The organism is Streptomyces roseolilacinus (assembly GCF_014649335.1).
Classification (GTDB): Bacteria; Actinomycetota; Actinomycetes; order Streptomycetales; family Streptomycetaceae; genus Streptomyces; species Streptomyces roseolilacinus.
Genome location: NZ_BMSV01000002.1, coordinates 399,752 through 513,499, shown reverse-complemented (window position 1 = coordinate 513,499; position 113,748 = coordinate 399,752). Strand labels below are relative to the sequence as shown.

The window sequence follows — 113,748 nt, the reverse complement described above, 5'->3', positions numbered from 1 at the left end:
GGCGGTGAGGGTGGCGATCGCCCGGGAGACCGTCACCGGACTGACCCGGTGGCGCGCCACCAGTTCCCTGCTGGAGGGGAGCTTCTCGCCTTCCGAGTAGCGGGCCAGCTCATTCCGCAAGGCCGCTGCCAGTCGAGCCACACTGCTACCGTCGTTCATGAAAGTACACGATAGCGCTATCGGATCTTCGGCAGTAGCAGTCCGCGGCGGCACCCTCCTGGCCGCTCTCGGCGTGGTGTCGTTCTCCTTCAGCTTCCCGGCCACCGTGTGGGCCCTGGACGGCTTCGGCCCGTGGACGGCGACCGGGGTACGGGGGGTGCTGGCGGGTCTGCTCGCCGCGGCCTGCCTGTTCGCGGCCCGGGTTGCGGTACCCGCGCGGCGGCACTGGCCGGGACTGCTCACGGTCGCCGGCGGCTGCGTCGTCGGCTTCCCGCTGCTGACCACGCTCGCCCTGCGGACCTCCACCACCGCGCACTCGGCCGTCGTCATCGGCGTGCTGCCGCTGGCCACCGCCGCCGTCTCGACCGCCCTCACCGGCCGGCGCCCCTCACGCGCGTTCTGGACGGCCGCCTGCGTCGGCGCCCTGACCGTGGTCGCCTTCACCCTCTGGCAGAGCCGGGGCCTGCCGACGCTGGGCGACGGGTACCTCTTCGGCGCCCTGCTGGTGTGCGCCGCCGGGTACGCCCAGGGCGGCCGGCTCGCCTCCCACCTGCCCGGCTGGCAGGTCATCGCCTGGGGCGTCGTCGCCGCCCTCCCGGTATCAGCCCTGGTCACCGTCCTGGCCCTGACCTGGGAGCCGGTGCACCCGACCGTGAAGGCGGTCACCGGCATGGCCTACCTCGCCGCCGTGTCCCAGTTCGGCGGGTTCGTCGTGTGGTACCGCGGCATGGCCGCCATCGGGGTGCCCAGGGCGAGCCAGATCCAACTCGCCCAGCCCCTCGTCACCCTCGTGTGGTCGGTCCTGCTCCTGGGGGAACACCTCCCTCCCCTCGCCCCCGTCACCGCGGTGGTCGTCCTCGGCTGCGTCGCGGTCACCCAGCGCGCCCGCAGCTGACCCGCCCCGGCGCCGGCCCGCCCGGCGCCGAGCCGTTCCCGCCCCCGGGCGCCGGCCCGGTGCGCGGTCGCCCGCCGGCCGCCCGGTACGGACCGGGGGCTACCGAACCCCGGGGCGGGTACCGTCTCTTCGCGCCCCGCGCGACGGGCGCCGGCGGGGCGCCCGCGCAGTCGCCGGCGGCGGGACCGGCCTCGGGCGTCCACCACGGGCCGGGCGACCCACCGGTGGGGGGCCCGTTCGGGCCGGGCGCCGCTGTGACGATTCTGCGGTGACGTTGTAGGGCCGTTCGCGTGAAAGCCGCTGCGACGGGTCTGTGGCGACAACCGGATTCCGCTATGAAATTCGGTGTGTTCGGGACCTGCGGCGCGGCGAAAGCGCTCCGGGCCGACCGGCCCGCGGCCCACGGGGCTGCCGGGCGACGCGTCGGTCTCCCCCGGACACGAGGCTGCTCGACCCCCTTGGCACCGGTGGCTCGGTGCAGCGGACGTGTGCGCGGCGACTGCCGCCTTCCGACGACCTGGAGAGACCTTTGCCTGAACCATGTCGTGCCCCTGCCGTGTCGTCCACCGGAGACCTCCACTTCACGGGACGGGAAGAAACGGTGGGCTCCCACCTCGAGGTGGAGTCTTCCCATGAGCGCTGAAGCCCTGGCGATCGAGTCCGACTTCTTCGCTCCGCGCGCCGCCATCGACGACCTCCTGTCCGAGTTCCTGACGGAGAAGGCGCAGAACGCCTCCGTGCCCGGCCAGGCGGCGCTCGCCCTCCTGCTGCGTGACTTCGTCGCCGGGGGAAAACGGGTCCGCCCCCTGCTGTGCGTGACCGGGTGGCTCGCGGCGGGAGGGCGGGGCGACCCCGCGCAGGCCGTCAGACTGGCCGCCTCCATCGAACTCGCGCACGCCTGCGCGCTCATCCACGACGACATCATGGACGCCTCCGACAGCCGTCGCGGACGCCCCACGGTCCACCGGGTGCTGGCCGACCACCACCACGTGCCGTCGACGGCTCAGCGGTACGGGCTCAGCGGGGCGATCCTCCTGGGTGACCTCGCTCTCGTCTGGTCCGACGAGTTGCTGCACACCACGCCCATGCCCGACGCCCACCGGGTCGCCGTGATGCGCTGCGTCGACCTCGCGCGGAGCGAACTGATCGGCGGCCAGCACCTGGACCTGCTCACCACCGGCGACCTCCACGTGAGCATCGAGACGACGATGAGCGTCGTCCGCTACAAGACCGCCAAGTACACCATCGAACGCCCCCTCCAGGTGGGGGCCGCTCTCGCCGGTGCCGGACGGCAGGTCATGGACGCCTGCAGCGCCTACGGTGTGCCCCTCGGGGAGGCGTTCCAACTCCGGGACGACGTGCTCGGGGTCTTCGGGGACCCGGACCGGATGGGCAAGTCCCGCCTGGACGACCTGCGCGAGGGCAAGTGCACCAGCCTCATCGTCCACGCCCTGCGTGCCTCCGGCCCCGCCCAGGCCGGTCGGCTGCGCGCGCTGATCGGCGACCCCCACCTCGGGGAGCAGGAGGCCGCGGAAGTCCGCGACATCCTCACCAGCACCGGGGCCCGGGCGGCGGTCGAGCGGATGATCGAGGAGAGGTACCGGCAGGCCCTGGACGCCCTGGCCTCGGCACCCTTCCCGCACGGCGCGTCCCGGATCCTGGAGAACGTCGTGGAGACGGTCGTGCACCGGACGGCGTGATGCCGGACGGCGCGCACCGCATGGCGTGAAGAGATGACCCGGCCGCCGGCCGCCCGCCCCACCACGGAGTTACGGACCCCGCAGCGATGACCACGACGACGATTGCCCCCGCGGCGGTGCTGCGGACCGCCTGGCGCGAGATCCGCCTGAGCTGGCTCTTCATCAGCGCCGACCGCTGGACCACCATCTTCCCTGCGACCTGCTTCGTCGTGGCGGCCATCGTCCACGCCCGGCTGCCCCCGGCCGAGGCCGTGGCCACCGTCGCCCTGGGAGCGCTGTACTTCTGGCTGTTCGTCTACGAGCACACCCTGGCCAACCAGCTCGTCGGCGTCGAAGAGGACCGCATCAACAAGCCCTTCCGGCCGCTGGTCACCGGCCAGAGCACCGTCCGGGGCGCCCGGCTGCGCCTGATCGCCGTCCGGGTCGCCTTCCCCGTGTACGGGTACTTCCTGGGCGTCCTGGAATGGGCCCTGCTGTGGCAGGTCCTCTCCCTCCTCCAGCACGAGTACGGCTGGGGCCGCCACTGGCTGGGCAGGAACCTCTACGCCGGGATCGGGGTCATCGCCCAGTTGGCGGCCGCCTGGGAGATCGTCACCGGGATCACGCCGGACGCCTGGCGCTGGATCGTGACCCTGACGATCACCGTGACCCTCCTCATGTCCGTCCAGGACCTGCGCGACATCACCGGCGACCGTGCGATCCACCGCTCCACCATGCCCCTGGTCTTCGGGGAGACCCGGACCCGGGTCTTCCTGTGCGTCGGCTTCGCCGTCGGCCCCGCGGCCATCCACCACTTCCTCATGGCGCCCGCCGGCCCGCACTGGTGGATCGTCGCCACGGACGTGCTGCTGGGGGGCCTGAGCCTGCTGCTCTCCGTACGGGTCGTGCTGCTGCGCGGACGGGAGCACGACCAGCGCAGCTACCGCCTGGTGGAGCAGTGGTACACCCTCGCCCTGGCCGCTTCCATCTACACACTTCGCTGATCGGGAGGACCAGGGTGCGGACGGAGAGCCCGCGACACCAGTCGCGGTTGCGGATCAGCGGCGTGTGGAAGGCGTACGGCCGCAGGCAGGTCCTGCGCGGCGCCGATCTCGACGTGCCCCCCGGGACGCTGGTCGGGGTCGTCGGTGAGAACGGCGCGGGCAAGAGCACGCTGCTCCGGATCGCCGTGGGGCAACTGCCGCCCGACCGGGGCACGGTGGTACGCACCGGGGCGGTCGGGTACTGCCCGCAGCACGCCGTGCTGAACGACTCGTTCACCGTCATGCAGCACCTGCGGCTCTTCCAGGTGGCCTACCGGTTGCCGACCCTGGCGCGGGCCCACGAGCTGATGGAGCTCCTGGCGTTCGCCGACTGCGGGCGGCAGCGGTCCGAGGAGCTCAGCGGAGGGACACGGCAGAAGCTGAACCTGCTGCTCGCCCTGATGCACGACCCGCACCTGCTGGTGCTGGACGAGCCGTACCAGGGCTTCGACTGGGACACCCACCAGCGTTTCTGGGCGCTCGCCGACCGGTTGCGGGACGAGGGGCGGTCGATCGTCGTGGTCTCGCACCTGCTGCACGACCTGCGCCACTTCGACGCGGTCGGCCATCTGCGCGAGGGCCGCCTCGACATCGAGGAGCTCACCCGATGAGGCTTCGCCGGGCGGCGTTCACCGAGATGCTGCGCTGCACGCTCCTCGGTCACCTGCGCAACCGCATGGCCGTGCTCCTGGCGGTCGTGTTCATCCCCGTGTGGATCGCCGTGGCGCGCCTGTGCGCTTCGGACCAGGCGGTGCGTTTCTCCCTGGACTCCGCGGGCGTCGACGCACAGGCCCGGGCGAGCCAGGTCAGCCAGGTGGTCAACGCCCTCGCCGCGGTCACCCTGGTCACCGGGTTCGTGATGTTCATGGAGACGTTCAAGGCCGGTGAGACGGACCGCCGGCTCCTGCTGGCCGGCTACCCCCGGACGTGGATGCTGCTGGCGAAGGTCACCGCCGTCGCCCTCGTCTCCGCCCTCCTCGCCCTGTACACCACGGCCGTGCTGTGGAGTTCGCTGCCGGTGAGCCAACCGGGCCCCCTGGCCCTCGCCCTCCTCGGCGCCGGCCTCGCCTACGGCGGCATCGGCCTCCTGCTCGGCTCGCTGGTACGCGGCGAGCTGGAGGGGTTCTTCCTCGTCATCATGCTCAGCCTGGTCGACACCGGCCTGCAGAACCCGGTCTTCAACGTGGTCGACCTCACCGGCCTGACCTTGTTCCCCCTGTACGGCGCGAACCAGTTGGCGCTGGCCTCGGCGTTCACGTCGCTCACCCCCTGGTCCCACGGGCTGCTCTCGCTCGCCTGGTCCGCCGCGACCAGCGCCCTGGCCCTGCTCGTCTTCCACGCCCGTACCCGCCCCCACCGCGGGTGCGTCGCGGCCGCGGACACCGACGCGCCCGCACCGGCGGCCGCGCCGTCCTCTCCCCGGCGCTCCCGCTGACGGGAGGGTCCACGGCTGCGCGGACGCGCGGTTCCCGCTCGGCCGGCCCCGGTACGGGTCACCGGCCCCGGCGCCCTCCCGCATGACGGGTGCGGCGGGACCGGGCGTACGGCGGAAGCGCCGGTCGGAAAAGTGTTTGACGCCCGTCCGCCTCCGGCGGTCGGATGTCGTGCCATGAGCACAGGGCGGACGCACCCCGGCACGCACCCCGTCGACGACGACCTCGTACGGCGGCTGATCGCCGGCCGGTTCCCGCAGTGGGCGGGGCTGCCGGTCCGGCGGTTCCCGTCGGGCGGCACGGTCAACGCCGTGTACCGGCTGGGCGACGACATGCTCGTACGGCTGCCGCTGGGGCGGGGCGGAGCCGACGACGTGTCGAGGGAGCGGACGTGGCTGCCCCGCCTCGCGCCCCACCTGCCCACCCTCGTGCCCGAGGTGCTCGGGGTCGGGGAACCCGCCGAGGGATACGCGTGGCCGTGGTCGGTGTACCGGTGGCTGCCCGGGGAGAACCCGGAGGCGGGGGCGCTGGACGAGCCGGAGCTGCTGGCCGAGGACCTGGCCGGGTTCGTGGCGGCGATGCGCCGCATCACCCTGCCGGGGGCGCCGCAGGCCCATCGCGGCGGGCCGGTCACCTCGCTGGACGCGGAGACCCGGGCGGCGATCGGGGAACTGCGCGGGATCCCGCAGGAGGGCGTCGACTGCGACGCCGCCGTCGCCGTGTGGGAGGAGGCGCTGCGGGCCCCGGGCCAGGACGGGCCGCCGGTGTGGCTGCACGCCGACCTCATGCCGGGCAACCTGCTGGTGGACGGCGGCGGCAGACTGGCCTCCGTGATCGACTTCGGGTGCATGGGGGTGGGCGATCCGGCCTGCGACCTGTTCCCGGCGTGGAATCTGCTGCCGGCCGGTTCGAGGGAGGTCTTCCGCGAGGCGCTGGGCGTGGACGACTCGACCTGGGTCCGCGGACGGGGGCGGGCGCTCTCACAGGCGCTGATCGCGCTGCCGTTCTACCGGACGAGGAACCCGTCGATGGCGCGCCACGCCCGGCACGTGATCCGGGAGGTGCTCGCAGACGAGGGCTGAGGCGTCCCCCCGGTGCGGGGGCCGTGCCGGTCGGCCGTTCGTCGGATCACCACGCCCCGGCCGTGATCGTCCGCGGCGTCGGCCCGTTTTCGGAAAAGGCCCCGCCCTGGGTTCCGCCCCGGGCTCGTCCTCGGCGTTCGCTTTCGGACGTGGCGCGGATATCCGTACGGGTCTTCCGTGTTTTTGGAATGCGCCCGGGTCGCCGCCGGCCGCCTACAGGCAGCGGAGGTCGGGGAGAAAGGCACGAGGAAAGCGTTCGGGGAACGGTCACGGTGACCGTTCCCCGAACAGTTCCCCTTCTCGGACTTCGCGTCACACGGCGTCGGCCTGCCGCAAAAGGGTTCGGCCGAGGACCGGTCGTCGTCGTCCGGCGACATCCGCACCGATTCGGTCGGGCGGATCACGCCGCCTGCCGTGCTCCTGGCGGATTGCCGCCACCGCCCGTCGGCGGCGGTCCGCTGCCGGAGCGCTAGTTGATGACGCGGTAGGCGCTGACCCACGCGCCGATGCTGCCGTAGCCGGAGCCGTCGATGACGATCGCGCCCCCGGTGCAGTTGGCGTGGTCCCACAGCTCCACCCTGGTGGCGCTCTCGGTGCGGGCGGATCGGATGCGGTCGTTCCAGGTGGCGCCGACGTACTTGCACTCCCCCGTGTTTCCGGAGAACCACGCGTCCGGGCCCGAGAAGCCCGTGGAGGAGAAGGCGTGGAAGCTGCCGGCCAGCTGACGGTCGGCGCCGGCGGGAGAGTCGGGGGACGAGGGGGCGGGGGGCTGGGCGGACGACGGGTGGGCGGTGACGAGTACGCCGGCCAGGGCCGAGGCCGTGACCAGGATCTTGCGCAGGGCGGACAAGGCGTCTCCTTCGGTCAACCGTGTCATGTCCGGGTGAACGGACGGGGAAGAGGAAGAACCAGGGGTCGATTGCTTCGGTTCCGTCGATACGTTCATCCGGCGGGCAGCCCGAAACTTCCCGGGAGGGCGGCGGATAGTCGTGCGCCCGGAAGGATGGCAGGAACACGCACCGGGTGTGCGGCTCTCCGCGCATTCCTGCCGGATGCCCGCCTGGAGGCTTCTTCGACGGCTCGCCGAGGAATCCGCCGGCCGGCGGCGTGGGCGAGTGACGGAATCCGGGGGAAGGCCGTCACGACCGGCCGGGCAGGTCGAGGACCGGGCCGGGGCGGGCTTGCCGCGCCCGGTCACGCCCCGTCGGCCTCCTCCGGCCCCGCCGCCTCGGCCCCGGGGCGTTCGCGCCGGACGTAGCGGCCCAGGGCCATGAGGGGGAAGACGTGCCGGTAGTGCCCGTAGTGCACGGCCACGGCCCGGGGGACGAGTGTGCCGGTGAACTGCGGCTCCTCCCAGGTGCCCTGGTCCGTCTGCCGCTCGGTCAGCCAGCGCACCCCGGAGCGGACCGCGGCGCCGTCGTGCTCCCCCGCGGCGAGCAGGGCGAGCAGCGCCCACGCGGTCTGCGAGGGGACGGACGGGCCGCGTCCGAGGTACGCCGGGTCGGCGTACGACCGCCAGTCCTCCCCCCAGCCGCCGTCCGTGTTCTGTACCGACGTCAGCCATGTGACGGCCCGCCGGACGGCGGGGTGGTCGCGGGGCACCCCGGCGGCGACGAGGGCCGGGAGGACGCAGCCGGTGCCGTAGACGTGGTTCACTCCCCAGCGCCCGTACCACGCGCCGCTGTCCTCCTGCCGGTCGAGCAGCCAGCGGACGGCGCGCCGGGTGCGGGGGTCGCGCTGCATCCCCATGGCGGCCAGCATCTCCACCACGTGGGCGGTGATGTCGGCGGTGGGCGGGTCGACGCAGTACTCACCGAAGTCGAAGAACGGGAGCCTGCCGGGGAGAGTGCTGGTGTTGTCGGCGTCGAAGGCCCCCCACCCGCCGTCCTCGCTCTGCATGCCGAGGCTCCACCGGACCCCCCTGCTCACCGCGTCGTCGACGCGTGCCTGGTCGGGGTGGGCGACGCGGCGCAGGGCGAGGACCACCTCGGCGGTGTCGTCGTTGTCGGGGTAGTTCTGGTTGTGGAACTGGAAGGACCAGCCTCCGGGGGCGAGGTGGGGCCGCCGTACGGACCAGTCGCCGGGCCGGTCGGTCTGCCGGGTGAGCAGCCAGTCGGCGGCCTTGACCAGCGCGGGGTGGCCGGCGGGCAGTCCCGCGTCGAGCAGCGCGGTGGTGGTCAGGCAGGTGTCCCAGACGGGGCTGTGGACGGTCAGCAGCTTCCGCGCGCCGTCCTCGGTCCAGGCGGCGCCGTCCTCCAGGAAGTCCCAGGCGGCCTTGAGCGCGGGATGGTCCGACGGGTAGCCCTGCAGGTGCAGGGCGAGGACCACCCATGTGGTCATCGGGGTGCAGGCCCCCCAACTGCCGTCCGTCTCCTGGTGTTCGAGAAGCCAGCGGACACACGCATTCGTCGCGGTCCTGCGCACCGCACGGGGGCTGCCCCTGCGGCAGGCACGTACGGCGGTGTTCAGGTGCCGGAAGGCGCGTTCCCAGCCGTCGGCCGGCGCCGGCGCCGGTGCGCGTACGGGACCGTCGGACGGGACGAAGAGCTCGTCGATGCCGAAGGGGACCGGCCGTACGGGCCGGTGCTCGCTGATGATGCCGAGGGACACGAGCGCCAGGCGCATGATGGCGCTGAAGGAGTAGATGTTCATGGGTGCCCACTTGGGCAGGGCGATGATCTCCGGTGGGATCTCGGGGAGGTCGTCCCAGCTCCACAGGCCGAACATGGCGAGCCACACGCGGGCCGTCAGCTGGCTCGCCGGGACGCCGCCCTGCTCCCGCACCCAGGCCGCGCACCGGAGCATGTGCTCCTCGTCCGGGCGGTCCCCGGCGAGCCGGAGCGCCACGTACGCCTGGATGGTGGTCCCCAGGTGGCCCGCGCCGTCGAAGACGAGGGGCCAGGAGCCGTCCGCGCTCTGCAGGGAACGGATCCACCGGCCGCTCCCCGTGGCCACACGCTCGTCCAGGGTGCCCAGCAGGCGGCGCAGGAAGAGGTCGTGGGCGTCATAGCTGACGTCCGTCGAGAAGACGCTCTCCCACCACCCCTCGGTGTGCTGCAGGGCCAGCAGATGGTCCGTGGCGCGCAGCACCGCGTGCCGAGCCGCTTCCTCCGTCTCGTCGGACGGGGGGAAGGGGAACCTCACGCCGGCGTCCTGTGCCGGGGCCGGGTCCTTCGCGTGTGACGCGTCGTCAGCCGTCGTCGTCATGGCGCTCCTGCACCTCACTGGTGGTCGGGCCGGTGAATGCCGCTGTCGCGGCCCTCCGTGACGTGGAGGCAGCCGGGACCGAGGTGTCACAGGTACGACACCCTCAAGGTCCAACACGCCAAAACTATCGATATGCGACGACAAGTCGTACTCGAGGCGCGCAGGTGTCCCACGGCCGTGGGCTCCCGCCCTCCGACGCGAGCAGGGGGCGGTTTCGTCCGGCCGCCGGGCGGCCGGCGCGCGGTCCGGCGGCCGGACGGCGCGCCGAAGCGGGAGGTCACCGGCTTCCGGCACGCCGCGCGCACGGGCGGACGGGGGCCGTCGCGCTCCCGGGGCCGGGTGCGGGCCCCGCCGGCGCAGGCCCCCGGGCAGCGGGGTCAGGGGTGCGGGAAAAGAGCCCGGTGAAGGTGAGTACTGGTACCCATGTGCGAAATGGTCGGCGCCCCGCAGGGTGGGGGCATGCGATCGACTTCCTTCCTGAAGCCCGCACTGATGGTCGCACTCGGTTGCGTGGTCCTGTCCGGCTGCGGCACCCAGAACGCCGGCGCCGGCCGGTCCCCCGCGGGCGGCACCGTCTCGGCGGCGCCCCCGTCGGACGCTCTGCCGGGCGACGACGACGCGGAGCTGCGCTTCCTCGCGCTGATGACCCGTACCGCGCAGGGCTGCGCTCCGGACGCCCCCGAGGGCGGCGGCAGCGCACCCGCGCCCGAAGACCTGCCGGGTGGGGAGGGCGCGCCCGCGCCCCGGTACGGGCCGGGCGAGACCCCGCCGGGTGTCCCGAACGCCGAGGGGGAGATACCGGTTCCCCTGGACGACCCCGCTCCGCCGGGGCCGATCCGCGAGTCCACCGGGCCCACGCCGGTCGAGCCGGTCGAGGAGGTGCTGCTGACCGGTGTCGAGGAGTGCGACGGCGGCGAGCACGCGGAGCGGGTCCGCGAGGCGTTCGGGAACACGGGGACGACCGACTACCGGGCGATGCGCGAGAGGCTGACGGACCTGGGCTACCCCGCGTCGCGGATTCACCGGATGCCGGACCGCGCGGGCGTGCCCCGGGTGAGGCTCGACCTGCGCGTGATGGGCGGCCACTTGGCCTTGGAGGTCACCACCGCCGGTCGCGGGGTGATCGTCGAAGCGTTCGGGGCTCCGGAGACGGAGGACGTGAAGGTGACCGATGTGCGGCGGGAGCGGGAGCCGGACACCCCCGAGTCCTGACCCGATCGCACGGGACTCGATGCCGGCCGGGTCGGCGCCCGGCGGGGGCCGTCGCGTGCGCGGTCTCGTCCGTGCGACCGCCGGGACGGCCCGCGGCGGCCTCCGTATCCTGGCACCGTGACGGACGAGGGGGAGCCGGGGCTCCAGGTGAACCGCTGGGGCGACACGTCGGATCCGGCCCCGGGCCGGCACGGGCCCCGCCAGGACGGCTGCTCGTGCTTCGACCAGTCCAGACCGCGGCCGCGGGCCCGGGTCGGGTTCCACGGCGAGCGCCAGGACACCTCCGCCCCGGGCTGGCGGCGCCTGCTGGAGCTGGTCGACGAGGCCGCCGCCGACGGGCGCGAGGAGTTCCGCCCCCTGGTCGGGCTCAGCCCGGAACAGCGGCGGCAGATCGTCACCCTGCCGGCGGACATCGCCCGGTTGACGGCGGTCAGGCACCTCGTGCTCTACGGCAGCAACCTGGTGCGCGTTCCGCCCGAGATCGGGGCCATGACCAGTCTGGAGGAGTTCACCCCTTATACCTCCTACCGGCTGCACTGGTTCCCCTACGAGATCACCCGGTGCCGGAAGTTGGCCCGCAGCACGGTGAGCACACGCGCGCTGTTCGGCAATCGCAAGCTGAGGCCGCCCTTCCCGCGGCTCCGGCCCTCCCCGGGTTCCGTCGCGGGTCCTGATCCGGCCGACCTGGATCCCCGCCGCCGGGGCGCCACCGCCGTGCGCGGCTGCAGCGTCTGCGACCGCCCGATCGGACGGGGCGGGCTCCACCAGGCGTGGCTCTCCCTGCGGGTGGCCACGGACGTGTTGCCCCTGCTGGTCAACGCGTGCTCGGCGGCGTGTGTCGCCGCGCTGCCCGAGGGCGCCCCTCATCACCTCCCCGCACCGCACACGGGCGGCCGGGTCGAGCAGCCGGCGCCCGCCCGGGGCTGACCGGGCGGCCTCCCCGTACGTCCCCGACCGAACGGACGCGGCGAAGTGGCCGCGGCCCGACCGGCCGGGTGGGGAGGGTGGCGCCGCCGACGGGAGGCACGCGGCCGTCGACGGGGCCGGGCGGTCCTGGCCCTTCCGCCCCGCGCCCGGCCTCCTTCGGTGCGGGGACGCGGCCTTCGCGCCCCGCCGACCGCGTTCGCGCGTACGCACGTTCGCCGGGAGCCGGGGGGCGGGGGCGGGTGTGCTCGCCGGGAGGCTCCTTGGCCGAGGTGCCGGCACCGTGCCCGGGCCGGCGGGTGCCCCGAGAAGACCGTGGCGGTTCCGGTGTCCGCGCTGTCAGGCGGCGCCGCCGCGCCGGGCGTAGGCGCGGGCGGCACGGGCGCGGTCACCGCAGCGGGTGGAGCACCAGTGGCGGCGGCCGTGCCGGAGCAGGTAGCGGTTGCAGGGCGGGGAACCGCAGGCGGTGAGGCGTTCCGCGTCGGAGGAGGTGAGCAGGTCGGCGGCGTCGGCGGCGAGGGTCGCGAGGGCGTGGTCGACGATCTGGCTGGTGGGGTGCGGCGCGGCGCGGTAGGGGCCCGTCTTGTCGTCCCACCGCAGCAGCGGGGCGGTGGGGACCCTGACCAGTGCGTCGTTGACGGCGCTCAGGGCGGCGGGAAGAGCGGGCAGCCCGGCGACCCGGGCGGCGAACAGCGCCCTGACCTGCTCGCGCAGGAAGTGCAGCTGCTTCGCGCACATCTCCCGCATACCGATCTCGACCGGTGCGAGACCGCGTTCGGTCAGCCACTCGTTCGCCCCGGCGGGGGTACCGAGCTGGTCGACGCGGTGGCCGCCGGGCAGCGCGACGGCGCTGTTGGCGAGGGCGAGCGAGGGGTACTGCTCCGCGCCCGGCGCAGGCGGCAGCCCGGGATCGGGAATCGCGGTCTCTTCCATGACCCTCATGCTACCGCCTGTTCTCATCCATGATTCTCACGTTATTCGTTGCTCTCAAACGTGAGATCCGGTTAGGGTGATCTCACGTTTCACAACCAACCATCCGTGAGGTGCGTTTCCCGTGTCTTTCCACGCCGCAGTGACCGCGCAGTTCCCCGTCCGCGTCTTCGGCGGTCCGACCGCCCTCTTCGAGTACGGCGGTCTGCGGTTCCTGACCGACCCCACCTTCGACGGCCCCGGCCAGTACCCCCACGAGGGCGGACCGGTGCTGACCAAGACGGCCGGTCCCTCCGCCGCCCCCGCCGACCTGGGCCGCGTCGACGTGGTCCTGCTCTCCCACGACGAGCACGCCGACAACCTCGACCACTCCGGCCGGGCCCTGCTCGCCGACGTCCCCCTCACCCTCACCACCCCCGGCGGCGGCACGCGCCTCGGGGACGGGGCCAGGGGGCTCGCCGACTGGGAGTCCGTCGAGCTGGACCGGCCCGACGGCGGCACCCTCACCGTGACCGCCGTGCCCGCCCTCCACGGCCCCGGGGCGCGTGAGGAGATAGAGCCGATCACCGGCCAGGTCGTCGGTTTCGTCCTGACCGGTGAAGGGCTGCCCACCGTCTACGTGAGCGGCGACAACGCCTCCCTCGACCTGGTCAGGGAGATCGCCGAGCGCTTCGCCCCGGTGGACACCGCCGTCCTCTTCGCCGGGGCCCCCCGCTTCCCCGTCCTCTTCGGCGGCGCATTCATCGTCCTGAGCAGCGAGCAGGCCGTCGAAGCCGCCGGGATCCTCGGCGCGCGCCGGGTCGTCCCCGTCCACTACGACAGCTGGGCCCACTTCACCGAGGGCCGCGACGAGCTCGTCGCGGCCTTCACCGCCGCGGGTCTGGCCGACCGTCTGGACCTGGGCGAGCGGGGCTGACCCGGCCGGGCGCGGACGCCCGGCGTCCACGGCAGTGGTGCGGCCCGCCGTACCGCCGCCCCGCGGGGCCCGGCCGCCCACCCCACCGGGCCGTGAGCGCCGGTCCGGCGGGGTGAGGGGCGACCGGTCGTGAGACAGTCGCTCCCGGCCGGACCCGCGGCCGTGAAGGAGAAGGACCCATGAGAGTGCTGCCCGCCGTCACCGGCCGCGACGAGTTCGACGCCCTGGTCGTCAGGACCGACCACCACGACGACCGGGCGTGGCGGAACGTGGTGGCGGCGCTGAGGGAGCCCTACGGGGACGGGCGGTTCGAGGCGCGCGTCCACTTCGTCGACGATCCGGCCTGGGACGGGGCGACCACCGACGAGGTGCTGGCCGCGGTCCGCGCCGACGAGGACCTGGCCGTCGTCTTCCTCGCCGACCGGGTGACCATGCGGGCCGAGGACCACGTGCTGCTGGCGGTCACCACGTCGACGCGGGAGGAGTGCGAGGACGAGGAGGACTACCGGCAGCTGACGGAGTTCGGCCGCGGGTTCCGCACCGTCCCCGCGGGTGTCCACGACGTCCACGCGAACCTGGGTCTGGGGAACCTGGGCTTCGAGGAGTACGCGGCATGGGCCCAGGACGATCCCGAGGGCGTCTACCGGCCCTCCTGAACGGCCGCCTCGGACCGGGTGGGCCCGGGAGGCCGTCGCGTCGTACGCGTGCTTCCGGGGTCCGGCGGACCGCGACGCGTCGGCGGCTCCCTGCGGGGCCCGACGCGCGCGGCCCCGCTCCGGCGGAGGCGCCGCCGGGTTCCACGACTCGGCGGCGCCTGCGTCCTTCCCGGTGCTCCGGCCGGCGGTCAGCCGGTGAAGCCCGCGGTGATGGAGGTGAACTGCCAGCTGGGGCGGTCGCGGTTGACCGACCAGAAGGCGAGGCGGCCGATGTGGTGGGAGTTGGCCCAGTCGCGGATCTGGGTCCAGATCTGCGGGGTGGTGATCTCCCCGGTGTCGCTGCTGTCGTTCATGCCCGAGATGCCGATGTGGGCGTAGGCCTCCGCGTCCGACCAGCCGAAGGTGGACTTGAGCTTGTTCTTCAGGCCCTCGGTGGCCCGGACGGTGTTGCCGTACATGTCGGCGCCGCCGCCGAAGTTGAACGGCATGACGGTGAAGTTGTCGATGTCCGCCTGGAGGGCCGCGGCCCGCTCGATGAGGCGGTTGCCCCAGGAGTTGGGACCGGTGTTGAGGGTCGGGAAGGTGAGGATCGTCTTCAGGCCCGGGTTGTTCTGCTTGACGATCTTCAGGGCGGTGAGGATGCGGTCCTGGACCACCGCGTTCTCGAACTCGTCGGTGTTCTCGATGTCGACGTCGATGGCCTTGAGGTCGTAGGCGTCGATCACCTTCTGGTACGCGCCCGCGAGGGCCTCGGGGGTGGAGCAGTTGGGGCCGAGCTTGTTGCCGCTCCAGCCGCCGATGGACGGCACGATGTCGCCGCCGGCCGCGCGGATCGCCTTGATGGTGCTCTCGTCCACGCCGCCGGTGAGCGGGCGCTGACCGTCCCATGCCGGGTTGCAGCCGTTCTGGGCGAGGACGAAGGCCATGGTGAACCACTTGATGCCGGTGGCACGCATCACCTCGGTGGCGTTCGGCGGGTTGCCCCAGCCGAGGTAGAGGTAGGGCGCGGCCTGGACGAAGCCGGGGGTGCCCCCGCCGCCCTCGTCGGTGGTCGCGGTGACGGCCGCCGAGGCCGGGGAGGTGTTGCCCGCGCGGTCCTCGGCGTGCACGGTGAAGCTGTAGGCGGTGTTCGGCGACAGGCCGGTGACGGTGGCCTGGGTGCCGGTCACCGAGGCCACCGGGGTGCCGCCGCGGAAGACGTCGTAGCCGGTGACACCCACGTTGTCGGTGGCGGCGTCCCAGGCGAGCGAGACGCTGGTCGCCGAGGTGCCGGTGACCCGGAGGTTGCCCGGGGCGGTGGGGGCCTGGGTGTCGTCGCCCCCACCGGGGCCGTCGAGGCTGATGTCGTCGGCGTGGTAGGTGCCCTGGCCGTACCAGCCGTGCAGGTAGACCTCGGCGCTGGTCTGGGTGGCGCCGGTGGTGAACGAGACGGTCAGCCTGGTGTAGTCGGAGGCGGAGGACGTCCAGGTGGACGCGCCACCGGTCACCCCCAGGTGGACGTAGGAGCCGCGCACCCAGCCGGACAGGCTGTAGGTGGTGTTCGGCTGGACGGGGACCCGCTGGGCACACCGGGCGGTGTCGCCGGCGGTCGCGGCGCCCGCGAGTGCCTTGGTGCCGCTGCGCACGGGGCTGCCGACCACCGAGCCGGTGCCGCCGGAGCAGGACCAGCCGGACAGGGTGCCGGACTCGAAGCCGGGGTTGGACAGCAGGTTGGCGGCGTGCGCCGGGCTCGGCGTGGTCAGCGCGCCCAAGCCGGCGAGTAAGAGCGCGTTCAGGCCGGCGAGCAGCCGGTTTCGGGTACGCACGTGGCCTCCGGGTGGGGTGGGGGTGGCAGGGGTGACGAGACCAATTTTTGGCGTGCACATGCCAAGAAATTGGTCTGGACCTTTCAGGAGGATTCAAGCCTGGCCGCAGGGGCCCGTCAAGGGGTACGACCGGGCGCGCCGCCCCGCGGCGAGCGGACCGGCGCACCCTCTGCCGTCGGACGGAGGTGACCAGGGGCCGTCTCCGGCAACGGTCAGACCGTGGGCCGCCGGGAGGCGCCGCGGCCGAGATGGACCGGTGGGCACGGAGAGCGTAGGCCGGTGGGGGCGGGGCGGTGGACGTGAGGAGCGCGGGCCGGTGGGGGGCGATGGTGTGGGCGGGGAGGTTGCGGGGGGCGCGCCCGCCCGGGGTTCGTGGTCACCAGGGCGGGTGCGGCGGGCGGAGGGCCGCCCCCGCTGCGCGCCACGGCGGGAATTGACATCACCGGCGCGTCAATCGCCGTGATCCAGGCGTTGGTCCCGGCGAGCCGGGTGGTGCGAAGCTGAGGCCTCGCCTTCCCCGGCGATCCGGCGCACAGCGAGAGGCAGTTCCCATGGACGTCTTCACGACGGACAACGGTTCGGTTCGGGGCTTTCGGGCCTCCGCCGACGTCGTCGCCGTCCTCGGCATCCCCTACGCCGCCCCGCCGTTCGGCGCCAACCGGTTTCGCGCGCCCCTCCCCGCAGCGGCGTGGACCGGGGTGCGGGACGGTACGGCCTTCGGCCCGATCGCGCCCCAGTCGGCGCGACTGCCCGGTGCGCCCGTGTGGTCCCCCGGCGACGAGGACGTCCTCACCGTCAACGTCTGGACCCCGTCCCCCGGCGGCGGCCGCCTGCCCGTCCTGGTCTGGATCCACGGCGGCGCCTACACCTTCGGCTCCTCGGCCCAGCCCGACTTCGACGGCACCGCGCTGGCCCACGCCGGTCTGGTCGTGGTCACCCTCAACCACCGGATCGGCTTCGAGGGCTTCGGCCGTGTCCCGGGCGGCGGAGGGACGGCCCACCCGGACAACCGGGGCCTGCTCGACCTGGTCGCGGCCCTGCGCTGGGTACGGGGGAACATCGCCGCCTTCGGGGGCGACCCCGACAACGTCACGGTCGCCGGCCACTCCTCCGGGGCCGCCTCGGTCGCCTGCCTGATGGTGATGGACCGCGCCCGCGGTCTGTTCCACCGCGCCATCGCCCACAGCCCCGCCAGTCCCTGCCACACGCGCGACATCGCCGAGGCGACCACCCGCGAGGTCGCCGCGGCGGCGGGCCGCCCCGCCACGCCCGAGGGCCTGGCCTCCGCGTCCCCCCAGGCGCTGGTCGCCGCCTCCGACCGCGTGGTCGACGGCTACCGGCGTGACCCCGCCTCCGGGTCCCGCCACTACGACCCCTCGCTCTACGCCCCCGTCCTCGACGGTGACGTCCTGCCCACCGACCCCCTCACGGGAATGGACGCCGGTACGACCCGGGGAGTGGACCTGCTGGTCTGCCACACCACGGAGGAGTACTGGCTGCTCGACGCCGTCGGCAGCAGCGCGAAGATCACCACCGAGGGCCGACTCGCCCTGTTCGCGCAGGACTTCGGCCTCCCCGACGGCCTGGTGGCCGGCTACCGCGCCGCGATGCCCCACGCCCCGGTGCTCGACGTCTACCTCGCCGTCTTCGGCGACCTGGTGTTCGGCGAGTACGGCAACCGGCTCGCCGAGCGCCACGCCCGAGCCGGCGGCCGGGCTTTCCTGTCGCGCTTCGACCGCCGGCGCAGCGGCCCGGACGGGCTCGTACGGGCCTGGCACTGCGCGGACGTCCCCTTCGCCTTCGGCAACCTGGACGACGAGCGCCTGGCCTTCCTCATCGGCGGCGCGCCCACCCCCGCGGACCACGCACTGGCACGCCGCATGGTCCGTGCCTGGGCCGACTTCGCCGCCACCGGGGACCCGGGCTGGCCCCCACTGGACGGCTCCTCCGGCCCGGTCAGGACGTGGGACACCGGCGACAGCCCCACCGACGGACGGCCGCCCACCGCTGACCGCGCCCTGTGGGCCGGGGTCGACTTTCCCGTCCTGCGTCCGTGAACCGGTCGAAGGACTCACCGCCGCAGGTGCGCGCCCGGCGCGGGCGCGGGCGCCCGCGCCGGACAAGGCCGGTGGTTTACGCGATTCCGGGCGTCCGTCCGCGGACCAGACTTCGTGGACCGTTGTCCTTCCGTACGGAGGTGCCGATGTCCGGTCCGCCCAGAAGGTGCTCGGCGGAAAGCCGTCGATTAATGTCACGGACTCGACAAGCAGGGGTGTTGACGGGCGCCCTGCTGCTGTCGGTCGCCGCAACGGCCTTCGTTCCCGCCGCGGCGGCCGAGGGCCCGACCGTCACGACCCGGTACGGGCAGGTACGGGGGAAGACGAGTGGGACCGCCCACTCCTTCCTCGGCCTCCCGTACGCCGCACCACCGGTCGGGACCCTGCGGTGGAAGCCGCCGTCCCCGCCCGCGCGCCGGCCGGGCGTCCGGGACGCCGGCACCCCGGGCAACCCCTGCGTGCAGCACGTCCGGTCCAGTCCCTGGGGCAACCTCGCGGGACCCGGCACGCCGAGCGAGGACTGCCTGTACCTGAACGTCCACACACCCGCGCAGCGGTCCCTCCAGAGGCGGCCGGTGATGGTGTGGATCCACGGTGGCGGCTTCACCGTCGGCTCCGGCGCGTTCTACGACGGCGGCACCCTGGCCTCCCGGGGCGACGTGGTCGTCGTCACCCTCAACTACCGGCTCGGCGCGTTCGGCTACCTCGCCCACCCGGACCTGGCCCAGGAGTCACCGCAGGGGCTCTCCGGCAACTACGGGCTGCTCGACCAGCAGGCCGCCCTGCGCTGGGTGCACGACAACATCGCGGCGTTCGGCGGCGACCCCGGCAACGTGACGGTCTTCGGCGAGTCGGCGGGAGGCGGCAGCGTCTGCCACCACCTGGTCTCGCCCCGCACGACCGGCCTGTTCGACCGGGCCATCGCCCAGTCCGGCTGCGGGTTCCCCCTGCCCACCCACGCCTCGCAGCAGAACCGCGGCCGGACCTGGGCGGACTCCCTGGGCTGCGCGGACGTCGCCTGTCTGCGCGCGAAGACCGCCGACGAGCTGCTCACCGCCTCGACCGGCCCCACCACCCGCTGGACCCCCAACGTCGACGGCAGGGTCCTCCCGCTGCAGGTGCCGGACGCGCTGGAGAGCGGGCGGTTCCACCGGGTCCCCGTCCTCCAGGGCACCACCGCCGACGAGGGCCGGCTCACCGTGGCGACCACCTACGACCTGGCCGGCCGGCAGCTCACCGCCGCGGACTACCCGGTCGCGGTCCGCGCGCTCCACGGCGAACGGGCCGACGAGATCCTGACCCGCTACCCGCTGACGGACCACGGGACGCCCGCGGAGGCCCTGGGCGCGATCCTCACGGACTCCCAGTTCGCCTGCCCCCAGTCCCGCACCGCGGGCCTGATGGCCGAACACACCCCGTCCTACCAGTACGAGTTCGCGGACCGCCACGCCATGGACCACCTGAACCTGCCGATCGGCTTCCCGATCGGCGCCCCGCACGGGTCGGAGATCCGGTACGTCTTCGGCGGCGTCGCGGGGCCCCCCGCCCAGCGCGCCCTGTCGGACAGGATGCTCGACTACTGGACCGGCTTCGCCAGGACCGGCGTCCCCCACGCCGTGAACGCGCCGCGCTGGAAGCCCTTCCCGAAGGTGCAGACACTCGCCCCCGAGGCGATCACCTCGGGGGTCACCTTCCCCCGGGACCACCGGTGCGACCTGTGGGACCGACCCGCCTCCTGACGGCCTGACCCGACCGGTGCGCGGTGGCGCCCCCGGCGGGCCGCTCCCCCGCCCGGCGCCACCGTGCACCCGGCCGGCCGGTCCCCCCGGGGTACCGGCCGGCCCCGTCCGCGCGCCCGCTCGGGGCGCGGCCGCGCGAGCGCCGCGACCGTCGTGGCGTGGAGGCGCCACCAGTCCTCCCGCTGCTGCCCGTCGGCGCGGTCGGCCAAGGCGGCTTCGGCGTGGTCCAGCACCGGATCGGGATGCCGGCGTGCGAGCCGCCTCCAGTCGTCGACGGCGTGCACGAGTCCGGGCAGCCACCGGGACACGAAGGGGGTGGAGCAGGCCGGCAGCAGCCGCGCGGCCTCGGTGTCGCCCCACTCCGCGCGCAGCCGCACCACCAGGCGTTCGGCGAGCGCGGTACGGCCGCCGGAAGGCGAGCAGGCGTGCCAGCCGGCGCCGCAGGGCCTCCGGCGCGTCGTCGTACGCCACCTCCACCGCCTCGTCCGGTACCGGCAGGACCCGGGCGGCGCGCAGGGCGTACCCCGCGACGACCGGGTCGGGGTCGGCCAGCCGCTCCGCGAGGAAGCCGGCGTCCCGTCCGACGGAGGCCGCCAGCGCCGCGAGCCGCCGTTCGTACGGCCCGCGCGCGTCCAGGTCGGTGAGCAGCGCCGTGAGGTGCCCGCCGTCCGCCAGCCGGCGGGCGGACGTCGCGGTGAGGGAGAGGCGGGCGGGGAACAGCAGGGGTTCGAGTGCGGAGAGCAGCCGCTCCGCGGTGGTCGGCATGCGCCGATTGTGTCCGAGGAGATCCGCACGGGCGATCGAATATGCGGGCGCTTCCGCGGCCGGTCGGCGCGACGCCCGGACGGGGGGAGGCCCTTCGCGGCCGCGGGGGCTCAGGCGTGGGAGAGGGAGAACGACACGAGGAAGCCGCACACCGTGATCAGGCCCATGGCGAGGTGCGTGTCCTCGAACGCCTCCGGGATCATGGTGTCGGCGATCATCGCCAGGATGGCCCCGGCCGCCACCGCGGTCACCGCCGCCACGGCCGCCACCGGCAGGGCGCCCGCCACCGCGTACCCGAGCACCGCCGCCACCGTGCCGGCCAGCGCGATCGTCCCCCACACGCCGAACACGTAGGCCCTGCCGCGGCCCGCCCGCCTCATGCCCGCCGAACTGGACAGCCCTTCGGGCACGTTGCTGAGGAACACGGCGACCACCGTCACCAGGCTGACCGCGCCCCCTTGGAGCAGGCTCATCCCGATGACCGCGGACTCCGGTACGCCGTCCAGCAACGCGCCCAGGGCCAGGGCCGTCCCGGAACCGGCCTGCTGCTCCTCCGACGGCTGTATGCGGTGGCCGCTGCGCTTGCGGTGGCGCGCCCCGCGCCGCGCCAGCCAGGCGTTGCCCGCCGTGTAGGCGACGGCTCCTCCCACGGTGCCGATCACCGCGGGAGCCAGGCCGCCCTCGTCGTACGCCTCGGCGACCAGCTCGAACGACACCGCCGACAGCAGTACGCCCGCGCCGAACGCCATCACCGACGCGACGAGCCACCGGGGCACTCGCAGTCCGTATCCGATCGCCGCGCCCAGCAGCAGCGCGGAACCGGCCACCAGACCCCATGCGCCGGCTTCCAGAATGTCAGGCATGCCACCTCCCTTACCCGTTACAGTCCTTCTGCTGCATTCCACCGAATCATGACGTTTTCCCGTCGTCCGGCAGAGTGTCCCCATCGCCCGGGTCCGGGCGGCCGTGCGGCGGGGCCCGGCTCCGCCGGTTCGGGATTGCCCGCCGGATCCACGGATGTCCTCGGACTCAGGGGGCACGCGTAGTCCGTGCCCGCACACGGAAGGGCTCACGGCCGGGCTGCCGGGCAGCGGCCGGACACGGACCGGGCGTGCCCGGCATGACGGCAGGTGGGCGGGCGGACAGCGGCAGGTGACGGCAGAGCGCAGGGAGCACAGATGAAGGTCCGCCCGTGGTTGGCCCAACCGGACTGGCGGCTCACGACCCACGTGGTCGCCGGCCGCTACCGCCTTGACGACCTGTTGGGGCGCGGGGGCACGGCCGAGGTGTACAAGGCGTTGGACCTGCGGCTGCGGCGGCCGGTGGCGATCAAGGTCTTCCGTCCCGACGGCGACGACCAGCCGGAGGAGCGCTTCGGTGACGAGGGGCGTCTGCTGGCCCAGCTCCAGCACCCCGGTCTGGTGACCGTGTACGACTCGGGCCAGGAGGACGGGCGGCCCTATCTGGTGATGCAGCTCGTCGAGGGAACGACGCTGCGCCGGCGTGTCGCCGCGGGGCCCCTGGATCCCGCCGAGGTCTGCCGCATAGGGGCCGCGCTGGCCTCGGCGCTGGCACACGTGCACGCGGCCCACGTCGTGCACCGCGACGTCAAGCCCTCGAACATCCTCCTGGACGGGGCGGGCACCCCGTACCTGACCGACTTCGGCATCTCCCGGCTGCTCGACTCCACCACCCACACGGCCGCCGGCGCGCTGGTGGGAACCGCGGCGTACGTGGCGCCCGAGCAGGTGCTGGGCCGGGGGGCCGGCCCGGCCGCGGACGTCTACGGTCTGGGCCTGGTGCTCCTGGAGTGCCTGAAGGGCGAAGTAGAGTACCTGGGCGCCCCCTTGGAGGCCGCCATCGCGCGGCTGCACCGGCCCCCGGTCATCCCCTCGCACCTGCCCGGTGACCTCGGCGGGCTGCTGGCGGCCATGACGGCGTCGGACGAGGACAACCGTCCGAGCGCCTCCGACTGCTCGCGGGCGCTGGCCCTCGCGGCGCAGGACGCGGCCCGCGTCCCGTCCCGGTACGGGAACGGGGCCGTGGGGAGCGGGAAGGAGGCGGAAGGGGACACGCTGCGCTCGGCGCCGGCGGCTGCCCGGACCGGCGGTGCCGGCCCGGCGGCCGGGGCACGGCCGGACGAAGGGCCCACCGCCTCCCGGCCCGTTCCCCCGCCGCGTTCCCCTCTGCGTACCGAGCGCGCCGTGCTGACGGTCGGCGCGGCGCTGGCGGTCCTCTCGGCGACGCTGACCGGTTCGATCGGCGGCCTGGCCACCGACGGCGAGGACAGGGCCTCCCGGCCGCCGCGCCAGACTGCGGTGGAACCGGCCTCTCCCCCGGCGGACCGCCCCGGCCCTTCCCCCTCCCCTTCCCCCTCGCCTGCCGCTCCCGCCCCCGACCCCGCCCCGCGGACGGTGCCCTCGGCCACCACCGAGTCGGCCCGGCAGGCCCGTTCGGCCGCCGTCGAGCGTCCGGCCCCCGCCTCCCCCGCCTCCCCGGCGCAGTACGACCCTCCGCGCGGCCGAAGCGACCAAAGCGTCCGAAGCGACGAGGGTGGCCAGGACGACCAGGACGACCAGGGCGTACGGAGTCAGGGGCGCGACAAGGACGGGCTGCCGCCGGGCAAGGCGAAGCCGCCGAAGAAGCACAAGGACTGACGTCGGGCGTCCGTGACGGCACGCGCGGTCCGGTGGCGCGGGGCAGGTCCCCGCAACGGCCGACGGCCGCCCCCGGAAGCGCGCGGGGGCGGCCGTCGGGCGGTCGGGACGGATCTAGTGCCCGGCCGCGAGTTCGCCGGTGAGCTTGCCGTGGAGGTCGGCGCTGGGGTCGTTGAGGCCGGTGATCTCGACGGTCTTGCCGCGCCGGCGGTACTTGGTCTCGACGGCGTCGAGGGCGGCGACGGAGGAGGCGTCCCAGACGTGGGCGGCGGACAGGTCGATGACGACCTTCTCCGGATCACCCGCGTAGTCGAACCGGCTGACGAGGTCGTCGGAGGACGCGAAGAACAGCTCGCCGGTGACCCGGTAGACGACCGCGGTGCCGTCGGGGTCGGTGACGGCGGTGACCTCGGCGAGGTGGGCGACGCGCTGGGCGAAGACGACCATGGCGGTGATCGAACCGGCGACGACGCCGATGGCGAGGTTGTGGGTGACGACCACGCAGACGACGGTGATCACCATGACGGTGATCTCCCCGAGGGGCATCCGCTTGAGGGTCCTGGGTGCGACGGAGTGCCAGTCGAAGGTCGCGAACGACACCATGACCATGACGGCGACGAGGGCCGCCATGGGGATGTCGGAGACGACCGGGCCGAAGACGACGCACAGCACCATGAGGAAGGCGCCGGCGAGGAAGGTGGACAGGCGGGTGCGGGCGCCGGAGACCTTCACGTTGATCATGGTCTGGCCGATCATGGCGCAGCCGCCCATGCCGCCGAAGAAGCCGGTGACGATGTTGGCGATGCCCTGGCCGATCGACTCGCGGGTCTTGGAGGAGTGGGAGTCGGTGATGTCGTCGACCAGCTTCGCGGTCATCAGCGACTCCATCAGGCCGACCAGCGCCATGGCGAAGGCGTACGGGGCGATGGTGGTCAGGGTCTCCGGGGTGAAGGGCACGTCCGGCAGCCCCGGCACGGGCAGCGAGGACGGCAGGGCTCCCTTGTCGCCCACGGTCGGGACCGCGATGGCGGCGCCGATCGTGACGGCGGTCAGGATGACGATGGAGACGAGCGGGGCCGGTACGACGGTGGTGATCCTCGGGAAGAACGCCATGAGGGCCAGGCCGCCGACGATCAGCGGGTACACGGCCCACGGCACGTCGGTCATCTCGGGGATCTGGGCCATGAAGATCAGGATGGCGAGGGCGTTGACGAAGCCGACCATCACCGAACGCGGGATGAACCGCATCAGCCTCGCCACCCCCAGCACGCCCAGGGCCACCTGGAAGACGCCGGCCAGGATGACGGCGGCGACCAGGTGCCCCAGACCGTGCTCACGGTTCAGGGGCGCGATCACGAGGGCGACGGCGCCGGTCGCGGCGGAGATCATCGCGCGGCGCCCGCCGACGACCGAGATGACGACGGCCATGGTGAAGGAGGCGAACAGGCCGGTCGCCGGGTCGACGCCGGCGATGATCGAGAACGAGATCGCCTCGGGGATCAGCGCGAGGGCCACGACCAGGCCGGCCAGCACCTCGGTGCGCCAGACCTTGGGGTCGGCCAGCCAGTCCGGCTTGAGACCGCGCAGCCGCGCGGCGGGAGTCACAGCAGCAGAAGACAAGAGGATGCGTACCTGTCGTGCTCGGGCGCACCCCGAACGGCGGGCGGGGCGTGCGGGGAGGGCGCGGAAGGCCCGGTCGGCGTTCCGCGGGCGGGCCCGAAGGGGCCGGAGGTCTTCGGGAGCGGCACGACCGGGCGCACGGGCGCGGCCGGAAGGGCCGTGTCAGCGGCGGGGCCTCTACGGCGGGCAGGCGACGGTGCGGGGCGTCATGGACTCGCGCACGCTTCTCTCCTGCGGAACCGGGGGCGCGCCGGGGGCGTCGTCGGTCCCGGCCGGAGGCGGACGGGCTTCGGCGCCCGTCCCTCATGGATCGGGAGCCGAACGGTCTGCTCGGCTCCCCACACCAGCAACTCTACCCTAACGTTAGAGTAGAGATCGGACGGCCGACGCCGGCCGCCAGGACGAGGAAGGCCGGGGGCCACGGGCGTGGACAGCGAGCACATGCAGATCGGCGAGGTCGCCGCGCGAACCGGGCTGTCCCTGCGCACGATCCGGCACTACGAGGAGACCGGGCTGGTCATGCCCTCCGCGCGCTCCCAGGGCGGCTTCCGCCTGTACACCGAGACCGACGTCGCGCGCCTCATGGTCATCCGCCGCATGAAGCCGCTCGGGTTCACCCTGGACGAGATGCGCGACCTCCTGGAGGCCATCGACCGCCTCGACGCCGACGAGCGGCCCGGCGGCGAGGAGCGGGAGGCGCTCCTGGAGCGGGTGCGCCGTTACGAGCGGTCCGCCGTGCGGAAGATCGAGGAGCTGCGGATCCAGCTGGCGCGCGCCGAGGAGTTCGCCGACGCCCTCCGCGGCCGGCTCGGGACCGCCCCTGACGAACCGGCTCCCCCCGCGCACTCCGCCGTCCCCGCCTGATCGGGGCCGGTCTCGTCCCCGCCCGATCGGGGCCGGCCCCGTGCCGGTGCCGCTCTCCCCCGCGCCCCGGGGCGCCGGCGGCCGTGGCGGGAGGCCCGCGCGCCGGCGGTGGGGGCACGCCGCGCGGACCGCCGCCGGTCAGACCGGTGAACCCCAGGCCGTCGTCAGCCCCTCCAGCCATGCGGGAGGCAGTTCGGCGGCGTCCCACTCCTCCCGCAGCGCCGTCGGCGCCGCGGCGAGCCGTTCCAGTACGGCGACGCTGGTCGGGGAGTGGATGAGCGAGTAGCGGCCGTGGATCGCGATGGCGCTGCCGGGCCCGTACTGCGCGTACAGGCGCTCCAGGCGTCCGCGGCGGGTCGAGGCGAACTCCGCCAGCCGTCCCGCGTAGCCGGCCCGCTGCCGGGAGTTCATGGTGCCGAGCACGGCGGTGAGCACCTGCTCGGAGACCTCGGGATCCAGGTCGGAGACGTCGGTGAACGAGAGGTAGAGGGGCATGACCGCCACCTTCGCCCGCTCCACCTCCATCCTCCTGACCTGGGGACGCGCGTCCTCGGGGGTGGACGACGGACCGGAGGCGACGGCGTGCCGCAACGCCCGTTCGGCGAGGCCGCCGAGCTCGTCGGTGACGGCCTGGGCGCCGTCGAGCCAACCGGACTCGTAGGGCTCGCCCTTCTCCCCCGGAGCGCTCCGCCCGCCCGCGCCGACCTCCCGGTGCGCGAGGGCGAGGGCGCCCGCCTCGACGAGCCCGATCAGCTCCTCCGCCTCGCCGGAGGAGACCCCCGCCCGGGCGAGGAGTTGGAGGAGCGTTCTCTTCGCGTTGAGGACGCTGACCGCGTCCAGCTGCTGCCGTCCTTCTTCGGCGGCGTTCATGGGGTCCTCCTCGCATGGGCGTGTGGTGCGCGTACGCGAAACGCTCCGTTCCAGGGTGCAACGCTCGGTGGCCGTGCTGAGCTCCCTTCGGGTGCGGCGTGCCCACGTTCCCACTCCTCCGGCCCCCGGACGCCCGGGACACGGGCAGCGGCCGCCGTCCGGGCGCGGGGCTACCCGTGGGCCGCGCCGGCGGCCTCCGCGGCCGCGACGATCGCCTGCAGCGACGCAAGGTGGCCGGCCAGGGCCTTGTTGCCCGCGCGGGTGGCCGCCAACCAGGTCTTGGGGCGTTTGCCCACGTACCCCTTCCTCACGGTGACGTAGCCGGCTTCCTCCAGAACGCCCGCGGTCTTGCTGAGCACCGAGTCCGACACCTGGCAGTAGTCGCGCACGGCGGAGAACTCGGCCTCGGTGCAGCCGCTCAGGAAGGCCAGCACCGTCAGGCGCGTCGGGTGCTGGAGGAGCGGCTCCAGCGCGGTCACGCGGCGCCCTCCCGCCCGCGGCGGACGCGGGCGTCCAGCATGCCGCACGCCCGCCAGAACGCCGCGCCCGCCGCCGTCCCCGCGGCGCCCGCCACCCACCGCACGTCACCGCCGGCCGCCCACGCCGCGCCGGCCGCCGACGCGCCCGCGGCCAGGACCTGCAGGACCGCCGACAGGACGTGGGGGCCGAGTCCCGGCGCCCAGCGCCTGGCCACGCCGCCGCTTCGCACGGCGATCGCCGCGGCACCCCCGCTGAACGCCGCGAAGACTCCCGCGAAGACGCCGACGAGCCAGGACCATCCCGCTCCCAGGGCCTGGCCGACCGCGATCCCGTAGACCGAGAACGCCAGCGCGAAGACCGGGCCGTACCACTTCGGGGTGGGCTGCGGAGCCTCGGCGGCGGCGCGGGCGCGCTCCGCCAGAGCGAGCGCCTTCACCGCGGGAAGCGCCGCGTCCGAACCGTCGATCGCCATGATCGTCCCCTCTCGTCCCTCTTGCGTTCCATGATGGCATGTACTTTCCCAATCGGAAACTACTTTCCTTCGAGGCGCCTCTCCGTACCGGTCCCCCGAGCCCTGCCGGTCCGCGCCCGGAGGGCGGAGGCGTCGGGGGCGCCCCCGCGCGGCGGTACGGGCGAGGGGACCCGGGCCGCCGCGACGGGCGGTACGGGCTACACCTCGATGTACGCGACGACCACCACGGTCCTGAGCGCGGTCACGGAGTACAGGACCCGCACGGACTCGACTTCGTCGGTGTACTGGCGCAGTTGCGGACCGGTGGCCCCGCCGGGGATCGGCTCGCCGATCCCCGGGTCGACGGAGATGACGACCAGGGCACGGTCCAGGGCGTGGATCTCCGCCTCGGTGGTGATGTCCTCCAACTGCCCGGCCGCGGAGTCGGAGAAGGCGACGCGGGCGCGGCGGGGGCCGTTCCGCGGGGTCATCAGGCGACGGCCCGGCGCTGGGCGGCGGTCTCGGCGGCGGGGGACGGCTGATCGCTCATCGGAAGCTCCAGGGGCAGAACCGGCGTGTCCCGCCCCAGTGTCGCCGGTCCCGGACGTCCGGAACCATGCGGGTGGCCGGCTCCCGGACACGGCGGCCGGCCGGGGGCGTGCTCCGGACCGGACGCCGACCGGCGACGGGTCCCCGTACGCGCGCTCTCCCCCGAACGCCCCGGTCCGAGTGCACACCGGTCGCACCGCTCCCAGACTGAAGCGGCCCACCTCCGAGAGAAACGAGGCCCTCATGAGGATGATGCTGGTGATCCACATGGACACGCAGAAGGCCAGCGAGCTGATCAGGGACAACGAGATGGAGCAGTTCATGCAGTCGGCGATGGAGCGACTGCGGCCGGAAGCCGCGTACTTCGGCCCGCACAAGGGGGTGCGCACCGGGTTCATCGTCATGGACCTGGAGGACCCCTCTCAGCTCCCGAGCATCTCCGAACCCTTCTTCTCCCGGCTCAACGCCACGATCGAGGCGTTCCCGGTGATGACCGTCGACGACGTGCGGGCGGGTCTGCAGCGGTACGCCTCGGCCTGAGCGGAACACTCACCGCGAACGCCCCTCGTCCCCGGAGGGGCGGGGGCTCCACCGGACGCCGCCCCGGCGCGTCGACCGGCTCGGCCGTCGGCGGTGCCCGGCTCACCGGCGGCGGGCGGCGCGTCGGCGGGGTGGCGCGTCGGCGCGCGACGGGCGCGCGAGGAGCGGCGCGGGCCCGGGAAAGCGGCCGGAAGGCGGCCGGGAGCGGACGGGGTCCGGGACCGACACACGGCGCTTCCCCGCGGTCGGCCCCGGCGGGCCCGATAGTGGACGCATGGAACAGACCAGGCACGCCGGGCTCTTCACCCGCCGCTTCGGGCCTTCGCCGCGCGAGGGGGTTCCGGCCATGGTGCTGGTGCACGGGCTGGGGCTCTCGGGGCGGTACTTCGTGCCGCTCGCACGGCGGCTGGCGGCGGGCGGGGCGAGCGTGTTCGTCCCGGACCTGCCGGGCAACGCGCGGTCGCGGGCCGCCGTACGCCGCATGCCCGACGTGGGGGCGCTCGCCGACGCGATGGCCCACTGGCACCGGCAACTCTCCCTGGGGCCGTGCCTGCTCGTGGGCAACTCGGTCGGCTGCCAGGTCATCGCGGCCCTCGCCGCCCGCCACCCCCGTGTGGTGCGCAGGGCGGTGCTGGTCGGCCCGGCGCTCGACCCGGGCGCGTCCGGCTGGCGCCAAGCGGGGCAGCTCCTCGCGGACGCGCCCCGCGAACCGCTCTCCCTGCTCGCCATGGCGACGGCCGACTACCTGCTGACCGGTCCCCTGCGCTTCGCCGCGTCCTTCCGTCACGCCCTGCGGGACGCGGCCGAGTCGTTCGAGGTGAACCTGGCCCGGGTCCGGGCGCCGACGCTCGTCGTACGCGGGGCGGGCGATCCCCTCGCCTCCGGCTCCTGGGTACGGCAGGTGGCGCGCACGGTCGCCGACGGGCACGTCGCCGAGGTCCGGGGCGCCGCGCACGCGGCCCACTACAGCGCGCCGGACGCCGTGGCCGCGCTGGTCAGGGCGTTCGCCGCGGGAGGACGCGGGTGAGACCGCCGAGGACCTCCACCCGTACGCGGCCCGAGCGTGACGGCCGGCCCTCGCCCTGGGCGCGTGTCCTGCCGGGCATCTCCCCGGAGCGCCGCGGCCTGGTGCTGGCCTGGTGGGGGTTCGCCCTCGCCTTCGGCGGGATGCGCCTGCTCACCTGGCTCATCCACATCGACGTGGCGGGGCTGGGCGACGTCCAGGCGGGCGGGGTGCACATCCACCACTACGTGTGGGGCATCCTGGTGCTCGCGGCCGTCGGCGTGGCGGGCCTGGTCCAGCGCTCCGCGCGGGCGCGCGCGTGGATGGGCCTCGCCTACGGGGTGGGTCTGGCCCTGGTCCTGGACGAGGCGGCACTGCTGATCAGCCTGGAGGACGTGTACTGGGACACCGAGGGCTGGGTCAGCATCGCCCTGGCCCTCGCCGTGCTCGCCCTCGCGGGCGGCGTTCTCGCCGTCACACGGTACCGGCGCTCCTCCACGGGGGCCGGCGACGGGTGAACCGGGCACCCGGCCGCACCGCGCCGAAGCACGCGGCGGGAGGGCCCGGCCGATCGGGGAGACCGGCCGGGCCGCGCGGGGGGCGGTCGCCCCCCGGGAGGCTCCCCGGGAGCCCGGCCGAACGGCCGTCCCCGGGCGACGGGCGGGGGTCGGGGGCGCTGTCGCCCCCGCAACCGCACCGGAGAGGGGCGAGGGGGCCGGGGAGATCCCCGCCCGGTGTCCCGGGAGACCGGGGACGGCTGCCCGGCGGCGTGACCGGCCGGAAGCGGCCCGGTGCCGGGAAGTGTTTCTCATATGCGCCTTCCCCGGGCCGCACCATCCACGGGAGTCTGGTCACCGAGCCCGGTGAACGGTCGGCGTAGCCCGGATGGAGGATCGCTGGTGAATTGCCAACGTTGCGGTGCACCCGCGTTACAGCAGGGTGGCGGCTGGGTGTGCTCTCAGGCATGCGGTTGGTCGAGCGTGTCGCCCCCTCCGACACGGGTAGGTTCTTGCGGCGATGACCAGTAGATGGGAACCGGAACGCGAACCGGCCACGGCGACGCAGACGACACCGGAGATCACGACGACGATGTGTTCGGCGTGCGGGTCGCAGGTGTCCGGGCTGAACGGCCGGTACGCGTGCGGGGTGTGCGGCTGGGTGAACAACTGGGCGGAGGGGCACACGGCCCTCCCCCACGCCGGGGAGGACCGGGACCCGCCGGAACCGTGAGCCCGCCCCTGGACCCGGTGTGCCGCCGTGGTCGCGCAGCGCGTTCGCCGCCTTGCCGAAGGCCGAGTCCCTCCTCGTGTCGAACTCCTCCTCGGTGAAGACCGCTTCAGTGAAATGCGGCGGGATGCCCGCGCCGTCGAAGGTCCTGCCCGGCGTGGGGGGTGTCCTCGCCCACATGCCCGCCGAAGCCGGAGAGCCGCAGACAGCCCTGCCCGCCGGAGAGGGCGGCGTAGGTGATCGGCCCGTGGGCGAAGTCCTGGAGGTTCCGGGCGTCCCCGGAACCGCGCTCCACGACGGACTTCCTGACTTCGGTCTCCGCTTCCCTGATCCGCCCGCCGGTCCCGCGCTGTCCGGGGAGGGCCGACCGCCCCGCAACCGGCGGTCCCGCGCCGGCGGATCGTCCCGTGAAGCCCTCCGGCCCCGTCCCGGGCGGGGACGGGGCCGGAGGACCGGAGGTCCGGGGGCGGGGAGGGCGGCCGGTTCGGGCATCCGTCGTGCGGTGGCGCCCGGCCCCGGACAGCGCTCGCGCCGCGGCCCGGGGGCCGGCTCCGGGGGCGTACGGGGTCCCCGCGGCTGGGGCCCGCCGGCTCCGCTCACGGCGGGTCAGGCCGGGGCTCCTCCCCCGGGCCGCCAGAACCCGCACAGCTCCCGGACGAGTTCCTCGGGTGCCTCTTCGGCGATGTGGTGGCCGGATTCGATCGGGCCGCCCTCCAGACGGCCGCTCACCCACTCCCGCCACACGCCCAGGACGTCGCCGTAGAGGTCGACCATGTCGTCACCGGTCGCCCAGAGCACCTGCACCGGGCAGGCGACGCGCCGTCCGGCCTCCCGGTCGGCGTCGTCGTGCTCCCGGTCGACGCCCAGGCCGGCCCGGTAGTCCTCGCACATGGCGTGCACGGTGGCCGGGTCGTGGATGGCGCGGCGGTAGTCCTCGTACGCCTCGGCGCCCATCCGCCCCGCCTGCTCCGCGGCCTCGTACCAGGCGTCCGGGTCGGCGTTGATGACCCGCTCGGCGGGCTTGGCGGTCTGTCCGAGGAAGAACCAGTGCCACCAGCGCGCGGCGAACCTCGCGTCGCAGCGCCGCAGCGCCTCCCCGATGGGCACGGCGTCCAGCACGCTCAGCGCGGAGACGGCCTGCGGGTGGTCCAGGGCGAGGCGGGTGGCCACGTACGCCCCCCGGTCGTGGCCGACGACGGCGAACCGCTCGTGTCCCAGGCCGCGCATCAGCGCCAGGCAGTCCCCGGCCATGGCGCGCTTGGAGTACGGGCGGTGCTCCGGGTCGGTCGGGGGCTTGGAGGACCCTCCGTAGCCGCGGAGGTCGGGGCAGACGACCGTGTACCCGGCGGCGACCAGCAGCGGGGCGACCCGGTGCCAGGTCGCGTGCGTGCGGGGGTGTCCGTGCAGGAGCAGCACCGCCGGGCCGCCGCCGCCGTACCGCACCCGTAACCGGGCTCCGTCCCCCTCGCGCCGCGTCAGCGTGAATTCGTCGAACACGTGACCTCCTCAAGGTCGGCGTCGCTTGCCGCCTGCCCGGGATCACCCCGTCCACACGGTCGCCGCGCCGCTCCGCCGGGCGGGTCCCGCCGCGCGCCGGGGCCGTGATCGGCCGACTGCTTCCCGGCGGCCGGGGTGGGACCGCTCGCCCCCGACCGCACCGGACACGGGTGGCGCCGGAGCGGGCCCGAGGGGCCGGGTGCCCCGTTCGGCCGCGCCGCGTGGCCTCCGGCTGTGCGGACCGGGCGGTCCTGCGGTTAGCGTCGAAGGGTCGTGACCGCTCCGGCGGCCGCGGCCAACCCGCATCCGGTGTCGGAACTTGGAGCTGCTCGTGGACAGGTCAGCGCTGGCGGAGGCAACGGCCCGCAAGACGGCGGAGCACGGCGGCCAGGTCTCGGCCGAGGACGTCGAGCGGGTGCTGGAGGCCCTGTTCGGCACGGTGGCGGACGCCGGGGCCCTGGCCGAGGCGCTCCGGCGGGACCAGTCCGTCAGCCTCATGGGCTTCGGCAGTTTCCACCTCGAGAACGGGACGGCGGTCCTGCGGCCCGGGCAGGCGCTGACCGAGTACCTCAACGGCGACGTCGACTGACCCGTCCGCCGGGCGGGGCATCCGCCGTCCGGTCGGCGGGCGCGGTCACGGCGCCCCCGCCGGGCGGTGTCAACCCGGGGCGTTCGCAGTGGGTTCGCCCGGAGGGCCGCGGCGACGCCGTGCGGGTCGGCCGCCATGGCGCGCCCCGTCTTGTGCGACCAGTCGCGACCGCGTTCGTCGTCCGGGTGGTCGGGGTCCGGGTGCCGGTACGTCCACGCCTGGCCCGGGACGGTGTGGCCGATGTCCCCGGCGCCCCGGCGAGCTCGCTGATGAGGTGGTGGGCGCCGTCCTCGTCGCCGGTGCGACCACGCCCGCGACGCGGTCGTTGGCGACGGGCTGCCCCTGGCCGTCGGTCTCCGACAGCATCGCGTCCATGCGTTCGAGCACCTGTCGCGCGACGGAGGACGGGCGGCCCGGCCAGGTGGGCGACGCCATGACCGGGATCTCGCAGCCCGGCAGCACGTCCCCGGACGGCCCCACGCGCGGCGGCGCCACCCGGCCGACCGGGTGACGCCCGCGCACGCGCCGCGCCCGTCCGGCGCCGGAGGGGGGTGGCGCCGCCGGTGCGGGGACGGTCAGACCTCGCCGCGCCACGCGCCGGTCTCGGTGCCGCGGCTCTCGATGAAGGACTTGAACCGCTCCAGGTCGCCGGTGACCTGCCGCTTGACGAAGCCGAGCTTGTCGCCGACGGTCTCCACGAAGCCGTCGGGGTCGAAGTCCATCTGGAGCATGACCTTGGTGGTGGCGTCGTCGATGCGGTGGAAGGTGACGACGCCGGCCTGCTTCACGTCACCGCCCACGGTCGTCCAGGCCACCCGCTCGTCGGGGATCTGCTCGGTGATCTCGGCGTCGAACGACCGCTCCGTGCCGTTCACGTTGGTGGTCCAGTGGGTGAGGGTGTCGGTGCGCTGCTCGATCCGCTCCACGCCCTCCATGAACTGGGGGAAGGTCTCGAACTGGGTCCACTGGTCGTAGGCGGTGCGGACCGGGACGTTGACGGTGATGGATTCCTCGACCTGCGACATGCGGAAAGTCCTCCTGTGGGTCGGTGCGGCCCCGTCGGGGAGCCGTGGGCTTCCGTTACCGGAGACGGTCGTGTACCCCCGTCCCCCGATGTCATGACGCCCGGAAGATCCCTCTTCGGCGCGTTCGGCCGGGATCGCCCCGCGGTGACGGTTCCGGTCCCGTGCGGCGGGCGCCGGCTCGCGGCGGCCCCGCCCGTCGCGCGGGACGCGCGCCCACGCGGCCCGGAGGCCGGCCACCGCCGTCCCCGGGCCCCCGGCGGGCGGGGACGGCGGGGCGGCCCGGATGATCGGGGTCATGCTGCTCGAGTCTTCGTCCGTCGCCGCGCTGGCCGTGGTGCTGGTGTGCGCCGTCGTCCGTCCCTTCCGCTGGCCGGAGGCGGCCTTCGCGGTACCCGCCGCCGCCCTGGTGGTCGCCACCGGCGCGGTCGGGCTGGAGGACGTACGGGAGGAGGCCGCCCGGCTCGGTCCGGTGATCGGGTTCCTGGCGGCGGTCCTGGTGCTCGCCAGGCTCTGCGACGACGAAGGGCTCTTCCACGCCTGCGGCACCTGGATGGCCCGCCGGTCCCGTCGCCGGCCGCGCCGGCTCCTCGGCGCGGTCTTCGCCCTCGCCTCGCTGATCACCGCCGCGCTCAGCCTGGACGCCACCGTCGTGCTGCTGACCCCGGTGGTCTTCGCCACCGCCGCCCGCATGGGTGCCCGGCCGGGTCCCCACGTCTACGCGAGCGCCCACCTGTCCAACACCGCCTCCCTGCTGCTGCCGGTGTCGAACCTGACGAACCTGCTCGCCTTCACCGCCACGGGGCTGACCTTCACCCGCTTCGCGCTGCTGATGCTGGTGCCGTGGCTGGCCGCCATCGCCGTCGAGTACGCCGTCTTCCGCCGTTTCTTCGCCGCCGACCTGGACGCGCCCGCCGAGCCGGTGGAGGAGCCCGAGCCGCCGGAGCTGCCGCTGTTCGCGCTGGTGACCGTGGCCGCGACGCTGGGCGGGTTCGCGGTGGCCTCCGCGATCGACGTCGACCCGGCCTGGGCCGCGGCGGCCGGCGCGGCGGTGATGGCCGGCCGCGCCCTGGCCCGGCGCCGCACCACCCCGGCCGCGGTCGTGCGCTCCGCCGCCCTGCCGTTCCTCGCCTTCGTCCTCGCCCTCGGCGTCGTCGTACGGGCCGTGGTGGACAACGGGCTCGGCCACGCCCTCGGCGCCGTGCTGCCCGACGGCGCCTCGCTGCCCGCGCTGCTGGGCACCGCCGCGTTGGCCGCCCTGCTCGCGAACCTGATCAACAACCTGCCGGCCGTCCTCGCCCTCGTCCCACTGGCCGCGCCCTCCGGGCCGGGCGCGGTCCTGGCCGTCCTCCTGGGCGTCAACATCGGCCCCAACCTCACCTACGCGGGCTCCCTGGCCACCCTGCTGTGGCGGCGCATCGCCCACCACCACGACCATACGGTCGAGTTGAAGGAGTTCACCCTCCTGGGCCTGCTCACCGTCCCCGCCGCCCTGCTCGCCTCGACCCTCGCCCTGTGGGCGTCGCTGGCGGTCATCGGCACGTGACCGGCCCGACCGGGCCCGCGCCCCGGCGCGGCGGGCGGGCACCCGGGAGGCGGCGGCCACCGGTGTGACGGACGGCCCCCACCGACGATGATCCGGCCCCGGCGGGGTAAGAGAGCGGCGACCACCCCGACCACCTACCCGAGGAGCCGCAGGTGACCGATGACGCCTACTTGTTCCTGCTGGACGACACGACGACACCACTCGGTGTGCCGCCGGCCTCCGTCGGCGACCTCGCGTGCCTGGAGACCCCCGCCGTGCGGGCGTGGCTCGACGCGTACGGCGTCACGGTGACCTCCCCGCAGCTGCGGCTGGTGCCGCCGGAGGAGACGGCCGCCATCCCGGACGGGGCGGAGCGGCTGCCGGTCCCCCTGAGCGACGAGGAGCTGAGCCGGCTGCGGCACCACAACGCCCCGGAGGCACGCGCCGACATCGAGAACCAGCTCCGGGCCTACCGGGAGTACGCGGACGGCCGCGACGCCCTGCTCGGCCGGGCGGTGGCGGCCGGCGTACCCCTGGAGCGCATCGTGGAACTGACCGGCGAGGACCCCGCGACCGTGGCGGCCGTCGCCCGGTGACACGGCGACCGGCGGCGGCCGCCGCGTCCGCGGCCCGCCCCGCCGGACACCGGACCATCGGAGGCACGCCGTCCGCGCCGCTCCGCCCCCGGGAGCGGACGGCGCCCACCCGGCTCCGTCCGCTCCCGGGGCCGAACGGGTGCGCCCACGGCCCCCACCGCCCGGCGGGCACCTGGACAGGCACCGGTGGGCTGCGAAACTGACTGGACACTGACTCGTTGACCGCTCGGCTGAGGACGAACGGAGACGCTCATGAAGTTCAGTTACGCGCTGCTGCCCGACTACCCGCTGCAGGATTCGCTGGCGTCCATCAGGCTCGCCGACGAGCTCGGCTTCCACGCCTGCTACGCCGCCGACGAGACCTGGCACAAGGACCTGTGGCTGCTGTTCGCCGTCGCCGCCGGGCAGACCCGGAACATCCGTCTGGGCCCGAGCGTCTCCCCGGTGACCCTGCGGGAGCCGACGCTGATCGCGCAGGCGCTGGCCACGCTCGACGAGCTCTCGGGAGGCCGCGCGGAAGCCGTGCTGTCCAGCGGCAACTTCGGGCTGCTCGCCCAGTACGGCATCGACTGGGCGCGCACCCGCCCCCTGTCCCGGGTCAAGGAGGCGCTGCACGTGGTGCGGACGATGCTGGACGAGGGCGCCATCACCCACCGCGGCGAGTTCTACTCCTACGAGGGGCTGTTCACCTTCGCCCGGCCCGTCCAGCAGCGGGTGCCCCTCAAGTTGGGCGCGATGCGCGGCCCCAGGTCCTTCGAGGCGGCCGGCGAGCTGTCCGACGGGTGCCACCACGCGCTGAGCTACACCGCGGAGGCCTACGAGTACGCCGTCCGCCACATCAGGGCGGGGGCCGAGCGGGCGGGCAAGGACTGGCGCTCCCTGGACATCGGCGCCTGGGTGGTGTTCGCCACCGGGCACGACTCCGCGCGGGCCAAGGAGGCGGCGCGCAGCATGGTGGGCATCTACGCCTCCTCCATGCCCGAGGAGCAGCTGCTCCGCAACGGGGTCGATCCCCTCGAACTGAAGCCCGTGGTCCAGGCGATCGCCGCGGGTGACCTGGCCAGGGGCATCGAGCTCACCACGCCGCGGATCGCCGAACGGCTGTCGGTCGCGGGCACCCCGGACGAGTGCGCGGAGAAGATCCGCACCCAGATCGCCCCCAGCGGCGTGAACCACGTCATCTGCGCCGTCACCGACCGCCGGCTGGTGCGGGCGTTCACCGGGCGGGACCTGGACGGGGTGGCGGACGTCGACACCCAACTGCGCCTCATCCACGAACAGATCATGCCCGCCTTCGCCTGACCGGGGCGGGCCCGGTGACCGGCGGGGCGGCGGCGGTCCCGTACGGCGGCGCCCTGGCGCTCCCCCACAGGAGGCACCGGCCCGGCGGGAACGCGTGTTCACCGACTGCTCCCGCGGGGGCCGTGACGCGGCCGGACCGGTCCCGTTCACGGAGCACCCGTGCCCCTCACGCACCCGTCCGGAGGACCCCGTGGCTCCCGCGCCCGCCCCTCCCCGTCCCCTGCCGCGTCCCTTCAGCGGCGCCCCCGCGGCTGCGGCAGGCCGGCCAGCTCGGCGTCGGTCGCCGGCCTGAGGGTCGACAGGACGTGCCGGGCTGCCGACAGGTCGGGGTGGGAGCCCTCCATCGACACGGTGTACACCAGGCCGTCCCGGCGCAGCCGCAGTTCCCGGCGCTCGTGGTCGCCCTCGTACGTGACCAGTTGGCGGCCCCCGCCGTCGTCCGTGCAGCGGATCGGCTCGCCGAAGGGCACGGGGCAGCCACGTGCGTCGGCGCGACGGGTGTCGTGTCCCGCGCGTTCCACGCCGAGGTGCAGCCCTGCCGAGCGGGACCGCTCGTAGTCGGCGCCGAAGCCGTCCCCGCTCGCGCCCAGGACCCGCAGTGCGTAGCCCGGTGGTGGATCGCCGACCCGGAGCAGGGCGCGGTCCACGCCGTTGGCGGTGATCCACTCGTCGAGAGGGGGCGGCTGCGCGGCGTCCCGGACGGCGTACACCCCGCCGGCGGCGAGGACGGCCGCCGCCCCGAGCGCGCCCAGTTTGACCCGCAGGCCCGGGAGGAAGAGCGCGGCCGCGAGGACGTAGCAGGCGCCCCCGGTCAGGTAGAGGAGGCCGTCCCCCGGTTCGTTGATCGTGAAGTGCGCCACGGCGGCCCCGAGCGCGCCGACCGTGCCGAGCACGTGGACGCCCACCGCCCACACCCACAGGCCGCGAGGCCGGCGGATGAACGGTACGACCGGGCGGGCGGCGGTGCCCAGCCCCGCGAACACGGCCGCCCCCAGGGGCGCCGAGACGGCGAGGGCCACGGCGAGGTGAGCCGGTCCGCCCGCGAAGAGGGCGGCGAGCACCACCTGCGTCTGCAGGCCCGTCAGGGCGCAGCCGACCAGCCAGACGACCGCCAGATGGGCCAGGACGCGCCCCGCTTCTTCCCTCTGCCTCATGATGGTGATCACGCCGGGCGGGCCGGCGGCGGTTCCCCCCGTGGGAGAGGACGGCACGGGGGGCACGGGTGGCCGGTCAGGGGCGCGCCCCGGTCAGGGCTGCTGCGGTGGGTGGGTGTGCATCTCCGCGTCCTGGTCGGCGGCGTGGTCCGGGCAGGCCAGGTAGTCGAGGGTGCCGGTCTGCCGCAGCAACTGCTCCAGGAAGCCCGGGCGGTCGTGGAGGTGGAAGGCGGTGCCCGTGCCGGCGCAGACGCGGTGGATCATCAGCAGCGTGGCGAGGCCCATGGAGTCGCAGAAGGTGAGCCTCTCGCAGTCCAGGTGCAGGGCGTCCGGGGCGGGACGCGCGGCGAGGCGTTCTCGCGCGGTGCGCATCAGGGCGTCCGCGGTGTCGTAGTCGAGGTCGCCGGTCAACGCGATGCGCAGCTCACGGCCGCTGGTGGTGACGGTGAGCCGAAAGGATTCGTCGGGCAGGGTCGTCATGCCGGTGTTCCAGTGAGGGGGATCGGGGGACGGGGGTCGCGGGCGTCGATGACGTCCCGGCCGCGGGCGAGGAAGTCCAGGGCCCGGGGGAAGTCCTTCAGCTCTTCACCGAGGACGTCGAGCCCGGGCAGCAGGGCGGTCGCGGGGACGCGTCGCGCTTCGAGGACGTCACCGGTCCAGCCGATGAAGTCGGTGAACACCTCCACCGCGTCGGTGTAGAGGGCGGTGGCGAGGAAGTCGACGATGTGGGCGATGTCCTCGGCGGTCCGCTCCCGCTGCGCGTCGGTGTACGCCTGCATCCCGGGCAGCCGCTCCTCCAGCCCGGCGAGGGTGTTCTTCACCAGTTGGCGCTTGTTGCGGGTGACCAGGGTGTACTCCTGGTCGGTCAGGTGCGGCAGGTCGTCGCCGACCTGCCGGGGTCCCGCCGGGAACGGCCGCGGCACACCCCGGTCGAGGAGGTCCGCGGCGGCGCGGGCGTCGGGCGCCCAGGCGTCGGCGCCGAGGAGGCGGGCGTAGCGGCCGTCGCGGCCGAAGGCGGCACCGCCGGCGAGCACCGGGATCCCTATGGCCTGGACGGCGGTGACGGCGGTGTGCGCCTGGGGCAGCCGGGTCGGGATCGAGGAGGACAGGGCGAGGACGCCCGGCGCGGTCCGGTGCAGGTGCGCCACCAGGTGGGGGGTGGGGACCTGGGCACCGAGGAAGTCCACCCGGTGGCCGCGGCCCCGCAGCACCTCGGCCAGGATCCTCGCGGGCAGGGCGTGCCATTCGCCGTCCACGCAGGCGATCGTCACCGCCACCGCCCCGGCCCGCGCCGCACGCGCCGCCGGGGGCGGGTCGCGGTGCGCCATCGCCGCGATGATCCGGTCGTGGATGGCGGTGGCCGCGTGCTCCTGGGCGACGCTGATGCGGTCCGCGGCCCATTCGGCCCCCACCTTCGCCTGCACCGGGGCGATGACGTCGAGCAGCGCGCTCTCCGCCGTGGCCCCGCCGTCCAGGAGGCCGAAGACCGCCAGCCGGGCGGCGTGCTCGTCCCGTGCCTGTACCGCCCGCCACAACTCGGTGCGCGCCCTCGCCAGGCGGCCGTCCGGGTCGCGGCCGGCTCCGGCTTCCGTGTCCCTCTGCGTCATGCCGTGTACCTGCCCGGAGTTCGTCCGTCTACGGCAGTGAGTTGTGCCCGGTTGGGGGCGGTGATGGCCAGCAGCGCCATGTCGTCGTGCGGATTGCCCCCGACCCACTCGGTGGCGAGCATCTGGACGCGTTCGACGACCGCTTCGGCCGGCATCCCCGCGCACTCGGCCAGCGTCGCGCTCAACCGCCGCTCGCCGAGCATGACGTCACCGAGGGGGCCTCCCCTGCCCTCGGTGATGCCGTCGGTGTACAGCAGGCACGTCTCGCCGGGCGCCAGCTCCACGTGGGCGGTGGTGGCCCGGACGTGGGGCAGCGCGCCGATGAGGGTGCCGCTCGTGTCGGCCTGCTCGACCTCGCCGGTGTGCCGGACGATCAGCGGCGGCGGGTGGCCCGCGCTGGTCAGCCGGAGCCGGACCTTGCCGCCGCGGCGTACGACGGAGGCCAGGGCCAGGGTCGCGAAGCGCGAGTGGCGGCTGCTGAGCAGGGCCCGGTTGAGCAGCCGCAGCACGTGCTCGTGGTCACCGGTCATGGGGAGCAGCGCCTGGAGGGTGTTGCGGATCTTCCCGGTCAGGACGGCCGCCTCCAGGCCCTTGCCGCACACGTCCCCCAGGACGGCGAGGGTCTCCTGGCCCTCCTCGGCGGCGGGGTGCACGTCGTAGAAGTCGCCGCCGATCCGCTCGGTGTCCTGGGAGGGCCGGTAGCCCCCGGCGAACTCCACTCCGCGGATCTGCGTGAGGGTAGGCGGCAGCAGGTCGGCCATCAGGGTGGCGGTGATCCTGGCCTGCTCGGTGTAGAGCCGGGCCGCGGACAGCGCCGCTCCCGCGCGTGCCGCGAACAGGCCCGCGAAGACCTCCTCGGCCGCGTCGAACGCCGCCCGGTCACCGTGCCGCAGCAGGATCAGCGCCCCGGCCGGCACCCCGTGGCCGGGCAGGGGGGTGACGACCACGGAGCCCGCCCGGCCCTCGAAGCCGTCCGGAACCGCCCACGGGGGCAGCGACGCCGGGTCGATCCACCGCGACGGGACGGGTGGGAAGCCCTGGAGTGCCTCGCTCAGACCGGGCACCTCGGCGGGGTCGACACGGATCATCCGGTGCTCCGGCGCCTGCCCGGCGACGCAGCCGGCCAGCGGGTGGTGCCGGCCGTTGGGCGGGGCGACCAGGACCGCGGCGTCCGCCAGGTACTCGGCCGCCAGTTCCACCGCCACCTCCATGCAGCGCCGTACGTTCAGCGACGCCAGCAACTGCGTGGACGCCTGGGCGAGGAAAGCGGTCCGTTCCTGCTCGTGCCGCAGGGCCCGCTCGGCGAGGAGCCGGTCGGTGTCGTCGGTCAGCCACCACACCACGCCCCCGTCCACACCGACCGTGGGGTGCGCCTCCAGCACGAGGGGGCCGTGCCGGCCGCTGACCGTGCGGCCCGGCACCCCGTCCCCGCCGCCGCGCCGGGCGAGACCGCGGTGCGCGTCGGCGAGCCATCCGGGAACGGTGTCGTCGAGCAGGGTGCCCGGGACCGCTCCCGGGAACAGGGTTGCCGCGGCGTCGTTGACCTGCACGATCCCGCCGGCCTCGTCCGCGACGAGGGCGGGGTACGGTGCGTGCGTCCACGAAGTGGCGACGCCGTGCGCGGGACCTGGTTGCAGGGGCTTGATGCCCTCGTGAGTCGTCATGAGTGGAGACCCGGGAGACGGGCCTCACCACCTTCCGCTGGAGGACAAGGCTTCCCACCATCCCGCAGGTGCCGCCGGACTATCAAGCCGGTGCGGAGACCGGACCGGCCGTTCCCGCCTCCACGTCACATCTGCACACCCCCCACAGGACCCGGGCACGCGATGTCCACACGCGGGTCCCCGGGTGCGGCCGGCGGCACGGACACCCCGACCGCCCGGCTCCCCCGCCGGGGAGGCCCGGCGGGCACCGGTGGGATAATGCCGCGATGAGCGACGAACCCGAAGTCCTGACGGCGGTGACCGCCGGTGTGCGGATCGTGCGTGTCAGCGGCGAGTTCGACTTCGACACGGCCGAGGAACTCGCCCGCGCGCTCGCCCCCCTCCCCCACGACGCCCCCGCGGGGACGGTCCTCGACCTGTCCCAGGTCACCTTCGCCGACTCGTCCTTCCTGCACGCCCTCCTCCGGGCCGAAAGCCAGCACCGGGCCGCCGGGGTCCCGCTGTTCCTGTCCCAGCCGAACCCGTCGGTCCTCCGGCTGCTGGAGGTCACCGACACGGTCCGCTCCTTCACCCTCGTCGACTCGGTGACCGCGGCCGCCTCGGCCGCCCGGGCGATGCCCGCCGACGGCCACGGGGAGGGGTAGGCGATGCCCGCCCCGCCGCTGCGGGCGGAGGGATCCGCCCGCAGCGGGTATACGGACCGGCACGACGAGGAGACGACAGGAGTGGAGGAGGGCATGGCGGTCCCCGACGTCGCGACGAACCGCGCGCACCGTCCCACCACCGCGGCGGCGGCACGTGATCACGTACGCCACCTCCTCACCACCGGGGTCGGCCCGCCGCCGTCCGAGACCGCGGTCAACGACATCCTCCTGGTGACCTCCGAGCTCGTCACCAACGCCCTCAGGCACGGCGGCGGCGTCACCCGCTTCCACGCCGCGCTCGACGCGCACGCCATCCGCATCAGCGTCACCGACCGCTCGCCGGTCTTGCCCCGCACCACCCCGCGCGACGGCGCCGCCGTCCCCGGCGGCTACGGATGGCCCCTCATCCAGCGCCTCAGCACCGCCATCACCATCACGGCGGAGGACGGCGGCAAGACGATCACGGTCGTGGTCGCGTCCCGCTGACCCCGTGCGGCGGCCGGCCGGGGCCTTCGCGGGCGGTCCTCACCGCTTGCGGGACTGGGTGAGGCGGATCATGTTGCCGGCCGGGTCGCGGAAGGCGCAGTCGCGGACGCCGTAGGGCTGGTCGATCGGTTCCTGCAGCACCTCCCCGCCGGCGGCCCTGACGCGTTCGTAGGCGGCGTCGCAGTCGTCGGTGGCGAAGATCACGCCCCGCAGCATGCCCTTGGCCAGCAGTTCCGCCATCGCCCGCCGGTCGGCGGGCGATGCGTTGGGGTCGGCGAGCGGCGGTTCGAGCACGATCTCCACGTCCGGCTGCGCGGGTGAGCCGACGGTCACCCAGCGCATCCCCTCGAACGCGACGTCGTTGCGTACCTCCAGGCCGAGGGCGTCGCGGTAGAAGGCGAGCGCCTTGTCGTGGTCGTCGACGGCGACGAAGCACTGGGAAAGGTTGATGTCCATGCCGCCGACGCTACGAGGCGGCGCCGGATCCCGCTTCTCCGATCCTGACCGGTTCCCCGGTCCCCGCCGGGCCGCCCTTCCCGACCGGGCCGCCCTTCCCCGCCGGGTCGCCTCTCCCGACCGGGCCGCCGTTCCTGACCGGCCGGGTGAGGACCTTGGCGACGCACGCCGGGATCGCGGCGCCGGCCTCGTGGCGGCGGGCCCGGTAGACGCTCGGGGGTTCGCCGACCAGCTCGGTGAAGCGCGAGCTGAACGACCCCAGCGAGGTGCAGCCGACCGCGAAGCAGACCTCGGTCACGCTCATGTCGCCCCGCCGCAGCAGCGCCTTCGCCCGCTCGACGCGACGGGTCATCAGGTAGCCGTAGGGCGTCTCCCCGAACGCGGCGCGGAAGCTGCGGGAGAAGTGCCCGGGCGACATGAGGGCCACGCTCGCCAGCGCCGGGACGTCCAGCGGCCGCGCGTAGTCGCGGTCCATCACGTCCCGAGCCCGACGCAGCCGTACCAGGTCCTCCAGGATCATGCACGCCAGCATCGCACGGGGGCGCCGGCCCGCCCCCGCCGGCCGTGCTCCCGGACCGCTGGGCGCGCACGCCGCGATCCCACCGGCCGCGGCGTGCGCGGACCGGGCGGCCGGAGCGGGACCGGCGTCCCGGCCCCGGGGACGTCTCCCGCCGCGTGTCCGCCCGAACCCGCCCTCGGGTACGGGGCGCCCCGAGGGCGGAGGCGCGCGCCGCGGGGCGGGTCAGCCGGGTGGGGGGCGGGTGGCGGCGGAGCCGCCCAGGAGGTGGGTCAGGGCGTCGGTGACGAGGCGGGTGACCTCGGCGGGGTCCGCGTCGGCCAGGGGGTGCTTGCGCAGGACGACGCGCATCAGCCCGATGCCCAGCAGCCAGGAGAGGACGAGGTCGGCGCGCAGCGCCCTGTCGTCGGTGTCGCTCAGCGCGGCGAGCGCGCGGGCGTAGTCGGCGCCCAGGGACGTGACCGCCGCGGTCACCTCGTCCTGCGCGCCGACCGACCGCAGGAGCGTCTCCAGGTACCTGGCGGCCCCGGTCGTGTGCCCGTCCCGATCCGGCGGGGGCGTGAGCATGCTCGACAGCATCACCTCCACGAGCCGGTCGGGAGAGGTGGTGCGCAGCTGCTCCAGGCCGTCGCGCGCCACCGCCTCGCCGAACAGGGCGCGCTTCGAGCCGAAGTGGCGGAAGAGGAGGGCCTGGTTGACGCCCGCGCGGGCCGCGATGTCCCGGACGGTCGCCCGCTCGTACCCGCGTTCGGCGAACAGCTCGGACGCGGCGACGAGCAGCCGCTCCCGCGTCGACCCACCGCCCGCCCGGTCCCGGGCCGCCCCGCCGCGTCCGGGGCGCGCCGCCCCGGCCTCCGTCCCCTCGGCCTCCACCCAGCCGCCCCCTCTTCTGCCGCTCCACTCCCCGAGACGGGGGCGCGGAGGCGCCGTTGACCGCCGCCGAGGCCAACTCTAGGTTGGTAAGCAGCTGCTTACACCAGGGAGGTTTCCCCGTGACGACCGCTCGCGAGCAGACACCAGTGGCCTATCCGTTCAACGAGCCCGAAGGACTGGAGCTCGCCCACGCGTACGCGAAGGCGCTGGAACAGCCGGGCCTGTTACGCGTCCGTATGGCCTACGGCGAGCCCGCCTGGCTGGCCACCCGGTACGCCGACGCCCGCTTCGTCCTCGGCGACCGGCGCTTCAGCCGGGCCGAAGCCGTCCGGCACGACGAACCCCGCCAGTCCGAGGCACAGCAGGAGGCGGGCATCCTGGGCATGGACCCGCCGGAGCACACCCGCCTGCGCACCCTCGTGGCGAAGGCCTTCACCATGCACCAGGTCGAGAAGCTCCGCCCGCAGGTGCGGGAGCTGACGCACGGTCTCCTCGACGACCTGGAGGCCGCGGGCCCGCCCGTGGACCTCGTCGAGCACTACGCCCTGCCCCTGCCCGTCGCCGTGATCTGCCGGATGCTGGGGGTTCCGGAGGAGGACCGCCCGAGGTTCCGCGTGTGGAGCGACGCGGCCCTGTCGACGAGCTCGCTGACCGCGGACGAGGCCGTCCGCAACCGCGAGGAACTGCGCTCCTACATGGCCGGGCTGATCCAGGACCACCGGGAGAACCCCCGTCCGGACCTGATGACCGGGCTGATCGACGCCCGTGACACGGGCGACCGGCTCACCGAGCGGGAACTGGTCGACCTGTGCGTGGGCCTCCTGGTCGCCGGACACGAGACCACGGCGAGCCAGATCCCCAACTTCGTCTACGCGCTGCTGGAGCACCCGGACCAGCTCGCCCTGCTCAGGGAGCGGCCGGAGCTGGTGGCGGGCGCGGTGGAGGAGCTGATGCGGTTCGTGCCCCTGGGCAGCGGGGCCGCCTTCCCCCGGTACGCCACGGAGGACATCGAGGTGGGCGGCACCCTCGTACGCGCCGGGGAGCCGGTCCTCGTCGCCGTCGGGGCGGCGAACCGCGACGCGCTGAAGTTCACCGCGCCCGGCCGGCTCGACATCACCCGCACGGGGGTGCAGCACCTCGGGTTCGGTCACGGTGTCCACCACTGCCTCGGCGCTCCCCTGGCCCGCCTCGAACTGCAGGAGGCGCTGCTGGCGCTGCTGGCCCGCTTCCCGGGCCTGCACCTCGCGGGCGACGTGGTGTGGAAGAACCAGATGCTGGTCCGCGGGCCGCGCGAGATGCCGGTGGGGTGGTGACGCCGATGGCCTGGAAGGTCGGCGTCGATCCCGGACTGTGCATGGGGTCGGGCATGTGCGCGGCCCTCGCCCCCGACCTGTTCCGGCTGGAGGGGACGTACGCCGAACCCGTCCGGACGGAGATCCCCGAGGACGAACGGGCCCTGGACGCGGCGGACTCCTGCCCCGCGCTGGCCATCGCCGTCCGCGACGGTGCGAGGACGGTCGGCCCCCGCCCCTGACTCCGGAGCGGCCCCGCCGCCCCGGTCCGGGGCGGCGGGCGGCGGACGCCGTCGGGGGGTGGGACGACCCGGGCCGGGCGTACGCCGGCGGACGGGCGCGTACGGGACCTCGCGTACGATCAGCCGGTTCCGTCCCCCCGCGAGGAGTGCCCCGTGCCCACCGCCGTCCCCCCGACCCGAAGCGCCTCCGGTCCGCTGCTCGTGCAGCGGGCGACCCGGGTCGAGGACGGCGAGGGGCTGCACGCCCTGCTGTGGCGGGCGGGGACCGGCTGGCGGATGATCAGCAGCGCCGTCCTGGGCGGAGGCATCGGGGAACGCGCCTGGGTCCTCAACGCCCAGGTGTCCCACGGCTACCGGCGCACCGACCCGGAACGCCACCTGGCCCGGCTCGCCCGTGAGGCCGGCGCGCACGGGCCGGGGGTCGGGCTGATGACGGCCGCCGACGTCTCGGAGTACGGCCGCGGGCACGACGGCGGCGTCGACGCCGTCGCCACCGCGGGGCTCGGAGTGCGGGGGTGGGCCGCCTCCCCCGATCGGGGCGCGGCCGTGCCGGCCGGGCCGGGCACGGTCAACATCGTCGTCGCGCTCCCGGTGGCGCTGACCGACGCCGCGCTGGTCAACGCCGTGGCCACGGCCACCGAGGCGAAGGTGCAGGCCCTGCTCGACGCGGGCCACGACTGCTCCGGTACGCCCACCGACGCGGTGTGCGTCGCCGCGCGCGCCGTACGGCCCGGCGAGGAGGCCCACGCCTTCGCCGGGCCGCGCTCGCTGTGGGGCGCCCGTCTGGCCCGGGCCGTCCACGCGGCCGTGCTCACCGCCGCGCCCGCCGCCTGAGCCCTCGCGCGTCGGGCGCGTACGACTCCGGCGGCCCCTGCCCGGGGCGCGCGGGCCGCGCGCCTTCGTTCCCGCGCGGTCAGCCCGGCTGGTGGTGGTCCTTCAGCGCGCCCCAGCCGTGCCAGCGCTCCACGTCGATCCACGCGCTGACCCGGCCGCGGTCCCGCTGCTGGTACTGCGTGCCGAGGTAGTGGCGGGACAGCCGGTCGATGTCGGCCAGGCCCTCGTCCTCGCGCATCTCCACCACCCGGCCGATCAGGCTCACATGGGTGTACCAGGACTTCTCGTCCAGCACGGTGAGGGTCACCCGGGGGTCCCTGCGGAGGTGGCCCAGCCGCTTGCGGCCCTCGTCCATGTTGACCAGTACCCGTCCGTCGTCCTCCCACAGGTACCACGTGGCCGTCGAAACCGGCTGGCCGTCGGACCGCAGGGTCGCCAGCACGGCCGGGTTCGGCTTGCGCAGCAGGGCGACGGCTTCTTCCGGCAGCGGGGGCCTGGACATGGGTCTTCCTCCTCGTTCGGCCCGGTCCGGCCGTCGTGCCGAACCGGTTCGCAGCCTACGCCCGGCGGCGGACGGCGGCGGGCAGTGACGCCTCCGGCGCCGCCGGCTCAGCCGTACGTCACCGTCACCTGCCGGAACCCCAGGGAACCCAGCAGGCCCTTCAGCATCGCGGTGGTGTTGCGCTCGGCGCGTCCGGTGAGCCCGCTCTCGCCCGCGGCCTCCCCGATGCGCTGCGCCGCCAGCCGCTGTACCGCGCGCTCGTCGTTCGGGTTGTCGGAGAACAGGTCGCCGAGCCGGTCCAGCAGTCCGCGCTGCTTGGACACCGCGTAGGACCGCTGCGGGTCCAGGGCCGGCGCGCCCAGCACGGCGTGCGGCAGCCGGATCACGGCGGACGTCCGCTCCTCGTTCACGGTGACGTCCTCGGGGCCGGCCTTCCCCAGGTCCACGTACGCGCCGACGGTGCCGGCCGCCACGTACAGCGTGCGGGTGCCGCGCAGGGCGTCCGGCAGGAACTTCGCGTCCTTCTCCAGGTCCACCACGATCTGGTAGGAGCCCGCGGCGCCCTCGTAGCGGCTGAGGTCCTGGATCGACTGGAGCAGCGCGGGCCCGGAGCGGTCCCGGGTCTCCTCGCCGAAGAGGTCGCCCCACCCCGACACGAGGCCGAACCGCCCCGCCACGGTGAACAGGACCACCAGGGTCAGCAGGGCGGCGGGGACGGTGAACCACCACGAGGGCCTGTGGCGCGCGGCCGCCGCGCGCGGGAGCTTGTCGTCGGAGGTCTCCACGCGTTGCGGATGCCCGCGGCCGCCGGGAATACTCCCGCGCGCTCCCACCGGCCCACGGCTCCGGCCGTCCGGACTGCGGAGGGGCCGGTCCGCCGGGAGGACGGTGCGGCGCCCCGCCCCGCGATTCCCGGTCCAACCCCTTTACGGCCTCCCCTGCCCCGAGTAACTTCCCGGTCTTGAAAGGAATTTCAGAAAGTTTCCGTTCGCCCTTCCCGTGCGGATCCCCCCGCACGCGGGCCCTGAGGCGCGTCAGGGAGAAGGCGGCCGGACAGGCGCTGACACGGCGCGCCTGGAGTGCCCGCCGCCGCGGTGCCACCGCGGCCTTCCCTGGAGACACGCATGAAACGCACCCCCACACACCTGCCCGGACGGCCCCTGGCCGCCGCGGTGGCCGCCTGCGGCGTCCTGGGGCTGGTGGCCGCCGCGGGCGGCGGCACGGCCTCGCCCCCGACCGCGCCGGTCGCCGCGGTCGACGACACGACCACCGTCTTCTACTACACGAAGACGAAGAACTGGGCCCAGTACCACCTGCACTACGCCCCCGACGGCGGCTCCTGGACCACGGCGCCGGGCGTGCGGATGGAGGCCGCCTGCACCGACTGGGTGAAGAAGACCGTCACCCTGGGCGCCGCGGGGGGCCTGCGGGCCACCTTCACCGACGGTTCGGGCACCTGGGACAACAACGGGGGCAGGAACTACGACCTCGGCACGGGGAGCGTCACCGTCAAGGACGGCACGGTCGCCCACTCCGACCCCTGCGCCGGCACCGGCCCGGACCCGACCCCCGCCCCCACGCCGGGCGGCGGCAAGGCCACGGTCTACTACTCCACCCGCACCCTCGGCTGGTCCACCGCCAACCTCCACTACCAGCCCGCCGGCGGCTCCTGGACCGCCGTGCCCGGCGTCGGCATGCAGACGGCGTGCGCCGGCTGGTGGAAGAAGGAGGTCGACCTCGGCACGGCGGTCTCGATGAAGGCGGCGTTCAACAACGGCAACGGCGTCTGGGACAACAACAAGGGCGCCGACTACGCCCTGACCACCGGCCTCACCACCGTCCAGGACAACACCGTCACCCCGAACGCCGCCGACCCCTGCGCCGCCGAGGCCCCCGACACGAGGGCGCCGACCGCCCCGACCCGGGTCACCGCGAAGCCCGACGGGGTGTCCGTCGTGCTGACCTGGGAGCCGTCCACCGACGACAGGGGCGTCACCTCGTACCAGGTCACCCGCACCGGCGGGACCAGGGGCAGCGTCGTGACCGACGTCGGCTCCACCGTCCTCTCCGACACGAACCTGGAGGAGAGGACCGCCTACACCTACACGGTCAGGGCCCTGGACGCGGCCGGCAACGTCTCCGCGGCCTCCGCCGCCGCCACGGCGGCCACCGGGGACGAGCCCCCGGCCTCCGCGCCCGGCAGACCGCTGGGCACCGACCCGCGCAAGGACCCGATCTACTTCGTCCTGACCGCCCGCTTCAACGACGGCGACACGACGAACAACCGCGGCGGCAGCCAGCACGAGAAGTCCGGCAACGCCGCCCACGACGACCCGATGTTCCGCGGCGACTTCAAGGGCCTGGTCCGGAAACTGGACTACATCAAGGGCCTCGGCTTCTCCGCCGTGTGGATCACCCCCGTGGTCCTCAACCGCTCGGACTACGACTACCACGGCTACCACGGCTGGGACTTCCACCGGGTCGACCCGCGCCTGGAGTCCGCCGGCGCCTCCTACCAGGACCTCATCAACGCCGCCCACGCCAAGGGCATGAAGATCTACCAGGACGTCGTCTACAACCACTCCTCCCGCTGGGGCTCCAAGGGCCTGTTCGTCCCCACCGTCCACGGCGTGCGCGACAGCCAGTGGAGCTGGTACTACGACGAGAAGCAGCCCGGCTTCGAGTACGACGGGCTGACCGTCGACCCCAAGAGCGGCAAGTCGTACTACAACGGCGACCTGTGGTCCACCGCGGAACCGGCCGGGAACACCTGCGTCGACTGGGGCAAGCCCCAGGGGACGTCCCCGGAGGGCTACCGCATCCGCAACTGCCAGTGGCCGAGCCCCACTTCGGGCATGTTCCCCAAGTCGCTCTACCACAACTGCTGGATCGGCAACTGGGAGGGCGAGGACTCGCGTTCCTGCTGGCTCCACGACGACCTCGCCGACCTCAACACCGAGAACCCGCAGGTGCAGAACCACCTGATCGGCGCCTACAACAAGTACATCGACATGGGCGTCGACGGCTTCCGCGTCGACACGGCCGTCCACATCCCGCGCACGACCTGGAACCGGCGCTTCCTGCCCGCCATCCAGGAGCGCGTCACCCAGCGGCACGGGGCCGAGGCCGCGCGGAACTTCTTCGTCTTCGGCGAGGTCGCCGCCTTCGTCAACGACAAGTGGAACCGCGGCTCGGTCAACCACTCCGCCCAGTTCTACACCTGGAAGGAACGCAAGGAGTACAGCGCCGACGACGGGAGGGCCGCGCTCGAGATGTACGACCACGAGCAGCAGGCCGGCCCGGCGAACCAGCCCACGTCGACCAACGCCTTCCTCGACGGCAACGCCTACCACGCCCCGGACCGCAGCAGGTTCTCCGGGATGAACGTCATCGACATGCGCATGCACATGAACTTCGGTGACGCCCGCAACGCCTTCCACAACGGCAAGGACTCCGACGACAGTTACCACGACGCCACGTACAACGTCGTCTACGTTGACAGCCACGACTACGGTCCCAACAAGAGCAGCGAGCGCTACACGGGCGGCACCGACGCCTGGGCCGAGAACATGTCCCTGATGTGGACCTTCCGCGGCATCCCCACCCTCTTCTACGGATCGGAGATCGAGTTCCAGGCCGGCAAGAAGATCGACTGCGGGCCCACCTGCCCGCTCGCCACGACCGGCCGCGCCTACTACGGCGACCACGTCGCGGGCGACGTGAAGGCGTCCGGCTTCTCCAAGGTCGACTCCGCCACCGGCGCCGTCGCCACCACGCTCCAGAAGCCGTTGGTCAAGCACGTGCAGCGGCTCAACGAGATCCGCCGGGCGATCCCCGCCCTGCAGATGGGCCAGTACTCCACCGAGGGCGTCACCGGCGAGATGGCCTTCAAGCGGCGCTACACCGCCGGCGGCACCGACAGCTTCGCGCTGGTCACCGTCACCCACGGTGCCACCTACACCGGGATCCCCGACGGCACCTACACCGACGCGGTGACCGGTGACACGCAGGTGGTCACCGCCGGCAAGCTCACCGTGGCCGCGCCCGGCAAGGGCAACCTGCGGGTCCACGTCCTGAACGGCACCGGCAGGATCGGGGCCGCCGGCCCCTACCTGAAGTAGCCCGGCGGGAGTCCCGCGCCGCGGGGCCGGTGGCGGGTGCCGCCGGCCCCGCACCCCTGCCGCGGCGGAGGGCCGGCCGGCACCGGCCGGCTCCGCGGGCCGGGCGGCCGGCCGGTCGTCGTACCCGCCCAAGCAGCCCAGCCGCCCCGGACGGAGTCACGGGGCGGCTGGGCGTCGTGAACGGCTCGGCGCCTCCTCAACGAAGGGTGAGGCGGGCGAGCCGCACGGTCAGCGGTTGCGCGGGAGGAGAACCGCGGCAGCGTGGGCGTTGTCCTCGTCCACGATGTGCACCGACTCGCTCTCCTCCTCCTTGACGTTCTCGGAGCAGTCGATGTTGTTGTTGGCGGCCGAGATGATCGGGATGTCGATGACCTCGACGACGTCGCAGCTGAGGACCTGCGTGTCGTTCTCGAACTTCGTCGTGTCGTCATCGGCCGCCTGCGCGGTCCCGGCGGCACCACCAGCGACGGCGAGAGCAGCGAACGTGCAGGCGAGGGCGCTCTTGAGCTTCATCCTTCTCTTTTCCTTCTGAGTCTGAGAGGTTTCATGTCGTTGTTCCGGCGAAGTGGCGAGCCGTCGACCGGATTGTTCGGCCGGGCTCGGCCACGACGCCGGAACATGGTCATGTCTGCCGTCACGGCACTGATCCATCAAGGCATGAGTGCCATCTTCGACCATCACCAATCAGTAAAACGAAGCTCGACCTGCAGGGGTATTGCTCCAACCGAGTGGTGTCAGCCCGGCCCTCTTACTTCTTGATGGTGACCTTTTCCTTCTTCTCGTAGCTGTGGTTCTCCGAGCAGTCGATGGAATTGTTCGCCGAGGAGAGGATCGGGATGTCCAGGACCTCCAGGACGAGGCAGGACAGGATCTGCGTGTCGTTGTCGAACTTGGAAGCTTCGTTCGCGTGCGCCGTGCCGCTGCTTCCGCCCACCAGAAGAGCCGCAGCGGTCAGAGAGAGCAGCGCCATACCTTTTCTGCGCATGATGACCTCCACAAGGTCGAGTCGTTGACGTGCCCGCGAGTAAGCGGGAACCGAAACGTAACCGCACACCCGGCCGGACAACGGCGCACGAAACGAGTCGTGCCGCCATCAGGGTGACTAAATCACCATCGCAGCGGAATGCGGGGGCGGCAGCAGCGAAAAGGAGCGGCGCCAGCCTGTCCGTGAGAAGGATCGGAAACAGCAGGCTGACACCGCGACTCCAGAGGCTAGGAGTGCCCCTCTGAAGGTGCCGAACCAAGGCCCGGCCCGTGGTCCAGGCGGACCCGCACAGCCCCTGTGCACTTCGGCGTACTGCGTAACTCGCCGCATCGATCCGAGGTTCCGGGATGTCACCCGATTGCAGGGCCCGTAGGTCAAGCGGCACCCGGCGGGCCGGGGCGGGGCGCGGTCAGCCGGCGGTGCCCCCGCCGCCCTGCCGCCCGTACCAGTCGAGGCACACCACGAGGGCGTCGTCGACCAGGGACGGCCTGCCGTGGTGCTCCGCGAGGCGGCGCAGCACGGCGCCCGGGACCTGGGTCGGCGGCAGGAGGCGCGTGGAGGCGAGGGCGCGCGGCAGGGCCCGGTCCCCGAACCGCTCCCCGGCCTCCGAGAGGGCGTCGTACACCCCGTCGCTGGCGAACAGCAGCCGGTCGCCGGGCAGGACGGTGAAGTGCTCCGGTGTGTAGACCGTGTCCTCGAACATCCCGAGCGGCAACTGCGCTTCGAAGGGGTACGCGTCGACGGCGCCGTCGCGCAGGCGCCACAGCCGGGGCGAGCCCGCGTCCACCGCCTCGACCTCCCCGGTGGCGAGGGCGAAGCGCAGCAGCAGCACCGACACGTGCGCACGGCCCCGGTACTGGGCGTAGACGGCCTGGTCCGCCAGGGCCGCCTGCCCGACGAGGTCGAGGCCGGCGCGCCGGGCGTTGCGCAGCGCGTTCACGGCGAGGTTGGTCAGCAGGGCGGCGTCGGTCCCCTCCCCCATGCCGTTGGTGACCGTCAGGGTCAGGTGCTCGGCGGAGACGGACCAGTCGTAGTTGTCCCCGAAGACCGCGTACGCGGGTTCCAGTTGCGCGCCGATCGAGAACTCGGGGCGGGCGCACGAACGGCCCGGCAGGAGCTGCCACTGCATCTCCGCGGCGAGGGTGAGCCGGGTGGCCCGCCGCGCCAGGACGTACAGGTCGGTGTCGCGTTCGGCGACGAGGATCTCGTGGCCCAGGGCGTCGCAGACGTGCTGCAACTCCGGCAGGACGGCCCGTGCGTCCGTGGGTCCGGGCAGTTCCAGGGAGAGCACGCCCAGGCGGTCGCCGCGGATCGTGACGGGCAGGTGGACCTCCGCGGGTCCCGCCGCCCCGCCGCCCAGGACGTGCGGCTCCTGCGCGCCGAACGCCCGGCCCTGGGGGCTGTCGTGGACGGGTACCGGTTCCGTCGCCCACGGGGGCCCCTCCACGGCCTGCAGCGACCGCATGCCGTAGTCCGCCAGCCACAGCCTCACTTCGCGGGCCCCGTACCGCTCGGTGAGCGCGGTCCTCACGACGTCGAGCAGGGTGTGCGGCGCGGCACGGCGCAGGGCCCGCTCCAGGGCAGCGATCTCTTCCACGTCGTCCGTCTTCTCGTGCGTTGTGAAACGGCAGGCCGTCTCGCCGTCGGCAAGGGGGCCGGGTACCGGCGCACGACGGCGTCGCCGCTGTCGCGCGGGGGGACCGTGCGGCATCGGGGCCGCCCTGATTCTAGCCAGGCGGAAACATTTGCCGGGCGGCAACCGTCGTGGCCGGTCCCGCGCCCCGGGGCCATCTTGCAGCGCCCCGCCCGGTGTTTCGAGCAGGACGGGGCTCCTCGCACCCGTGCCGATGCCTCCCCCCGGGCCTGTGGACCCGGGGGGAGGCACCGGCACGGGGTCTTCCCACGACCCGCCGGTCCCGCGGTCCGCCGCGGGGCCGGTCCCCCCCTCACTCGATGTGGATGCCGATCAGGCACGTGTCGTCGTCCGTGTCGGAACGACTGTGCGTCAGCAGCCGGTCCAGCCGGTGCGCCAGCGACGGCGCCGGTCCCCGTGCCGTCGTCAGCAGGTGGTTGAGCGAGTCCTGCACGGCGGTGTCCCGCCTCTCGACGAGGCCGTCGGTGTACATGAGCAGGGAGTCGCCCGACTCGAGCGTGACCTCGCACTCCTCGTACTCGGCCTCGGAGAGCGCCCCGAGGAGCAGCCCCTGGGGCATCGGCAGCGGCTCGGCCGTCTCCGCGCGGACCAGGACGGGCGGGAGGTGCCCGGCCCGCGCCCAGCGCAGCACCCGCGTCGACGGGTCGTACAGACCGCACACCGCGGTGGCCGTGACCTGCTCCGTGAGGTGGTGGGCCACCATGTTGAGCCAGGACAGCAGCTGGGCGGGGCCGGCCCCGGTGACCGCGAGTCCGCGCAGGGCGTTGCGCAGCACCACCATCCCCGTGGCCGCCTCGATGCCGTGGCCCGCGACGTCGCCGACGCAGAACAGGATGCGCTTCGACGGCAGGACGACCGTGTCGTACCAGTCGCCGCCGACCAGCGACTCCGATTCGGCGGGCCGGTAGCGCACGGCGACGTCGAGGCCCGGCATGTCGAGCGGGACGCGGGTGGGGGGCATGATGGCGTGCTGGAGCTGCAGCGCCAGCCGGTTGCGCTCGGCCGCCTCCTGCTCGGTCTGGGCGAGCTGGTCGCGCGTCGCGGCGAGCGCCACCTCGGTCCAGTGCTGCGACGAGATGTCCTGGTACGCGCCGCGGACCGCGATCAGGCGGCCCTCGGCGTCGAGGACGGGCTCGGCGATGACCCGGATGTGCCGGGTGACGCCGTCGGGGCGCCGCAGCCGGAACGCGACGGTGTCGGGCCGGCCGTGGTGCAGGACCGCCCGCAGGAACCGGCCGATCGCCACCTCGTCGTCCGGGTGCGCGTACGACGACAGCTCCTGGAGCGGCACGGGGCCCTCGGGGTGCGGCCGGCCGTACAGCGAGAACAGCTGGCCGTTCCAGGTGATCTCACCGGTCGTCAGGTCCTCCTCGAAACCGCCGACGCGGCCCAGGCGCTGGGCGTGCTGCAGCAGGCGGGCGAGGCGGGCGGTCTCGTCCTCGATGCGCCAGATGAGCAGGACACCGCCGCCGTGCCGGCTGACGCTGATGTCCGCGAACACCGGGAGGGGGACCTGGTCGACGAGCGCGGTCAGCGTCGTCCGCCGTGCCCGGAAGGGCTCGCCGGTGGCGTAGACGCGTTCCACCTTGCCGAAGAGTTCGCTCTCCCCGGCGGCCATCGGGTAGGCCTCCAGCAGCAGCGCGCCGGCCACCGCGCTGCGCGGCCGGCCGGCCGGGTCCTGGAAGTGCTGGTTGACGTGGCGGATGCGGAAGTCGGCGAGCCGCCCCTCCGCGTCCAGGTGCGGGGTGAGGACCAGCGCCGCGTCGTACAGCCCGTCGGACAGGTCCACCAGCTCCGACACGTCGGCGAACTCCCGCGAGACCCCGGGCGGGTACGCCGACGAGGCCGGAAGGGTCTCCAGCGTGTGCGCGCACAGGTCGGCGAGGGCCTCCAACTGCCGCACCACGGGCTGCGGTTGCGGACCGACCGGGACGGGCCAGCAGATCTCCAGCACCCCGTGGATACGGCCGCCCGTACCGGCGGGCATGGCCACGCGGCCGCCCTGCGGGTACTCGGCGCGGCCGATGGACGGGACCCCCGAGTCGGACAGGGAGGTGATCCGGACCGTTTCCCGGCCGTCGAGCGCCCGCCGGGCGACGGTCGCCACGCCCGGCGGCACGTACCACCAGCGGCCCGCCTCCTCCAGGCTGAAGCCGGCGTGGCCGGAGAGGGTGAGGGAGCCGTCCGGACCGGCCGTCCAGACGGCGGCGCCCGTCGCGCCGAGCGGCGCCAGCGCGTGCTCCAGCAGGGACTCGACCATCCGCTGGGTGTCCCCGGCGGCCAGCGCGGCGCTCTCCGCCGTGCGCAGCCGCACGGCGACGGACACGTCGCCGTCGTCCTGGGGCAGCGCCTCGCCGACGGTGCGCCGGACGAAGTCGTCGACGACCTCGGCGACGTGGTCCCGGGCCGCCTGGTTGACGATGTCGGCCGCCAGTTCCAGCGGCGCCACGCCGGCCTGCTCGGCGAGCTCGGACAGCTGCCGGGCGGCCTGGGTCGGCCCGCACCCCAGCCGCTCGATCAGCACGCCCTTGGCGAGCTCGATCAGCGCCCGTCCGTCGGCGGCCGCCTGGGCGGCGCGCACCTCCTCCCGCAGGCGGTCCACGGTGGCGGCCAGCCGCCCCACCGCGGAGTCCTGCTCCGGCCGCCCCGTCGGGAGCGCGCCCCCGGAGTACGGCACGGCGTGCTCCGCGACGTCCCTCACGACGAGGTCCGCCGCCGCGTCGGAGGCGTCCGCCGCACCGGTGGGGTCGGAGGCGCTCCTCGTGTCGGAGGCGGTCATCGCGTCGTCTCCGCCCCGCCGGTCCGCGCACGCATCCAGTGGCGCACGCGGGCGATGAGGTCGTGGGCGTCGACCGGCTTGGTGACGTAGTCGCTGGCCCCCGCCATGATGCTCTTCTCCCGGTCCCCCGGCATCGCCTTCGCGGTGACCGCGATGACGGGCAGATCGGCGTACTCCGGCATGCGGCGGATCTCGGCGGTCGCCGCGTACCCGTCCATCTCCGGCATCATCACGTCCATCAGGACGAGGTCGATCTCGGGGTGCTCGCGCAGCGTCTCGATGCTCTTGCGCCCGTTCTCCGCGTGCAGCACCCGCAGGCCCTGGAGTTCGAGGATGCCGCTCAGCGCGTAGAGGTTGCGGGCGTCGTCGTCCACGGCGAGGACCGTGCGGCCCCGCAGCTCGCCGTCGACCTCCTTGAGAGGTTCCTGCTGGGGCAGCTCGTCCGGCCGGACCAGGGGCACCACCACGTCGCCGGGCTGCTCCGCGGACAGGTGCAGGGCGATGCGTTCGCGGAGTTCGTCGAGGCTGGACAGGAGCTCCAGCGGACGGTTCCCCGCCCGCTGCCGCAGGTCCAGCTCCTGGGCGCGGTCGTGACGGCGGCTGGTGTGGGCGAGGACCGGCACGGTGCGCAGCGCCGCGTCGCCGTCCATGGCGTCCAGGAACCGCAGGGCCTCGCCGTCGGCCATGTCCAGCTCCAGCACGACGCAGTGGAACGGCTCGGCTGCGAGGACCGCCGCGGCCTCCTGGGCGCCGAGGGCGGGGATCACCTCTATGTCCACGCCGTCGCCGGGCCGCTTCTCACCGCCTCCGACCTCGGCGACGGCGCTCTCGGCGACGAGGGAGATCAGGCCGCGCGGCCGCTCCTCGATCACCAGCAGCCGGCGCGTCGGGCGCGTCGGGGCGACGGGACCGCGCCGGGTCCCGCTGGGCGACTGCTCGGACTGCTCGGACTGCTCGGCCTGCTCCAGCTCGGCACGGTCGGGGGCCGTCTCGGAGTCGGCGTGGAAGTCCGTACGCGCCACCGGCAGGTGGAGGGTGAAGACGCTGCCCTGGCCCGGGACGCTCTCCGCGGTGACGGCGCCGCCGAGGAGGTGGGCGATCTCCCGGCTGATGGACAGGCCGAGGCCGGTGCCGCCGTACTTGCGGCTGGTGGTGCCGTCCGCCTGCTGGAAGGCGCCGAAGATGCTCTCCAGCTGCTCCTTCGCGATGCCGATGCCGGTGTCGCTGACCCGGAAGGCCACCACGGGGCCGTCGCTCCGGGAGACGGAGGCGGGGACCTCGTTGTGGGGGACCGGCTCGATGAGCAGCTCGACGCTGCCGTGCTCGGTGAACTTCACCGCGTTGGACAGCAGGTTGCGCAGGATCTGGCGCAGCCGCGAGTCGTCGGTCAGCAGGTCGGCGGGCACACCGGGCGCGGTGGTGATGGCGAAGTCGAGGCCCTTCTGCGTGGTCATGGGCCGGAAGGTGGCCTCCACGTAGTCGAGGAGCCCGCGCAGCGGGACCCGCTCGGGGTTGAGGTCCATCTTGCCCGCCTCGACCTTCGACAGGTCCAGGATGTCGTTGATCAGCTGGAGCAGGTCGGAGCCGGCCGAGTGGATGATGCCCGCGTACTCGACCTGCTTCGGCGTCAGGTTGCGCGTGGGGTTCTGGGCGAGCAGCTGGGCGAGGATGAGGAGGCTGTTGAGCGGGGTGCGCAGTTCGTGGCTCATGTTGGCCAGGAACTCGGACTTGTACTTCGACGCGAGGGACAACTGCTGGGCCCGCGCCTCCAGTTCCTGGCGCGCCTGCTCGATCTCCAGGTTCTTGCGCTCGATGTCGTGGTTGCGGTCCGCGAGAAGCGCCGCCTTCTCCTCCAGCTCCGCGTTGGAGCGCTGCAACTCCTCCTGCTGGACCTGGAGTTCCTCGGAGCGCGACTGGAGCTCCGACGCCAGCCGCTGGGACTCCTCCAGCAGCTCGTCGGTGCGCGCGTTGGCGACGATGGTGTTGACGTTGACGCCGAGCATCTCCATCAGCTGCTCGAGGAAGTCGCGGTGGACCGTGGTGAAGGGGCTGAACGACGCCAGCTCGATGACGCCGAGGACCTGGTCCTCGACCAGGATCGGCAGGACGATCACGCTGCCCGGCGCCATCTCCCCCAGGCCGCAGGTGATGCTGATGTACTGACCGGGCACGTCCTCGGCGACGATGGTGCGCCGGCTCAGGGCCGCCTGGCCCACCAGGGCCTCGCCCAGGCGGAAGCGGTCGGGGCTCTTGTCGCCCACCGGACGGCCGTACGAGCCGACGAGCCGCAGCTCCGTCTCCTCGGCCGAGTCGTCCGCCAGGTAGAAGGCGCCGTACTGGGCCGACACGAGCGGCGTCAGCTCCTCCATGACCAGTCCGGCCACGGTGGCGAGGTCGCGGTGCCCCTGCATGAGGCCCGAGATGTGGGCGAGGCTGGTCTTGAGCCAGTCCTGCTCCTCGTTGGTGCGCGTCGTCTCGCGCAGGGACTCCACCATCGCGTTGATGTTGTCCTTGAGCTGGGCCACCTCACCGGACGCCTCGACGGTGATGGACCGCGTCAGGTCGCCCTCGGCGACCGCGCTGGCGACCTCGGCGATGGCCCGGACCTGCCGGGTGAGGTTGCCGGCCAGCTCGTTGACGTTCTCCGTCAGGCGCTTCCAGGTACCGGAGACGCCCTCCACCTCGGCCTGGCCGCCCAGCCGGCCCTCGCTGCCGACCTCCCGCGCGACGCGGGTCACCTCGGCGGCGAAGGAGGACAGCTGGTCGACCATCGTGTTGATGGTCGTCTTGAGTTCGAGGATCTCGCCGCGCGCGTCGACGTCGATCTTCTTCGACAGGTCGCCGTTGGCGACCGCGGTCGTGACGAGGGCGATGTTGCGGACCTGGCCGGTCAGGTTGTTCGCCATCGAGTTGACGTTGTCGGTGAGGTCCTTCCAGGTGCCGGCGACGTTCGGCACCCGCGCCTGGCCGCCGAGCATGCCCTCGGTGCCGACCTCGCGCGCGACGCGCGTCACCTCGTCCGCGAACGCGGAGAGGGTGTCGACCATCGTGTTGATGACCCCCGCCAGCGCGGCGACCTCGCCCTTGGCCTCGACCGTGATCTTCTGCGACAGGTCGCCCCGCGCCACCGCCGTCGCGACCTGGGCGATGGAGCGCACCTGCCCGGTGAGGTTGGACGCCATCACGTTGACGTTGTCGGTGAGGTCCTTCCAGGTCCCCGACACGCCCCGGACGGTGGCCTGGCCGCCGAGGTTGCCCTCGGTGCCCACCTCGCGCGCGACGCGCGTCACCTCGTCCGCGAACGCGGACAGCTGGTCGACCATCGTGTTGATGGTCTCCTTCAGGGCGAGGATCTCGCCGCGCGCGTCCACCCGGATCTTCTGCGACAGGTCGCCCCGCGCCACGGCGGTGGTGACCTCGGCGATGGACCGCACCTGGGCGGTGAGGTTGTCCGCCATGACGTTGACGGACTCGGTGAGGTCCTTCCAGGTGCCGGAGACGCCCTTGACGTCGGCCTGGCCGCCCAGTCTGCCCTCGGTGCCCACCTCGCGCGCGACGCGCGTCACCTCGTCCGCGAACGCGGACAGCTGGTCGACCATCGTGTTGATGGTGTTCTTCAGGGCGAGGATCTCGCCCCGGGCGTCCACGTCGATCTTCTGCGACAGGTCGCCCTTGGCCACCGCCGTCGCCACCTGCGCGATGGAGCGCACCTGGGAGGTGAGGTTGCCGGCCATGAAGTTCACCGAGTCGGTGAGGTCGCGCCAGGTGCCGGAGACGCCCTTGACGTCGGCCTGGCCGCCCAGTCTGCCCTCGGTGCCCACCTCGCGCGCGACGCGCGTCACCTCGTCCGCGAAGCCGGACAGCTGGTCGACCATCGTGTTGATGGTGTTCTTCAGCTCCAGGATCTCGCCGCGGGCGTCCACGTCGATCTTCTGCGACAGGTCGCCCTTGGCCACCGCCGTCGCCACCTGCGCGATGTCCCGCACCTGGGAGGTGAGGTTGCCGGCCATGGCGTTGACGGAGTCGGTCAGGTCGGCCCAGGTGCCGGACACCCCCGGCACCACCGCCTGGCCGCCCAGCGTCCCCTCCGTGCCCACCTCGCGGGCGACCCGGGTCACCTCGGACGTGAACAGCGCCAGCTGGTCGACCATGCCGTTGAAGACGGTGGCGATCTCGCCGAGGAGGCCGTCCGCCCCCTCCGGAAGCCGGGTCCCGAAGTCACCGTCCCGCACCGCGGTCAGACCGGCCAGCAGACCCCGCAGCTCCGGCTCCCCGACCGCGCCGGCCCGGCGCGTGCGTGACCGCGGCACAGGGCGGGAGTTCTCGACTGTCTCAGCCATGACCATCCTCATCAGCGCTCGCCTGGTCCGACAGGATGCCCCCGCGAACCTTTGTCATGCGGCAAATGTCGTCAGCCTACCGTGTCGGACATCCCCCCTGGGAACCCGTCGGTCCGCCCGCCCGGGACTCCGCGCCCCGGGCGCGTCCCCGCTTCCCGGACGCGGCCGGGGCCCGGCACCGCGCCCGCGCCGGACCGTCCCCTTCCGGTGCCGCGCCCACCAGCGGGGGCCGCGTCCTTGGGCCGTCAAATGGCGGAAAGATATGGTTGCACCGCGGGCAAGCGCCCCGTCGTCGATGATGCGCCGTGCGCAGTGCGTTCCCCTTTCCGAGCATTGCGGTGCGGGCCGGCGCCTTGAGCCGACTACGTGTGATCGGGAGTGCACTGATGGACGCGAATCCCACCTCATCCGCGCACACACCCAGTGGCAACGCCGTCCGGGCGGCGAGCGAGCTCATCGAGTTGCTGGAGATCCTCTGGGAGCACGGCCGCGAGATGGTGTCCCCCGCCCCCGTCTCGGCGACCCAGCTGAGAGTGCTCTACGCGCTGGAGCGGGAGGACGGGATCAACCTCCGCACGCTCAGCGAGCTGCTGGGCTCCGCCCCCTCGTCCGTCAGCCGCCTGTGCGACCGGCTCGAGGCCCTGGGCTTCGTCGAACGGTTCCCGAGCTCGGTCAGCCGACGGGAGCTGGAGCTCCGGCTGACGAAGCCGGCGCGGGCCTACCTCGATGACCTGCGGGCCCGCCGCGAGAAGGTGCTCACCACGACCATCGCCGCCATGCAGCCGTCCGCGCGCGCGTCGCTGCTGGAGGGCCTGCACGGCTTCCGCGCCTCCCTGGAGGGCGTGCGGCCCGTCCGCCTGCACCCGTCGGGACTGCCGGACGCGGAGTCCGCCTGAATCGCGCCGGGATCCGTCCGCCCACCGCGCCGGGCGGGCGGGTTCCGGCCGGTCGCGGGCGGGCCGCCGGCCGCTCCCGGCTCCGTGCCCCCGTGCCATGCCCTGCGGCACGGCACACGGTCATCCGGACACGGCGCCGAGCGTCGGCCATCGGGATCCCGAACTCGAGGGGCGCCTGTCGAAGGGACCGGACGAGGTCGACTCCGCCGCGACCGGGGCCACCCCGGCCGGCCGAGGGGCGCTGTCGGTGAAGGCCGTCGACGGCGCCGGCGACGGCCACGCGGCACCCTCGATCCGGTACGAGCGGCCGTCCGGCTCCCCCGGCGTCGGCCGCGAGCGGCACCGGGGCGGTACGGGACGCGCGCGGAGCGCCGGTCCACGCCCGTCGGGCACCGGTACGCGCACGGCGCCGGAGTGGGCCCCGCGCACGGCGACCGCGTCGCCGTGACCGCCGTGCGAGGCGTCGGCCCCACCGGGCGCGGGACCCCCTCCGACGGCGTGCGCGGGCTCGCGCGTCCCGCCGCGGGCGGGGGCGGGGCCCGGTGCGGCGGCGCCCCGATCCGACCGCGCCGCCCGCGTGATGCCACGCGCTCCGGTGGGTGGCACAGGGGGCGCACGCCCGCGCACAAAAAGGAGGGCGTGCGCCGGGAAAGCCCCATCGTGTGCCTCCGTATGTCCCCCGGCGATGTTCCTGCGCCTCCCTGCGGGGCAGTCGCGGGGGTGGCATGTTGCGTGCGCGGCACGCGGACGTCCGGCGAGTGCCGGCGATCAACGGGAGGGATTTTCCACATGACCAGGGTCTTGGTCCTGCACAGCGTCGGCCTGTTGCGCTCCGCGCTCATGGCGCTACTCAAGGCGGAGGAGTCGTTCGACGTCTTCGCCTCGGGCTGGTGCACGGCGCGGCGGCAGGCCGAGTGCTTACGGCCGGACGTCTGTGTGGTCGACCTCGACTGTCCGGGTGCCGCCACGCTCCTGGAGAGAGAGCAGGACGAGCCGGGCGCGGAGGCGCGGACCCGGCTGGTGGTGCTCGCCACCGCCGGTAGACCGGGGGCACTGCGCAAGGCCTTCGAGGCGCGAGCGCTGGGGTACGTCGACAAGGACGGCTCCCCACGCCGTCTCGTACGGGCCATCCGCCAGGCGGCGGAAGGCGAGCGGTTCGTCGACGAATCGCTCGCCTTCTGCTTTCTGGAGGCGTCCCGGGTGCCGCTGACGGCGCGCGAGATGAGCGTGCTGGCGCGGGCGGCCGAGGGCGAGTCGATCGCCGAGATAGCGCGGGGCCTGCACCTGTCGAACGGGACCGTGCGGAACTACATGGCGTCGGCCACCCGCAAGGTCGGCGCCCGCAACCGGATCGACGCGATACGGATATCGCAGCGCGCGGGCTGGGTGTAGGGGGCGGGCCCCCGCCGGCTCAGGCGGGGGAGGCACCCACGAGGTCGCGGTAGAGGGCCGACGTGCCCAGGAGCGCTTCGTGCGCGGCGCACGCCGCGCGCGTGCCGTCCAGCACCAGGACGCGGTCCGCCCGCACGGCCGACGACAGCCGGTGGGCGACCACGATCAGTGTGCCGGGGCGCGCCGCGAGCGTGCGCTCCGCCCGCTCCTCCGTCTCCGGGTCCAGGTGGCAGGTGGCCTCGTCGAGGAGGAGCAGCGGGGCGTGCGAGAGGTGGGCGCGGCCCAGGGCGAGGTGCTGCCGCTCCCCCTGGGAGAGCCCCCGCGGGTCCACCGCGGCGTCCGGGCCGCCGAGGCGCCGCACCAACGGCCCCAGCCGCAGGGCCTCGACGGTCTCCTCGACCTCGGCGGGCGTGGCGTCGGGCCGCAGGTAGCAGAGGTTCTCGCGGACCGTGCCGCTGAAGACGTGCGCCCGCTGGGGCAGCAGGGCGCGGCGCGGGTCCGGCCCCGGCCGCCCGGCGGGGCGGGCGGGGGCGCCGTCCACCAGGGCGGTCCCGCCCACCGGGGTGAGCAGCCCGGCGAGGAGGGCGAGGAGCGTGGACTTCCCGATCCCGCTGGGGCCCACCACCGCGAGGTGCTCCCCCGGCTCGACCACGAGGTCCAGGGCGTCGACCACCGGCCGGGCCCGGGGCCCGTAGGAGAAGGTGAGGCCCCGCAGTTCGACGGCGGCCCGCCCCGGCGCCGCCCCGGGGCCGGGGCGGCGGGGGGTGGGCGGCGGCGCGGCGCCGGGGTCCTCGGGGGCGGCGGGGGGCGTCACGGGGTCGTCGCCCGGCAGGGGCGGCGTGCTGGTGCCGAACCGGTCCAGTACGACGAGCAGCCGCGTCCCCGCGGCGCCCAGCGCGCTCATCAGCGCGTGCAGGGCGGGCAGGAGCGACTGGACGAGGTAGGTGAGCGCGCCCAGCAGGGCACCGGCGGTCACTCCTCCGTCCAGCAGCCACGGCGTCGCGGCCACGAGGGCGACGACCGGCAGCCGCCCCGCCGCGCCGAGGGCGAGCGTGCGGACGCCCGCCCAGCGGGCGAGCCGGCGCGCCAGGCGCTCCTCGGCGGTGACAAGCCGTCCCACGTCCTCGGCGACCGTGCGCACGGCGCCGCACGCCACCACGTCCCGGAGGCCCGCGCCGACCTCGCCCACCCGGCCCGACAGCGCCTCGTCCGTGTCCAGGAAGGCGCGTTGGACGGTGGCCATCGGCGCGAGCGTGGCGAGGAACAGCCCGAGCCCGAGGACCAGCGGGGGGAGGACGACGAGCAGCAGCGCGGGGGCGAGCGTCGCCATGCCGAGGAGCGCGCCGAACGCGGTGAAGAGGAAGGAGCGGGTGGTGAGGACCAGCCCGGCGAAGCTGTCCCTGGCCATCTCCGTCTGGTGGACGAGGCGGGAGACCGCCGCGCTGTCGGCGGCGGCCGCGTCCGGCCGGGCCGGGCTCGACACCGCCGAGGCCAGGGCCTGGGACACGGCCCGGCGGACCAGGCCGTCCCGCAGCGGTTCCACCAGGCCGGCGAGCCCGCCGAACACGCCGCGCACGGCGACGCCCCCGAGCGGCGCCGAGAGGGCCGCGACGGCGAGCCACAGCAGTCCGGTGCCGATGCGGCCGGCGAGGAAGCCGTCGTCCAGGGCGCGGGCCACGCCGTAGCCGGTGAGGAAGGTGTGCGCGGACTCCAGCAGGGACCAGCCCGCGAGGACGAGGAGGTCCCGCTTCCTGCCGCGCAGGAAGCGCCGGGCCTGGGGCAGGACGCGGTGTGTCGTCCGGCGGTCGCTCACCGGGCGCTCCCGCCGGACGCGGGTCCGCGCGCCGCGCCCCCGCCGGGCGCCGGTGCGTCCGGCGGGGGCGCGGCGGCGAACACCGCGCGGTACGCCGGGTCCTCCCACAGCACCGGGTGCGGGCCCACCGCCCGTACGCGGCCCCCGTCCAGCCACACCACCAGGTCGGCGCGGGACGCCGAGGACAGCCGGTGCGCGACGACGAGCCGGGTGCCGGGCCGTACGTCCCGGGCCAGCGCCCGCTCGACCTCGCGTTCCGTGACGGTGTCCAGGCTCGACGTGGCGTCGTCCAGGACGAGCAGCCGCCCGGCGTGGGCGAAGGCCCGTGCCAGGCCCAGGCGTTGCAGCTCGCCGCCGGACAGCGGCGCCCGCGCGAGGGGGGTGTCGTACCCGCCGGGCAGCCGCTGGACGAAGCCGTCGGCGCCGGCCGCCCGCGCCGCCGCCCGCACCGCCGGGCCGGCCGGCGCGTACGCGCCGAAGGCGAGGGCCTGCGCGACGGTCGCGCCGAACAGCGCGGGCCGGGCGAAGGCGTAGCCGACCTCCCGTCGCAGCGTCCGCTCGTCGACGGCGTCCAGCGGTACGCCGTCCAGCAGCACCCGGCCCTCGTCGGGGTCGGTGAGGCGGCCCGCGACGGCCGCGAACACCGACTTTCCCGCTCCCGAGCGGCCCACCACGGCCACGCGGGAGCCGCCCGGAAGCACCACGTCGACGTCCCGCAGCACGGGCGAACCGTCCCGTACGACGGTGACGCCGCGGAGTTCCAGCGTGCCGGGTCCGTCCGGGGGGAGGCCGCCGTCTCCGTGGGCCAGCGGCGGCAGGGTCAGCGGCTCCGCCGTACGGCGCGCGGCGCTCCGGCCGCGGACCAGTGCCCCCAGCAGTCCGGCGACCGCGCCCACGCCCGCCGCGAGCGCCGCGTACCGGGACACCGCCAGCAGGTCGCCGACGCCGATGGCCCCGGCGGCGAGGCGCAGCCCGCCGACCGCGAGCACCAGGCAGACCAGGGTCGGCAGCAGCACGCCGGAGCGGGCGACGGCGGAGCCGTACACCCGCCACATCCGCCGTCCCTCCTCGGCGAGTTCGGGCAGCGGGGCGAGCACGCGGCGGCGCTCCCGGGCGGCGGTGCCGGCGGCGGCCACGGTCCCCGCCCCGGTGAGGGCCTCGACGAGGCGGTCGGCGATCCGGGCCTGCGCGGCCTGGTAGCGCGCGACGCTGTCGGAGGAGTGCGCGGCGAAGGCCCGCAGCAGCAGCCACAGGAGGGGGACGCCGGCGAGGAAGGCGGCGGCGGTACGCCAGTCGATGAGGAACAGGGCGACCAGCGCGCCCAGGGGCGGGAGGACCGACGCGACGGCGGCCGCGGCGGTGGCGGGCACCGTACCGGCCTCCGTGGCGTTGGCGGTCAGCCGTGTCGCCAGGTCGCCGGGGGCGAAGCGGGCGGCGTGGTGCGGCGCGGCGCGCAGCAGCCGGTCCAGGCTGCGCGTGCGGAGCCAGGCGGTCGTCCGGGCGTTGGCGACGCCGGTCAGCTGGGCGACGGCCGCGTCGAGGAGCAGGTCCGCCGTGATGAGCACCGCGCAGAGGGCGGCCCAGCGCGGTGCGCGGGCGTCACCGGCGAGCAGCAGGTCCAGGGTGTGGCCGAGCACGGCGGGCTCGGCGAGGGCGGCGGCGGCCGAGGCGAGGGAGCAGACCAGGATCGCGGCGGCGTGCCCCGCGCTGTGCCGGGTGGCCGCGAGGAGCACCCGGTCGGCGGTCCGCGCCGGGTCGGAGGTCACCGTGCGCGTGGCCGGCATGCTGGGCGGGTCCTTCCTCCGCTGCTCCCGGGGCGCTCCGGGGGCCTTCCGCCGGTTCGGGCCGTACGGTGCGGCTCTCCGGGGCGGCCGGTGGACCGTGCCCCGGCGGGCGGGGCCTGCGGGCGGTCGCCTGCGGGTGGCCGCCGGGAGGGTCCCGCCGGGCGGGAGGAGCGGGACGGGCCGGGGTGGGGTGGGTGGGACGGGGTCCGGCCCCGGGCGGAAGATCCGCCCGGGGCCGGAGCCGTGTCAGTTACAGGTGGTGACGCTCAGGCTGCTGTCACCGCAGAGCAGCAGGCTGGCACGGCTGCCGGTGGCGACGTCACCCGCGGCCTCTTCCTTCGGGGTCTCCATCGACTGCAGGTCGAGAAGCGTCATGATCGGTTCCTTTCCTTCATGGGGACGATGTGCTCTTTCACGATCCCTGACGGGACCGGCTCTGGGGCCGCCGAGGCGGCGGGAGGAACGGCAGGTGCGCGCGGCCTTCGGTCGCGGCGCTGCCGAGGGCCAGCAGACAGCCGGCGGTGCCCGTGGCGAGGTCCATGGACAGCCGCATCATCTGCTCGCCGGGGAAGGCCAGATGCCCCTGGTACGGCACGGCGTGCCGGGCGAGGGCGTCGATCTGGCGGCGTACGTCGGATTCGCGGGTGCCCGGTCCCGGCACCGTGGTGCGGCTCAGGTGGAGCACCATGCCCGCCGCGCCCCGGAACAGGCCGGGCTGGGCGTAGAAGGTGGCCTGGGCCGCCCGGACGATCTCGACGCGCGCCTGTTCGAAGCGCTCGTCGGTCCGGTGGACGGCGTAGTCGTCGAGCACCATGCCGATGCCGACGCTGCCCGCGCCCAGGTAGGGCATCGTCCGCCAGCCCTCGTCCACCTGGAGGGTGCCGCCGGCGCCGCGGACGCAGCGGTCCAGGTCGCGGCGGAGGGCGTCGGCGGCGAGGTCCAGCAGCGCGGTGTCGCCGGTACGTTCGTGGAGGCGCAGGAAGAGCAGGGCCGGTCCGGACGCGCCGTACAGCAGTCCGGCGCGGGAGATCCCGGGCAGCGCGGAGGCGACGAGGTCGGCGCAGCGCAGGGCGGCGTCCGGCATGCCGAGGGCGTCCAGGGCCAGTCCGAGTCCGGAGAGGCCGCCGTGCAGGTCGGGGGCGATGCTCTCCCACGGGCGGGCCAGGGTGAGTTCGGCCAGTTCGAGGGCGCGGGCCCGGTGGCCGAGGCGGTCGAGGGTCCAGGCGATGCCGGCCAGGCCGTCGTACAGGCCGGCGGGGCTTCCGGAGGGGGGCTCCTTGGTGCGTTCCAGGAGCCACTCCTCGGCGTCGCCGTGGACCGGCGCCCCCGTCTCGGCCAGGGCGTACAGGACGCCGGCCGTGCCGTACCCCAGGGTCAGGCCGCCGCCCGCCGTGGCGAACTGGGCGATGTCACCGGGAAAGAACCGGTCGTCCCGGTCGGGCGTGGCCGAGGCGGTGACGGCGCGCACCAGGGAGTCGCGGCTGCGGGGCCAGTCCCCCGGCTCGACCGGCAGGTAGGGGCCACTCGTGGCGCCGGTCTCCTGGCGTCCCTTGAGGATCTCGGCGACGGCCTCGTCGAGGAAGTCGCGCGGCACCGGGAAGTGGGCGGCGGCGATGTCGGCGAGGTGCCGGGCCTTGGCGGGGTCGAGCGGGAGGAGGCTGGTGAGCGGCATGAACAGGGCGATGCGCAGACAGGCCAGGGCGTAGCGGTCGACGTCGAAGCCGCGCCGGTCGGCGGGGGCGACGAAGGCCGGGTTGGCGACGGTCTGGCGGCGGCCCTCGTCGATGTGCGCGGCGGCCTCGAAGTCGAGCAGGACGACGGACGACTCGTCCTCGGAGACCATGATGTTGAACAGGTGCAGGTCGTTGAAGACCACTCCCCGCGCGTGGACCTGCTCGACGGCCTCCTCGACCAGCCGGTGGATCCGCAGCGCCCACCGGGTGTAGTCGGCGAGCGCCTCCGGCGAGGGGTCGGCCTCGATCAGGGGGTGGCGGCGGGCGAAGAACGTGTTGAGGGGCTTGCCCTCGACGTACTCCATGGCCAGGAAGTGGTGGTCGCCCAGGACGAAGGTGCCGCGCACCTCGGGCGTGCAGGCCAGCCCGGAGAGCCGTTCCAGGGCCTCCCGTTCGCGGTGCAGCCGGGTCACCGCGTCGGCGCCGTCCGCCGCCAGGCCGGCGTGCGGCCGGGCCTCCTTGAGCACGACGCGCTCACCGGTGCGGGTGTCGCGGGCGACGTACACGCCGCCGCCGTTGGAGAAGTGCAGGGCGCGCTCGATCTCGTACGGGATGTCGGAGACGCTGACGGCGCGCCGGGCGGCCAGGTGCGGCCGGAGGAAGTCGGGCACGGTCACCCAGGACGGCGTGCGGAAGACCGGGCCGCGCAGGTCCGGTACGAGCCGGCCCTCGGGGTCCTCGACGGCGGGGCGGAGCTCGCCGGCGTCGTCGTAGCAGTGGCGCTGGGTGAAGCTGCCGTACCGGACGTGGACCGGGCCGTCGCCCCAGCGCAGGTCGCTGAGGATGTACGGGCCCTCCTCGCCGGCGAGCAGGGCGTCCAGGTCGCCGGCGACGCGGTGGCAGTGGTCGTCGTCGGCGGGGTAGACGGTGATGAACTTGCCGCTCGCCGCGCGGTCGGCGTACTTCGCGTTGCGGGTGTGCAGCAGGTAGCGGCTCGGGACGAACTTGAAGGCGACGCCATGGGCGAGGCAGTACTCCCGCACCCGGGAGAGAACCGTTTCCGCGTTGTCCAGGCACGCCGACACGTGGATCTTCCAGCCCTGCGCGGGGAGTTCCGCCCCCACGGGGCGCAGCGCCAGCCAGTCGCCGCTGCGGTGCCGCTGCCAGCCCTCCGGCACCGGGGCCAGCGCGGCCTCGTACAGCGCTCCCCTGGATCCCTGGCCTGCGGCGGACAGCCGGTGGGGCGCGTCGTAGAAGTGGCGGTCCGCGTCGCAGAAGGTGGCGTATCCCTTGATCACACCTGCTCCCTCGTTTCGGCGACGGGGAAGACGTTGTCACTCCGGGAGGGGTGGCCGACAGTCGCAGGTGTCAGCAATGAGGCGTGCGGAACGCATGAGTAAGTTCTGTTCGTTTCGGTTCGCTTCCGGCTCCCCCAACCCGGCGCCCGGTGGGGCCCCTTGGGCCTTCGCCGCCCGTTTTCGGGAGGCGGCCAGGGGTAAGCGGATGCGGCTTCTCACTCAGCGGAGGTGACCCATGACACAAGACGGCCAGTCGCAGAACGGGACCGTCACGACCCAGGTGCCCGCCCGTCTGGACCGGCTGCCGTGGTCCCGGTGGCACTGGATGATCGTGATCGGGCTGGGCACCGTGTGGATCCTCGACGGGCTCGAGGTCACGATCGTGGGCAACATGGCCGGCCGCCTCTCGGAGGAGGGCAGCGGCCTGGACATCAGCAGCGCCCAGGTGACGGGCGTCGCGGCGGCCCTCTACGTGGCGGGGGCCTGCCTCGGCGCCCTCCTCTTCGGCTGGCTCACCGACCGCTACGGCCGCAAGAAGCTGTTCCTGATCACCCTGGCCGTCTACCTGGGCGCGACCGCGCTGACGGCCGTGTCGTACTCGTCGTGGTGGTTCTTCCTCTTCCGCTTCCTGACCGGCATGGGCATCGGCGGGGAGTACGCGGCCATCAACTCCGCCGTCGACGAGCTGATCCCCAGCAAGTACCGGGGCCGGGTCGACCTCATCATCAACGGCAGCTTCTGGCTCGGCGCCATGGGGGGCTCGCTGCTCTCCGTCGTCCTGCTGGACACCGACATCCTGCCCAAGGACGTCGGCTGGCGGGTGTCGTTCGGCCTCGGCGTGGTCCTCGGCCTGGGTGTCCTGCTCGTCCGGCGGCACGTCCCCGAGAGCCCGCGCTGGATGTTCATCCACGGCCGCGCCGAAGGCGCCGAGCGGATCGTCGCCGACGTGGAGAGGCAGGTGGAGCGGGACACCGGCAAGCCGCTGCCGGAGCCCGCGGGCTCGATCACGATCAGGCAGCGGCACAGCGTCGGCTTCGGCCGGATCGCCCGGACGCTGGTGCGGACCTACCCGCGCCGCGCCGTGCTGGGCCTGGCGCTCTTCGTCGGGCAGGCGTTCCTCTACAACGCCGTCACCTTCGGCTTCGGCGCCATCCTGGCGACCTTCTACGACGTCCCCAGCGAGTCCACGGGGTACTTCTTCGCGGTGATCGCGCTGGGCAACTTCCTCGGCCCGCTGCTGCTGGGGCGGCTCTTCGACACCTGGGGCAGGCGCCCGATGATCGCCGGCACCTACCTGCTCTCCGGGGGCCTGCTGTTCGTCACCGCGTGGCTCTTCGGCCAGGGCCACCTCACCGCGACGACGCTGACGGCGTGCTGGTGCGTGGTCCTCTTCTTCGCGTCGGCGGGCGCCAGTTCCGCGTACCTGACGGTGAGTGAGATCTTCCCCATGGAGACCCGCGCCATGGCGATCGCGTTCTTCTACGCCGTCGGTACGGCGGCCGGCGGCATCTCCGGTCCGCTGATCTTCGCGAGCCTCACCGAGAGCGGCGAGGTCGCCGACACCGTGTTCGCCTTCTGCCTCGGGGCCGCCGTGATGGTGGTGGGCGGTCTGGTCGCCGTCTTCTGCGCGGTGTCCGCCGAGGGCAGGTCCCTGGAGGACATCGCCGCCCCGCTCTCCGCCCAGGACCCGTCGCAGGCCGGGGAGGCCGGGGGCGTCGGTCCGGCCGCCGACCCGGCGGGACTGCGGCACTGACCCCGGCGCGGCGGGGGCCGGCGGCCGCGGGCCGCGGCGGTACGGGCGGTGTGCTCGCCCGTACCGCCGCCGCCCGCGGCCGTCGCCGGCCTCATCGCGGGCGCGTCCACGCCGGGTCGCGCCCGGTCAGGGCGAGCAGCCGCTCCCAGGCGGACGCCCCGGCGCCGCCCGCGGGCAGCGGGTGCTCCTCGCCGAACACCCCCATCTTCCGCCCGGCCGGCGCCAGTTCCCCGAACACCACCAGCAGGTCGTCGACCACGGCCGGGGCGGGCGTGTAGTCCTGCCCGGTGGCGCGCGCCAGGTCCCAGGCGTGCACGACGAGGTCACCGAGGACCATGTGCCCGACCACCGACGCCGGCAGGCCCATCCCTCCGGCCGTGCCCTCCTCGGCGCCGGGCGCCGCCCACGCCTCCACGAGCGCGGAGGTCTCGGCGGCGAAGGCGTCGCGCCAGTCCGCGCGTTCGGTCACGGCCTCCGGCTCGGCGGAGAAGTCGGCGTCCTTCTTCACCGCGAGCAGCTGGAACTGGACCACGACCTGGAACAGGTGGTCGAGGAGCCGGCGCACGTCGTACTCGCTGCACGGTGTCGGGTCGGTGAGGCGCTCGTCCGGGAGGGCGCGCACGACCGGGAGGAAGCCGTCCACCGCCGTACCGAGCCGCCCGCTGAGGGAGTTCGTCATGCGGTGGACCGTAGCCGCGGGCGCCGGCGGGGATCTTGAAGAAACGCGACACCGGCCGCCGGGCGGGCGGGACCTGCGTGCCGCCCCGCCGGGAGGTCCGCGGAGGCGTGCCGGGGCGGCCGGGAGGTGTACGGCGAGTCCCGGCGGCGACCGCCCCGTGCGGCCGAGGTTCTTCGGGCGGGGGCGAACCGGTGGAGGTGACCGCGACCGCCCCCGGGGCCCGGGGATCCGGGGCTTTCGGGCGGCCCGGGCGGAACGGGGCCCTCGGCACGTCCGGGCGCCGGGCGGCCTGCATGATGGACCCCGTGCCGAAGAAACCGTCCGACGCGCCCCCTCCCGACGGGTCCGACCCCCGGACCGGCGGTCCCGTGCCCGGTGGCGCCGGGCCGGCCCGGCTGCCGGTGGGCCTCGTCGTACTCGTCGGCCCGCCCGCTTCGGGCAAGACCAGCTTCGTCAGGGCGCTGGTCGCGCTGCGGCGGATCGATCCCGGGGCCGTGGTGTCCAGCGACGAGATCCGCGCGGAGCTCTCCGCCGGCCCCGCCGCCGAGGCGGACCCCGACGCGCTGGACGCGCTCGTCTTCGAGGAACGCGACCGCAGGATCGTCGCCAGGCTCGCCGCGGGACGGGTCGCGGTCGCGGAATCGACGAACGTGACCCGGCGGGCGCGCGCACGGCTCCTCGCCGTCGCCAGGCGCTTCGACGCCCCGGTGACCATGCTGCGGTTCACCTCCGACACCGCGGACCTCCTGCACCAGCACGCCGGGCGGGGGCGCCCGGACGTCACCGCCGCGGACGTCCGCTCCTACGCCGCGGTCATGAGGCGGGAGGCCGGCACCGACCGGTTGCGTTCCGAGGGCGCGACGGCCGTGTACGACGTCCCCGGCCGCCGGCAGGGGGTCACGCCCGCCGAAGCGGCCGCACGCTTCTCCTTCCGCTGACCGGGACGTCGAAGCGGGCTCCGGCACCCCTCCCCGGGCCCCGGCGGAGCGGCACTAGCATCGGGCGCATGACCGGACCGCGCCGCGACACCAGGGGCATCGTCGAGGCCCGGGAGCTGCTCGCCCGGGTCCGCTTCCGGCGCCGCGAGCCCGCCGCACCGCTGCGCCCCTTCCTGGAGCACTACTGGCTGGTCGACTGGGACCTGGACGAGCCGTACACCACCCACGTGGTGCCCCACCCGTCGGTGAACCTCGTCTTCCAGCGCCACGGCGGGAAGGCCGCGTGGGGCGAGGTCGCCGGGATCGGGCTGGAGTTGTTCACGAGGAAGCTGGAGGGGCGGGGTCGGGTGTGCGGGGTGCAGTTCCGGCCGGGGGGCTTCCGCCCGTTCGCGCCGCACCGGCCCGTCTCGTACTGGACCGGGCGCCACGTGCCGCTGGCCGAGGCGTGCCTGGGCCCGGGCAGGACACCCGGGCGCGGTGGGGACCCGGCGACCGCCGCGGCCGTCACCGCACCGGACGGGGACGACGACGTCGTCGCCGCGCTGGACGCCTTCCTGCTGGGCCTGGACCCCCGGCCCTCCCCCGGGGCGGCGCGGGCCACGGCCCTGGTCGAACGCGTCCGCGGCGACCGCACGATCCGGCGCGTGGACCGGCTGGCCGCGCTGGAAGGCGTGTCGGCGCGGTCGCTGCAGCGCCTGTTCGCCGCGTACGTGGGCGTCAGCCCCAAGTGGGTCGTCCTGCGCTACCGCATCCACGAGGCCCTGGAACGTGCCGAGTCGGACGGGCGGACACCGGACTGGGCGGAACTGGCCGCCGAGTTGGGGTTCAGCGACCAAGCCCATCTGATCCGCGGCTTCACCGCCACGATAGGCGTGCCGCCCGCCGCGTACGCGCGCGGCGGGCGACCGGTGGGCCGCACCCGGCCGGTACGGCCGCGCTGACCCTCCGGCGGCGCCCGGGGACGACCGCCCTTCCGGGACGAGCGGCCCGCACCGGCCGCCCGACACCGGAAGGACGGTCCCCTCCTCCCCCCGGAGCGCCCTCCCGCCCCATGGCACTCCCCTCCCCCACGCACCCGGCTTCCGCGACGCGGGCCCCGCGGGGGCCCCGGCCGGTGCGGCGTGCGGTCCTCGGCCCGGGGGTTCACCGGTGGGGGTGACGGCGTCCCGCTCCCGTGGCGTTTCCCCGGCCCGGCCGGTCACGCCGACGAGTGGTCCGGCGGGTGTTCCCGCCCGGAGGGCGGGTGCGGTGCCGTAGGTAGGGCACATGCTCACCTCACTGCTGCGCGGCCTGCTGCCGCTCGTCCTCGCCACCGCTCCCTTCCTCGCCCCGGCCTCCGCCCACGCGGCCGAACGGGTGCGGGCGTCGGAGGTGGTCCTGCTGCCCGACGCGCTCGGGCGGCTCACCGTCGCCGACGAGGTGCGCGACGGCTACACCCCCGCCGACCCCACTCCCTGGAACTCCGGCCTGGACCCGGACGACGGCTGCGACACCCGCGCCGAGGTCCTCCTCGCCGAGGCCGTCGAAGCCCCCGGCGTCGGCCCCGGGTGCGCCCTCACCGGTGGGGCGTGGGTGTCGTACTACGACGGGCAGAGGGTCGACGGCCCCGACCGCCTCGACGTCGTCCACACGGTCCAGCCCGCCGAGGCCTGGGACTCCGGCGCCCGGACCTGGACGGCGGCGCGCCACGAGGCGTACGCCAACGACCAGGGCGCCGAAGCCTCCCTGGCCGCCGTCACCGCCCGGAGCGCCCGGACCCGAGCCGACCAGGACCCGACCCACTGGCTGCCGCCCGCCCAGGACCGGTACTGCCGCTACCTGTCGGAGTGGATCGGCACCAAGCTCCGCTGGGACCTGACGGTGGACAAGGCCGAACTCGAGACGCTGAAGACCTTCGCCGACGGCCCCTGCGAGGAGACCGTCATCGTCTACACTCCCGCGCCCGCCTGACCCTCCCCTCCCCGCGGCGGGGGTGGCGCGCCTGCCCGGACCGGCGCCCCGGCCGGGGACGCGGCCCCGCCGGCGGTTCACCGTCCCGGGCGGTGTTCCCCGGCGCCGGTTCGGCGGGCGGCGACGGCCGGGTGGACCGGCGCGGTCTCCGGTACGCCGGGCGGGCGCATGCTCGCGAACTCCTTGCGCAGCACCGGGACGACCTCCTCGCCGAGGATGTCGATCTGTTCGAGCACCGTCTTCAGGGGCAGGCCCGCGTGGTCCATCAGGAACAGCTGGCGCTGGTAGTCGCCGACCGCGTCGCGGAAGCCGAGGGTGCGCTCGATGACCTGCTGCGGGGAGCCGACGGTGAGCGGCGTCTGCTCGGTGAACTCCTCGAGTGACGGGCCGTGGCCGTAGACGGGCGCGTTGTCGAAGTACGGGCGGAACTCCCGTACGGCGTCCTGGGAGTCGCGCCGCATGTAGACCTGGCCGCCGAGGCCCACGATGGCCTGCTCGGGGGTGCCGTGGCCGTGGTGCGCGAACCGCTGCCGGTACAGCTCGACCATCTGCCGCGTGTGGGACATGGGCCAGAAGATGTTGTTGTGGAAGAAGCCGTCGCCGTAGTAGGCGGCCTGCTCGGCGATCTCCGGGGAGCGGATCGATCCGTGCCACACGAACGGCGGCACGCCGTCCAGCGGGCGCGGGGTGGCGGTGAAGCCCTGCAGCGGCGTACGGAACCTGCCCTCCCAGTCCACCACGTCCTCCCGCCAGAGCCGGTGGAGGAGCGCGTAGTTCTCGATCGCCAGCGGGATGCCCTGCCGGATGTCCTTGCCGAACCACGGGTAGACCGGGGCGGTGTTGCCGCGGCCCATCATCAGGTCGACGCGGCCGTCGGCGATGTGCTGCAGGTAGGCGTAGTCCTCGGCGATCTTCACGGGGTCGTTGGTGGTGATCAGCGTCGTCGAGGTGGACAGGGTGATCCGGTCGGTGACGGCGGCGAGGTATCCGAGGAGCGTGGTCGGCGAGGACGGCACGAAGGGCGGGTTGTGGTGCTCACCGGTGGCGAACACGTCCAGCCCCACTTCCTCGGCCTTGCGGGCGATGGCGATCGTGGCCTTGATCCGCTCGTGTTCGGTCGGGGTGCGCCCGTCGGTCGGGTCGGTCGTCACGTCCCCGACCGTGAAGATGCCGAACTGCATGGTGGACCACTCCCTTTGATTGTCTATTCAACCATCGACCCCAACGGCGCGACTCCCCCATGGATTCCCCGCCCCTCCGCGCGGGTCGGAGCGCCCGCCGGGCCCGGTCCGCGGCGCGCGTCACATCCAGCCTGTCACGGCGTCCGGCCCGGCGACACACCGACGAAACCCCGCGCGGACGGGGCCACGCGGACGCAGGACCACGCCGGCCCGCGGGGTCTGCGCGGACGCGCGGACCGGGGCGTACGCGCACGCGTCGGGCCGCAGCACCCCGGCGTCGACGAGCCCGGCCGGGACCCGGTCCAGCCCCGGGTCCCGTGCGCTCCTCCACCGCGCGGGCGGCCGTGAGGAGTCCTATGATCCTCGTATGGATGTTGAAAATCGAACATTTCTGGGCGAGGAAGGGTCCCTACGGTGAGCAACACGGAAACGCACCCCGCCGAGACGGTCTGCGGAGCACGGACGGCCGAACCGCCCCGGCCCGGCGTGGAGGTGCTGTCGGCGCGCAGCGTGCCGCTCGGCGGCCCGCGCGCGATGACCGTGCGGCGCACCCTGCCCCAGCGCGCCCGCACGCTCATCGGGGCGTGGTGCTTCGCCGACCACTACGGCCCGGACGACGTCGCGCGCACCGGCGGCATGGACGTCGCCCCCCACCCGCACACCGGACTGCAGACGGTGAGCTGGCTCTTCAGCGGCGAGATCGAGCACCGCGACAGCCTCGGCACCCATGCCTTCGTCAGGCCCGGGGAACTGAACCTGATGACGGGTGGCCACGGCATCAGCCACTCGGAGGTGTCGACGCCCCGCACCACGCTGCTGCACGGCGTGCAGCTGTGGGTGGCGCTGCCCGAACGGCACCGCGGCGCGGCACGCGACTTCCAGCACCACGTCCCCGCCCCGGTGCCGCTGGACGGCGGCGAGGCCCGCGTCTTCCTCGGCACGCTCGCGGGCGACACCTCGCCGGTGCGCACCTTCACCCCCCTGCTGGGCGCAGAGGTGTCGGTGGCCCCGGGTGCCGCGGTCGTCCTCGACGTCGATGCCGCGTTCGAGCACGGCGTACTCGTCGACACCGGCGACGTCCGCCTCGACGGAACCCCCCTGCGGCCGACCGAACTGGGGTACGCCGCCCCCGGCCGCACGACGCTGACCCTCACGAACGAGGGCCCTGCGGCCGCGCGGCTGATCCTCCTGGGCGGGCCGCCGTTCCAGGAGGAGATCATCATGTGGTGGAACTTCGTCGGCCGCACCCACGAGGACATCGCACAGGCCCGGTCGGACTGGACGAACACCTCCAGGTTCGGCACGGTGCACGGCTACGACGGCCCCCCGCTGCCCGCCCCGACGCTGCCCTCCGTGCCCCTGAAGCCGCGCAGGAACCCCCACTGACCGCGGGGGTCAGGAGACGGCGCCCTCGGACCAGGCCCGCTTCAGGATCTCGTCGACGGTCTCGTCGACGGTCTGGCGGGAGGTGTCGAGCCACAGCCCGATCGGGGGCGTGTCGTCCCGCAGGATCCTGTCGAGGTCCCGCGGCTGCCAGTCGGGGCCGTAGCCGGTCTTGGAGCGCCGCTCCTCGCGCCGGGCCACGACCTCCGGGTCGGGCGCCAGCACGACGACGGCCAGCGGACGGCTCCTGACCATTCGGGTGATCTCCGCCAGGTGCTCGCCGAGCAGGATGTCCTGGAGCACGGCGGTGAAGCCGGCCTCGACGTAGGCGTCGGCGGACGCGGCGGCCAGCCGGTGACGCAGCCGCAGCTGGGCGACGGCCTCCGGCGGGGCCTCGGCCGTCATGTGCGCCTGACCGTTGACGATCATGCGGCGGAACGCGTCACCGCGTACGTGCACCGAGCGTGGCAGGCGCTCGGCGAGCGCCTGGGCGACGGTGGACTTGCCCGCGGCCGAGATGCCGGTGACGACGATGACGCCGGGCGTCCCGCCGCCGGGGACGGCGGTGGGGCTGGTGTGGTCGGTCATGAACGGGTGGTGTTCCTCTCTCGTACAGGGACGTGGGCGCCGCACGGCGCCCGGACGGCGCCGGCCGCCTCGGACGCGTTCGCGGACGAGCGGGTCCATCGAGGCGTGATACCACGCAAGACGACGGGCCCCTGTCGTGTGCCCCGTCGTGTGTCTCGTGTGCCCCGTCGTGTGTCCCGTCGTGTGTCCCGTCGACCGCCGGAGCCGCGGTGCCCCAGGATGCCGCGGCTCGCGTCCGTACCCGGCCCGCCGTCCGGGACGGCGGACCGCCTGCCGCACCGGCGCCCCCGGCGGCCTCGCCCTCGACGCGAGGGCGGATGTCCGGCCCGGGACGGGGCCCGGAGCTGGCGCGACCACTGTCCGTCGCAGGCGGCGAGGCCCGCCACGGGCCGGGGCGGCCAGGGCGGGCGGGGGTACGGCCGGGAGGAACGGCCCCAGCCGTCGTGGCGCCGAAAGCGCCGTGCGCGGTGCGGGGCCCGGGCGGCGCCCGTGCCGCCGGAACGGCGAGGAGACCGTGCGGCGGCCGGGGCATAGACCCCCCGCGCGGTCGTCGCGGCGGGGCGGGCCGCACTCCTCGCGCGCCGGGGGAAACGCTCTGTGACCGGTTGCCAGGTGAGAGGAAGCGAAGCCCGGGCACAAGGACCAGCGACCGAGGGAGGCTGCTGTGAACGGCGACACATTGGGGTTGGAAGACGTCTTGGCGGAGGCGGAGAGCGCTTCCCCGGTGGATTCCGTCGGCGTCGTGGCACGCAACCTGCAGAAGCGGTTCGGGGCGTTGTGTGTGTCGTTCCTGTTCGCCGACCTGGTCGGGGAGGAGCTCGTCCGGCTCACCACGGCCGACGGAGCGGCGGACGGCCGCAAGGCGTCCCGCATCGCCCTGCGGGGCAGCACGTACGAGAAGGTCCTGAGGTCCCAGCACCTGCACGTGGAATCCGACGGGGAGGGCGGCTGCCGGACGGTCGCGCCCGTCACCAACCGCGGCGACTGCATCGGCGTGCTGGAGGTGACGCTGCCCCACGCCGACGAGAGAGTGTTGCGCCAGGTCGGTGAGGCGGCGCACGCGTTGGCGTACATCATCGTCACCGACCGGCGCTTCACCGACCTCTACCACTACGGCCGGCGCACCACACCGACGAGCCTGGCCGCCGAGATCCAACACCAGCTGCTGCCTTCCGCCTCGTGTTGCGAGGCCGCCCAGTTCGCCGTGGCCGGAGGTCTCGTGCCCGCCGACGACATCGGCGGCGACACCTACGACTACGCCCTGGACCAGGACACACTGCACCTGTCCATCACCGACGCCATGGGGCACGACACCGACTCCGCGCTGCTGGCCACCCTCCTGCTGGGCGCGCTGCGCGGCGCCCGGCGCCTCGGCTGCGACATCGCGGAGCAGGCCCGCCGAGCCCACCAGGCCCTCCTCGACCACGACCGCGGCCTGGCCACCGGCCAGCTCCTGCGCATCTCCCTCGACGAGGGCCTCGTCCAACTGGTCAACGCCGGCCACCCGCGGCCCCTGCTGCTGCGCGACGGCGTCGTGGAGGAACTCGCCCTGCACGCCAACCTCCCCTTCGGCATCCCCTCCCCCCACGCCCACCGGGTCCAGCGGTTCCAGCTGCGCCCGCACGACCGGCTGGTGCTGCTCACCGACGGCATGCAGGAGCGCGCCGCGGCCGATGCGGACCTGGCCGCTCTCATCCGCGACACCCGTCTCTTCCACCCGCGCGAGACCGTCCGGGCCCTCGTCACCGCCGTCCACGATGCCTGCGGAGGCCGCTTGAGAGACGATGCCACGGTCCTGTGCCTGGACTGGTACGGCACCCACCCCGCCGACCGGCGCACCGGCGGTGACGACCACGGCATGACACCGGACCCCCGGTAGTGCTTCACCCCACCGGGTGATCCCCCGTGGCGGTGAGCGGTTTCCCTCGATCCGTCCGACGCGCGTCCGCCGCGTCCTGCCCGACGACTTCCCGCACACCACCGGGGATCGGCGACCGCCCGGTGGCCCGGGGGTGAACGCCGACACGCCGCCGTCGCCCTCCCCGAACCCCGGGTTCCGGGGGCCGGAGGGATCCGGAACCACGGTCGCCACCTCGTCGGTGCTCCCGCCTTGCGTCATCCGCCTGACAGTGGTCTGCCGGCCCCACCAGACTGGGAGGCGTGCTCCAGCGAACTCCCCGGCACTCACGTCTTCGTGCCGCCCGCGTCCTCGCCTTCGGTGCTCTGGCCCTGGCCGGCCTCGTCTTCGCCGTCTGCATGACGATCCCGGACAGCGACGGCGCCCGCGACGCCGTGGCCGCGATCGCCGGCCTGTTCGTCGGCCTCGCCGCGCTGGTCCCCCCGCTGCTGGAGTACTTCCGCACCGCGGAGACACCCCTGGATCCCGCCGCCCTCGCCGACGACCTCGCGCTCAGGCTGCGGGAGCAGTGGCTCGACGAGGCCCGGGCACGCCGCCTGCGCGATCCGCGGGTCCTGCCGTTGGCGTGGACGACGACCGAACGGGACATCGCCGACACCCTCCGCACCGGCCCCGCCGGCTCCCGCGTCCTGCGGCTGAGGCTGGACGGCCGGTCGGACGGACCGTTCGACGACGTGATCGCCCGCCTCGCCGAGGGGTACGGCCGCGTCCCCCACCGCCGCCTGGTCGTCGTCGGCGAGCCCGGTTCCGGCAAGACCGTCCTCGCCCTCCTCCTCACCCTCGGCCTGCTCGCCGCCCGGGAGCAGGGCGCACCGGTCCCCGTCCTGCTGCCGGTCTCCTCCTGGGACCCGGTCCGCGAGCGGTTGGACGACTGGATCGTCCGGGCCATGGCCCAGCCCTACTACAACGGCCGCACCGACATCCCCCGCACCCTCCTCTCCCACGGTCTCCTGATCCCCGTCCTCGACGGCCTCGACGAGATCCCCGAGTCCGCCCGCCGCAGCGCCGTCCGCGCCCTCAACCAGGCCACCGGCGGCGACCGGCCCCTGGTCGTCACCTGCCGCGCCGTCGAGTACGAGGAACTGATCCGCGGTGGCGCGCCCACGCTGCGCCAGGCCGCGGTCGTCGAGGTCCTGCCCGTCACGCCGGCCGACGCCGTCACCTACCTCCAGGACGCGGACCGGCCGCCCGGCGTCGACTGGGGACCGGTCCGCGCCCACCTGCGCGCCCAGCCGGACAGCCCGCTGGCCGGGGCGCTGTCGACCCCGCTGATGGTCACCGCCGCCCGCCTGGTGTACCGCCGCGGCGGTGACCCCGCCGAACTCCTCGACACCGACCGCTTCGACTCCCGGTACGCCGTCGAGGACCACCTCCTGCACGGTCTGGTCGACGCCGCCTACGCCCCCGACCCCACCGCTCCCGAGGGCACCCCGCGGCAGGCCCCCTGGACCCCGGAACAGGCCCGCGGGTACCTGGCGTTCCTCGCCCGCCACCTCCACGAGCACCGCGAACGGGACCTGGAGTGGTGGCGGCTCAGCGGCCGTCTCCTGTCCCCCCGGGCGGGCGTGTGGCCCGGATTCGGCCTGGGAGGGCTGCTGGTGGGCGGCGTCATGGTGTGGTCGCTGTTCAGCGGGGATCCGGGGCCGGACGGCCACGCCGAGGCGTTCGCCCTCGCCATGATCGTCGGTATCGTCTTCGCGCTGCTCAACTCCGTCGTCTGGTACGCCTCCCGCTCACGACCGCCGGGGCGGCTGGCCTGGTCGGTCAGACAGTCCCGGAGACGGCTGTACGACGGGTTCCGTACCGGGGCGAGCCTCTCCGCGCTGGTCCTGCTCCCCTTCAGCGCGACGCTCTTCGGGATGAACGTCCTCGAGGACCCGGTGAACAGTCGGACCCTGTCAGGGGTGGAGGGTTTCGCGGAGTTGGCCGGCGTCGTGGTCGCGCTCATCGTGGTCGCCGGCCTGGGCTTCGCCGTCCACAAGTGGCTCGACGCGCCACCGGCGCACGCCGCCCAGGTCAGTCCGGCGCTCCTGCTGGCCCAGGACCGGCGCTCGTCGATCGTCAGTGCCGGGGCGGCGGGGGCGGTGGTGGCCCTGGTGGGGTTGCCCGCCTGGTTCGCGGGGTGGTTCGGCGGAGACCTGCTGCTGCGGCTCCTGACGAACTGGGCGGGGCGGCCCGCGCGATTCGACCTGACGACGCTCCTCACGGACAGTTGGGACGAGGTGTCCGGAGGCGTCGCGGACTGGCGTGACCCGGTCGGGTTCGGCCTGCTGCTGCCCGGGGCGGCCTTCACCCTCCTGCTGCTCATGAGCCGGGCCTGGCCCCGTTTCGTGGTGGCCAGGGTCTGGCTGGCGGCGAACGGGAGACTCCCCTGGCGGCTGATGGACTTCCTCGCGGACGCGCGGCGACGCGGGATCCTCCGCCAGGCGGGCGGCGCCTACCAGTTCCGCCACATCCGGCTGCAGGAAGCGCTGGCCGGTGAGGCGGCGCCTCCGGCCGCCGAGACCACCGGCGCGCCCGCCGGCGTCCGGCGCAGGACGCTCCTGACGGCCGGCATCGCCGTCGCGGCCGCCGGCACCACCGGAGCGCTCGCCCGGCGCTACTGGGACTCGAGCGTCGCCCAGTTCACCGACCCCGCCGGGCGAGCGGTGAGAGCGGTACGGTTCCGGCCCGGAACGGACCCCCAGATCGCCCTGGCCCTCGAGGAAGGCCCGGTGCTGTTGTGGGACGACTGGGCGCGCGCCGTCACACGCTTTTCCGGTGGTGGACGGAACAGCGGGCTCCGCGAGGTATGGGGCGAACTCCTCGGCTCCCACGACCTCGAGTTCTCGGCCGACGGCGGCGTCCTCTACGTCCCCGACGGTCAGGGCGTCTCCGCCCTGCGACTGAGTGATCTCGCCGTGGGCAGCACGCTGGTGCCGGACCGGCCGAGAGCCATGGCGGACGACGTCTACGAGGCGCATCTCGCCATCGCCCCCGGCAACCGGTACATGGCAGCCCTGTACGGCTACGAGGAGGTGGCCGTCTGGGAGCTGGGCGAGGTGTCGGCGCAGCCCCGGGACGACGGCCGTCCCCACCGGCTTCCCGGCACGTGGCTCGACGTGCCCGTGGAGGAACCGACCGGTCTCGCGTTCCTCGGCGACGGCACGCTGCTCGTGCTGGGACCCGGTGGGGCCTGGCGCAGCGGGGCGGCCGGCTTCGATCGGGGGGAGAAGGCACTGCCGGGCACACGGTACGTCCTGACCTCTGACGACCAGTTCTTCGCCACGGAGTACGGCGACTTCGGGAACTCGCTCCTCGTGAGCCGTTTCGACGGGCGGATCGCCGTGGTCGGCCCGGGCGGGACGGAACTGTGGCGGACCCCGGGCGGTGGCGGGGAAGGCCGGAAGTCCCCGCCCCAGCACCTGCCGGCCATGCGCGCCGGGGCCTTCCACCCGACGGCGCCGCTGCTGGCCGTCTCCCCGTACCGGAGCGACGACACCACGGGGGAGGGCGACGTCCACCTCTACCGCTACGGCAGGGACGCGTGGAGCAGCCCCCGGCGCCTGACCACCCTGCGCGGTCACGCGGCGCCCGTCCTGTGCCTGGACTTCAGCCTCGACGGCGGGCACCTGGTCACCGGGGACGAGGAGGGCACGGTTCGCGTCTGGGACGTGAGGGAGTGGTCGCGCGACGGCCTGTGACGCCCGTGGCCGCCCCGGGGGGGGACGGGCAGGCCCCCGGCCGGCGGGGCCTGACTTTCGGCCCCTGCCCTCCCGGCACGGCCGTGGGGGCGGTTGTGGGTCCGAGCCGTCGTGGACGAGCGTCCCGCGTCCGCGGGAGGGGGTGGTGCGGAGAGGGGTCAGGGCGCCTTCACCCTGCGCCAGGCCTGGATGCCTTCGGGGGCGGCCGGGTGGGGTTCGAGGCCCGCCGCGGACAGTTCGGCGGCCAGTGTCCCGTCGGAGACGACATGGCAGTCGAATTCCGCGGTCTCCTCCCGGAGCAGGGCGTCGCCGCGCCAGGTCCGGTAGGTCATCGCCCAGCGGACGAGGTCCTCGCCCGCCGCCTCGGCCCGTGCGAGCACGTCGTAGCGGTGCCGTCCCAGCGTGCGGCCGGGGATCACCGCCGGGGGGACCGCGGTCGCCGTCTGGGGGTGCTGCGACTCCATGACCAGCACACCGCCGGGGCGGAGCGCGCCGGCCCACTTGTGCCAGAGCCGGACCCGCTGCTCCGGCGGGAAGTGCATGATCATGTTGAACATCACGACGGCGTCCAGCGGTGTGTCCACCTCGGCTTCCAGCGCGTCCTCGGGCAGCACGGTCACCGTGTCCGCGGCTGCCGGTATGCGGGACAGCCGCGTCACCAGGGCGGCGCGCATGACGCGCGTCGGCTCGATCGCGAAGATCTGCCCGTCCGGCCCGAGCAGTTCCAGCAGGGTCTCGGTGAAGACCCCGGTACCGGGGCCGATCTCCGCGACCACGCCGGCCCCGGACACCAGCCGCCGCAGGGCGTCCGCCAGGGAGGCCCGCTCCTGCTCGGGGAAGATCATGTCGTAGTAGGGGCCGTTGACGGCGTAGCCGAGTCCCTGATCGGCGCGGTCGGCCTCGTGAGCGGTGGTCCTGGTCATCCGTGGCCTTTCTCGGTGCGGGCGAAACGGTTCCCCACGCGGTGCCCGGCCCGTCGGCCGGCCGCGCCGAGCAGCCCCGCGAGGCGCTCGGCGCTGCTCGGCGGGCCATCATCCCCGTGGCAGGCGGGGCGAGGCGGCGGCGGGTTCCGGCCACCGGCCCTCCGCCACCCGCCGGCAGGCGCCGGTGCCGCCGGCGGGGGTGACCGTGACGCGGGGGCTCGCCGCGGCGCTGCCCCGGCGCGGCGGCCGTCCGGACCCCGCGGGCCGGGACACCGGGGCCGTGCGGATCGTGCACGGCCCCGGTGTGCTGCGGTCCGGTCAGCGCTTGAGCTCGCCCAGGTACTTCGCGAACTTCTCCAGGCCGTCGATGTTGCGCGGCCCGCTGATGCCCTCGTTGTAGTCGAGGATGAAGAAGTTGTTCTTCCTGACGGCGGGCAGCCCCTTCGTGTGGGGGGACTTCTTCAGGAAGTCGATCTTCTTCTGGGCGGGCAGGTCCCCGTAGTCGAGGATCATGATGACCTCCGGCTCCGCCTTGGCGACGGCCTCCCAGTTCACCTGCGTCCACCGCTGGTCGAGGCCGCCGAAGACGTTCTTGCCGCCGGCGTTCTCGATGATGTCGTCGGGCGGGACCTGGTTGCCGGCGGTGAAGGGCTGGTCGGTGCCGGAGTCGTAGAGGAAGACCGGCACCGGATCGCCCTTGGGCGCCTTCGCCTTGACGGCCTCCACCCGCTTCTTCAGCCCGGCGACGACCTCGTTCGCCTTGTCCTCGACCCGGAAGATCTTGCCCAGCCGGTCCAGGTCGGTGTACAGGGCCTCGAACGGGGTGAGCTTCTCGGGGTACTCGGGGTAGTTGAAGCAGCTCTCGCTGTGCATGAAGCTCTGGATCCCGAGCTTGTCCAGGATCTCCGGGGTGATGCCCCGCTCGTCCTTGAAGCCCGAGTTCCATCCGGCCACGACGAAGTCGGACTTGGCCTCGACGACGATCTCCTTGTTGAGGAGGTCGTCGCTGAGCATCTTCACCTTGGCGTAGTCGCTCGCCCACGGTGACTCCGTCACCGGCGGGTTCGCCGGCGGCATCACGTAGCCGTGCACGTGATCGGCCAGGCCGAGGCTGAACAGCTTGTCGGCGCTTCCGCCCTCGTACGCCACGGCGCGCTGGGGGACGGTGTATTCGACCGGCTCACCGCACCTCTTGACGGTGACCTTCTCGGACGCCTTGGCGTCCGGTTCCACCTCGGCGCCGCAGCCGCCGAGCAGCAGCGTGGCCGCGAGCGCGGAGCCGAGGACGGTGCGCTGCCGCGCCGAGCGGGGAGATCGCGTCATGGTCATGACCTGGTAGTGCCTTTCACAGGGAGGAATGGAGCGAGTACAACAACTGCGGGTCACCCGTCAGCGGGTGGGACACGACGCTGGCCTTGACCCCGAACACCTCGTCGACGAGTTCCGTGGTGAGGACGTCCTCGGGCGTGCCGGTGGCGACGAGGCGACCGTCGCGCAGGACACCGAGGCGGTCGCAGGCGGCCGCGGCGAGGTTGAGGTCGTGCAGCACGACGAGGACGGTGAGTCCCGAGTCGCGCAGGAGCGAGAGCAGTTCGACCTGGTGGCGCACGTCGAGGTGGTTGGTCGGCTCGTCGAGCACCAGGATCTCCGGCTCCTGGACGAGTGCCCGGGCCAGCAGGACGCGCTGGCGTTCGCCGCCCGAGAGGGTCAGGACTCCGCGCCGGGCGAGGTGGCGGATGTCGAGCCGGTCCATCACGCGCTCGCACAGCTCGCGCTCCCGGCGGCTGAGCGCCTGGTTGCCCTGGAGGTGCGGCGTGCGGCCGAGCGCGATGACCTCCTCGACGGTGAAGTCGAGGTCGACGGCGCCGTCCTGGGTCATGGCCGCGACGATCTGGGCGGAGCGGCGCATCGGCAGGTCGGTGAGTTGCCGCTCGCCCACCCAGACGGTGCCGGAGCTGGGGCGCAGCGCGCGGTACACGCACCGGAGGGCGGTGGACTTGCCGCTTCCGTTCGGGCCGACCAGGCCCACGACCCGGCCGCTCTCCACCTCCAGGGACAGGTCGCGTACGAGGCTCTTGCCGTCGGTCACCACCGACAGCCCGTCAAGCCTGAGGTCCATCTCAACGACCTCCGAACAGGTAGCTCTTGCGGCGCATCAGGACGATGAACACCGGCACCCCGACGAGCGCGGTGATGACGCCCAGGGGGAGTTCGCGCGGTGCGACCAGCGTCCGGGACACCAGGTCGACCCACACCATGAAGATCGCTCCGGCCAGTGGTGCCACGGCCAGGACACGGGCGTGGGTGGCACCGACGACCATGCGCACCAGGTGGGGCATGACCAGTCCGACGAAGGCGATGGCGCCGCTGACGGCGACCATCACGCCCGTCACGAGCGAGGCCAGGACGAGCAGGGCCTTGCGGTGCCGGTCGGGGTCGACGCCCAGGCTCGCGGCGGTCTCGTCCCCGAGGGCCAGCACGTCCAGTGCCCGGCCGTACCGGTACAGCACGGCCAGGCCGAGGACGACGACCGCGGACACGACGGGGAGCGCGCCCCAGTTCGCGGCGCCGAAGCTGCCCATCGTCCAGTACAGGACCATGCTGGTCGCCTCGCTGTCCGGGGCGAAGTAGATGATCAGGCTCATCACCGCCTGGAAGCCCAGCGACATGGCCACGCCCGTCAGGACGAGGCGCAGCGGGGACAGTGCGCCCCGGCTGGAGGAGGCGACGTACACCAGGAGGGACGCGACCAGGGCCCCGATGAAGGCACCGGCCGACACCGCGTAGATGCCCAGCGCCGCCAGTCCCCCGGTGACCGTGACGCCGACGGCTCCGACGGACGCGCCCGAGGAGACGCCCAGGACGAAGGGGTCGGCGAGCGCGTTGCGCACCATGGCCTGGATGGCCACGCCGATCGCGCTCAGCCCGGCCCCCACGAGCGCCGCGAGCAGCACCCGCGGCGTGCGGATCTGCCAGATGATCTGGTACGTGGTCAGCTCGTCCGCGGCGATGCGGCCGCCGCTGACGGCCGCCCACAGGTACCGGGCGGTCTCCCCCGGCGTGACCACGGCGGCTCCCAGGCCGATGGCCACCACGGCCGAGGCGAGGAGGACGGCGAACAGGACGGCGCAGGCGAGGACCAGGCCCTTGGGGGAGGAGAGCCGGCCCTTCGCCTCCGTCGGGGGGTCGGGGGGCGCCGCGTCGGCTGAGGTATCGGCGCCGCTGCTCGCCGAGGGCGCGGAGATCGCTGGCGGTGACATAGGACTGGCCTTCCGGATCGAACAGAACGTGCTGGTGGGACGGGTGGCATCCGCCCGTGGGTGTGGGCCTGCTCAGGGCAGGTCGATCGGCAGGGTCATGCCGTCGAGTGCGCGGGCGGACGGGGAGTCGTCGCTCTCGGGGAGCAGCCCGATGGCGTCGAGCACGACGCGGCGCAGGCGCTGGGTGTTCTCGGCGAAGACCTTGAAGACGTCTTCCTGCGCGACGCTCTGTGTCGCGTCGATTCCCGCGTCCAGGTCGGTCACGAGCGCCACGGCGGTGTAGCCGAGGGCGAGTTCCCGGGCCAGGACCGCCTCGGGGTGACCGGTCATGTTCACCAGTGACCAGCCGGCCGCCGCGAACCACCGGGACTCGGCACGGGTGGAGAACCGGGGGCCCTCGACCACGACCATCGTGCCGCCGTCGACCACCTCGATCCCGGCGGCGGCTGCCGCTTTGAGGAGCGCTTCGCGACCGTGCTCGCAGTAGGGGTCGGCGAACGAGACGTGGACGGCACCTTCGTCGTAGAAGGTCTGGATCCGCCCGCTGGTCCGGTCCACCAGCTGGTCGGGGACCACGATGGTGCCCGGGCCCAGCTCGGGGCGGAGGGATCCGACCGCGCAGGGCGCCAGGATCCGGCGAACGCCGACGGACCGCATCGCCCAGAGGTTCGCCCGGTAATTGATCTTGTGCGGCGGGATGCGGTGGCCACGGCCGTGCCGGGGCAGGAACGCCACCCGCCGCCCCCCGGCCGTTCCCAGCATCAGGGCGTCGGACGGTGGACCGTAAGGCGTGTCGATCCGGACCTCTTCCGCGTCGTCCAGCAGTTCGTAGAAGCCACTGCCACCGATCACGCCGATGCCGGCCGCCGGGGTGTTGCCGCTGACGGTCATGTCCGTGTTTCCTCTTCCCGTCTGGTTCGTCGGTGCAGCTGTACGTCGTCCAGCGCGGGGACGGTCGGGTGTCCGGGCACCGCCCCACCGCGCGGGTCTCCGGGGCGCCGTACGGCCACGGCCCTCCACCCGGCGGCGGTGGCCGCGTCCAGTTCCTCTCCCACGTCGCTGAAGAAGACCGTCTCGTCCGCCGGAACGCCGATGGCACGTGTGATGGCCCGGTAGGACTCCGGCTCCCTTTTGCCGCCCGCGCTGGACAGGTCGAAGTAGCCGTTCAGGAGCGCGCTGAGGTCGCCGTGGTCGCTGTGCGTGAACCAGTCGCGCTGAGCCGCCACCGACCCCGAGGAGTAGACGTAACGGTCGATCCCCGCCTGCCGCCACCGGCTCAGGGCCTCGGGCACGTCGTCGTAGACGTGGCCGGTCAGCGTGGAGCGGGCGTACCCCTCGGCCCAGATGAGCCCCTGGACCCTCTTCAGCGGCGGCGCCTTGACGTCCCGGTCGGACCAGGCGGTCAGCGCCGCGACGGCCCCGCCCTCGTCGAGGCGGGCATCACCGGTGTGGGTCCGTATCTCCTCCATCAGCTCCGTCCACGGAGCCTCCCCCCGGTGGGCCGCGAGCCAGTCGGCGAAGCGCTCCCGGGCGTACGGGAAGAGCACGTCGTGCACGTGGGAGGCGGAGCCCGTGGTGCCCTCGATGTCGAGAACCACCGCCCTCACCGTCGACAGGATCACGTCGCCCCTTCCGGCGCCAGGAGCGCGTCGAGGCGGGGGAATCGGCGGGCGATGGGATCGCCGGTGAAGTCGCCCACCCAGCCGTCCTCGTTCTCGAAGAAGCGGATGGCGGCGAACTCCGGACGCGGTCCCATGTCGAACCAGTGGCGGGTGCCCGCCGGCACGGAGAGCAGGTCGCCCGCCTCGCACACCACCGCGTGGACCCTGCCGTCGAGACGGAGGTAGAAGCATCCCGTGCCGTGGGCGAAGAAGCGCACCTCGTCCTCGGTGTGCCGGTGCTCTTCCAGGAAGGTGGAACGCGCCTCGGCGGCCCGCTCCTCCCATTCCGGGCTCTCCTGCGGGTGAAGCCGGGCGACGTCCACCAGGTTCAGTCCTTCCCGCGCGCACAGCTCGTCGACCTCGGCGCGGTAGCGGGCCAGCACCTCCTCCGGGCTGGTGTCCGGGGTGATGGCGCCACGCAGCGGCCAGCGGCCGAAAGCCACCGAACAGGCCCCCAGGACCTCTGTGATGCGGTCGTGGTCCCGGGTGCGCAGCAGCACCCTTCCGGGATCGTCGTCCGGCATGACCTGAAGCAGGGTCATGGGTTCACGCCTTCCTTCGCTTCCGCGGGCAGCCCGGGGCCGACCATGAGCAGCAGCCGGCAGATCGATTCCAGGCACTCCAGCCGGTTGCGGGCCTGGGCGAGGTCGCGTCCCCATGTGGTGACGCCGTGGTCGGTGATCAGAAGGGCGGGAGGCGCCTGCGGTGTGGCGGCCAGATGGCCGGCCACGTCCGCCGCGATCCGGGGAACGTCGGGCCAGTTGGGGAAGACGGGTACCTCGGTCCCTGTCGGGTCGGCCAGTCCCAGGCCCTTGAGCAGCTCGAACCGTTCGATGCGCAGGGAGTCCAGGTGCGTACGGCGGCCGGCGCGGCACGCGACGGCCGTGGCGTAAGGGGAGTGGACGTGGATGACCGCATCCGCGTCCGTGGTCCGGTAGATCGCGGAGTGGATCGTCGTCTCGGCCGACGCCCGCAGCGGCCCTGGGGCTGCCTCCTCTCCCGTGTCCGCCCGCACGACGACCATGTCCTGTGCGGTCATGTCTCCTTTGTCCCGGCCACTGGCGGTGATCAGGGCAGTCCCGCCCGGCAGACGCACCGAGACGTTGCCCGCGGTGCCCGGCATCCAGCCGCGCTCGTACAAAGCGCGCGAGACCGCCGCGATCTCGCTTCCGACGCGCTCCCGTTCGGCGTCGTCGACGACCGTGGGCGTCATGCCGGCACCTCGCGCAGGTCACTCGTGCCCGGGGAACCCTGGGGCCGGAACACCCGGGCCTCGGAGACGATCGCGGTGACCAGGTCGGCCGGGGTGACGTCGAAAGCGGGGTTGAACACAGCGGCACCGGCGGGGGCGACCGAGGCTCCCGCGAATCCCGTCACCTCACCCGGATCGCGCTCCTCCACCACGATCCCCGAGCCGTCGGCCAGTTCGCGGTCCCAGGAGGACTCCGGAGCGACGACCACGAAGGGGAGGCCGTGCCGTGCGGCGGCGACCGCGAGACCATACGTGCCGATCTTGTTCGCCACGTCGCCGTTCGCGGCGATGCGATCGGCCCCCACCAGCACGCAGTCCACCATCCCCCGGGCCATGGCAGCGGCGGCGGCGGAATCCACGCACAGCCGGTGAGGCACACCCGCCTCACCCAACTCCCATGCGGTGAGCCGGGCCCCCTGGAGCAGCGGCCGGGTCTCGTCCACGAGCACCTCAGCGACCCGGCCTCGCCCGTGCAACTCGATGATCGCGCCGAGTGCGGTGCCGACAGCGGCAGTTGCCAGGCGGCCGGTGTTGCAGTGGGTGAGGATGCGGACCGGCCGGTCCGGGACCAGCGACTGCACCAGGTCGGCGGCCCGTACGACGGCTGCCCGGTTGACCGCGGCGTCCTCCTCCAGCATGGTCATGGCCTCGGCGAGAACGGCCTGGGGCCCGTCTGCGAGCCGCCCGACGGCCCGACGGACGGCCCAGGCCAGGTTGACGGCGGTGGGCCGGGCTGCGGACAGCCGCGCGGCATCGGCCTTCACGGACGCTTCGTCGGTCCTCCCGTCGGAGGTGTGCCGGTGGGCGGAGAGCGCCACCCCCAGGGCACCGGCCAGACCTATGGCGGGCGCTCCGCGGACGGCCAGCGACGTGATGGTGTCGACCAGTTGGTCGACCGTCTCAAGCCGCAGCAGGCGGTAGTCATGCGGCAGTGCCCGCTGATCCACCGCCAGGACGCACCCCTCGTCCCAGGCGAGTGACGGACGCGGGCGTGGTGATGCCGCGGTCTCGCTGTCCCTCCTCATATCCCTGTCACCGCCCGCAGGGCGTCCACGCGGTCGGTACGCTCCCACGTGAAGTCCGGCAGCTCACGGCCGAAGTGGCCGTACGCGGCGGTCTGGGAGTAGATCGGACGGAGCAGGTCGAGGTCACGGATGATCGCGGCCGGCCGGAGATCGAAGACCTCCGCGATGGCGTTCCCGATCTTCTCGGTCTCGACGGTGTTGGTGCCGAAGGTCTCGACGAAGAGACCCACGGGCTCGGCCTTGCCGATGGCGTAGGCGACCTGGACCTCGCAGCGCGAGGCGAGGCCCGCGGCGACGACGTTCTTGGCGACCCAGCGCATGGCGTAGGCGGCCGAGCGGTCGACCTTGGACGGGTCCTTGCCGGAGAAGGCGCCGCCGCCGTGGCGGGCCATGCCTCCGTACGTGTCGATGATGACCTTGCGGCCGGTGAGGCCGGCGTCGCCCATCGGACCGCCGACCTCGAAGCGGCCGGTCGGATTCACCAGGAGCCGGTAGCCGTCGGTGTCGAGCTTGATGCCGTCCTCGACGAGCTGACCCAGGACGTGCTCGACGACGAGTTCGCGGATGTCGGGCGCGAGCAGCGACTCGAGGTCGATGTCCGAGGCGTGCTGCGAGGAGACCACGACCGTGTCGAGGCGGACGGCCTTGTCACCGTCGTACTCGATGGTGACCTGGGTCTTGCCGTCGGGGCGCAGGTACGGGACGGTCCCGTTCTTGCGGACCTCGGTCAGGCGGCGGGAGAGCCGGTGCGCCAGGTGGATGGGCAGCGGCATGAGCTCCGGGGTCTCGTCCGACGCGTAGCCGAACATCAGGCCCTGGTCACCGGCGCCCTGCTTGTCCAGCTCGTCGTCCTCGTCCCTCTGAAAGCCCCCCTCGACACGCTTCTCGTACGCGGTGTCGACACCCCGGGCGATGTCCGGGGACTGCGACCCGATGGACACCGACACGCCGCAGGACGCTCCGTCGAAGCCCTTCTTGGAAGAGTCGTAACCGATCTCCAGGATCTTGCTCCGGACGAGGGTCGGGATGTCCGCCCACGCCTTGGTGGTCACCTCGCCGGCGACGTGCACGAGACCGGTGGTGATCAGCGTCTCGACGGCGACGCGGGAGGCGGGGTCCTCCCGGAGCAGCGCATCGAGAATGGTGTCGCTGATCTGGTCAGCGATCTTGTCGGGATGCCCCTCGGTCACGGACTCCGAGGTGAAAAGACGACGGGACATGGATCTCCTGTAGGTCAACCGGTCTGCGGCAGCGGTACGACGGGCCGGCCGGCGGTCGGCAAGGGACGGGCGCCTCGGGGGCGGCGCGGTGGGGCGACGCGGCGGAGCGTCCCCGTACCCACGAGCACGGAGAAGTCGACCGTGTCGCGGCCCTCGGCGCGCAGGCCCTCGGCGAACCGCCGGCGGACGCGCTCCACCGCGGCGGCGGGCAGGCCGTCGAGCAGGCCCCCGAACCCGATGCCGGGTACCAGGGACCACAGCAGGTCGGGGTCGCCGGGTACGGCGAGCGGGACGTGCCGCACGTCGACGAAGGACAGCGAACGGGCGGTGAGCCACTCCCGGAACGGCCCGGGTGTGGCGAGGGGTTGGAGCGGATCGGCGGGCGGGGGGACGTCGGCGGGGCGCGACCGTTCCGGCGCCACGGCCCGGCGGAGCACCTCGGGCAGCGGTTCGAGCGCGCCCTGGGCCCAGATGGCCACGGCGAGGCGGCCGCCAGGCCGCACCAGCCCCAGCAGTCGCTCCGTTCCCGCCGCCGCGTCGGGGAACTCGCAGATCCCGAGCGCACACACCACGGCGTCGTAGCCACCGGGGGGTGCGGGCCGTTCGAGGACGTCGCCGTGTACGAAGCGCACGTTGGAGCGGCCGTGGAACGCGGCCTTGGCGCGGCCCCGTACGAGCGAGGACTCCGCCAGGTCGACCGCGTCGACCACGCCGTGCGGGCCGACCTGCTCGGCGGCCGGGATCGCGGACGCCCCCGAGCCGCAACACGCGTCGAGCACGTGCGCGCCGGGCCGCAGGCGCGCGGCCTTGACGGTGGCCGCACCGATCGGCGACCACAGCGCGCCGAACAGCGGGTCGGAGCTCTCCGCTCCTTCTGCCGATCCGGCGGCCACGTCGTGCGGTTCCATGCAAACTCCCGTCCGAGGGTGACAGCGGCGTCAGCTTATATGAAAACGATAATCAATACGAGCCTTCCGGTGGACACCCCCTCCACACCCGCCCGCACCCCGGTCCACCCGCCCGGGAACGGTGCGGGTGACGCCGCATCACCCCCGCCGGGCGCGGAGGCGAATGAGGTGACAGCGGGGCCGGGTTCCACATCCGGCCCCCCTCCGCCCCCACTTCCGGTCACAGACACGGAGCTCCCGGGCGGAGTGGAGTACGGCGAGGAGAGTCCGACAAGGGCGCCGCACCCGGCTGACGGGGTCGCCCCGTCCGCACGCCGGGCGCGCGACGGCGCGCGGGACGCGGGGCGCGGGACGCGGGGCGCGGGGCGTGGCGACGCCATCGGCTTCGCGCGCCTCGCCGCCCCACCCCACGGCCGCACGCCGCCCCCGGGCCTCCGGCGGACCTTTCGCCCCGCGCGCACGGGGGCGCGCGGAACGCGGGCGGTCCGCACCGGCCATCACGGACCCGGCCGCCACCCACACCCTGACTGCTTATCAGATTAGATTGACAATCGTTTTCAGTTGTTGAATGCTGCTCACGCCCCCTCCGCACCGTTCCATGGCCGTGGTCCGGGGTCCACCACGTGCGCCCTGGGAGCAACATGCCGATCTTCCGTGACCTCCGAGAGCCCCTCGCCCCGGCCGCGTGCGGCGGGGCGGGCGCCGGAGCCGCCCCCGCCGCACGCGCCCGGCCGCGCGGTCACGCGAGGGACACGGCAGCGCGCCCCTCCGGGTCGGCCGCGACCCGCAACTCCCCGCCCCCGTAGACCGCCGCGTCGTCGTCGGCGGCGGGCGCGTCGCCGGGACCGGCACGCCCGACGAGGCGCCGCGCGCCCCGGGCCGCGCTCACCCGGCAGCCGGTCGGCGCCGTGACCCCGGTACCGGACGGGCGGCCCCGGATCCGACCGCGCCGACCGCATCCGCCCCCTGACCACACGGACTCCCCTTTTCCCACCCGACCACGGAGGACCCATGACCGACCGGACCGCAGCCGGCGCCGCGGCGTCTCAGGACGACCCCCGCGCCCTGCTGCAATCGCTGCCCGACACGCTGCCCAGGGACGAGATCCTCGCCATCAACAGCGGCTCCAAGTCCGACATCCACACCGAGCGGACCTACGACTACAACGGCTGGACGTTCACGCTGCCGCCGGGGGTCTTCAAACCGGGCGACACCAGCCGCATCGTCCACGACCGCCTGCTGGACGGCACGATTCCCGTCAAGGGCCGCTCGTACGCGGCGATGGGCGTCGGCCTCGGCGTCGAGGCCGTGATCGCCGGCACCCTGGGGGCGCGGGAGGTCTACGCGGCCGACGTCCACCCGGACAGCGTGGCCACGGCGGCCGGGCACTACGCGCGCATCGTCGGGGACCGGCCGGGCACCACCTTCCGGCCCCTGGTGTCGAACCTCTTCGAGGAGTTCCCGGACTCCGCCCGGCTGGACGTCGTCACCTTCAACCCGCCCGCGGTGAGCACGAGGACGAGCGACGACCCGACGGTGGTGCGGAACGTCTGCGTGGGCGCCGAGATCGTCCTGCGCTTCTTCGACCAGATCGTCGCCCGCGACCTGCTCGCGCCGGACGGCGAGATCTACCTGATCGTGTCCAACACCGCCGAGCTGAAGCGGATCGTCGGCTACGGCATCGACGCCGGATTCCGCCCCGTCGTGCTGCACCGGCAGACGTGGGAGGGCGACAACTGCCAGGCGTACCTGTTCAAGCTCATCCGGCACGAAGCCGTCTGACGGAAGGACGAGGACATGCACGAGCACATAGCCGAGGCCGTCAAGGAACCGGACGTGGTGACCGTCCCGCCGGGTGCGATCTGTCTGCGCTTCGAGACCATGAAGCTGTACTCGGCGCTCGGCGCGGTGCGTCACCTGCTGGAGACCGGGCAGGTCGAGCCCGGTGACACCCTCGTCGACAGTTCCAGCGGCATCTACGCCCACGCGCTCGCCCTGGCCTGCCACCGGTACGGCCTGAACTGCCACATCGTGGGCTCCACCACGGTGGACCGTACGCTCCGCGTGCAACTGGAGATCCTCGGCGCCACCCTGGAGCAGGTCCGCTCCTCGAAGAACCTGCGCCTGGACCAGAACCTCCGCGTCGAGCGGATCGGTGAACTGCTGCGCGAGAACCCGCACTACCACTGGATGCGGCAGTACCACGACGCGATCCACTACCTCGGTTACCGCGATGTCGCCGACCTGATCCGCAAGGAGGTCCCCGACGGTCCCCTGGCGCTCGTCGGAGGCGTGGGGACCGGCGCGTCCACCGGCGCCATCGCCACCTACCTGCGCGAGGCGGGCCGCGACGTGACGCTCGTCGGGGTGCAGCCGTTCGGCAGCGTCACCTTCGGGGCCGAGCACGTCTCCGACCCCGACATGATCATCGCCGGCATCGGCAGCTCCATCCCGTTCCAGAACGTCCGGCACGACCTGTACGACCGCATCCACTGGGTCAACTTCGACTACGCCATGTCGGGCGCCGTCGAACTCCTGCGGGTCAGCGGGATCTTCGCCGGCCTGTCCGCGGGCGCCGCGTACCTGGCCACGCTCTGGGAGCGTGAGCGCGACACCGACCGCACGTACGTCTTCCTCGCCGCCGACACCGGGCACCGCTACGTCGACAGCGCCTACGCCCACCACTCCGAGGCCGCGGGCCTCGGTGCCATGCGGCCCCACGAGGTGACGACGCAGGACCAGCTCAGGCACCCGTGGTCCGCGATGGACTGGCCACCGGCCGACAGCGCGCTGCTGCGCGGCGCGCCCGTCCTGGTGCCCGAGAAGGCGTAGCCCGTCGCGGGGCGGGCCGCCCACTCCCCCGCGCCCGACCGGAGGCCCGGCGCGCGGCGCCGTGACCGTCACCTCCCCGACCGGTCCGGTACCGATTCCCGCGGCCCCGTCGCGTCCCGCCGCGGACCCGCCCGGGCGGCGTCGGGCAGGCGTTCCCCGCCGCCGTGCTTCCGGCCGGGCGCCCCGAGCCCGCCGGCCTCCCCCGCCGCGCCGGGCGACCGGCCGGCCCGCCCTGCCCCTCCTCCCCCTCCCGTACCACCTCCCGCGTCGCAGCGCCGGCGCCGCGCCCCGCGCGGCGCCTTCCGCCGCCCCACGCACCCGTGTCCGTACCCACCCGAGAAGGAACCGCCATGTCTTCCACACAGCCGCAGTCCGTACCCGAACTCCAGGAGGCCGTCCTGGCGGGTGACTTCGGGCCGCTCCCCGGCGAGCTGGCCGTCACCAGCGCCTTCTGGCTCCACCACACCACGCGCCTGGCCGGCAGCCAGGTCACGTACCGCAACCACTACCTGCTGCTCCGCTCCGGGGACGCCTTCGGCGCCTGCTCCTTCGAAGCCGGCGAGATCGTCCCGGACTTCTGCGCCGACGCCTCCGGGCACACTCTCGACACGCTGATCCGCCACGAGTCGGCGCCCGTGCGCATCGCCGCGCTCGACGCCTACCTCGGACGCGTACGGCCGCACCGCGACGCGGCGGCCGCCGAGACCGTCATCCTGCCGACCGGTACGCCGGAGACGCGGGCGCAGGCCAGGGACGCGGCCGTCGCCGGCCTCCTCGACATCACCCCGGGGGCGAAGGTCGCCCTCATCGGCGTCGTCAACCCGCTCGTCGCCGCGATACGCGAACAGGGCGGCGTCCCGCTGCCCTGCGACTTCAACCTGCGCACGACCAACTGGGGCGACCCCGTCACCGACGACATGGCCGAGGTGCTGGCGAAGGCCGACGCCGTCGTCGCCACCGGCATGACCCTCAGCAACGGCAGCTTCGACCAGATCCTGGAGCACTGCCGCAAGCAGGGGATCCCGCTGGTGGTGTACGCGCAGACCGGCAGCGCCGTCGCGCGGGCCTTCCTCGGCGCCGGCGTGACCGCGCTGTCCGCCGAGCCGTTCCCCTTCTCCCAGTTCAGCGCCGACGCCACCGCCTTGTACCGGTACCGGGCGGAGCGGGCATGAGCAGCGACACCCAGAGTCCCGTGACCTCCCCGCAACCCTCCGAGGGCGGCCCGGGGCCGGCGGACGACACGGGCCCGGACACCGGGGCCGTACCCGGCGACCTGCGGATGAGCCGTCTCCTGTGGCCCTTCATGCTGGCCTCCGCCGTGGGCCTGGTCCCCTTCACCATCTACAGCACCTTCCTCGTCCCCATCGCCGACGAGTCGGGCGGCGGCGTCGCGGCGCTGGGCCAGCTGCGCGGCCTCGGCGGCCTGGCGGCCCTCGCGGTGGGCACCGCGCTGGCACCGCTGATCGACCGCGTACGCAGGGAGTGGGCGGCCGCGGGCGGCCTGGCCGTGCTCGCGGTGTCGGCGGCACTGGGCGCGAGCGGCGACTTCCTGCTGCTGGCGGCCTTCTGCCTGCTGGTCGGCGCCGGCACGGCCGTACTGAACCCCGCGCTGACCGCGGCCGCGGCCGACCGGTTCGACAACGACGCCGCCGCGGGCCGTGCCGCCACCCTCATCACGGCCACCCAGTCGCTGACCGCGCTCCTCGCGGCGCCGCTCGTGGCGCTGCCGGCGCTGGTGTGGGGCTGGCAGGGCGACCTGTGGGCGATCTCCGCGCTCTGCTCCGTGCTCGCCCTCTACTTCCTCCTGCGGGGCCGCCGGAAGACCGGGCCCCGCGCGGAAGAGGAGGAGGCCGGCGGGGCGGGGCGGCCCGGCTACCTGGAGTCGTTCCGGCTCCTGGGGGCCCTGCCCGGGGTGGTGCCGCTGATCCTGGTCGCCATGCTGCGCACGGCCGCGTTCATGGGTTACCTCGCCTATCTCGCCGCGTTCTACGACGAGCGGTTCGGGCTCGCGCCGGGCCCCTTCGCGATGGTGTGGACGCTCAGCGGCACGTCCTTCTTCCTCGGGAACCTGTTCGCGGGCCGGCTGCTGAGCGCCGAACGGGCCGTGATTCCCGCGGAACGCCTGATGGCGTTCGCGCTGGTGGTGGCGATGGCCGCCCTGGTGGGCGTCTTCCTCACCCGCTCGCTCTGGCTGGCCCTGCCGCTGACGGCGCTCGTCGGCGTCGGGCACGCGACGGTCGCGGCCTGCGTCACCACCCTGCTGGTACGGCGCTGCGGCTCCCTGCGCGGCACGGCCCTGAGCGTCAACGCCGCCGGGATGAGCTTCGGCGTCTTCGTCGGCGCCGGACTCGGCGGGGTGGGCCTGGCCCTCGGGGGCTTCGCGGGCACGGCGGCGGTCCTCGGCGGGCTGACCCTCGTGGCACTGGTCCTCGCCCGTGTAGTCGCCCGCTCCCCGGTTCCCTCCGGAACCTGAGCGGGCGCCCACCGGGTGCTGTCGCGCACAGCACCCGGTGGCCTTCACGGCCCGGGGTCCCCGCGTGCTTTCCCCGACCCCGGGCCCCGTGGACAGGAACAGCGTCCGGCAGGGGGGCAATCGTGGCCGTCACAGCAACCGAGACGAACAGGCGCACGACCCGTCAGCGCGCCGCGGTGGCGCAGGCGCTGGTCGACCACGCCGAGTTCGTCTCCGCCCAGGAACTCCACGAGGTGATGGGCCGGTCGGGCAACCGCGTCGGCCTCACCACCGTGTACCGCGCGCTGCAGGACCTGGAGCGCGCCGGCCGCGCCGACGTCGTACGCGACACCGTGGGGGAGAAGCTCTACCGGTGCCGCCCCGAGGCCGAGCACCGCCACTACCTCATATGCCGCCGCTGCCGCCGCGACGAGCCCCTCGACACGGGCGTCGTCGAGGAGTGGGTCGCCGCCGTCGTACGGTCGACGGGCTTCACGGAGGTCGAGCACACCCTCGAACTCACCGGGATCTGCGACGGCTGCCGAAACGGCGGTGGCCCCGACGGGGTGGCGCCGGTCCGCTTCCCCGGATGAGATCCGGCCGAATCGCGGATCATCCCGCGCCCCACGCAACGCATGCGCCCCAGAAGCCCTCTACCGGCTCGGAACACCGGCTCTCACGAAGGGACACACGGTGCGCACGACGAGCCACATACGGCGCGCGACACTCGCCCTGTCCGTCATCTCGGCCATCCTCGCGCCGACCACACCGGCTCTCGCCGCCGAACCACCGCCCCGGGCGGACCTGCGGGCGGACGTGGACCGGGACGGACGGGTGGACGTCGCCGGGGCGACGGACGACGCGGGAGAGGACACCTGGACCCCGGCCCGCGGCGCGGTCGTCCTGCCCAACGTCGACGACGACACGAAGCGGTGCCCGACGACGGACCCGAGAGGCAGGCCGCTGCCGGACGCGCGGCTCGCCGCCTGCAACGACGCCTCCGACACCCAGGTGAACGGCACTCCCGACGCCGCCGACCTGGCCCGCGTGCGTTCCGTGCCGATGAAGGGCCTGCCCTCCTCGGCCGTCGGCACGCTGCGGGTCGTCGGCGGCGCCAAGAACACCCGGGTGTTCGTCAGGCGCGCCGGCGGATGGGCGTGGGTCAACGCCACCACCCGCCTGACGGCGGCGGAGCTCAGGGCCGGTGCGGAGTTCGGCGTGGAGGTCACCGACGTCGTACGCGACCCGGCCCTCTGGGGCGGCCGGTCCGTCCTGCGCCTCACCGTCACCTCCGGTGGCCGGACCACCTCGGACGACGTCACGCTCCGCGCGGCCCCGCTGCTCACGCACCACCACCTCCAGTCCGCCCGGCAGATGCTCGTCACCAAGGTCGCGGGCACGGACGACTTCGCCCGCCGGCAGCAGGCGTTCGTACGGGGGCTGGAGGCGGAGGCCAGGGCCGCCGGCGTGACCGCCCCGCTGTTCACCTTCGACCGGTACCAGGACATCTGGGCGCAGGACTTCGTCGAGCCCGGGTACGTGAGCATGACCGGCCCCGGCGGCCACCGCCAGGTGATCCGCGTGATGCTGCGCTCGGCGCAGCCGGACCGGGAGTCCGGCCGGGAGCTGTTCGAGAGGCTGCGCGGCAAGGGCATCGGCGTGGTCCAGGTCTCGGGGGTCCGCGAGTCGGAGGAGTGGACCCTCAACTCGATGGGCAACCTGGAGACCATCCCCCCGTACACCCACGCCGGGCGTTCCTTCCCCGCCGGGCGCATCATCATGGGCGAGCGCAAGGACGACGGGTCCAAGCCCGCGCGCGCGATGCGCACGCTGCTGCAGGCCCAGGGCTTCCAGGACCCGCTGCTCCTGGACACGTCCTGGCTGCACGTGGGGCACGTCGACGAGTTCGTGCAGTTCCTGCCCGCGCCGGGCACGCCGCGCGGCTGGAGGATCGGCGTCGCCGACCCGGAGGCGGGGCTGCGGCTGCTGCGGGACGCGCAGAAGGCGGGGCACGGCGGGACGCGGATGTTCTCCGTGCCCGGCGCCAAGGACCTGCCCGCGCCCCGGGAGACCATCGACCAGGCGCTCGCCTCTAAGTGGCTGGTGGCCGACAACACGATGGCCGCGCAGCGCATCAGGGCCAACCTGGAGGTCCTCAAGCGCGAGACGGGGGTGACGGACGCCGAGGTCGTCCGCGTCCCCGCGCTGTACACCCGCGGCACGGAGCACGGCGAGCGCGGTGACCGCGTGCCGCGGCTGACGCGCCTGGGCGCGGGGAACGTGCCGGAGTCGGTCAGCGAGTACGGGCAGCAGAAGCGGCTCGCGCGCGAGGGCGGGCGCGCGACGGGACCGGGGCAGGCCGTGATGACGAGCGCGTACGTGCCCGGCGCGGTCAACGGCGTGCTGCTGGGCCAGGACCGCTACCTGGCCCCGAAGCAGTGGGGGCCGGTCATCGGGGGCGAGGACGTCTTCACCGCCGCCGTCACCGCCGCGTACGTCCGCGCCGGACTGAAGGTCTCGTACATCGACGACTGGGCGACGTACCACCTCGGCATGGGTGAGGTGCACTGCGGCACCAACACCCTGCGCGACGCCTCCGCCGCCTGGTGGCAGCGGTAGGTCCGGCCGCCTCCTGCCGGGCGGGTCCCCGTGCGGGGGCCCGCCCGGTCCGTCGTTCCTCCGGGGTCCCTCCCGCCGTTCCCCACCGGGTCCGCCGACGGTGACGCCTCGCGGCGGCAGCGCCGCGGCACGGGGCCGCCACCGGCTGTCCCCCGGTGTGCTTCCGTCCCGGGACGGAAGCGTCCCCGCAGGTCAGCGGCTCCGGGATCCCGACCTGCGGGAAGCGTGCGGGACTCGCTTGCCGGTGCTCCGGCGGCCTGCTCACATGGTGATCACCGCTGCGGCGGCCGGTCCCGACGGGCCCGGCGCCCTCACGGCGGTTCGTCCGTCCACCGGCCTCCCCGTACGAGGGGAGGCCCCGCGCGGCCGTCGGAGCCCGATCACCTCCGGCGCCGGCACGGACGTCAGCACACGCGGCGACACGGCGGCCCCGCCCCGGGGCACGCACGTACCCGCCGTACCCACTGCGACCGCGTACGGACGCCAGTGGGCCGACCCGGAGAACCTGGAGGAAGAGGAATGAACACGAACACGACGTCATCCGGCTCCGCACACCGCGCCCCCGCCGCGGGTGACCGCGCCCGGCCGGCGGTACGGCTGCGCAAGGGGCTGCTGTCGGCGCTCACCGCCCTGGTGGTGGCGGGCGGCTTCGCCTCCGCCGCCCCGGCCCAGGCGGCGTCCTACCCGCTCGACTGCCTCATCAGCGGGAACACGGTCTACACCGGCTGCTCGGGCAAGCTCACCGTCAACCCGGGACAGCGGGTCGACGTGGACCTGGTCTCCTCCGGCGGCAAGCAGGTGCGCTTCTGCGTCGAGCCGTTCGGTGGCGGCATCGACTTCGGGTGCACCGGCTGGCTGAACCCGGGCGCGAACACCGCCACGGTGTGGCGCAACGGGACGGGACGGGTGCACCACGTGCAGCTCATCGCCGGGAAGACCACCCTGGTGAAGGTCCACGCCCAGGGGCGCTACCACGTCCACTGACAGGCGGACGGGCGCGAGGACACCGCGCCCGTGACCCATGGCGCCGGCCGGTTCCCGCACGGGGGCCGGCCGGCGCCCCCCGTGCGCGGCCACGGCCGGGCGCGGTCACCCCGGTGCGCGGCCGCCGCTGTGTGCGGTCACCGCCGGGAAGCGGGCCCCGGCCGTCCGCGCGGGCCGTCTCGCACGGGCCGCGCGGGTGGGGTCCGGACCGTCGGCGCGGGCGTGCCGGCCGGTGCCCCGCGGACGGCCGGCGGACGGCCGGCGTCAGCCCTCGACGGCGTCCTCGGCCTCCCAGCGCAGCAGGTCCCCCGGCTGGCAGTCGAGCGCCTCGCAGAGCGCGGCGAGCGTCGCGAAGCGCACCGCCTTGGCCCGGCCGTTCTTGAGCACCGCCAGGTTGGCGGGCGTGATGCCGACGCGCTCCGCGAGTTCCCCCACGGACATCTTCCGCCTGGCCAGCATCACGTCGATGTCGACGGCGATCGGCATCAGATCACCTCGTCCAGCTCGGCCTGCATCCGCGCCGCCTCGGCGTCGCGCGCGACGGCCTGGGCGAGCAGCATCCGCAGCACCAGCACGACGAGCGCGACCCCCAGGACGGCCACGCCCACCCCGCCGACGAGCAGGACCACGCCCGGGGCGACGGCCTCGCCCGGCGCCAGGACGACCCCCAGCGTGAACACCAGGAGGGCGGCCGCCACCATCGCGCCGATCACGATGTGCACGTACCGGAAGGCCGCGTGGGAGAACACGGTCCCGCGCCGCACCATCGTCACCAGCCGCCACACGCAGACCAGGACGACCTGGGCCGCCACGATCCCCAGGAGCGTGATCACCACGAACGGGACCCGCAGGTGCCCCAGGTCCCCGCCGGCCTCCTCCAGGTCGACGGCCAGCAGCGGCACCATCACCGCCTGGACGAACACCGACCCGGCGAGCAGCGCCACGAGCACGGCACGCAGCGCCAGCACTGGCAGGTTTCCCATCTTCTCCCCTTCGATCGAACAACGATGGGAATCTATCGAAATTCGATAGGCTCGGCAAGGAGCCCGCGGGAAACCCGGTACCGACCCGTGGCCCCGTGCGCACGGCCGGCGCGGGAGCGGGGAGGCGGGCGGAGCGCCCTCGCCCGGGGCCCCCGGGCGGGAGCGCGTCCGTCAGGGGGCGGCCGGCGGCAGGGGCGTCACGACCCCGCCGGATCAGACCCGGGAGCGGGACCAGCATCGGCACCGGCATCGGTCGCGGACGGGCGCGCGCGGACGACGGCCTGGTCGCCCCGCGGCCCGAACAGGTGCAGGATCTCCACCACGCCCGCGTCCGCCGGGCCGAACCAGTGCGGTTCCCTGGCGTCGAACTCGGCCGCCTCCCCCGGCCGGAGGGTGAGTTCGTCCTCCCCCAGGACCAGGCGCAGCCGACCCGCGAGGACGTAGAGCCACGCGTGGCCGTCGTGGGTCACCAGCTTCGGCTCGCGGGGCGCCAGCACCTGCTTGAACACCTGCACCCTGCCCGGGTACTGCGTCAGGGGCACGACCACGCCGCTGCGCCCCTTGCGGAAGGGCCGCAGGTGCACCCGGGGGTCACCGGTGGCCGGCGCGGCGACCAGGTGGTCGAGCGCGACGCGGTGGGCGCGCGCGAGCGGGATGAGCAGGTCCAGGGTCGGGCGCCGCCTGCCCGTCTCCAGACGGGACAGCGTGCTCACCGAGATCCCGGTCACCGCCGCGAGCGCCTCCAGGGTGAGCCCCCGGTCCCCGCGCAACGCGCGCAGCCGTGGCCCGATGCCGTCAAGTATCCGTTCGGTCTCCGCGTCCATGGCGTCCAGTTTGCGGTCTCCGCAAAAACCGTGAGGGACAGCCACCCTCCGGTCCGAGCATGGCCGGGCACCCACTTCCCGACGTACGAGGTAGGCCGTGACCGCAACGACTCACTCCGCTCCACCCCCTCTCAGCGCGCGCGGGCGCTGGACGGTGCTGGCCGTCTGCTGCCTGAGCATGTTCCTGGTGGGCTTGGACACCACCATCGTCAACGTCGGCCTGCCGGCGATCGGGAGCGGCCTGGGGGCCGGGACCCGCGAGCTCGAGTGGACCGTGGACGCCTACACCCTCGTCCTGGCCACCCTCCTGATCACCTCCGGGGCGCTCGCGGACCGGTGGGGGCGCCGGCGGGTGTTCCAGTTCGGGCTGGTCGTGTTCGGTGTGGCCTCGCTGGCCTGCGCGGTGGCCCCTTCGGTGGGGATGCTCGTCGCGGCCCGCGCCGCCCAGGGGGTCGGCGCCTCGATGCTCAGCCCCGTGGCCCTCGCGATCGTGGTGAACGCGATGCCCGACCCGAAGGAGCGGGCCCAGGCGATCGGTGTCTGGGCGTCGGTCTTCGGGCTGAGCATGGCCGTCGGCCCCGTCGCGGGCGGCGCCCTCGTCGCCGGACTCGGCTGGCGGTCGCTGTTCTGGATCAACGTGCCGGTCATCGCGGTGGCCCTCGTGCTCAGCGCGGTGTTCGTGCCGGAGTCCCGGGCACGGCGGGCGGCGCGGCTCGACCTGCCGGGGCAGGTCCTCCTGGCCGTGGTGGTCGCGGCCTCGGTGGGCGTGCTCATCGAGGGCCCGCACCTCGGCTGGACGTCGCCCCCGGCGCTCGTCGCGTACGCGGCCGTGGTCGTGGCGGCGGCCGGGTTCGTGCGGGTCGAGTCCCGCCGCCGCGAACCGCTGGTGGACCTGCGCCTCTTCCGCCGGCCGGCGTTCAGCGGCGCGGTCCTGGGCGCCGTGGCGGTCTTCGTCGCGCTGAACGTCACGCTGCTGCTCCACACCTTCTACCTGCAGCACGCCCGGGGGTGGACACCGCTGGCCACCGGGATGGCGACCCTGCCCATGGCCGTCGGAGCGACCGTCTGCGCGCCCTGGTCCGGCCGCCTGGTGGGGCGTACCGGCCCGCGGCTGCCGCTCCTCCTGGCCGGTGGCTTCCTCACGGCGGGCGGCCTCTGCCTGGTACGGCTCGACCAGGACACGAGCGTGCTGCTGCTCCTGCCGGCGTACCTGCTGATCGGCATCGGGTTCGGTTTCGCCAACGCCCCGATCACCAACACCGCGGTGAGCGGACTGCCCCCGGCCCGCGCCGGCGTGGCCGGAGCGATCACGTCCACCGCGCGCCAGTGCGGCTCCGCGCTCGGCGTCGCCCTCGCCGGCGGCCTGGTGGCGGGGAGCGGCCCGGCGGCGCTCGCCCACGCGACCCGCCCCGGCTGGTTCCTGGTCGCCGCCTGCGGGCTGCTCCTGTTCCCGGTGGCCTACGCGTCCCGGCCGAGGGAGGACGGCCTCCACCCCGCCTCACCGCCGGGGCGGTGAGGCGGGCGGCCCGTTCCCCCGGGAGCAGCGGCACCCAGGGGGCGGGCCCGGCCCCGGCCGGGGAGCCGCCAAGCCTCCGCGCACCGCTCCGGGCGGGGCGGGCCCGTCCCGCCCCGCGGACCCGGGAGTGAAGGCCCCGCGCGCGCCGGTCAGCCGTTCGCGTCGGCGTTCGCTTCGTGCGCGTCGTCGTCCGCGTCGTCCGCGTCGCCGTTCGCGGCGTCGTCCGTGGTCGCGGGGGTACGTGTCGACCCGGACGCCCCCGGCGCCCCGGCGTCGACCGTCGTCTCGGTCTCCGACCCGTCCGCGCGCCGCAGTTCCACCTCCCACCCGCCGTCGTCGTCGAAGTCGACCGAGGTCACCGTGGCACCGGCGTGGGACCTGAGCGCCTCGGCCGTCGCCTGCGCGGCGTTCACCCCGGCCGCGCGCAACGCGGCGCGCTCCGACCGGTCCTCGTCCGTACCGTCGCCGCCCGTACGGCCGTCGTCGTCCGTGCCGTCGTCGGCGCCCCGGTCGTCCCCGGCGGTCACGGTCGCCTTCGAGACGTCCACCCGCAGCTCGCGCGTCCGGTCGTCCTTGCCCAGGACCTCGACCTCCCAGTGGGTGGCGTCGTCGTCCAGTTCGGCCGACGCCACCACGCCCGGGGCGGACTTCAGCGCGGCGGCGATCGCCTGGGCGGCCGTGACCGAGCCCGCCGGGGCCGCCCGGTCGTCGTCACGGCCGTCGCGGTCGTCGGCGCCGTCCCGGTCACCGGCGTCGTCCCCGTCCCCCACCACCTCCGCCGCCGTCCGCAGCGACGGGGTCGCGTCGCCGGAGACCGCCGCCACGGCCGTGTACGCACCGCCGCCGACCAGGGTGGCCGCCGCCAGCGTGGCGATGACGAGATTGCGCTTCATGGTGTTCCTCCTCCGTACCGGACACGGTTCGTGCCGTCCGCCGATGACGGTGTCCACTCTGGCCTCCGGACGCTGAAGGCAGCCTGAAGCCACCTGAAGGGTTCTTCAGGTCCGGTCTGCCACCCTGGGCCCATGAGGTTGTTGATCGTGGAGGACGAGAAGCGGCTCGCGGCGTCCCTCGCCGGGGGGCTGAGGGCGGAGGGGTACGCCGTGGACGTCGTCCACGACGGGCGCGAAGGGCTCCACCGCGCCACCGAGACCGCGTACGACCTCGTGGTGCTCGACATCATGCTCCCCGGCATGAACGGCTACCGCGTCTGCGCGGCCCTGCGCGCCGCCGGGAACGACGTGCCGATCCTGATGCTCACCGCCAAGGACGGCGAGTACGACGAGGCGGAGGGCCTGGACACCGGCGCCGACGACTACCTGACCAAGCCCTTCTCCTACGTGGTGCTCGTCGCCCGGATCAGGGCCCTGCTGCGGCGCCGCGGCCGGGGCACGGCGCCGGCGGCGCTCAGCGTCGGGGACCTGCGCGTCGACACGGCCGCCCGCCGGGTGTTCCTCGGCGACGACGAGGTGGCGCTGGCCGCGAAGGAGTTCGCCGTGCTGGAACAGCTGGCCCTCCGCGCGGGCGAGGTGGTCGGCAAGCCGGAGATCATGGCGCACGTGTGGGACTTCGCGTACGAGGGCGACCCGAACATCGTCGAGGTGTACGTCTCCGCCCTGCGCCGCAAGCTCGGCGCGCACCGCATCCAGACCGCTCGCGGGGCCGGGTACCGGCTGGTGGCGGCGCCGTGAGGTCGGTCCGCGCCCGGGCGGCGCTCGGCGCCACCCTCGTCGTCGCCGCCGCGCTGGTGGCGGCCGGCGCGGTGCTGCTCCAGGTGCTCCGCTCGAACCTGATCGGCCAGGCCGGGTTGCAGGCCGAGATCGCCGCACGCGAGGTCGCCTCCCAGATCGCCCTCGACCGGCCCCCGGACCGGCTGGAACTCCCCGACGACAGCGAGCGTCCGGTGCAGGTCGTCGCGGAGGGCGGTCGCGTGGCCGCGGTCAGCGAGGGCCTGGAGGCGATCTCCGGGACGTCGAGCGGGGCCGTCGCGCCCGTCCCGTCGTCCTCGCCGCCGGACGGCGGCGAGGACGACGGGGACCGGGACGGGGACGGCACACCGGCCCGCGGCGAGGTCTCCGACGACCCGCCCCGTTTCACCTCCGGCAGCGCCACCGTCGACGGTCGGCGGGCGGAGTACCGGTTCGCCGCGGTGGAGGTCACCTCCGGCGCCGAGCAGCGGACCTACACCGTCCACGCGGGGGCGCCGCTGGCGACCGAGCGGGACGCGGTGGGGACGGTGCGCACCGCGATGCTCGTCGGACTGCCGGTGCTGCTCGGCGTGGTCGGGTCGGTGACGTGGCTGGTCACGCGCCGGGCGCTGCGCCCCGTCGAGGCGATCCGCAGGGAGATGGCCGCCATCACCGCGTCCGAGGACCTCTCCCACCGGGTGCCCGAGCCCGGTTCGCGGGACGAGGTGGCGCGGCTGGCCCGTACGACGAACGAGACGCTCGCGGCGCTCGAGGCCTCCGTGGAGCGGCAGCGCCGGTTCGTCGCGGACGCCTCGCACGAACTGCGCAGCCCCATCGCGTCGTTGCGCACCCAGCTGGAGGTGGGCGCGGCCCACCCCGAACTGCTCGACCTGGACGGCGCGGTCCAGGACACCGAACGCCTCCAGCAGCTCGCCACCGACCTGCTGCTGCTGGCGCGGCTGGACGCCGGCGAGCGGCCCGCGACGAGGCGCGTGGACGTGGCGGCGCTCCTGCGGGAGGAGGTGGCGCAGCGCCACGGCGACCGCCTGCCCGTCTCCGTGACGGCGCGTGGGGAGGCTTGCGAGGTGACCGGGTCGCCCGGCCAGCTGCGCAGGGTCCTCGCCAACCTCCTCGACAACGCCCAGCGGCACGGCGCCACTTCGGTCACCGCGTCGGTACGGGGGACGGCGGACCGGGTCGAGGTCGTCGTCTCCGACGACGGGGCGGGCGTCCCGGAGGAGGACCGCGAGCGGATCTTCGAGCGGTTCGTACGCCTGGACGACGCCCGCAGCCGCGACGACGGCGGCGCCGGACTCGGCCTGGCCATCGCCCGGGACGTGGCCGGTCGCCACGGCGGCACGATCACCGTCGGCGCGGAGAAGGGCGGGGGCGCGCGGTTCGTCCTGTCCCTGCCCCGGGCGGCGGGTCCCCGGTAGTACCCCGCCGGGTTCCGTCCGAGGCCGCCTTCGAGTCCGCGGTGGCCGTGCCCGTTCCCCGCCGGGCCCGCGGCGGCACCGCGCCACCGGGCCGGGAGCATGGGGGCCGCTCACACCGGGGGCGCCCCGACGGGGCGGACCCGTCTGTCGATGATGCTGGTCTCGGCGCGCGTGATGCAGAGGGAGCCCAGCACCTCGGTGGTGAAGGTGTACAGGTCGCCGAGGTCGCGGCAGTAGACGGCCGCGATGAGGTTCGCGGGGCCGGTGGTGGCGGCGACGGCATGGGTGTAGGGGTGCGCGGCCAGGGCCTGGCCCGCCGTGTGCAGGTGTGCGGGAGGGACTTCGAGCCAGAGGCCGGCATCGACGTGCAGGCCGAGCAGGCCGGGGTCGATGGTGACGTGCGTGCGGAGCAGGCCCGCTTCGGTCAACCGGTCGAGGCGCCGCCGGACGGTGGAGGGCGAGAGGCCGCTGCGGTCGGCGAGCGTCGTGTGGGGCAGGCGCGCGTCGTCTTCCAGCAGGCTGAGCAGGTGCCGGTCCGCGCGGTCGGGGAGCACGGGCCGGACCGGGCCGGGCGTTGGGGTGAGGGCCGCGGTCTGGGCGGGGCTGAGGAGGTTGCTGCGCCAGTGCGCGGCGTCGGCGAACAGGTGCAGGACCGCGTGGGAGGTGGTGGAGGTGATGGCACTGGTGGCCGGCAGTTGGCGGTAGAGCAGGCGGTCCCGGTCGGCGCCGGAGTCCGCTGCGACGACCGCGGTGATCTCCTCCCCTCCCATCACGATGTCGACGGACAGGACGTCGGTGCGCCGAGCCATGGCGAGGGCGATGGTGTCCACTTTGCCGCGCAGCACCTTGATGCGCAGCACCGTCGCTCCGACGGTCTCCTCGGTCCGGTCCATGCGCACCACGGTGAGGGCGCGGGCGTCGAACAGGCGCTTCAGACGGCGGGAGACCGTGCGGGGGGAAGTGCCCAGCACGGTGGCGATCCGGGTGATCTCGGCTCGGCCGTCGATCTGCAGGGCGCTGACGATCCGCCGGTCCATGAGATCGAGCGTGATGCCGGTATTCGCCACTGAGCTGGTCACCTTGTCCATTATTCGTCAACGCGGGCCGCCGGAAAGGGGGTTCCCCGTCCGAGAAGGTACTTGTTGTGCCGTGCCCGGCGCTACGGCGGGCGTGACCAGGGAGGGATGGCATGAACGAGTTCCGGCGGCTGCTGCCGCAGGTCACGGATGTCGCACGTGAAGTGGGGGAGGGCCTGCGCGAGCGCCGGAGCGGCATCCCGGCGACGGGCCCGGACGTGGCCTCGGTGATCGAGGCCTTCGACGAGGTGGACCGCCCCGCGGTGGCCCTGCTGCGTGAGCGTCTGGGCGCCGTACGGCCCCGGGCGGTGTGGGCACCGGACGAGGTCGGCACCATGGTCGGCGCCCGGGGGGAGACGTGGGTGTGCGACGCGGTCGACGGCGCCGTGCAGTTCCTGCGGGGCCTGCCCCACTGGGGTGTGTCGATCACCCTGGTGGCCGACGCGAGGCCCGTGCTCGCCGTGTTGTACGCCCCGCAGCTGGACATCCTGTACACGGCGGCCGAGGGGGCGGGGGCCCGGCTGAACGGGCGTCCGGTCACCACGTCGTCCAAGACGCTGGCCGCGGCGCTCGCCTGCACCAGCCAGCCGCCCCACAACCTCGAACCGGAGCGTGCCGGGGCATCGCTGACCGGGATGCTGCGCCGTGCCCTGGTCGTACGCAACCTGGGGCCGACCTCGTTGCAGGTCGCGCAGGTCGGCTCGGGGCACGTCGACGTGTTCTGGGAGTACGGGCGGGACGTCAACAACCTTCTGCCCGGTTCGCTGATAGCCCGGGAGGCGGGCGCGGTGGTCACCGACGCGGCCGGCGCTCCCTGGCGCCTGGACTCGTCCAGTTTCGTCGCCGCGGCGCCGAGCGTGCACCGTGAGGTGATGGAGGTCCTCGCCGCCGTCGGATGAGCGGGGGCCGGGCCCGTCGCACGGCCCCGCCGGGACCCCGCGCCCGGCCCCATCCGGGCGTCCCTCCCCCGCAGGGACCGGGCCGGCTTCGCGCGGAGGGGCGCGGCGAGGAACGCGTCCGGGCCCCGCACCGGGCGGGCCCGCCGCCCACCGGCCCGGTGCCCCGCGAACGCGCCGCCGCACACCGCCTGTTCACCGCCCGGAAAGCCGACCGGCGGCCCCGGACCACGAAATTCCCACCACGCCAGGAGGAAACCCCATGTCCCGTCGTCCCCGCCCGTCCCGTGCCACCGCCCTGGGCGCCCTTGCCCTCCTCGCGGCCTGCGCCCTCTCCGCCTGCCAGGACGGCGGCGGTGACGAGGCCCGCGACACGGGCCCCGTAGCCACCCCCGCACCGGTCGGCCCCTCCACGCCCGCCGCCGCCGTCGGCGACCGCACGGCCGGGAACGGGAAGGGGTCCGCGCAGTCCGGCGACCCGCAGTCCGGCCAGGTCCCCGCCGCCCGAACCACCCACACCACCGGGCCCGCGGCGCGCGGGCCGGCCACCGGAGACCAGGGCGACGGGCCCGTCCCGCACCCGTGCACCAGCGCGAACACCAAGCTCACGGTGAAGGCCGTCCCGCGGCCCCTCAACCACATGCTCCTGACCATGACCAACACCGGCAGCAGGCCCTGCAACGCCTGCCTCCACCCGTACCTGCAGTTCGGCCAGGCCCAGGCCGTATCGCGTGTCGTCGAGGACAGCAAGCCCCAGACCGTGGTCACCATCGAACCGGGCCGGTCCGCCTACGCCGGAGTCCTCACCTCGTCGGCCGACGGCAGCGGCACGGACGGCTACTCCACCAAGGACCTGCACGTCAGCTTCCAGGGACGCGACGGCGAATCCGGCGCCACCGGACCCGCCGTCCACGTGCCCCTGGGCAAGAGCGTGTACGTGGACAACACCCTCGCCGTCACCCACTGGCAGAGCACCAGCGCGGACGCACTCGACTGGTAGGGCCGCGCCCTGTCCGGCGAGGCGGACGCCCGGCCGGGTACACGAAGGAGACCGCCCGGACGAACCACGGCGGCTCGCGAGGCCGTTGGCTCCCCCTCGGGCACGGTTCATCCCGCCCTCTCGGGCACGGCCGCGGAACGGGGCCTTGCCCGAGAGGGCGGAAAACCCCAACCCTTCACAGGCGGGGGCGATTCGACGGGCGCGGGCCGCAGGCCGCGGACCGCCAACGGCACGACAGCACGGCACGTGACGCTTGTAAGACACCTACCGCAACGCCACAGGCGGATGCGCGCGGCCGCAGAGACGACCTCTCCGCCGCCGGCCGGCCGACGGCGGGGAAAGGAAGACTCCTTGTTCACCCACAGCCGCCCGCGCGGGCGACCACGCCGGAGACCGGGCGGGAAGGAATTCCGTCTCGTCACCTTCGTCCTGACGCTCGCCCTGGCCGTGACCGGGCTCACGCCACCGACTCACGTCCGGTCCGCGAACGCGCGGTCTATGACGGCCTGCCACCCCTCCGGCTGGGAGAAGGACAAGGCTCAGCGCGCCGTACAGGCACCGGGAGCCAGGGTGAGGACGTCATTCGGCATGGGGTGCGCGGCCGACGCACCGGAACGCTTCGCCCGGGCAGCAGCCGCCCCCGACGACTTCCTGATGACCTTGGAGGTCGACGACGAGTTCCGGCAGGCGGAACTCGAGGCCGAGGTCCGGAAAGTACAGCAGGCGCAAGCCGCCGGGCAGAGCCTGAGCGACATCTTCACCTCCCGCGTGGACACCTACAGACTCGGGGTGCACCCGCTCGTCGGCGACGGCATCCGGT

102 protein-coding genes and 1 pseudogene (2 of these 103 only partly in view) are annotated in these 113,748 nt (G+C 74.1%); 50 read left to right on the top strand and 53 right to left on the bottom strand.

The window, feature by feature from the left end; all coding sequences use genetic code 11:
• On the bottom strand, nt 1-159 hold the beginning of the coding sequence (locus IE106_RS06455) for an aminotransferase-like domain-containing protein (protein WP_189530732.1). 1,326 nt of this gene lie to the left of the window's left edge; 159 of the gene's 1,485 nt are visible here — the first part of the coding sequence; the start codon lies at nt 157-159; its stop codon lies beyond the left edge, outside the window.
• A 73-nt stretch (nt 160-232) separates the two neighbouring features.
• Between IE106_RS06455 and IE106_RS06450 the strand changes: the two genes are divergently transcribed.
• The 6 genes from IE106_RS06450 (at nt 233) to IE106_RS06425 (ending at nt 6,291) form a co-directional block, all read left to right on the top strand.
• On the top strand, nt 233-1,054 hold the full coding sequence (locus IE106_RS06450; RefSeq protein ID WP_373295916.1) for a DMT family transporter: 822 nt from the start codon (nt 233-235) through the stop codon (nt 1,052-1,054).
• Between the two features lie 632 nt (nt 1,055-1,686).
• Entirely contained in the window at nt 1,687-2,754 is a 1,068-nt protein-coding gene (locus IE106_RS06445) for a polyprenyl synthetase family protein (protein ID WP_189530729.1), read from the top strand.
• An 86-nt stretch (nt 2,755-2,840) separates the two neighbouring features.
• The gene (gene stsC / locus IE106_RS06440; protein ID WP_189530726.1) at nt 2,841-3,737 is read left to right on the top strand and encodes a somaliensene A/B synthase; all 897 of its coding nucleotides are present in this window, start codon (nt 2,841-2,843) and stop codon (nt 3,735-3,737) included.
• Nucleotides 3,738-3,751: 14 nt separating this feature from the next.
• Complete coding sequence (locus IE106_RS06435; protein WP_189530724.1) at nt 3,752-4,387, top strand: ABC transporter ATP-binding protein; 636 nt, start codon at nt 3,752-3,754, stop codon at nt 4,385-4,387.
• Nucleotides 4,384-5,211 carry a hypothetical protein gene (locus IE106_RS06430; RefSeq protein WP_229840101.1) on the top strand — a complete coding sequence of 276 codons (828 nt, stop codon included), beginning with the start codon at nt 4,384-4,386 and terminating at the stop codon, nt 5,209-5,211. Before IE106_RS06435 ends, IE106_RS06430 begins: the two co-directional genes overlap by 4 nt.
• 174 nt (nt 5,212-5,385) lie before the next feature.
• Nucleotides 5,386-6,291: an aminoglycoside phosphotransferase family protein gene (locus IE106_RS06425; RefSeq protein WP_189530723.1), complete on the top strand. Its 906-nt coding sequence runs from the start codon at nt 5,386-5,388 to the stop codon at nt 6,289-6,291.
• 469 nt (nt 6,292-6,760) lie between these two features.
• Here the strand turns inward: IE106_RS06425 and IE106_RS06420 are convergent, their stop codons facing one another.
• Together IE106_RS06420 and shc are read right to left on the bottom strand one after the other, a co-directional pair.
• Nucleotides 6,761-7,141 carry a peptidase inhibitor family I36 protein gene (locus IE106_RS06420; RefSeq protein WP_189530721.1) on the bottom strand — a complete coding sequence of 127 codons (381 nt, stop codon included), beginning with the start codon at nt 7,139-7,141 and terminating at the stop codon, nt 6,761-6,763.
• Between the two features lie 344 nt (nt 7,142-7,485).
• The gene (shc, locus tag IE106_RS06415; protein WP_189530719.1) at nt 7,486-9,498 is read right to left on the bottom strand and encodes a squalene--hopene cyclase; all 2,013 of its coding nucleotides are present in this window, start codon (nt 9,496-9,498) and stop codon (nt 7,486-7,488) included.
• Nucleotides 9,499-9,957: 459 nt separating this feature from the next.
• Between shc and IE106_RS06410 the strand changes: the two genes are divergently transcribed.
• Entirely contained in the window at nt 9,958-10,710 is a 753-nt protein-coding gene (locus IE106_RS06410) for a hypothetical protein (protein WP_189530712.1), read from the top strand.
• 117 nt (nt 10,711-10,827) lie between these two features.
• Nucleotides 10,828-11,637 carry a leucine-rich repeat domain-containing protein gene (locus tag IE106_RS06405; protein ID WP_189530710.1) on the top strand — a complete coding sequence of 270 codons (810 nt, stop codon included), beginning with the start codon at nt 10,828-10,830 and terminating at the stop codon, nt 11,635-11,637.
• 336 nt (nt 11,638-11,973) lie between these two features.
• Here IE106_RS06405 and IE106_RS06400 read toward each other — a convergent pair whose 3' ends face one another.
• Nucleotides 11,974-12,576, bottom strand: coding sequence for a CGNR zinc finger domain-containing protein (locus IE106_RS06400; RefSeq protein ID WP_229840099.1), 603 nt, complete (start codon nt 12,574-12,576; stop codon nt 11,974-11,976).
• A gap of 112 nt (nt 12,577-12,688) precedes the next feature.
• On the opposite strand from IE106_RS06400, the gene IE106_RS06395 reads away from it, so the two are divergent.
• Both IE106_RS06395 and IE106_RS06390 read left to right on the top strand, forming a co-directional pair.
• Nucleotides 12,689-13,480: an MBL fold metallo-hydrolase gene (locus tag IE106_RS06395; protein ID WP_189530706.1), complete on the top strand. Its 792-nt coding sequence runs from the start codon at nt 12,689-12,691 to the stop codon at nt 13,478-13,480.
• Nucleotides 13,481-13,659: 179 nt separating this feature from the next.
• Complete coding sequence (locus tag IE106_RS06390) at nt 13,660-14,136, top strand: DUF6924 domain-containing protein (protein WP_189530704.1); 477 nt, start codon at nt 13,660-13,662, stop codon at nt 14,134-14,136.
• 188 nt (nt 14,137-14,324) lie between these two features.
• Here IE106_RS06390 and IE106_RS06385 read toward each other — a convergent pair whose 3' ends face one another.
• Nucleotides 14,325-15,941 (bottom strand): carbohydrate binding domain-containing protein, encoded by a 1,617-nt coding sequence (locus IE106_RS06385; protein ID WP_229840098.1) that lies wholly within the window; start codon nt 15,939-15,941, stop codon nt 14,325-14,327.
• Between the two features lie 551 nt (nt 15,942-16,492).
• Between IE106_RS06385 and IE106_RS06380 the strand changes: the two genes are divergently transcribed.
• Both IE106_RS06380 and IE106_RS06375 read left to right on the top strand, forming a co-directional pair.
• Complete coding sequence (locus IE106_RS06380; RefSeq protein ID WP_189530699.1) at nt 16,493-17,998, top strand: carboxylesterase/lipase family protein; 1,506 nt, start codon at nt 16,493-16,495, stop codon at nt 17,996-17,998.
• A 215-nt stretch (nt 17,999-18,213) separates the two neighbouring features.
• Nucleotides 18,214-19,737 (top strand): carboxylesterase/lipase family protein, encoded by a 1,524-nt coding sequence (locus tag IE106_RS06375; protein ID WP_229840095.1) that lies wholly within the window; start codon nt 18,214-18,216, stop codon nt 19,735-19,737.
• Nucleotides 19,738-20,612: 875 nt separating this feature from the next.
• On the opposite strand, the gene IE106_RS06370 is transcribed toward IE106_RS06375, so the two are convergent.
• Nucleotides 20,613-21,365, bottom strand: a complete 753-nt coding sequence (locus tag IE106_RS06370; protein WP_189530696.1) for a ZIP family metal transporter — start codon at nt 21,363-21,365, stop codon at nt 20,613-20,615.
• Nucleotides 21,366-21,680: 315 nt separating this feature from the next.
• On the opposite strand from IE106_RS06370, the gene IE106_RS06365 reads away from it, so the two are divergent.
• Nucleotides 21,681-23,159 carry a serine/threonine-protein kinase gene (locus tag IE106_RS06365; RefSeq protein WP_189530694.1) on the top strand — a complete coding sequence of 493 codons (1,479 nt, stop codon included), beginning with the start codon at nt 21,681-21,683 and terminating at the stop codon, nt 23,157-23,159.
• Between the two features lie 114 nt (nt 23,160-23,273).
• Here the strand turns inward: IE106_RS06365 and IE106_RS06360 are convergent, their stop codons facing one another.
• Nucleotides 23,274-24,764 carry a SulP family inorganic anion transporter gene (locus tag IE106_RS06360; protein WP_373295909.1) on the bottom strand — a complete coding sequence of 497 codons (1,491 nt, stop codon included), beginning with the start codon at nt 24,762-24,764 and terminating at the stop codon, nt 23,274-23,276.
• 441 nt (nt 24,765-25,205) lie between these two features.
• Between IE106_RS06360 and IE106_RS06355 the strand changes: the two genes are divergently transcribed.
• On the top strand, nt 25,206-25,643 hold the full coding sequence (locus IE106_RS06355) for a MerR family transcriptional regulator (RefSeq protein ID WP_189530690.1): 438 nt from the start codon (nt 25,206-25,208) through the stop codon (nt 25,641-25,643).
• Nucleotides 25,644-25,781: 138 nt separating this feature from the next.
• Here IE106_RS06355 and IE106_RS06350 read toward each other — a convergent pair whose 3' ends face one another.
• The 4 genes from IE106_RS06350 to IE106_RS06335 all read right to left on the bottom strand — a co-directional run bounded on the left by IE106_RS06350 (nt 25,782) and on the right by IE106_RS06335 (nt 27,935).
• A complete protein-coding gene (locus IE106_RS06350) occupies nt 25,782-26,513 on the bottom strand; it encodes a hypothetical protein (protein ID WP_189530688.1) in 732 nt (243 codons plus the stop codon).
• Nucleotides 26,514-26,683: 170 nt separating this feature from the next.
• Entirely contained in the window at nt 26,684-26,992 is a 309-nt protein-coding gene (locus IE106_RS06345; protein WP_189530687.1) for a transcriptional regulator, read from the bottom strand.
• A complete protein-coding gene (locus tag IE106_RS06340) occupies nt 26,989-27,465 on the bottom strand; it encodes a hypothetical protein (protein ID WP_189530685.1) in 477 nt (158 codons plus the stop codon). The genes IE106_RS06345 and IE106_RS06340 overlap by 4 nt, the downstream gene beginning before the upstream one ends.
• Nucleotides 27,466-27,662: 197 nt before the next feature.
• Entirely contained in the window at nt 27,663-27,935 is a 273-nt protein-coding gene (locus IE106_RS06335; RefSeq protein ID WP_189530683.1) for a hypothetical protein, read from the bottom strand.
• A 301-nt stretch (nt 27,936-28,236) separates the two neighbouring features.
• On the opposite strand from IE106_RS06335, the gene IE106_RS06330 reads away from it, so the two are divergent.
• The 4 genes from IE106_RS06330 to IE106_RS06315 all read left to right on the top strand — a co-directional run bounded on the left by IE106_RS06330 (nt 28,237) and on the right by IE106_RS06315 (nt 30,766).
• Nucleotides 28,237-28,533 carry a DUF3303 family protein gene (locus IE106_RS06330; RefSeq protein ID WP_189530681.1) on the top strand — a complete coding sequence of 99 codons (297 nt, stop codon included), beginning with the start codon at nt 28,237-28,239 and terminating at the stop codon, nt 28,531-28,533.
• A 274-nt stretch (nt 28,534-28,807) separates the two neighbouring features.
• Complete coding sequence (locus IE106_RS06325) at nt 28,808-29,560, top strand: alpha/beta fold hydrolase (RefSeq protein WP_189530679.1); 753 nt, start codon at nt 28,808-28,810, stop codon at nt 29,558-29,560.
• Complete coding sequence (locus IE106_RS06320) at nt 29,557-30,054, top strand: hypothetical protein (protein ID WP_189530677.1); 498 nt, start codon at nt 29,557-29,559, stop codon at nt 30,052-30,054. The genes IE106_RS06325 and IE106_RS06320 overlap by 4 nt, the downstream gene beginning before the upstream one ends.
• 499 nt (nt 30,055-30,553) lie before the next feature.
• The gene (locus tag IE106_RS06315) at nt 30,554-30,766 is read left to right on the top strand and encodes a hypothetical protein (RefSeq protein WP_189530675.1); all 213 of its coding nucleotides are present in this window, start codon (nt 30,554-30,556) and stop codon (nt 30,764-30,766) included.
• Nucleotides 30,767-30,872: 106 nt separating this feature from the next.
• Here IE106_RS06315 and IE106_RS06310 read toward each other — a convergent pair whose 3' ends face one another.
• Together IE106_RS06310 and IE106_RS06305 are read right to left on the bottom strand one after the other, a co-directional pair.
• The gene (locus IE106_RS06310; RefSeq protein WP_189530673.1) at nt 30,873-31,058 is read right to left on the bottom strand and encodes a hypothetical protein; all 186 of its coding nucleotides are present in this window, start codon (nt 31,056-31,058) and stop codon (nt 30,873-30,875) included.
• Between the two features lie 311 nt (nt 31,059-31,369).
• Nucleotides 31,370-32,260, bottom strand: a complete 891-nt coding sequence (locus tag IE106_RS06305) for an alpha/beta fold hydrolase (RefSeq protein ID WP_189530670.1) — start codon at nt 32,258-32,260, stop codon at nt 31,370-31,372.
• Nucleotides 32,261-32,591: 331 nt separating this feature from the next.
• Between IE106_RS06305 and IE106_RS06300 the strand changes: the two genes are divergently transcribed.
• Nucleotides 32,592-32,849, top strand: coding sequence for an HU family DNA-binding protein (locus IE106_RS06300; RefSeq protein WP_229840093.1), 258 nt, complete (start codon nt 32,592-32,594; stop codon nt 32,847-32,849).
• A 77-nt stretch (nt 32,850-32,926) separates the two neighbouring features.
• Here IE106_RS06300 and IE106_RS30170 read toward each other — a convergent pair.
• Nucleotides 32,927-33,308 (bottom strand): annotated as a pseudogene (locus IE106_RS30170) (flavodoxin family protein); the annotation flags it as partial.
• A 116-nt stretch (nt 33,309-33,424) separates the two neighbouring features.
• A complete protein-coding gene (locus tag IE106_RS06290) occupies nt 33,425-33,874 on the bottom strand; it encodes an SRPBCC family protein (protein ID WP_189530664.1) in 450 nt (149 codons plus the stop codon).
• A 295-nt stretch (nt 33,875-34,169) separates the two neighbouring features.
• Between IE106_RS06290 and IE106_RS06285 the strand changes: the two genes are divergently transcribed.
• The 3 genes from IE106_RS06285 (at nt 34,170) to IE106_RS06275 (ending at nt 37,294) form a co-directional block, all read left to right on the top strand.
• Entirely contained in the window at nt 34,170-35,417 is a 1,248-nt protein-coding gene (locus tag IE106_RS06285) for an SLC13 family permease (protein ID WP_229840091.1), read from the top strand.
• Between the two features lie 152 nt (nt 35,418-35,569).
• Nucleotides 35,570-35,992 carry a DUF6003 family protein gene (locus tag IE106_RS06280; protein ID WP_189530660.1) on the top strand — a complete coding sequence of 141 codons (423 nt, stop codon included), beginning with the start codon at nt 35,570-35,572 and terminating at the stop codon, nt 35,990-35,992.
• A 252-nt stretch (nt 35,993-36,244) separates the two neighbouring features.
• Nucleotides 36,245-37,294, top strand: a complete 1,050-nt coding sequence (locus tag IE106_RS06275) for an LLM class flavin-dependent oxidoreductase (protein ID WP_189530658.1) — start codon at nt 36,245-36,247, stop codon at nt 37,292-37,294.
• A gap of 233 nt (nt 37,295-37,527) precedes the next feature.
• Here IE106_RS06275 and IE106_RS06270 read toward each other — a convergent pair whose 3' ends face one another.
• From IE106_RS06270 to IE106_RS06255, 4 genes are all read right to left on the bottom strand, one after another.
• A complete protein-coding gene (locus IE106_RS06270; RefSeq protein ID WP_189530656.1) occupies nt 37,528-38,448 on the bottom strand; it encodes a hypothetical protein in 921 nt (306 codons plus the stop codon).
• Between the two features lie 93 nt (nt 38,449-38,541).
• Nucleotides 38,542-38,928, bottom strand: a complete 387-nt coding sequence (locus tag IE106_RS06265; protein WP_189530654.1) for an STAS domain-containing protein — start codon at nt 38,926-38,928, stop codon at nt 38,542-38,544.
• On the bottom strand, nt 38,925-40,055 hold the full coding sequence (locus IE106_RS06260; protein ID WP_189530652.1) for a cobalamin B12-binding domain-containing protein: 1,131 nt from the start codon (nt 40,053-40,055) through the stop codon (nt 38,925-38,927). The genes IE106_RS06265 and IE106_RS06260 overlap by 4 nt, the downstream gene beginning before the upstream one ends.
• Complete coding sequence (locus IE106_RS06255) at nt 40,052-41,719, bottom strand: PP2C family protein-serine/threonine phosphatase (protein ID WP_189530650.1); 1,668 nt, start codon at nt 41,717-41,719, stop codon at nt 40,052-40,054. Before IE106_RS06255 ends, IE106_RS06260 begins: the two co-directional genes overlap by 4 nt.
• A gap of 266 nt (nt 41,720-41,985) precedes the next feature.
• Here IE106_RS06255 and IE106_RS06250 point away from each other — a divergent pair, with 266 nt between their 5' ends.
• Together IE106_RS06250 and IE106_RS06245 are read left to right on the top strand one after the other, a co-directional pair.
• A complete protein-coding gene (locus IE106_RS06250; RefSeq protein ID WP_189530648.1) occupies nt 41,986-42,363 on the top strand; it encodes an STAS domain-containing protein in 378 nt (125 codons plus the stop codon).
• Between the two features lie 3 nt (nt 42,364-42,366).
• On the top strand, nt 42,367-42,849 hold the full coding sequence (locus tag IE106_RS06245) for an ATP-binding protein (protein WP_229840089.1): 483 nt from the start codon (nt 42,367-42,369) through the stop codon (nt 42,847-42,849).
• 39 nt (nt 42,850-42,888) lie between these two features.
• Here IE106_RS06245 and IE106_RS06240 read toward each other — a convergent pair whose 3' ends face one another.
• From IE106_RS06240 to IE106_RS06230, 3 genes are all read right to left on the bottom strand, one after another.
• A complete protein-coding gene (locus tag IE106_RS06240) occupies nt 42,889-43,305 on the bottom strand; it encodes a VOC family protein (protein WP_189530646.1) in 417 nt (138 codons plus the stop codon).
• 10 nt (nt 43,306-43,315) lie between these two features.
• On the bottom strand, nt 43,316-43,825 hold the full coding sequence (locus IE106_RS06235; RefSeq protein ID WP_189530644.1) for a helix-turn-helix transcriptional regulator: 510 nt from the start codon (nt 43,823-43,825) through the stop codon (nt 43,316-43,318).
• A gap of 222 nt (nt 43,826-44,047) precedes the next feature.
• Nucleotides 44,048-44,695: a TetR/AcrR family transcriptional regulator gene (locus IE106_RS06230; RefSeq protein WP_189530642.1), complete on the bottom strand. Its 648-nt coding sequence runs from the start codon at nt 44,693-44,695 to the stop codon at nt 44,048-44,050.
• A 119-nt stretch (nt 44,696-44,814) separates the two neighbouring features.
• Here IE106_RS06230 and IE106_RS06225 point away from each other — a divergent pair, with 119 nt between their 5' ends.
• The 3 genes from IE106_RS06225 (at nt 44,815) to IE106_RS06215 (ending at nt 47,063) form a co-directional block, all read left to right on the top strand.
• Nucleotides 44,815-46,008, top strand: a complete 1,194-nt coding sequence (locus IE106_RS06225) for a cytochrome P450 (protein ID WP_189530640.1) — start codon at nt 44,815-44,817, stop codon at nt 46,006-46,008.
• Between the two features lie 5 nt (nt 46,009-46,013).
• On the top strand, nt 46,014-46,229 hold the full coding sequence (locus IE106_RS06220; protein WP_189530638.1) for a ferredoxin: 216 nt from the start codon (nt 46,014-46,016) through the stop codon (nt 46,227-46,229).
• A gap of 153 nt (nt 46,230-46,382) precedes the next feature.
• Entirely contained in the window at nt 46,383-47,063 is a 681-nt protein-coding gene (locus IE106_RS06215; protein ID WP_189530636.1) for an adenosylcobinamide amidohydrolase, read from the top strand.
• A 79-nt stretch (nt 47,064-47,142) separates the two neighbouring features.
• Here the strand turns inward: IE106_RS06215 and IE106_RS06210 are convergent, their stop codons facing one another.
• A complete protein-coding gene (locus IE106_RS06210; RefSeq protein WP_189530634.1) occupies nt 47,143-47,565 on the bottom strand; it encodes a PPOX class F420-dependent oxidoreductase in 423 nt (140 codons plus the stop codon).
• A 107-nt stretch (nt 47,566-47,672) separates the two neighbouring features.
• Complete coding sequence (locus IE106_RS06205; protein ID WP_189530631.1) at nt 47,673-48,350, bottom strand: DUF4230 domain-containing protein; 678 nt, start codon at nt 48,348-48,350, stop codon at nt 47,673-47,675.
• Nucleotides 48,351-48,689: 339 nt separating this feature from the next.
• On the opposite strand from IE106_RS06205, the gene IE106_RS06200 reads away from it, so the two are divergent.
• A complete protein-coding gene (locus tag IE106_RS06200; protein ID WP_189530628.1) occupies nt 48,690-51,686 on the top strand; it encodes a carbohydrate binding domain-containing protein in 2,997 nt (998 codons plus the stop codon).
• Nucleotides 51,687-51,914: 228 nt separating this feature from the next.
• Here the strand turns inward: IE106_RS06200 and IE106_RS06195 are convergent, their stop codons facing one another.
• The 5 genes from IE106_RS06195 to IE106_RS06175 form a co-directional block, all read right to left on the bottom strand.
• The gene (locus tag IE106_RS06195) at nt 51,915-52,199 is read right to left on the bottom strand and encodes a hypothetical protein (protein WP_189530625.1); all 285 of its coding nucleotides are present in this window, start codon (nt 52,197-52,199) and stop codon (nt 51,915-51,917) included.
• Between the two features lie 235 nt (nt 52,200-52,434).
• Entirely contained in the window at nt 52,435-52,620 is a 186-nt protein-coding gene (locus IE106_RS06190; RefSeq protein ID WP_189530622.1) for a hypothetical protein, read from the bottom strand.
• Nucleotides 52,621-53,080: 460 nt separating this feature from the next.
• Entirely contained in the window at nt 53,081-54,268 is a 1,188-nt protein-coding gene (locus IE106_RS06185; protein WP_189530620.1) for a PP2C family protein-serine/threonine phosphatase, read from the bottom strand.
• A 349-nt stretch (nt 54,269-54,617) separates the two neighbouring features.
• Nucleotides 54,618-57,104 (bottom strand): SpoIIE family protein phosphatase, encoded by a 2,487-nt coding sequence (locus tag IE106_RS06180; protein WP_189530617.1) that lies wholly within the window; start codon nt 57,102-57,104, stop codon nt 54,618-54,620.
• The gene (locus IE106_RS06175) at nt 57,101-61,444 is read right to left on the bottom strand and encodes a HAMP domain-containing hybrid sensor histidine kinase/response regulator (protein WP_189530615.1); all 4,344 of its coding nucleotides are present in this window, start codon (nt 61,442-61,444) and stop codon (nt 57,101-57,103) included. The genes IE106_RS06180 and IE106_RS06175 overlap by 4 nt, the downstream gene beginning before the upstream one ends.
• 386 nt (nt 61,445-61,830) lie before the next feature.
• Between IE106_RS06175 and IE106_RS06170 the strand changes: the two genes are divergently transcribed.
• Together IE106_RS06170 and IE106_RS06165 are read left to right on the top strand one after the other, a co-directional pair.
• A complete protein-coding gene (locus IE106_RS06170) occupies nt 61,831-62,340 on the top strand; it encodes a MarR family winged helix-turn-helix transcriptional regulator (protein ID WP_189530613.1) in 510 nt (169 codons plus the stop codon).
• A gap of 789 nt (nt 62,341-63,129) precedes the next feature.
• Entirely contained in the window at nt 63,130-63,732 is a 603-nt protein-coding gene (locus IE106_RS06165; RefSeq protein ID WP_308427861.1) for a response regulator transcription factor, read from the top strand.
• Nucleotides 63,733-63,751: 19 nt separating this feature from the next.
• Here IE106_RS06165 and IE106_RS06160 read toward each other — a convergent pair whose 3' ends face one another.
• From IE106_RS06160 to lanKC, 4 genes are all read right to left on the bottom strand, one after another.
• Complete coding sequence (locus IE106_RS06160; RefSeq protein ID WP_189530610.1) at nt 63,752-65,545, bottom strand: ATP-binding cassette domain-containing protein; 1,794 nt, start codon at nt 65,543-65,545, stop codon at nt 63,752-63,754.
• Nucleotides 65,542-67,329: an ABC transporter ATP-binding protein gene (locus tag IE106_RS06155; protein ID WP_189530608.1), complete on the bottom strand. Its 1,788-nt coding sequence runs from the start codon at nt 67,327-67,329 to the stop codon at nt 65,542-65,544. Before IE106_RS06155 ends, IE106_RS06160 begins: the two co-directional genes overlap by 4 nt.
• 246 nt (nt 67,330-67,575) lie before the next feature.
• On the bottom strand, nt 67,576-67,704 hold the full coding sequence (ramS, locus tag IE106_RS06150; RefSeq protein ID WP_189530606.1) for a mycelium formation morphogenetic lantipeptide SapB: 129 nt from the start codon (nt 67,702-67,704) through the stop codon (nt 67,576-67,578).
• A 37-nt stretch (nt 67,705-67,741) separates the two neighbouring features.
• The gene (gene lanKC, locus IE106_RS06145; RefSeq protein ID WP_189530603.1) at nt 67,742-70,300 is read right to left on the bottom strand and encodes a class III lanthionine synthetase LanKC; all 2,559 of its coding nucleotides are present in this window, start codon (nt 70,298-70,300) and stop codon (nt 67,742-67,744) included.
• Between the two features lie 235 nt (nt 70,301-70,535).
• Here lanKC and IE106_RS06140 point away from each other — a divergent pair, with 235 nt between their 5' ends.
• Nucleotides 70,536-72,053 carry an MFS transporter gene (locus tag IE106_RS06140; RefSeq protein WP_189530601.1) on the top strand — a complete coding sequence of 506 codons (1,518 nt, stop codon included), beginning with the start codon at nt 70,536-70,538 and terminating at the stop codon, nt 72,051-72,053.
• 91 nt (nt 72,054-72,144) lie between these two features.
• Here the strand turns inward: IE106_RS06140 and IE106_RS06135 are convergent, their stop codons facing one another.
• The gene (locus IE106_RS06135) at nt 72,145-72,732 is read right to left on the bottom strand and encodes a TIGR03086 family metal-binding protein (protein ID WP_189530599.1); all 588 of its coding nucleotides are present in this window, start codon (nt 72,730-72,732) and stop codon (nt 72,145-72,147) included.
• Nucleotides 72,733-73,037: 305 nt separating this feature from the next.
• Between IE106_RS06135 and IE106_RS06130 the strand changes: the two genes are divergently transcribed.
• From IE106_RS06130 to IE106_RS06120, 3 genes are all read left to right on the top strand, one after another.
• Complete coding sequence (locus IE106_RS06130; protein ID WP_229840087.1) at nt 73,038-73,670, top strand: ATP-binding protein; 633 nt, start codon at nt 73,038-73,040, stop codon at nt 73,668-73,670.
• 68 nt (nt 73,671-73,738) lie between these two features.
• Complete coding sequence (locus tag IE106_RS06125; RefSeq protein WP_189530597.1) at nt 73,739-74,611, top strand: helix-turn-helix domain-containing protein; 873 nt, start codon at nt 73,739-73,741, stop codon at nt 74,609-74,611.
• A 325-nt stretch (nt 74,612-74,936) separates the two neighbouring features.
• Nucleotides 74,937-75,620 carry an HNH endonuclease gene (locus tag IE106_RS06120; RefSeq protein WP_189530594.1) on the top strand — a complete coding sequence of 228 codons (684 nt, stop codon included), beginning with the start codon at nt 74,937-74,939 and terminating at the stop codon, nt 75,618-75,620.
• A gap of 77 nt (nt 75,621-75,697) precedes the next feature.
• Here IE106_RS06120 and IE106_RS06115 read toward each other — a convergent pair whose 3' ends face one another.
• A complete protein-coding gene (locus IE106_RS06115) occupies nt 75,698-76,801 on the bottom strand; it encodes an LLM class flavin-dependent oxidoreductase (protein ID WP_189530592.1) in 1,104 nt (367 codons plus the stop codon).
• 414 nt (nt 76,802-77,215) lie between these two features.
• On the opposite strand from IE106_RS06115, the gene IE106_RS06110 reads away from it, so the two are divergent.
• Nucleotides 77,216-78,187, top strand: a complete 972-nt coding sequence (locus IE106_RS06110) for a pirin family protein (protein WP_189530591.1) — start codon at nt 77,216-77,218, stop codon at nt 78,185-78,187.
• Nucleotides 78,188-78,196: 9 nt separating this feature from the next.
• On the opposite strand, the gene IE106_RS06105 is transcribed toward IE106_RS06110, so the two are convergent.
• Nucleotides 78,197-78,772, bottom strand: a complete 576-nt coding sequence (locus IE106_RS06105; RefSeq protein ID WP_189530590.1) for an AAA family ATPase — start codon at nt 78,770-78,772, stop codon at nt 78,197-78,199.
• A gap of 664 nt (nt 78,773-79,436) precedes the next feature.
• Here IE106_RS06105 and IE106_RS06100 point away from each other — a divergent pair.
• Both IE106_RS06100 and IE106_RS06095 read left to right on the top strand, forming a co-directional pair.
• Nucleotides 79,437-80,651, top strand: coding sequence for a PP2C family protein-serine/threonine phosphatase (locus IE106_RS06100; RefSeq protein ID WP_189530589.1), 1,215 nt, complete (start codon nt 79,437-79,439; stop codon nt 80,649-80,651).
• 281 nt (nt 80,652-80,932) lie between these two features.
• Nucleotides 80,933-84,373, top strand: a complete 3,441-nt coding sequence (locus IE106_RS06095; RefSeq protein ID WP_189530588.1) for an NACHT and WD40 repeat domain-containing protein — start codon at nt 80,933-80,935, stop codon at nt 84,371-84,373.
• Nucleotides 84,374-84,531: 158 nt separating this feature from the next.
• Here the strand turns inward: IE106_RS06095 and IE106_RS06090 are convergent, their stop codons facing one another.
• From IE106_RS06090 to IE106_RS06035, 12 genes are all read right to left on the bottom strand, one after another.
• Nucleotides 84,532-85,296 (bottom strand): methyltransferase domain-containing protein, encoded by a 765-nt coding sequence (locus IE106_RS06090; protein WP_189530587.1) that lies wholly within the window; start codon nt 85,294-85,296, stop codon nt 84,532-84,534.
• A gap of 318 nt (nt 85,297-85,614) precedes the next feature.
• Entirely contained in the window at nt 85,615-86,625 is a 1,011-nt protein-coding gene (locus tag IE106_RS06085; protein WP_189530586.1) for an ABC transporter substrate-binding protein, read from the bottom strand.
• 16 nt (nt 86,626-86,641) lie between these two features.
• Complete coding sequence (locus IE106_RS06080; RefSeq protein ID WP_189530584.1) at nt 86,642-87,415, bottom strand: ABC transporter ATP-binding protein; 774 nt, start codon at nt 87,413-87,415, stop codon at nt 86,642-86,644.
• 1 nt (nt 87,416) lies between these two features.
• Nucleotides 87,417-88,556, bottom strand: a complete 1,140-nt coding sequence (locus IE106_RS06075; RefSeq protein ID WP_189530582.1) for a FecCD family ABC transporter permease — start codon at nt 88,554-88,556, stop codon at nt 87,417-87,419.
• Nucleotides 88,557-88,628: 72 nt separating this feature from the next.
• Nucleotides 88,629-89,447, bottom strand: coding sequence for an S-methyl-5'-thioadenosine phosphorylase (locus tag IE106_RS06070; RefSeq protein ID WP_189530580.1), 819 nt, complete (start codon nt 89,445-89,447; stop codon nt 88,629-88,631).
• The gene (gene mtnC / locus IE106_RS06065) at nt 89,444-90,178 is read right to left on the bottom strand and encodes an acireductone synthase (RefSeq protein WP_189530578.1); all 735 of its coding nucleotides are present in this window, start codon (nt 90,176-90,178) and stop codon (nt 89,444-89,446) included. Before mtnC ends, IE106_RS06070 begins: the two co-directional genes overlap by 4 nt.
• Nucleotides 90,175-90,759 carry a 1,2-dihydroxy-3-keto-5-methylthiopentene dioxygenase gene (locus tag IE106_RS06060; RefSeq protein WP_189530576.1) on the bottom strand — a complete coding sequence of 195 codons (585 nt, stop codon included), beginning with the start codon at nt 90,757-90,759 and terminating at the stop codon, nt 90,175-90,177. Before IE106_RS06060 ends, mtnC begins: the two co-directional genes overlap by 4 nt.
• Nucleotides 90,756-91,430: a methylthioribulose 1-phosphate dehydratase gene (gene mtnB / locus IE106_RS06055; protein WP_189530574.1), complete on the bottom strand. Its 675-nt coding sequence runs from the start codon at nt 91,428-91,430 to the stop codon at nt 90,756-90,758. Before mtnB ends, IE106_RS06060 begins: the two co-directional genes overlap by 4 nt.
• Nucleotides 91,427-92,416 carry an S-methyl-5-thioribose-1-phosphate isomerase gene (mtnA, locus tag IE106_RS06050; protein ID WP_229840085.1) on the bottom strand — a complete coding sequence of 330 codons (990 nt, stop codon included), beginning with the start codon at nt 92,414-92,416 and terminating at the stop codon, nt 91,427-91,429. Before mtnA ends, mtnB begins: the two co-directional genes overlap by 4 nt.
• A gap of 74 nt (nt 92,417-92,490) precedes the next feature.
• Nucleotides 92,491-93,714, bottom strand: a complete 1,224-nt coding sequence (gene metK, locus IE106_RS06045) for a methionine adenosyltransferase (RefSeq protein ID WP_189530570.1) — start codon at nt 93,712-93,714, stop codon at nt 92,491-92,493.
• A 14-nt stretch (nt 93,715-93,728) separates the two neighbouring features.
• Nucleotides 93,729-94,622, bottom strand: coding sequence for a class I SAM-dependent methyltransferase (locus tag IE106_RS06040; protein ID WP_189530568.1), 894 nt, complete (start codon nt 94,620-94,622; stop codon nt 93,729-93,731).
• A 739-nt stretch (nt 94,623-95,361) separates the two neighbouring features.
• Nucleotides 95,362-95,511: a hypothetical protein gene (locus tag IE106_RS06035; protein ID WP_189530566.1), complete on the bottom strand. Its 150-nt coding sequence runs from the start codon at nt 95,509-95,511 to the stop codon at nt 95,362-95,364.
• 122 nt (nt 95,512-95,633) lie between these two features.
• Between IE106_RS06035 and IE106_RS06030 the strand changes: the two genes are divergently transcribed.
• The 7 genes from IE106_RS06030 (at nt 95,634) to IE106_RS06000 (ending at nt 103,509) form a co-directional block, all read left to right on the top strand.
• Nucleotides 95,634-96,404: a class I SAM-dependent methyltransferase gene (locus IE106_RS06030; protein WP_189530564.1), complete on the top strand. Its 771-nt coding sequence runs from the start codon at nt 95,634-95,636 to the stop codon at nt 96,402-96,404.
• Between the two features lie 15 nt (nt 96,405-96,419).
• A complete protein-coding gene (locus IE106_RS06025) occupies nt 96,420-97,454 on the top strand; it encodes a pyridoxal-phosphate dependent enzyme (RefSeq protein ID WP_189530562.1) in 1,035 nt (344 codons plus the stop codon).
• A gap of 350 nt (nt 97,455-97,804) precedes the next feature.
• Nucleotides 97,805-98,626: a Rossmann-like domain-containing protein gene (locus IE106_RS06020; protein WP_189530560.1), complete on the top strand. Its 822-nt coding sequence runs from the start codon at nt 97,805-97,807 to the stop codon at nt 98,624-98,626.
• Nucleotides 98,623-99,927: an MFS transporter gene (locus tag IE106_RS06015; protein ID WP_229840083.1), complete on the top strand. Its 1,305-nt coding sequence runs from the start codon at nt 98,623-98,625 to the stop codon at nt 99,925-99,927. Before IE106_RS06020 ends, IE106_RS06015 begins: the two co-directional genes overlap by 4 nt.
• Before the next feature lie 122 nt (nt 99,928-100,049).
• Nucleotides 100,050-100,499 carry a Fur family transcriptional regulator gene (locus IE106_RS06010; RefSeq protein WP_229840081.1) on the top strand — a complete coding sequence of 150 codons (450 nt, stop codon included), beginning with the start codon at nt 100,050-100,052 and terminating at the stop codon, nt 100,497-100,499.
• Between the two features lie 100 nt (nt 100,500-100,599).
• The gene (locus IE106_RS06005; RefSeq protein ID WP_189530558.1) at nt 100,600-102,525 is read left to right on the top strand and encodes a protein-arginine deiminase domain-containing protein; all 1,926 of its coding nucleotides are present in this window, start codon (nt 100,600-100,602) and stop codon (nt 102,523-102,525) included.
• A 519-nt stretch (nt 102,526-103,044) separates the two neighbouring features.
• A complete protein-coding gene (locus IE106_RS06000; RefSeq protein WP_189530556.1) occupies nt 103,045-103,509 on the top strand; it encodes a hypothetical protein in 465 nt (154 codons plus the stop codon).
• A 264-nt stretch (nt 103,510-103,773) separates the two neighbouring features.
• Here IE106_RS06000 and IE106_RS05995 read toward each other — a convergent pair whose 3' ends face one another.
• From IE106_RS05995 to IE106_RS05985, 3 genes are all read right to left on the bottom strand, one after another.
• Nucleotides 103,774-103,995, bottom strand: a complete 222-nt coding sequence (locus tag IE106_RS05995) for a helix-turn-helix domain-containing protein (protein WP_189530554.1) — start codon at nt 103,993-103,995, stop codon at nt 103,774-103,776.
• Nucleotides 103,995-104,492 (bottom strand): DUF2975 domain-containing protein, encoded by a 498-nt coding sequence (locus IE106_RS05990; protein WP_189530552.1) that lies wholly within the window; start codon nt 104,490-104,492, stop codon nt 103,995-103,997. The genes IE106_RS05995 and IE106_RS05990 overlap by 1 nt, the downstream gene beginning before the upstream one ends.
• A 197-nt stretch (nt 104,493-104,689) precedes the next feature.
• The gene (locus IE106_RS05985; RefSeq protein ID WP_189530550.1) at nt 104,690-105,316 is read right to left on the bottom strand and encodes a helix-turn-helix domain-containing protein; all 627 of its coding nucleotides are present in this window, start codon (nt 105,314-105,316) and stop codon (nt 104,690-104,692) included.
• 97 nt (nt 105,317-105,413) lie between these two features.
• Between IE106_RS05985 and IE106_RS05980 the strand changes: the two genes are divergently transcribed.
• A complete protein-coding gene (locus IE106_RS05980) occupies nt 105,414-106,832 on the top strand; it encodes an MFS transporter (protein ID WP_229840079.1) in 1,419 nt (472 codons plus the stop codon).
• Nucleotides 106,833-106,981: 149 nt separating this feature from the next.
• Here the strand turns inward: IE106_RS05980 and IE106_RS05975 are convergent, their stop codons facing one another.
• Nucleotides 106,982-107,725: a PepSY domain-containing protein gene (locus IE106_RS05975; RefSeq protein ID WP_189530548.1), complete on the bottom strand. Its 744-nt coding sequence runs from the start codon at nt 107,723-107,725 to the stop codon at nt 106,982-106,984.
• A 132-nt stretch (nt 107,726-107,857) separates the two neighbouring features.
• Here IE106_RS05975 and IE106_RS05970 point away from each other — a divergent pair, with 132 nt between their 5' ends.
• Together IE106_RS05970 and IE106_RS05965 are read left to right on the top strand one after the other, a co-directional pair.
• Nucleotides 107,858-108,523 carry a response regulator transcription factor gene (locus tag IE106_RS05970; protein ID WP_189530546.1) on the top strand — a complete coding sequence of 222 codons (666 nt, stop codon included), beginning with the start codon at nt 107,858-107,860 and terminating at the stop codon, nt 108,521-108,523.
• Entirely contained in the window at nt 108,520-109,956 is a 1,437-nt protein-coding gene (locus tag IE106_RS05965; RefSeq protein ID WP_189530544.1) for a sensor histidine kinase, read from the top strand. Before IE106_RS05970 ends, IE106_RS05965 begins: the two co-directional genes overlap by 4 nt.
• Before the next feature lie 110 nt (nt 109,957-110,066).
• On the opposite strand, the gene IE106_RS05960 is transcribed toward IE106_RS05965, so the two are convergent.
• Nucleotides 110,067-111,044, bottom strand: a complete 978-nt coding sequence (locus tag IE106_RS05960) for an Lrp/AsnC family transcriptional regulator (RefSeq protein ID WP_189530542.1) — start codon at nt 111,042-111,044, stop codon at nt 110,067-110,069.
• Between the two features lie 101 nt (nt 111,045-111,145).
• On the opposite strand from IE106_RS05960, the gene IE106_RS05955 reads away from it, so the two are divergent.
• The 3 genes from IE106_RS05955 to IE106_RS05945 form a co-directional block, all read left to right on the top strand.
• Nucleotides 111,146-111,931 (top strand): inositol monophosphatase family protein, encoded by a 786-nt coding sequence (locus tag IE106_RS05955; RefSeq protein ID WP_189530540.1) that lies wholly within the window; start codon nt 111,146-111,148, stop codon nt 111,929-111,931.
• A 259-nt stretch (nt 111,932-112,190) separates the two neighbouring features.
• Nucleotides 112,191-112,928 (top strand): DUF4232 domain-containing protein, encoded by a 738-nt coding sequence (locus tag IE106_RS05950; protein ID WP_189530538.1) that lies wholly within the window; start codon nt 112,191-112,193, stop codon nt 112,926-112,928.
• Between the two features lie 570 nt (nt 112,929-113,498).
• Nucleotides 113,499-113,748, top strand: partial view of a GDSL-type esterase/lipase family protein gene (locus IE106_RS05945; protein ID WP_189530535.1) — the 5' end (the start) only. It continues 1,844 nt past the right edge of the window; the window shows 250 of its 2,094 coding nt (coding positions 1-250); the start codon lies at nt 113,499-113,501; its stop codon lies beyond the right edge, outside the window.

Bases quoted from the DNA above. Each gene is read 5' to 3' on its own strand.
- IE106_RS06445 (WP_189530729.1), top strand. From the start codon at position 1,687: ATGAGCGCTGAAGCCCTGGCGATCGAGTCCGACTTCTTCGCTCCGCGC.
- stsC (WP_189530726.1), top strand. From the start codon at position 2,841: ATGACCACGACGACGATTGCCCCCGCGGCGGTGCTGCGGACCGCCTGG.
- IE106_RS06430 (WP_229840101.1), top strand. From the start codon at position 4,384: ATGAGGCTTCGCCGGGCGGCGTTCACCGAGATGCTGCGCTGCACGCTC.
- IE106_RS06425 (WP_189530723.1), top strand. From the start codon at position 5,386: ATGAGCACAGGGCGGACGCACCCCGGCACGCACCCCGTCGACGACGAC.
- shc (WP_189530719.1), bottom strand. From the start codon at position 9,498: ATGACGACGACGGCTGACGACGCGTCACACGCGAAGGACCCGGCCCCG.
- IE106_RS06410 (WP_189530712.1), top strand. From the start codon at position 9,958: ATGCGATCGACTTCCTTCCTGAAGCCCGCACTGATGGTCGCACTCGGT.
- IE106_RS06400 (WP_229840099.1), bottom strand. From the start codon at position 12,576: ATGAGGGTCATGGAAGAGACCGCGATTCCCGATCCCGGGCTGCCGCCT.
- IE106_RS06390 (WP_189530704.1), top strand. From the start codon at position 13,660: ATGAGAGTGCTGCCCGCCGTCACCGGCCGCGACGAGTTCGACGCCCTG.
- IE106_RS06380 (WP_189530699.1), top strand. From the start codon at position 16,493: ATGGACGTCTTCACGACGGACAACGGTTCGGTTCGGGGCTTTCGGGCC.
- IE106_RS06370 (WP_189530696.1), bottom strand. From the start codon at position 21,365: ATGCCTGACATTCTGGAAGCCGGCGCATGGGGTCTGGTGGCCGGTTCC.
- IE106_RS06365 (WP_189530694.1), top strand. From the start codon at position 21,681: ATGAAGGTCCGCCCGTGGTTGGCCCAACCGGACTGGCGGCTCACGACC.
- IE106_RS06350 (WP_189530688.1), bottom strand. From the start codon at position 26,513: ATGAACGCCGCCGAAGAAGGACGGCAGCAGCTGGACGCGGTCAGCGTC.
- IE106_RS06340 (WP_189530685.1), bottom strand. From the start codon at position 27,465: ATGGCGATCGACGGTTCGGACGCGGCGCTTCCCGCGGTGAAGGCGCTC.
- IE106_RS06335 (WP_189530683.1), bottom strand. From the start codon at position 27,935: ATGACCCCGCGGAACGGCCCCCGCCGCGCCCGCGTCGCCTTCTCCGAC.
- IE106_RS06330 (WP_189530681.1), top strand. From the start codon at position 28,237: ATGAGGATGATGCTGGTGATCCACATGGACACGCAGAAGGCCAGCGAG.
- IE106_RS06325 (WP_189530679.1), top strand. From the start codon at position 28,808: ATGGAACAGACCAGGCACGCCGGGCTCTTCACCCGCCGCTTCGGGCCT.
- IE106_RS06315 (WP_189530675.1), top strand. From the start codon at position 30,554: ATGACCAGTAGATGGGAACCGGAACGCGAACCGGCCACGGCGACGCAG.
- IE106_RS06290 (WP_189530664.1), bottom strand. From the start codon at position 33,874: ATGTCGCAGGTCGAGGAATCCATCACCGTCAACGTCCCGGTCCGCACC.
- IE106_RS06285 (WP_229840091.1), top strand. From the start codon at position 34,170: ATGCTGCTCGAGTCTTCGTCCGTCGCCGCGCTGGCCGTGGTGCTGGTG.
- IE106_RS06275 (WP_189530658.1), top strand. From the start codon at position 36,245: ATGAAGTTCAGTTACGCGCTGCTGCCCGACTACCCGCTGCAGGATTCG.
- IE106_RS06270 (WP_189530656.1), bottom strand. From the start codon at position 38,448: ATGAGGCAGAGGGAAGAAGCGGGGCGCGTCCTGGCCCATCTGGCGGTC.
- IE106_RS06265 (WP_189530654.1), bottom strand. From the start codon at position 38,928: ATGACGACCCTGCCCGACGAATCCTTTCGGCTCACCGTCACCACCAGC.
- IE106_RS06260 (WP_189530652.1), bottom strand. From the start codon at position 40,055: ATGACGCAGAGGGACACGGAAGCCGGAGCCGGCCGCGACCCGGACGGC.
- IE106_RS06255 (WP_189530650.1), bottom strand. From the start codon at position 41,719: ATGACGACTCACGAGGGCATCAAGCCCCTGCAACCAGGTCCCGCGCAC.
- IE106_RS06250 (WP_189530648.1), top strand. From the start codon at position 41,986: ATGAGCGACGAACCCGAAGTCCTGACGGCGGTGACCGCCGGTGTGCGG.
- IE106_RS06245 (WP_229840089.1), top strand. From the start codon at position 42,367: ATGCCCGCCCCGCCGCTGCGGGCGGAGGGATCCGCCCGCAGCGGGTAT.
- IE106_RS06240 (WP_189530646.1), bottom strand. From the start codon at position 43,305: ATGGACATCAACCTTTCCCAGTGCTTCGTCGCCGTCGACGACCACGAC.
- IE106_RS06235 (WP_189530644.1), bottom strand. From the start codon at position 43,825: ATGATCCTGGAGGACCTGGTACGGCTGCGTCGGGCTCGGGACGTGATG.
- IE106_RS06220 (WP_189530638.1), top strand. From the start codon at position 46,014: ATGGCCTGGAAGGTCGGCGTCGATCCCGGACTGTGCATGGGGTCGGGC.
- IE106_RS06210 (WP_189530634.1), bottom strand. From the start codon at position 47,565: ATGTCCAGGCCCCCGCTGCCGGAAGAAGCCGTCGCCCTGCTGCGCAAG.
- IE106_RS06200 (WP_189530628.1), top strand. From the start codon at position 48,690: ATGAAACGCACCCCCACACACCTGCCCGGACGGCCCCTGGCCGCCGCG.
- IE106_RS06195 (WP_189530625.1), bottom strand. From the start codon at position 52,199: ATGAAGCTCAAGAGCGCCCTCGCCTGCACGTTCGCTGCTCTCGCCGTC.
- IE106_RS06180 (WP_189530617.1), bottom strand. From the start codon at position 57,104: ATGACCGCCTCCGACACGAGGAGCGCCTCCGACCCCACCGGTGCGGCG.
- IE106_RS06175 (WP_189530615.1), bottom strand. From the start codon at position 61,444: ATGGCTGAGACAGTCGAGAACTCCCGCCCTGTGCCGCGGTCACGCACG.
- IE106_RS06170 (WP_189530613.1), top strand. From the start codon at position 61,831: ATGGACGCGAATCCCACCTCATCCGCGCACACACCCAGTGGCAACGCC.
- IE106_RS06165 (WP_308427861.1), top strand. From the start codon at position 63,130: ATGACCAGGGTCTTGGTCCTGCACAGCGTCGGCCTGTTGCGCTCCGCG.
- IE106_RS06155 (WP_189530608.1), bottom strand. From the start codon at position 67,329: ATGCCGGCCACGCGCACGGTGACCTCCGACCCGGCGCGGACCGCCGAC.
- ramS (WP_189530606.1), bottom strand. From the start codon at position 67,704: ATGACGCTTCTCGACCTGCAGTCGATGGAGACCCCGAAGGAAGAGGCC.
- IE106_RS06140 (WP_189530601.1), top strand. From the start codon at position 70,536: ATGACACAAGACGGCCAGTCGCAGAACGGGACCGTCACGACCCAGGTG.
- IE106_RS06135 (WP_189530599.1), bottom strand. From the start codon at position 72,732: ATGACGAACTCCCTCAGCGGGCGGCTCGGTACGGCGGTGGACGGCTTC.
- IE106_RS06125 (WP_189530597.1), top strand. From the start codon at position 73,739: ATGACCGGACCGCGCCGCGACACCAGGGGCATCGTCGAGGCCCGGGAG.
- IE106_RS06120 (WP_189530594.1), top strand. From the start codon at position 74,937: ATGCTCACCTCACTGCTGCGCGGCCTGCTGCCGCTCGTCCTCGCCACC.
- IE106_RS06115 (WP_189530592.1), bottom strand. From the start codon at position 76,801: ATGCAGTTCGGCATCTTCACGGTCGGGGACGTGACGACCGACCCGACC.
- IE106_RS06105 (WP_189530590.1), bottom strand. From the start codon at position 78,772: ATGACCGACCACACCAGCCCCACCGCCGTCCCCGGCGGCGGGACGCCC.
- IE106_RS06090 (WP_189530587.1), bottom strand. From the start codon at position 85,296: ATGACCAGGACCACCGCTCACGAGGCCGACCGCGCCGATCAGGGACTC.
- IE106_RS06085 (WP_189530586.1), bottom strand. From the start codon at position 86,625: ATGACCATGACGCGATCTCCCCGCTCGGCGCGGCAGCGCACCGTCCTC.
- IE106_RS06080 (WP_189530584.1), bottom strand. From the start codon at position 87,415: ATGGACCTCAGGCTTGACGGGCTGTCGGTGGTGACCGACGGCAAGAGC.
- IE106_RS06075 (WP_189530582.1), bottom strand. From the start codon at position 88,556: ATGTCACCGCCAGCGATCTCCGCGCCCTCGGCGAGCAGCGGCGCCGAT.
- IE106_RS06070 (WP_189530580.1), bottom strand. From the start codon at position 89,447: ATGACCGTCAGCGGCAACACCCCGGCGGCCGGCATCGGCGTGATCGGT.
- IE106_RS06060 (WP_189530576.1), bottom strand. From the start codon at position 90,759: ATGACCCTGCTTCAGGTCATGCCGGACGACGATCCCGGAAGGGTGCTG.
- mtnB (WP_189530574.1), bottom strand. From the start codon at position 91,430: ATGACGCCCACGGTCGTCGACGACGCCGAACGGGAGCGCGTCGGAAGC.
- metK (WP_189530570.1), bottom strand. From the start codon at position 93,714: ATGTCCCGTCGTCTTTTCACCTCGGAGTCCGTGACCGAGGGGCATCCC.
- IE106_RS06040 (WP_189530568.1), bottom strand. From the start codon at position 94,622: ATGGAACCGCACGACGTGGCCGCCGGATCGGCAGAAGGAGCGGAGAGC.
- IE106_RS06030 (WP_189530564.1), top strand. From the start codon at position 95,634: ATGACCGACCGGACCGCAGCCGGCGCCGCGGCGTCTCAGGACGACCCC.
- IE106_RS06025 (WP_189530562.1), top strand. From the start codon at position 96,420: ATGCACGAGCACATAGCCGAGGCCGTCAAGGAACCGGACGTGGTGACC.
- IE106_RS06020 (WP_189530560.1), top strand. From the start codon at position 97,805: ATGTCTTCCACACAGCCGCAGTCCGTACCCGAACTCCAGGAGGCCGTC.
- IE106_RS06015 (WP_229840083.1), top strand. From the start codon at position 98,623: ATGAGCAGCGACACCCAGAGTCCCGTGACCTCCCCGCAACCCTCCGAG.
- IE106_RS06000 (WP_189530556.1), top strand. From the start codon at position 103,045: ATGAACACGAACACGACGTCATCCGGCTCCGCACACCGCGCCCCCGCC.
- IE106_RS05995 (WP_189530554.1), bottom strand. From the start codon at position 103,995: ATGCCGATCGCCGTCGACATCGACGTGATGCTGGCCAGGCGGAAGATG.
- IE106_RS05990 (WP_189530552.1), bottom strand. From the start codon at position 104,492: ATGGGAAACCTGCCAGTGCTGGCGCTGCGTGCCGTGCTCGTGGCGCTG.
- IE106_RS05985 (WP_189530550.1), bottom strand. From the start codon at position 105,316: ATGGACGCGGAGACCGAACGGATACTTGACGGCATCGGGCCACGGCTG.
- IE106_RS05975 (WP_189530548.1), bottom strand. From the start codon at position 107,725: ATGAAGCGCAATCTCGTCATCGCCACGCTGGCGGCGGCCACCCTGGTC.
- IE106_RS05970 (WP_189530546.1), top strand. From the start codon at position 107,858: ATGAGGTTGTTGATCGTGGAGGACGAGAAGCGGCTCGCGGCGTCCCTC.
- IE106_RS05960 (WP_189530542.1), bottom strand. From the start codon at position 111,044: ATGGACAAGGTGACCAGCTCAGTGGCGAATACCGGCATCACGCTCGAT.
- IE106_RS05955 (WP_189530540.1), top strand. From the start codon at position 111,146: ATGAACGAGTTCCGGCGGCTGCTGCCGCAGGTCACGGATGTCGCACGT.
- IE106_RS05950 (WP_189530538.1), top strand. From the start codon at position 112,191: ATGTCCCGTCGTCCCCGCCCGTCCCGTGCCACCGCCCTGGGCGCCCTT.